This window comes from Peribacillus sp. NPDC096622 (assembly GCF_044762665.1).
GTDB classification, from domain to species: Bacteria; Bacillota; Bacilli; order Bacillales; family DSM-1321; genus Peribacillus; species Peribacillus frigoritolerans_B.
Map to the genome: position 1 here is coordinate 57,116 of NZ_JBIWES010000012.1, position 115,343 is coordinate 172,458.

The 115,343-nt window shown below is 40.1% G+C and carries 105 protein-coding genes and 1 pseudogene (2 of these 106 running past the window's edge); 89 read left to right on the forward strand and 17 right to left on the reverse strand.

What is annotated here, in order from left to right:
* The 7 genes from acnA to ACIQYG_RS19715 all read left to right on the forward strand — a co-directional run.
* Positions 1–2,141 carry the 3' portion of an aconitate hydratase AcnA gene (gene acnA / locus ACIQYG_RS19685; protein ID WP_402841329.1) on the forward strand. 571 nt of this gene lie to the left of the window's left edge, so only the last 2,141 of its 2,712 coding nucleotides appear in the window; the start codon falls outside the window, past its left edge; it ends in the stop codon at positions 2,139–2,141.
* 207 nt (positions 2,142–2,348) lie between these two features.
* Entirely contained in the window at positions 2,349–2,882 is a 534-nt protein-coding gene (locus ACIQYG_RS19690) for a TlpA disulfide reductase family protein (protein WP_402841331.1), read from the forward strand.
* A gap of 345 nt (positions 2,883–3,227) precedes the next feature.
* Positions 3,228–3,356, forward strand: coding sequence for an FbpB family small basic protein (locus ACIQYG_RS19695; RefSeq protein ID WP_072272906.1), 129 nt, complete (start codon positions 3,228–3,230; stop codon positions 3,354–3,356).
* Between the two features lie 130 nt (positions 3,357–3,486).
* Positions 3,487–3,630 carry an acid-soluble spore protein N gene (locus tag ACIQYG_RS19700; protein ID WP_048678620.1) on the forward strand — a complete coding sequence of 48 codons (144 nt, stop codon included), beginning with the start codon at positions 3,487–3,489 and terminating at the stop codon, positions 3,628–3,630.
* Between the two features lie 67 nt (positions 3,631–3,697).
* The gene (gene tlp / locus ACIQYG_RS19705) at positions 3,698–3,943 is read left to right on the forward strand and encodes a small acid-soluble spore protein Tlp (RefSeq protein WP_402841334.1); all 246 of its coding nucleotides are present in this window, start codon (positions 3,698–3,700) and stop codon (positions 3,941–3,943) included.
* Positions 3,944–4,081: 138 nt separating this feature from the next.
* Entirely contained in the window at positions 4,082–4,513 is a 432-nt protein-coding gene (locus ACIQYG_RS19710; RefSeq protein ID WP_251431735.1) for an acyl-CoA thioesterase, read from the forward strand.
* A 24-nt stretch (positions 4,514–4,537) separates the two neighbouring features.
* The gene (locus ACIQYG_RS19715) at positions 4,538–4,831 is read left to right on the forward strand and encodes a hypothetical protein (protein WP_402841336.1); all 294 of its coding nucleotides are present in this window, start codon (positions 4,538–4,540) and stop codon (positions 4,829–4,831) included.
* A 38-nt stretch (positions 4,832–4,869) separates the two neighbouring features.
* Here ACIQYG_RS19715 and ACIQYG_RS19720 read toward each other — a convergent pair whose 3' ends face one another.
* Positions 4,870–5,166, reverse strand: coding sequence for a HesB/YadR/YfhF family protein (locus tag ACIQYG_RS19720; protein WP_402841339.1), 297 nt, complete (start codon positions 5,164–5,166; stop codon positions 4,870–4,872).
* 90 nt (positions 5,167–5,256) lie between these two features.
* On the opposite strand from ACIQYG_RS19720, the gene ACIQYG_RS19725 reads away from it, so the two are divergent.
* Positions 5,257–5,742, forward strand: a complete 486-nt coding sequence (locus ACIQYG_RS19725) for an NUDIX hydrolase (RefSeq protein WP_402841341.1) — start codon at positions 5,257–5,259, stop codon at positions 5,740–5,742.
* A gap of 356 nt (positions 5,743–6,098) precedes the next feature.
* On the opposite strand, the gene ACIQYG_RS19730 is transcribed toward ACIQYG_RS19725, so the two are convergent.
* Positions 6,099–6,248: a YycC family protein gene (locus ACIQYG_RS19730; RefSeq protein WP_402841344.1), complete on the reverse strand. Its 150-nt coding sequence runs from the start codon at positions 6,246–6,248 to the stop codon at positions 6,099–6,101.
* Positions 6,249–6,561: 313 nt separating this feature from the next.
* Between ACIQYG_RS19730 and ACIQYG_RS19735 the strand changes: the two genes are divergently transcribed.
* The 3 genes from ACIQYG_RS19735 to ACIQYG_RS19745 all read left to right on the forward strand — a co-directional run bounded on the left by ACIQYG_RS19735 (position 6,562) and on the right by ACIQYG_RS19745 (position 7,678).
* A complete protein-coding gene (locus ACIQYG_RS19735) occupies positions 6,562–6,732 on the forward strand; it encodes a hypothetical protein (RefSeq protein ID WP_402841347.1) in 171 nt (56 codons plus the stop codon).
* An 88-nt stretch (positions 6,733–6,820) separates the two neighbouring features.
* Positions 6,821–6,991: a protoglobin domain-containing protein gene (locus ACIQYG_RS19740; protein ID WP_402841349.1), complete on the forward strand. Its 171-nt coding sequence runs from the start codon at positions 6,821–6,823 to the stop codon at positions 6,989–6,991.
* A gap of 282 nt (positions 6,992–7,273) precedes the next feature.
* Positions 7,274–7,678 carry a methyl-accepting chemotaxis protein gene (locus ACIQYG_RS19745; protein ID WP_483878390.1) on the forward strand — a complete coding sequence of 135 codons (405 nt, stop codon included), beginning with the start codon at positions 7,274–7,276 and terminating at the stop codon, positions 7,676–7,678.
* Positions 7,679–7,732: 54 nt separating this feature from the next.
* On the opposite strand, the gene plsY is transcribed toward ACIQYG_RS19745, so the two are convergent.
* Positions 7,733–8,320 (reverse strand): glycerol-3-phosphate 1-O-acyltransferase PlsY, encoded by a 588-nt coding sequence (gene plsY, locus ACIQYG_RS19750; RefSeq protein ID WP_402841352.1) that lies wholly within the window; start codon positions 8,318–8,320, stop codon positions 7,733–7,735.
* A 490-nt stretch (positions 8,321–8,810) separates the two neighbouring features.
* Between plsY and ACIQYG_RS19755 the strand changes: the two genes are divergently transcribed.
* From ACIQYG_RS19755 to ACIQYG_RS19855, 21 genes are all read left to right on the forward strand, one after another.
* The gene (locus ACIQYG_RS19755; protein ID WP_402841355.1) at positions 8,811–9,221 is read left to right on the forward strand and encodes a CoA-binding protein; all 411 of its coding nucleotides are present in this window, start codon (positions 8,811–8,813) and stop codon (positions 9,219–9,221) included.
* 384 nt (positions 9,222–9,605) lie between these two features.
* Positions 9,606–11,591: a DNA topoisomerase IV subunit B gene (gene parE / locus ACIQYG_RS19760; protein ID WP_402841358.1), complete on the forward strand. Its 1,986-nt coding sequence runs from the start codon at positions 9,606–9,608 to the stop codon at positions 11,589–11,591.
* Complete coding sequence (gene parC, locus ACIQYG_RS19765; protein ID WP_402841361.1) at positions 11,581–14,025, forward strand: DNA topoisomerase IV subunit A; 2,445 nt, start codon at positions 11,581–11,583, stop codon at positions 14,023–14,025. The genes parE and parC overlap by 11 nt, the downstream gene beginning before the upstream one ends.
* Positions 14,026–14,341: 316 nt before the next feature.
* On the forward strand, positions 14,342–15,943 hold the full coding sequence (locus ACIQYG_RS19770) for a long-chain-fatty-acid--CoA ligase (protein ID WP_402841364.1): 1,602 nt from the start codon (positions 14,342–14,344) through the stop codon (positions 15,941–15,943).
* Positions 15,944–15,982: 39 nt separating this feature from the next.
* A complete protein-coding gene (locus ACIQYG_RS19775) occupies positions 15,983–17,134 on the forward strand; it encodes an acyl-CoA dehydrogenase family protein (protein ID WP_402841366.1) in 1,152 nt (383 codons plus the stop codon).
* A 26-nt stretch (positions 17,135–17,160) separates the two neighbouring features.
* On the forward strand, positions 17,161–18,336 hold the full coding sequence (locus ACIQYG_RS19780; protein ID WP_402841368.1) for an acyl-CoA dehydrogenase family protein: 1,176 nt from the start codon (positions 17,161–17,163) through the stop codon (positions 18,334–18,336).
* Between the two features lie 20 nt (positions 18,337–18,356).
* Positions 18,357–19,121, forward strand: coding sequence for an SDR family oxidoreductase (locus ACIQYG_RS19785; RefSeq protein ID WP_402841371.1), 765 nt, complete (start codon positions 18,357–18,359; stop codon positions 19,119–19,121).
* 18 nt (positions 19,122–19,139) lie between these two features.
* Entirely contained in the window at positions 19,140–19,592 is a 453-nt protein-coding gene (locus ACIQYG_RS19790; RefSeq protein ID WP_402841373.1) for a MaoC family dehydratase N-terminal domain-containing protein, read from the forward strand.
* Positions 19,589–19,990, forward strand: a complete 402-nt coding sequence (locus ACIQYG_RS19795) for a MaoC/PaaZ C-terminal domain-containing protein (RefSeq protein WP_402841376.1) — start codon at positions 19,589–19,591, stop codon at positions 19,988–19,990. The genes ACIQYG_RS19790 and ACIQYG_RS19795 overlap by 4 nt, the downstream gene beginning before the upstream one ends.
* A gap of 129 nt (positions 19,991–20,119) precedes the next feature.
* Entirely contained in the window at positions 20,120–21,817 is a 1,698-nt protein-coding gene (locus tag ACIQYG_RS19800) for a sigma-54 interaction domain-containing protein (RefSeq protein WP_402841379.1), read from the forward strand.
* A gap of 830 nt (positions 21,818–22,647) precedes the next feature.
* Complete coding sequence (locus ACIQYG_RS19805; RefSeq protein ID WP_402841382.1) at positions 22,648–23,511, forward strand: branched-chain amino acid ABC transporter permease; 864 nt, start codon at positions 22,648–22,650, stop codon at positions 23,509–23,511.
* Between the two features lies 1 nt (position 23,512).
* Complete coding sequence (locus ACIQYG_RS19810; RefSeq protein ID WP_402841385.1) at positions 23,513–24,508, forward strand: branched-chain amino acid ABC transporter permease; 996 nt, start codon at positions 23,513–23,515, stop codon at positions 24,506–24,508.
* Positions 24,505–25,275 carry an ABC transporter ATP-binding protein gene (locus ACIQYG_RS19815; RefSeq protein WP_402841388.1) on the forward strand — a complete coding sequence of 257 codons (771 nt, stop codon included), beginning with the start codon at positions 24,505–24,507 and terminating at the stop codon, positions 25,273–25,275. Before ACIQYG_RS19810 ends, ACIQYG_RS19815 begins: the two co-directional genes overlap by 4 nt.
* Positions 25,268–25,975: an ABC transporter ATP-binding protein gene (locus ACIQYG_RS19820; protein ID WP_402841391.1), complete on the forward strand. Its 708-nt coding sequence runs from the start codon at positions 25,268–25,270 to the stop codon at positions 25,973–25,975. The genes ACIQYG_RS19815 and ACIQYG_RS19820 overlap by 8 nt, the downstream gene beginning before the upstream one ends.
* A 21-nt stretch (positions 25,976–25,996) precedes the next feature.
* Positions 25,997–27,178, forward strand: a complete 1,182-nt coding sequence (locus tag ACIQYG_RS19825) for an ABC transporter substrate-binding protein (protein WP_402841393.1) — start codon at positions 25,997–25,999, stop codon at positions 27,176–27,178.
* 262 nt (positions 27,179–27,440) lie between these two features.
* Positions 27,441–28,349 carry an N-acetylmuramic acid 6-phosphate etherase gene (gene murQ / locus ACIQYG_RS19830; protein ID WP_402841631.1) on the forward strand — a complete coding sequence of 303 codons (909 nt, stop codon included), beginning with the start codon at positions 27,441–27,443 and terminating at the stop codon, positions 28,347–28,349.
* A 10-nt stretch (positions 28,350–28,359) separates the two neighbouring features.
* Complete coding sequence (locus ACIQYG_RS19835; RefSeq protein ID WP_402841395.1) at positions 28,360–29,217, forward strand: MurR/RpiR family transcriptional regulator; 858 nt, start codon at positions 28,360–28,362, stop codon at positions 29,215–29,217.
* A gap of 32 nt (positions 29,218–29,249) precedes the next feature.
* Positions 29,250–30,620 carry a PTS transporter subunit EIIC gene (locus ACIQYG_RS19840; protein ID WP_402841399.1) on the forward strand — a complete coding sequence of 457 codons (1,371 nt, stop codon included), beginning with the start codon at positions 29,250–29,252 and terminating at the stop codon, positions 30,618–30,620.
* Positions 30,617–31,627 carry a MupG family TIM beta-alpha barrel fold protein gene (locus ACIQYG_RS19845; RefSeq protein ID WP_402841401.1) on the forward strand — a complete coding sequence of 337 codons (1,011 nt, stop codon included), beginning with the start codon at positions 30,617–30,619 and terminating at the stop codon, positions 31,625–31,627. The genes ACIQYG_RS19840 and ACIQYG_RS19845 overlap by 4 nt, the downstream gene beginning before the upstream one ends.
* Positions 31,628–31,835: 208 nt before the next feature.
* The gene (locus tag ACIQYG_RS19850; protein ID WP_402841404.1) at positions 31,836–33,770 is read left to right on the forward strand and encodes a glycoside hydrolase family 3 protein; all 1,935 of its coding nucleotides are present in this window, start codon (positions 31,836–31,838) and stop codon (positions 33,768–33,770) included.
* A gap of 13 nt (positions 33,771–33,783) precedes the next feature.
* Positions 33,784–35,022 carry an exo-beta-N-acetylmuramidase NamZ family protein gene (locus ACIQYG_RS19855; RefSeq protein WP_402841407.1) on the forward strand — a complete coding sequence of 413 codons (1,239 nt, stop codon included), beginning with the start codon at positions 33,784–33,786 and terminating at the stop codon, positions 35,020–35,022.
* 62 nt (positions 35,023–35,084) lie between these two features.
* Here ACIQYG_RS19855 and ACIQYG_RS19860 read toward each other — a convergent pair.
* A pseudogene (locus tag ACIQYG_RS19860) lies at positions 35,085–35,411 on the reverse strand (transposase); the annotation flags it as partial.
* Positions 35,412–35,880: 469 nt separating this feature from the next.
* On the opposite strand from ACIQYG_RS19860, the gene nagE reads away from it, so the two are divergent.
* The 4 genes from nagE to ACIQYG_RS19880 all read left to right on the forward strand — a co-directional run bounded on the left by nagE (position 35,881) and on the right by ACIQYG_RS19880 (position 39,565).
* Positions 35,881–37,356 carry an N-acetylglucosamine-specific PTS transporter subunit IIBC gene (nagE, locus tag ACIQYG_RS19865; protein WP_402841410.1) on the forward strand — a complete coding sequence of 492 codons (1,476 nt, stop codon included), beginning with the start codon at positions 35,881–35,883 and terminating at the stop codon, positions 37,354–37,356.
* A 370-nt stretch (positions 37,357–37,726) separates the two neighbouring features.
* On the forward strand, positions 37,727–38,155 hold the full coding sequence (locus ACIQYG_RS19870; RefSeq protein ID WP_402841413.1) for a DUF1801 domain-containing protein: 429 nt from the start codon (positions 37,727–37,729) through the stop codon (positions 38,153–38,155).
* A gap of 43 nt (positions 38,156–38,198) precedes the next feature.
* A complete protein-coding gene (locus ACIQYG_RS19875; RefSeq protein ID WP_402841415.1) occupies positions 38,199–39,242 on the forward strand; it encodes an oxidoreductase in 1,044 nt (347 codons plus the stop codon).
* 128 nt (positions 39,243–39,370) lie between these two features.
* Positions 39,371–39,565, forward strand: coding sequence for a hypothetical protein (locus ACIQYG_RS19880; RefSeq protein ID WP_402841418.1), 195 nt, complete (start codon positions 39,371–39,373; stop codon positions 39,563–39,565).
* A 15-nt stretch (positions 39,566–39,580) separates the two neighbouring features.
* Here the strand turns inward: ACIQYG_RS19880 and ACIQYG_RS19885 are convergent, their stop codons facing one another.
* A complete protein-coding gene (locus ACIQYG_RS19885) occupies positions 39,581–40,768 on the reverse strand; it encodes an MFS transporter (protein ID WP_402841420.1) in 1,188 nt (395 codons plus the stop codon).
* A gap of 121 nt (positions 40,769–40,889) precedes the next feature.
* On the opposite strand from ACIQYG_RS19885, the gene ACIQYG_RS19890 reads away from it, so the two are divergent.
* The 7 genes from ACIQYG_RS19890 to ACIQYG_RS19920 all read left to right on the forward strand — a co-directional run bounded on the left by ACIQYG_RS19890 (position 40,890) and on the right by ACIQYG_RS19920 (position 47,838).
* Positions 40,890–41,336 (forward strand): MarR family winged helix-turn-helix transcriptional regulator, encoded by a 447-nt coding sequence (locus ACIQYG_RS19890; RefSeq protein WP_402841423.1) that lies wholly within the window; start codon positions 40,890–40,892, stop codon positions 41,334–41,336.
* A gap of 432 nt (positions 41,337–41,768) precedes the next feature.
* On the forward strand, positions 41,769–42,872 hold the full coding sequence (locus ACIQYG_RS19895) for an amidohydrolase/deacetylase family metallohydrolase (RefSeq protein WP_402841425.1): 1,104 nt from the start codon (positions 41,769–41,771) through the stop codon (positions 42,870–42,872).
* Positions 42,850–43,953, forward strand: a complete 1,104-nt coding sequence (locus ACIQYG_RS19900; RefSeq protein ID WP_402841427.1) for a DgaE family pyridoxal phosphate-dependent ammonia lyase — start codon at positions 42,850–42,852, stop codon at positions 43,951–43,953. Before ACIQYG_RS19895 ends, ACIQYG_RS19900 begins: the two co-directional genes overlap by 23 nt.
* A gap of 2 nt (positions 43,954–43,955) precedes the next feature.
* Positions 43,956–44,711: a 2-dehydro-3-deoxy-phosphogluconate aldolase gene (dagF, locus tag ACIQYG_RS19905; protein WP_402841430.1), complete on the forward strand. Its 756-nt coding sequence runs from the start codon at positions 43,956–43,958 to the stop codon at positions 44,709–44,711.
* Positions 44,704–45,717, forward strand: a complete 1,014-nt coding sequence (locus ACIQYG_RS19910; RefSeq protein WP_402841432.1) for a sugar kinase — start codon at positions 44,704–44,706, stop codon at positions 45,715–45,717. Before dagF ends, ACIQYG_RS19910 begins: the two co-directional genes overlap by 8 nt.
* Before the next feature lie 16 nt (positions 45,718–45,733).
* The gene (locus tag ACIQYG_RS19915; protein ID WP_402841435.1) at positions 45,734–46,456 is read left to right on the forward strand and encodes a GntR family transcriptional regulator; all 723 of its coding nucleotides are present in this window, start codon (positions 45,734–45,736) and stop codon (positions 46,454–46,456) included.
* 56 nt (positions 46,457–46,512) lie between these two features.
* A complete protein-coding gene (locus ACIQYG_RS19920) occupies positions 46,513–47,838 on the forward strand; it encodes a GntT/GntP/DsdX family permease (RefSeq protein WP_402841438.1) in 1,326 nt (441 codons plus the stop codon).
* A 213-nt stretch (positions 47,839–48,051) separates the two neighbouring features.
* Here ACIQYG_RS19920 and yppF read toward each other — a convergent pair whose 3' ends face one another.
* On the reverse strand, positions 48,052–48,234 hold the full coding sequence (gene yppF, locus ACIQYG_RS19925) for a YppF family protein (RefSeq protein ID WP_055348417.1): 183 nt from the start codon (positions 48,232–48,234) through the stop codon (positions 48,052–48,054).
* Positions 48,235–48,495: 261 nt separating this feature from the next.
* Complete coding sequence (locus ACIQYG_RS19930; protein ID WP_402841441.1) at positions 48,496–49,788, reverse strand: MFS transporter; 1,293 nt, start codon at positions 49,786–49,788, stop codon at positions 48,496–48,498.
* A 679-nt stretch (positions 49,789–50,467) separates the two neighbouring features.
* On the opposite strand from ACIQYG_RS19930, the gene ACIQYG_RS19935 reads away from it, so the two are divergent.
* The 12 genes from ACIQYG_RS19935 to ACIQYG_RS19990 all read left to right on the forward strand — a co-directional run bounded on the left by ACIQYG_RS19935 (position 50,468) and on the right by ACIQYG_RS19990 (position 62,220).
* Complete coding sequence (locus ACIQYG_RS19935) at positions 50,468–50,638, forward strand: hypothetical protein (protein ID WP_402841444.1); 171 nt, start codon at positions 50,468–50,470, stop codon at positions 50,636–50,638.
* 327 nt (positions 50,639–50,965) lie between these two features.
* Positions 50,966–51,781: an IclR family transcriptional regulator gene (locus tag ACIQYG_RS19940; protein ID WP_402841447.1), complete on the forward strand. Its 816-nt coding sequence runs from the start codon at positions 50,966–50,968 to the stop codon at positions 51,779–51,781.
* Positions 51,782–52,052: 271 nt separating this feature from the next.
* Entirely contained in the window at positions 52,053–52,586 is a 534-nt protein-coding gene (locus ACIQYG_RS19945) for a cupin domain-containing protein (protein ID WP_402841450.1), read from the forward strand.
* Between the two features lie 121 nt (positions 52,587–52,707).
* The gene (locus tag ACIQYG_RS19950) at positions 52,708–53,646 is read left to right on the forward strand and encodes a VOC family protein (RefSeq protein ID WP_402841453.1); all 939 of its coding nucleotides are present in this window, start codon (positions 52,708–52,710) and stop codon (positions 53,644–53,646) included.
* Between the two features lie 101 nt (positions 53,647–53,747).
* Complete coding sequence (locus ACIQYG_RS19955) at positions 53,748–54,539, forward strand: SDR family oxidoreductase (protein WP_402841455.1); 792 nt, start codon at positions 53,748–53,750, stop codon at positions 54,537–54,539.
* A 30-nt stretch (positions 54,540–54,569) separates the two neighbouring features.
* Entirely contained in the window at positions 54,570–56,258 is a 1,689-nt protein-coding gene (locus tag ACIQYG_RS19960) for a thiamine pyrophosphate-binding protein (protein ID WP_402841458.1), read from the forward strand.
* Positions 56,259–56,270: 12 nt separating this feature from the next.
* Positions 56,271–57,716 carry an aldehyde dehydrogenase family protein gene (locus ACIQYG_RS19965; RefSeq protein ID WP_402841460.1) on the forward strand — a complete coding sequence of 482 codons (1,446 nt, stop codon included), beginning with the start codon at positions 56,271–56,273 and terminating at the stop codon, positions 57,714–57,716.
* Between the two features lie 16 nt (positions 57,717–57,732).
* Positions 57,733–58,518 (forward strand): aspartate dehydrogenase, encoded by a 786-nt coding sequence (nadX, locus tag ACIQYG_RS19970; RefSeq protein WP_402841463.1) that lies wholly within the window; start codon positions 57,733–57,735, stop codon positions 58,516–58,518.
* Between the two features lie 38 nt (positions 58,519–58,556).
* Positions 58,557–59,858, forward strand: coding sequence for an aromatic ring-hydroxylating oxygenase subunit alpha (locus ACIQYG_RS19975; RefSeq protein ID WP_402841465.1), 1,302 nt, complete (start codon positions 58,557–58,559; stop codon positions 59,856–59,858).
* Between the two features lie 21 nt (positions 59,859–59,879).
* The gene (locus tag ACIQYG_RS19980) at positions 59,880–60,389 is read left to right on the forward strand and encodes an aromatic-ring-hydroxylating dioxygenase subunit beta (RefSeq protein WP_402841468.1); all 510 of its coding nucleotides are present in this window, start codon (positions 59,880–59,882) and stop codon (positions 60,387–60,389) included.
* A 42-nt stretch (positions 60,390–60,431) separates the two neighbouring features.
* Positions 60,432–61,220, forward strand: coding sequence for an SDR family NAD(P)-dependent oxidoreductase (locus ACIQYG_RS19985; protein WP_402841470.1), 789 nt, complete (start codon positions 60,432–60,434; stop codon positions 61,218–61,220).
* A 40-nt stretch (positions 61,221–61,260) separates the two neighbouring features.
* Positions 61,261–62,220, forward strand: a complete 960-nt coding sequence (locus ACIQYG_RS19990; protein WP_402841472.1) for a VOC family protein — start codon at positions 61,261–61,263, stop codon at positions 62,218–62,220.
* Between the two features lie 364 nt (positions 62,221–62,584).
* Here ACIQYG_RS19990 and ACIQYG_RS19995 read toward each other — a convergent pair whose 3' ends face one another.
* Positions 62,585–62,980 carry a GntR family transcriptional regulator gene (locus ACIQYG_RS19995; RefSeq protein ID WP_402841475.1) on the reverse strand — a complete coding sequence of 132 codons (396 nt, stop codon included), beginning with the start codon at positions 62,978–62,980 and terminating at the stop codon, positions 62,585–62,587.
* A gap of 561 nt (positions 62,981–63,541) precedes the next feature.
* Here ACIQYG_RS19995 and cuyA point away from each other — a divergent pair.
* Positions 63,542–64,534, forward strand: a complete 993-nt coding sequence (gene cuyA / locus ACIQYG_RS20000) for a D-cysteate sulfo-lyase (protein ID WP_402841477.1) — start codon at positions 63,542–63,544, stop codon at positions 64,532–64,534.
* A 171-nt stretch (positions 64,535–64,705) separates the two neighbouring features.
* Here the strand turns inward: cuyA and ACIQYG_RS20005 are convergent, their stop codons facing one another.
* Positions 64,706–65,551: an amidohydrolase gene (locus tag ACIQYG_RS20005; RefSeq protein ID WP_402841634.1), complete on the reverse strand. Its 846-nt coding sequence runs from the start codon at positions 65,549–65,551 to the stop codon at positions 64,706–64,708.
* A gap of 53 nt (positions 65,552–65,604) precedes the next feature.
* On the opposite strand from ACIQYG_RS20005, the gene ACIQYG_RS20010 reads away from it, so the two are divergent.
* Positions 65,605–66,108 carry a DinB family protein gene (locus ACIQYG_RS20010; RefSeq protein ID WP_402841480.1) on the forward strand — a complete coding sequence of 168 codons (504 nt, stop codon included), beginning with the start codon at positions 65,605–65,607 and terminating at the stop codon, positions 66,106–66,108.
* Between the two features lie 504 nt (positions 66,109–66,612).
* Positions 66,613–67,263 (forward strand): RNA polymerase sporulation sigma factor SigH, encoded by a 651-nt coding sequence (sigH, locus tag ACIQYG_RS20015; protein WP_402841483.1) that lies wholly within the window; start codon positions 66,613–66,615, stop codon positions 67,261–67,263.
* 236 nt (positions 67,264–67,499) lie between these two features.
* On the opposite strand, the gene ACIQYG_RS20020 is transcribed toward sigH, so the two are convergent.
* Positions 67,500–67,814, reverse strand: a complete 315-nt coding sequence (locus tag ACIQYG_RS20020; RefSeq protein ID WP_402841486.1) for an iron-sulfur cluster biosynthesis family protein — start codon at positions 67,812–67,814, stop codon at positions 67,500–67,502.
* Positions 67,815–68,130: 316 nt separating this feature from the next.
* Here ACIQYG_RS20020 and ACIQYG_RS20025 point away from each other — a divergent pair, with 316 nt between their 5' ends.
* The 9 genes from ACIQYG_RS20025 (at position 68,131) to cntE (ending at position 77,566) form a co-directional block, all read left to right on the forward strand.
* Positions 68,131–68,964 (forward strand): histidine racemase CntK family protein, encoded by an 834-nt coding sequence (locus tag ACIQYG_RS20025; RefSeq protein WP_402841488.1) that lies wholly within the window; start codon positions 68,131–68,133, stop codon positions 68,962–68,964.
* Between the two features lie 23 nt (positions 68,965–68,987).
* A complete protein-coding gene (locus tag ACIQYG_RS20030; protein WP_402841491.1) occupies positions 68,988–69,788 on the forward strand; it encodes a methyltransferase domain-containing protein in 801 nt (266 codons plus the stop codon).
* A 29-nt stretch (positions 69,789–69,817) separates the two neighbouring features.
* The gene (locus ACIQYG_RS20035; protein WP_402841493.1) at positions 69,818–71,128 is read left to right on the forward strand and encodes an opine metallophore biosynthesis dehydrogenase; all 1,311 of its coding nucleotides are present in this window, start codon (positions 69,818–69,820) and stop codon (positions 71,126–71,128) included.
* A gap of 123 nt (positions 71,129–71,251) precedes the next feature.
* Positions 71,252–72,877 (forward strand): staphylopine-dependent metal ABC transporter substrate-binding lipoprotein, encoded by a 1,626-nt coding sequence (gene cntA / locus ACIQYG_RS20040; protein ID WP_402841495.1) that lies wholly within the window; start codon positions 71,252–71,254, stop codon positions 72,875–72,877.
* An 80-nt stretch (positions 72,878–72,957) separates the two neighbouring features.
* Entirely contained in the window at positions 72,958–73,890 is a 933-nt protein-coding gene (opp1B, locus tag ACIQYG_RS20045; RefSeq protein WP_402841497.1) for a nickel/cobalt ABC transporter permease, read from the forward strand.
* On the forward strand, positions 73,891–74,793 hold the full coding sequence (cntC, locus tag ACIQYG_RS20050) for a staphylopine uptake ABC transporter permease subunit CntC (RefSeq protein WP_402841500.1): 903 nt from the start codon (positions 73,891–73,893) through the stop codon (positions 74,791–74,793).
* Entirely contained in the window at positions 74,790–75,596 is an 807-nt protein-coding gene (cntD, locus tag ACIQYG_RS20055) for a staphylopine uptake ABC transporter ATP-binding protein CntD (RefSeq protein ID WP_402841503.1), read from the forward strand. Before cntC ends, cntD begins: the two co-directional genes overlap by 4 nt.
* Before the next feature lies 1 nt (position 75,597).
* Positions 75,598–76,344 carry an ABC transporter ATP-binding protein gene (locus ACIQYG_RS20060; RefSeq protein ID WP_402841506.1) on the forward strand — a complete coding sequence of 249 codons (747 nt, stop codon included), beginning with the start codon at positions 75,598–75,600 and terminating at the stop codon, positions 76,342–76,344.
* 43 nt (positions 76,345–76,387) lie between these two features.
* Positions 76,388–77,566, forward strand: a complete 1,179-nt coding sequence (gene cntE, locus ACIQYG_RS20065) for a staphylopine family metallophore export MFS transporter CntE (RefSeq protein ID WP_402841508.1) — start codon at positions 76,388–76,390, stop codon at positions 77,564–77,566.
* A gap of 328 nt (positions 77,567–77,894) precedes the next feature.
* On the opposite strand, the gene ACIQYG_RS20070 is transcribed toward cntE, so the two are convergent.
* Positions 77,895–78,803 (reverse strand): LysR family transcriptional regulator, encoded by a 909-nt coding sequence (locus ACIQYG_RS20070; RefSeq protein ID WP_402841511.1) that lies wholly within the window; start codon positions 78,801–78,803, stop codon positions 77,895–77,897.
* A 323-nt stretch (positions 78,804–79,126) separates the two neighbouring features.
* On the opposite strand from ACIQYG_RS20070, the gene ACIQYG_RS20075 reads away from it, so the two are divergent.
* The 3 genes from ACIQYG_RS20075 (at position 79,127) to ACIQYG_RS20085 (ending at position 82,981) form a co-directional block, all read left to right on the forward strand.
* Positions 79,127–80,941, forward strand: a complete 1,815-nt coding sequence (locus ACIQYG_RS20075; RefSeq protein ID WP_402841513.1) for an assimilatory sulfite reductase (NADPH) flavoprotein subunit — start codon at positions 79,127–79,129, stop codon at positions 80,939–80,941.
* A gap of 27 nt (positions 80,942–80,968) precedes the next feature.
* Positions 80,969–82,687, forward strand: a complete 1,719-nt coding sequence (gene cysI, locus ACIQYG_RS20080; protein ID WP_402841516.1) for an assimilatory sulfite reductase (NADPH) hemoprotein subunit — start codon at positions 80,969–80,971, stop codon at positions 82,685–82,687.
* A 72-nt stretch (positions 82,688–82,759) separates the two neighbouring features.
* Entirely contained in the window at positions 82,760–82,981 is a 222-nt protein-coding gene (locus ACIQYG_RS20085; protein ID WP_402841519.1) for a hypothetical protein, read from the forward strand.
* A gap of 149 nt (positions 82,982–83,130) precedes the next feature.
* Here the strand turns inward: ACIQYG_RS20085 and ACIQYG_RS20090 are convergent, their stop codons facing one another.
* The 4 genes from ACIQYG_RS20090 to ACIQYG_RS20105 form a co-directional block, all read right to left on the reverse strand.
* Positions 83,131–83,679 (reverse strand): RidA family protein, encoded by a 549-nt coding sequence (locus tag ACIQYG_RS20090; protein WP_402841520.1) that lies wholly within the window; start codon positions 83,677–83,679, stop codon positions 83,131–83,133.
* A gap of 241 nt (positions 83,680–83,920) precedes the next feature.
* Positions 83,921–85,006 (reverse strand): Ger(x)C family spore germination protein, encoded by a 1,086-nt coding sequence (locus tag ACIQYG_RS20095; protein WP_402841522.1) that lies wholly within the window; start codon positions 85,004–85,006, stop codon positions 83,921–83,923.
* On the reverse strand, positions 85,003–86,094 hold the full coding sequence (locus tag ACIQYG_RS20100) for a GerAB/ArcD/ProY family transporter (protein WP_402841526.1): 1,092 nt from the start codon (positions 86,092–86,094) through the stop codon (positions 85,003–85,005). The genes ACIQYG_RS20095 and ACIQYG_RS20100 overlap by 4 nt, the downstream gene beginning before the upstream one ends.
* 18 nt (positions 86,095–86,112) lie before the next feature.
* Positions 86,113–87,639 carry a spore germination protein gene (locus ACIQYG_RS20105; RefSeq protein ID WP_402841528.1) on the reverse strand — a complete coding sequence of 509 codons (1,527 nt, stop codon included), beginning with the start codon at positions 87,637–87,639 and terminating at the stop codon, positions 86,113–86,115.
* A 211-nt stretch (positions 87,640–87,850) separates the two neighbouring features.
* On the opposite strand from ACIQYG_RS20105, the gene ACIQYG_RS20110 reads away from it, so the two are divergent.
* The 3 genes from ACIQYG_RS20110 to ACIQYG_RS20120 are packed head-to-tail and all read left to right on the forward strand — an operon-like array spanning position 87,851 to position 91,480.
* Positions 87,851–89,305: a spore germination protein gene (locus ACIQYG_RS20110; protein ID WP_402841530.1), complete on the forward strand. Its 1,455-nt coding sequence runs from the start codon at positions 87,851–87,853 to the stop codon at positions 89,303–89,305.
* Positions 89,277–90,371 carry a GerAB/ArcD/ProY family transporter gene (locus ACIQYG_RS20115; protein ID WP_402841533.1) on the forward strand — a complete coding sequence of 365 codons (1,095 nt, stop codon included), beginning with the start codon at positions 89,277–89,279 and terminating at the stop codon, positions 90,369–90,371. The genes ACIQYG_RS20110 and ACIQYG_RS20115 overlap by 29 nt, the downstream gene beginning before the upstream one ends.
* The gene (locus ACIQYG_RS20120) at positions 90,368–91,480 is read left to right on the forward strand and encodes a Ger(x)C family spore germination protein (RefSeq protein ID WP_402841536.1); all 1,113 of its coding nucleotides are present in this window, start codon (positions 90,368–90,370) and stop codon (positions 91,478–91,480) included. Before ACIQYG_RS20115 ends, ACIQYG_RS20120 begins: the two co-directional genes overlap by 4 nt.
* A gap of 79 nt (positions 91,481–91,559) precedes the next feature.
* On the opposite strand, the gene ACIQYG_RS20125 is transcribed toward ACIQYG_RS20120, so the two are convergent.
* Entirely contained in the window at positions 91,560–93,008 is a 1,449-nt protein-coding gene (locus ACIQYG_RS20125) for a flavin monoamine oxidase family protein (RefSeq protein ID WP_402841637.1), read from the reverse strand.
* An 855-nt stretch (positions 93,009–93,863) separates the two neighbouring features.
* On the opposite strand from ACIQYG_RS20125, the gene ACIQYG_RS20130 reads away from it, so the two are divergent.
* The gene (locus ACIQYG_RS20130) at positions 93,864–95,561 is read left to right on the forward strand and encodes a sigma-54 interaction domain-containing protein (RefSeq protein WP_402841539.1); all 1,698 of its coding nucleotides are present in this window, start codon (positions 93,864–93,866) and stop codon (positions 95,559–95,561) included.
* Between the two features lie 787 nt (positions 95,562–96,348).
* Here the strand turns inward: ACIQYG_RS20130 and ACIQYG_RS20135 are convergent.
* The gene (locus ACIQYG_RS20135) at positions 96,349–97,743 is read right to left on the reverse strand and encodes an amino acid permease (RefSeq protein ID WP_402841542.1); all 1,395 of its coding nucleotides are present in this window, start codon (positions 97,741–97,743) and stop codon (positions 96,349–96,351) included.
* A gap of 805 nt (positions 97,744–98,548) precedes the next feature.
* On the opposite strand from ACIQYG_RS20135, the gene pruA reads away from it, so the two are divergent.
* The 15 genes from pruA to ACIQYG_RS20210 form a co-directional block, all read left to right on the forward strand.
* Complete coding sequence (gene pruA, locus ACIQYG_RS20140) at positions 98,549–100,117, forward strand: L-glutamate gamma-semialdehyde dehydrogenase (protein ID WP_402841544.1); 1,569 nt, start codon at positions 98,549–98,551, stop codon at positions 100,115–100,117.
* Positions 100,118–100,189: 72 nt separating this feature from the next.
* Complete coding sequence (locus ACIQYG_RS20145) at positions 100,190–101,104, forward strand: proline dehydrogenase family protein (RefSeq protein ID WP_076371258.1); 915 nt, start codon at positions 100,190–100,192, stop codon at positions 101,102–101,104.
* 541 nt (positions 101,105–101,645) lie between these two features.
* The gene (locus tag ACIQYG_RS20150; protein ID WP_053534899.1) at positions 101,646–102,152 is read left to right on the forward strand and encodes an acyl-CoA thioesterase; all 507 of its coding nucleotides are present in this window, start codon (positions 101,646–101,648) and stop codon (positions 102,150–102,152) included.
* Positions 102,153–102,735: 583 nt separating this feature from the next.
* Positions 102,736–102,990: a biotin/lipoyl-containing protein gene (locus ACIQYG_RS20155; protein ID WP_402841549.1), complete on the forward strand. Its 255-nt coding sequence runs from the start codon at positions 102,736–102,738 to the stop codon at positions 102,988–102,990.
* Between the two features lie 994 nt (positions 102,991–103,984).
* The gene (locus ACIQYG_RS20160) at positions 103,985–105,346 is read left to right on the forward strand and encodes a cytochrome ubiquinol oxidase subunit I (RefSeq protein WP_402841552.1); all 1,362 of its coding nucleotides are present in this window, start codon (positions 103,985–103,987) and stop codon (positions 105,344–105,346) included.
* 16 nt (positions 105,347–105,362) lie between these two features.
* Positions 105,363–106,409: a cytochrome d ubiquinol oxidase subunit II gene (locus tag ACIQYG_RS20165; RefSeq protein WP_402841555.1), complete on the forward strand. Its 1,047-nt coding sequence runs from the start codon at positions 105,363–105,365 to the stop codon at positions 106,407–106,409.
* A 28-nt stretch (positions 106,410–106,437) separates the two neighbouring features.
* Entirely contained in the window at positions 106,438–107,193 is a 756-nt protein-coding gene (locus ACIQYG_RS20170) for a hypothetical protein (protein WP_402841558.1), read from the forward strand.
* Between the two features lie 110 nt (positions 107,194–107,303).
* A complete protein-coding gene (locus tag ACIQYG_RS20175; RefSeq protein ID WP_402841561.1) occupies positions 107,304–108,005 on the forward strand; it encodes a TetR/AcrR family transcriptional regulator in 702 nt (233 codons plus the stop codon).
* 60 nt (positions 108,006–108,065) lie between these two features.
* Positions 108,066–109,208: an acyl-CoA dehydrogenase gene (locus tag ACIQYG_RS20180; RefSeq protein ID WP_402841564.1), complete on the forward strand. Its 1,143-nt coding sequence runs from the start codon at positions 108,066–108,068 to the stop codon at positions 109,206–109,208.
* A gap of 124 nt (positions 109,209–109,332) precedes the next feature.
* Positions 109,333–110,970 carry an AMP-binding protein gene (locus ACIQYG_RS20185; RefSeq protein WP_402841639.1) on the forward strand — a complete coding sequence of 546 codons (1,638 nt, stop codon included), beginning with the start codon at positions 109,333–109,335 and terminating at the stop codon, positions 110,968–110,970.
* A gap of 12 nt (positions 110,971–110,982) precedes the next feature.
* The gene (locus ACIQYG_RS20190; protein WP_402841567.1) at positions 110,983–112,332 is read left to right on the forward strand and encodes an acetyl-CoA carboxylase biotin carboxylase subunit; all 1,350 of its coding nucleotides are present in this window, start codon (positions 110,983–110,985) and stop codon (positions 112,330–112,332) included.
* Positions 112,333–112,363: 31 nt separating this feature from the next.
* Positions 112,364–112,576, forward strand: a complete 213-nt coding sequence (locus ACIQYG_RS20195; protein WP_402841570.1) for an acetyl-CoA carboxylase biotin carboxyl carrier protein subunit — start codon at positions 112,364–112,366, stop codon at positions 112,574–112,576.
* Positions 112,577–112,593: 17 nt separating this feature from the next.
* Positions 112,594–113,493 carry a hydroxymethylglutaryl-CoA lyase gene (locus ACIQYG_RS20200; protein ID WP_402841573.1) on the forward strand — a complete coding sequence of 300 codons (900 nt, stop codon included), beginning with the start codon at positions 112,594–112,596 and terminating at the stop codon, positions 113,491–113,493.
* Positions 113,494–113,512: 19 nt separating this feature from the next.
* Positions 113,513–114,295 carry an enoyl-CoA hydratase gene (locus ACIQYG_RS20205; RefSeq protein WP_402841576.1) on the forward strand — a complete coding sequence of 261 codons (783 nt, stop codon included), beginning with the start codon at positions 113,513–113,515 and terminating at the stop codon, positions 114,293–114,295.
* 23 nt (positions 114,296–114,318) lie between these two features.
* On the forward strand, positions 114,319–115,343 hold the 5' portion of the coding sequence (locus ACIQYG_RS20210; RefSeq protein ID WP_402841579.1) for an acyl-CoA carboxylase subunit beta. 505 nt of this gene lie beyond the right edge of the window; 1,025 of the gene's 1,530 nt are visible here — the first part of the coding sequence; it begins with the start codon at positions 114,319–114,321; its stop codon lies beyond the right edge, outside the window.

The window sequence follows — 115,343 nt, forward strand, 5'->3', positions numbered from 1 at the left end:
ACGTGGTTCATGCTGTTGAAACTCCAAACGGCGACTTCGAAGTATTCCCTGATTCTGTTTTCGGTACAGATTCACATACTACAATGATCAACGGTATTGGTGTTCTTGGTTGGGGTGTCGGCGGTATCGAAGCAGAAGCAGGCATGCTTGGACAGCCATCTTACTTCCCAGTTCCAAAAGTCGTTGGTGTTAAACTGACTGGCCAACTTCCTAAAGGTACAACAGCTACTGACCTTGCATTGAAAGTAACACAAGTTCTTCGTGCACACGGCGTAGTTGGTAAATTTGTTGAGTTCTACGGCCCAGGAGTAGGATACCTTCCACTTGCTGACCGTGCAACAATCGCTAACATGGCTCCTGAATACGGTGCTACAGTTGGTTTCTTCCCTGTTGATGCAGAAGCGATCGATTACATGCGCTTAACAGGCCGTGATGAAAAACAAATTAAAGTGGTTGAATCATACTGCAAAGAAAATGGTTTGTTCTACTCTCCTGAAAACGAAGATCCAGCATACAATGATGTTGTGGAAATCGACCTTTCAGCAATCGAACCAAACCTTTCAGGCCCTAAACGCCCGCAAGATTTGATTCCACTTTCTCAAATGAAAAAATCTTTCCATGACGCTATCAATGCACCTATGGGCAACCAAGGTTTTGGCATGGACAATTCTGAATTGGATAAAGAAGTAACTGTTAAATTTGCCGACGGTAAAGAAACGGTAATGAAAACAGGTGCGATTGCAATTGCTGCAATCACGAGCTGTACGAACACTTCTAACCCGTATGTAATGCTAGGAGCAGGTCTTATTGCTAAAAAAGCAGTTGAAAAAGGTTTAACTGTTCCAGATTATGTAAAAACATCATTGGCACCAGGTTCTAAAGTTGTTACTGGTTACCTTCGTGATGCCGGTCTTCAACCATACCTTGACCAATTAGGATTCAATGTAGTTGGATACGGCTGTACTACATGTATCGGTAACTCAGGTCCATTGGCTGACGAAATCGAAGCAGCTGTTGCAGAAGCAGATCTTTTGGTAACATCAGTACTTTCAGGTAACCGTAACTTTGAAGGACGTATTCACCCACTTGTGAAAGCAAACTATCTTGCTTCACCTACTTTGGTTGTAGCTTATGCTCTTGCTGGAACTGTGGACTTTGACCTTAACAATGATTCACTTGGTAAAGACAAAGATGGTAACGATGTATATCTTGCTGATATCTGGCCATCACAAGAAGAAGTTAACGCTGCTGTTAAAGCAACAGTTACACCTGAGTTATTCCGTAAAGAATACGAAACAGTCTTCAACGATAACAAACGTTGGAACGAAATCCAAACTAGCAACGAAGCTATTTATGCTTTCGATTCTAAATCAACATACATTCAAAATCCTCCATTCTTTGAAGGATTATCACCAGAACCGGGTTCAGTTAACCCACTTTCAGGCTTGCGTGTAGTTGGTAAATTCGGTGACTCAGTAACAACTGACCACATTTCTCCTGCAGGTGCAATCGGTAAAGATACACCAGCTGGTATCTACCTTCGTGAAAACGGTGTGAAACCGCGTGACTTTAACTCTTATGGTTCTCGTCGTGGTAACCATGAAGCAATGATGCGCGGAACATTCGCAAACATCCGTATCCGTAACCAAGTTGCTCCAGGTACAGAAGGTGGTTACACTACTTACTGGCCAACAGGCGATGTAATGGCTATCTATGATGCTTGTATGAAATACAAAGCTGATGGAACAGGTCTTGCAGTAATCGCTGGTAAAGACTATGGTATGGGAAGCTCTCGTGACTGGGCTGCGAAAGGTACTAACCTTCTTGGCATCAAAACAGTCATCGCTGAAAGCTTTGAACGTATTCACCGTTCTAACCTTGCATTAATGGGTGTTCTTCCACTTCAATTCAAAGAAGGCGAAAACGCTGAAACGCTTGGATTAACTGGTAAAGAAGCGATCGCAGTTCAAATCGACGAAACAGTTAAACCGCGTGATATCGTAAAAGTTACAGCTACTGATGAAGCTGGAAACGTAAAAGAATTTGATGTACTTGTTCGTTTCGATTCCGAAATCGAAATCGATTACTACCGTCACGGTGGTATCCTTCAAATGGTATTACGTAATAAATTAAAAGGCTAATTTCAGCTTTTAGGAAGCGGTAAACCTAATTATATAGGTTTACCGCTTTTTTTGTGTCAAGTTTATGAAACAAAGTGATATCATGATATGATTTAAAGGAATTGCACTTTTCTGCATACCCTTTTATTGATAAGATGGAATAGGGAAGTTGTTCTATTTCTGGAAATGGACTAATATTTTTATTGTAATGGGACTAGGGGGACGAGTATGCTTAAAAAAATTATTGCTTCGGTGGCCTTACTATCACTTATTACTGTAGCGATCGTGCAGGCGATGGATAATGAATCGAAGGGAAATGATGAAAAAGATGCTTTGGGTGGATTGAAAATTGGAGCTAAAGCTCCGAATTTCTCCCTGAAAACTCTGGATGGGAAACAAGTTGAATTATCGGATTATAAGGGCAAAAAGGTAATGCTGAATTTTTGGGCAACGTGGTGCCCGCCTTGCAAGAAGGAAATGCCGGATATGGAGAAATACACACAGCAAGCGGGTGATGATGTCGTCGTACTTGCCGTCAATATTGACCCTGAAAATGATGTACAAGCATTTGTAGAGGATAATGGAATTACTTTTACCATACCGCTGGACAGTCAAAGTGCAAAAAATCCAGTGAATGAGCGGTACAAAATTCTTAGCATACCAACAACTTACTTCATCGACAAAAAAGGCATTATCAGGAATAAGGTGATTTCAGCCATGCAATTAAAAGATATGGAACGAAATATAAATAGTATGCAGTAGGGTAATCTTATGAAGTATCATCAGTATTGAAGTAATTTTTCAACACTCCTGCTGAAACCCGGCTAGATGCTTGATTATAAGGTCTGACGGAACCTTTATGAGGTTCCGTTTTTATTGTAATGTTAACAAAGTTGTCAAAGTTTAATGGAAAAATCAAAAAATTTAAAAATTTATGGTTAAAGTTCATGAAAAAAGGGTTAAAGTATAGAGAGCGGAGAAATGGAATTTTTATCAGGTTAAAAATCTGATAATTATGACAATTCAACGGATGGAAACCATATAGTCATAATTTTACGTTAATTTGGCAATACTGAATTGTATATTAAAAATAAGTAGGTGAAAAGCATGAAAAAAAGAAAAAGGACATTTGAAGAATTAATTAAAGAAAATAAAAGGGAATTATTGATGGACGTTAAACAAATGGAAAGACTTGAGGAACGTCTTGAAAAAAAACATATGCAAAAGGCTGAATAGCTTTTGCTTAAAAAGAGCCAGTGCCATGAAGGTCCTTTCAAGGTGCTGGCTCTTTTTTCATGGCTTTTTCAAAAACTGGCATTCATGAATTTCCTCTTTTTTATCCATGATAAGAGAAGGAGGCGATAGAATGGGTAATCCAAAAAAAGATTCCAAACACTTTAGACCGAGTCATCAAGGAACACAACCAATAGCAGCGGGTGGGAATAACGGTAAGAAAATGCAGGACAAATCCGGCAAACATGCTCAGGTCATTCAAACTAAAGGCGAGTAATCAAGGGATAAGCTAATAAATTAATCGTAATAATATTATGTAAATAAAATAACATGAGGTGAAATAAATGGGCTCATATAAACACAATCAAGATAACCGTTTGGATAATGTTGAAAAAATTCAGGATGCAATTCAAAATACAGAAGAAAACATAATCGCTGCAAATGAAACGTTATCATTCTCTTCAGGGGAGGAAAAACAGGCAATTCAGGCTAAAAATGAACGAAGAAGAAAGAGCATTGATGGAATGAAGGAAGAAATGCAAGATGAGCAAGAAGCCCGGGAAAACGGTTATAGTAACGATAATATTTAAACAAAAAGGGGAGAAAGAGGTGAAAAATCTTTCTCCTCTTTTATTTAAGGTCCATCGGAGGGAAACAGCTTAAATGAAATTTCCACAATTGTTATGGTAAAATGTTTATTGCAACAGAAATGAAAGTGGGGAAACAAAATGTTCATAGCTGAAAACGAAATTGAAGTGCGGTATGCAGAGACAGATCAAATGGGTGTTGTTTACCATGCGAATTATTTTATATGGATGGAACTAGGCAGGACAAAATTGATAAATGATTTAGGATTTTATTATGCTGATATGGAAGCGGATGGCATCCTCTCACCTGTTATGGATATTCAGGCTTCGTATAAAACCCCTGTTAGATATGGTGATAAGGTAAAAGTTAAAACCTGGATTGAAAAATATGACGGCTTACGGGTCGTTTATGGGTATGAAATCGTTAATGGGAAAAATGAAGTGGCTGCTACAGGTCATTCTTCCCACGTTTGCGTTAAAAAGGAGAGCTTCCGCCCGATATCCATTAAACGCATGTATCCTGAATGGCATGAGGCCTATGAGAAAAATAAAAAGCAGGATGAATTGGTTTAATTACAAATATTGAGGTGATCAAAAATGGCTTTTGGGATTAAACGGGTAGATGTAGTAGCCTGGAAGCAGAAAATCGATCAAGGCCAAATAGCTTTTTTAACTCATTATTGGCTGGATGACCGATTTCCCGGTTGCAAGACGGTTACAAAAGTCGGATGCAAAGATTTAAGGCGTTTATCGGAATGGGGTAAGAAATATGGGCTTAAAAAAGAGTGGATTCATCACAGGAAGGATGGCTATTCTCATTTTGATCTTTTAGGGGATAAGCAAGCGGAAATTCTTAGGGCCGAAGATATTAAAGAGCGCCTGCTCGATTGAACAAGAAAAAAACAGCAGTTTACACCGCTGCTTAGTTGTTAAGCACTCTTTTCATAGTGAAATTCTGGTTCAGTCAGTTTTTCATTAAAGGTAATAATTAAATCGTGACCATCAAAGTACCATAAATCTTTTTCTTCTACATAAAAATTAATCTCATTCATAGTTGTTGCGGCCGCTGCAGTTTCAGGTTCTTCTTGCATGATACCTAATGAAAAGCCGCTTTGGACGGTACTATGCCCGCCATATCTTACATAAAAGCGTAAATAAGAGCCTTCTTGAAGCCCTAGCTCATCAATATACCACTTAGCTGCTTGATCGGAAATGGTCAGTTTCATACTAATTCTCCTTCCTAGAGGTTCGTTATTTAAGTATAAAGTAATTATGAAGTAGATGCGAATAATGTGCGTTTAAGAAAGGAAACAACCATGGATATTATATATAATATTTGTTTCATAACTCGAAAAAGATCCAACGAAGTCGAAGTGTTGATGCTATTTCGCCAAAAGGATCCCAATAGGCATAAATGGAATGGTATAGGCGGGAAAATAGAAAAAGGTGAAACCATCGATGAATCGATGGAACGGGAAATTCTTGAAGAAACTGGATTGAAAGTGAGGGGGATGACCTTTCGAGGGATCGTGACATGGAATGAAACGGGTGGAATGTATGTTTACAGAGCTGAAGATGCAGGGGGCGGGCTATCTGCCTGTGATGAAGGGGAACTTGCCTGGAAGCCATATCAATGGGTTATGGAGGCAAATGAAGTTGTGTCCAACATAAAGTATTATCTAAAAGATATATTAGAGGATGAACCACCACTGGAATATGCCTGTACCTATGAAAATGAACAATTAATATCAGTCAAAAAGAAGCCTTTGCCTGATATGGCAAAAGAATTGACTTTCAATTGAAAACCGCCCATGTGCGGTTTTTTTGCTTTTTTTGATTCCTAAGCTAAGCTATATCACAAAGTCGAAATTATATATTGTGAATGGAATGCCATCTGATTAATTTCCTTATAAAGCGGGAGCTGCTGATTAGCGGAAATCGGAGCAGGTAAAAGGGAGTACGGCAAAGCTGTTGCTTTCATTATTGGCTCAAAAGCATATGTATGGGTATGAGATGCAATCAGCGCAACAGTGTGATGCTGATTTACTTTATAAAGGCATGTTATATCCAGAAATGTAATGGAATACCTTTCAAGATGTAATCCGTAAGGTCGTTCGTACACATATGACACACAAAAAATAGCTGCAGATTCCTGCAGCTATTTTGTATTGTCTTTTTCTTTTGCTTCAGCCTCGGCAAGCTTTCTCAGCAAAACTGGTGTAGGCATATGCATGATTTGCTCTAAAGGCAAGTTTAGTGACTTGGATAACTTTAAAGCGGTTTCCGGTGATATTTGCAATGGCTTCATGGCACTTTCTCCTATCGATACGTAATAGCTAGTTCCAGTGTAGCCTCTGTTCTACAATAATTCAATCCTTACTTGTTAAACAAAATTCAAACTATTCTCTCAATTGAAAGTTAATAGAAATAATTTAGGTCCTTTCACCTTGACAAAGGAATTGTATTGAGGCCGGAATAAAAAAAATTATAGTCTAAATGAATCATTTATTTTGAAGTTAATCTGATTTACTTTCAATTAAATGGATAAAAATGATCATGTTTCCTTGTTGGTATATCTTGGATTAACATTGTCGTGATTTACAAATCAGGGGGGAGTGGATATGGGGATTTTCATAAAAGTGAAGGCGAAAAAAGCAAACTGGTTTCAAAAAGCAAAAGAAACAGATTGCATATTGGATATAAGCAGTGAACAGGTGAAACTTCAGGTTAATATCATCGATAAAACCGAATTCGATTTAGAGCTGATCCATGCTTTTAGAGAGGCAATCTAACCCCAAATCGAGAGAGTTGTTGATGCCTTTTATCCAACGGTTCTCCAGGTTCCTGAATTGAAAGGGATTATCACGGCGTGACAGCACAGTGGGAAAATGGAGGAAAACGTTAATTACTCATATGTTATCTTTATTCAATGGTGTGATTTACGATGATTTTGTTGAATTGCGGACAAAGGTGGCGAAGACTCATTATCGTATTGGCTTACAGTCGCGGCGGTATTCATCCGCTTTTCAAAATGTACAGAATCACTTGTAAAGAATTCCTTTGAACAAACCAAGAATGAAGATGAGCAGCGGGCATTAATATCTACGATAGGAAAAATGCTCAATATAGAACAGCAATTAGTCCCTTGAGGAAGTATGAAGTGGAAAATTTAAAAGCTAGGCAAATCAATATAAAGAAATAAAAGAGGAAGTGAAAAGGAAAATAGTGAAGAAGTCTTGTATTTAAGTGAAGAACGGATGCTTCCGTTAAGCAATTGATAGAAAACGGGCAATTTGTCAAAATACAGATCGCAACGAAGAGGGGCAGAATCGTATGCAGATCTTAACGGAAAAGGTACAAAACCTTGTTAATTTCATGAAAAATGTTGATGAAAAAATCGTTTTATTAAACAAACCTTTCTTAAACATCACCGAGTGTATTAAGCTTGTACAGGGAATGGCCGAACAGACAAATTTACCATCATTGAACTCAGCCATCGAGGCAGCACGGGCAGGTGAACATGGTAATGGATTTGCGGTTGTTTCGAATGAGGTCAGGAAACTTGCAGAACAGTCTAAAAAGTCGATAGCTGAAATAGATGCAATCGTGCAATCATCAAATGAATATATGAAAGATGTTGTTGATTCTGTCCTAAGGTTCAAGGAAGTGGTTCAAGCAGGCGAGAAGGAATCGGAGTTAACGGAAAATTCCTTCAATGAAATAATCGGAGTCATGTAGAAAGTAAAATAGGCCCATATATACGGGCCTGTTTTCACTTGGATATGGTGTGTTTTACAACCATTTTACTTTAGGTTCAGTTTTATCGATAATCCGCTTGATGTTTGCGCGATGCCGGTAAAAAATGAAAATCGTTATTATACCGATTACAATAATGAGCGCTATATCACCAGTATGAAACACTAAACTGTAGATGAGAGCAAGTAAACAAGCAATCATGGAAGAAAGCGAGACATATTTGGATATGTATAAGGATATGAAGAATATGAAAACGGCGAAAACGAAAAACAATGGTTCATATGCAAGAATGACACCAGCAGAAGTCGCCACAGCTTTACCGCCCCGAAAGTTTGCGAAAATGGGAAACATATGACCGATGACCGCAAAAACTCCGGCTAGCAATGGATTCATACCCACGCCTAGCATATCCGGCAGAAAAGTTGCTAGGGTACCCTTAAGAATATCCATTATAGTAACGGTTAGTCCTGCCTTGACACCAAGTGTCCTGAAGGTATTTGTCCCGCCTAGATTTTTACTGCCATGCTCCCGGATGTCGATTTTGTAAAATGTTTTACCGATTATTAAACCGGAAGGAATCGAACCGATCAGGTAGGCAGCCAGTATAGTGATAAATGTAAGCATTCTATTACCCTTTCTTTAAGAAAAATCTTCTTTTTTTATCACGTTTAAGGGTGATTGTTCCCTTTTTCAAAAATAAACGTGTAGAAATAGCTAAAAACAGCCCTAAAATACCTGTTAAGCTTCTCTTATTGTAACATTTTCGTGACAAAATGGTACGGCTGTCCAAAAAAAATCCACTAAAAAAATGAATTTTCCTTGATGTACTTACATCTTATGATATACGTTAAGTTGATGAACGGTAATAGGTTTAGGCTTCCTTATTTTCGTAAATATAAAATGAAGGATGCCTACTTGTATAAATTGTTACAATACGTGGTAGTCTGTATGAACATAAGAAAGTTAAGTGAGTCATGCCTTTTCGAAACTTATTCTTTCTTGTATAATGGTTTTTCTTAATAATGGTAATAAACAGCTTTTCTCTGTAAAATACCTTTGTTAGGAATACTCTTTATTCAAATATTACATTTTATTATAAAGGGGTTTGAAAAGAATGATAGAAAATCCAAGCAGAGAAGAAATGGGAAAGATGTTGAAAAAATCGAAGCGCATCGCTGTCGTTGGTTTATCCAATAACCCTGAGCGCACTTCTTATATGGTATCGAAGGCCATGCAGGATAGCGGATATGAAATCATCCCGGTAAACCCTGCCGTATCCGAAGTGCTGGGTGTAAAGGCAGTTAAAGCCCTGAAAGATATTGAAGGGCACGTCGATATCGTCAATGTTTTCCGCCGTTCAGAGTTCCTTCCGGAGATAGCCAAGGAATTTGCAGAAATCGATGCAGATATCTTTTGGGCGCAGCTAGGGGTGGAAAATGAAGAAGCATATAATTTTTTGAAAGAAAAAGGATATACTGTCATCATGAATCGATGTATAAAAGTCGAACACGCCCTTACTAAGTAAAATGAAGAGCGGAACTTCCGCTCTTTTTTTAAGGTATCGCTGTCTCTCTTTGGGAAGAACTAAAAGGCGGCCATAGCAGGCATTGAGCGGTCGGGCAAATTTAGGCCGTTAAAGCTTAATTTGATTAAAATAATAAAAGTATATTTGCCAAATGAAAATTTACCGCTACAATTAGAATGGTAGCTATGATACGTTTTGTTCCACACAAATGTGCTAACGCTAATAAAAAGGACAAAAAAACAGAACACTTGTTCTTTGTTCGTGAAAGTATTATACTTGTTATAATGATATTAACGTATTAATGGATTTGTTAAGATAGTGAGTCATTTCATTGCAGTATGATTTGGCCCGGAAATTGTGTTTAGTAAGGAAAGGGGAATTTCTGTGGCAAAGAAAGTAAAAACAATCGAGTACAATGATGATGCAATTCAGGTACTGGAAGGACTCGAAGCGGTCAGAAAACGTCCCGGTATGTATATCGGCAGTACTGATGCACGCGGACTTCATCATTTAGTGTATGAGATTGTAGATAACTCCGTAGATGAGGCTTTAGCTGGATATGGAGACCAAATTAGTGTGAAAATACATAAAGATAACAGTGTAAGTGTGTCCGATAAAGGGCGTGGAATGCCTATTGGCATGCATAAATTAGGTAAACCGACACCTGAAGTAATTTTGACGATTCTTCATGCTGGAGGTAAATTTGGACAAGGCGGATATAAAACGAGTGGAGGCCTCCATGGAGTCGGTGCTTCGGTCGTTAACGCGTTGTCTGAATGGCTTGTCGTGACAATCAAAAGGGACGGGTTCATTTACGAACAACGTTTTATCAATGGCGGAAAGCCAGAAACCACATTGGAGAAAATCGGTAAAACCAATCAAGCCGGGACCAAAATCCACTTCAAGCCCGATCCTAAAATATTTTCAGTGACGACTTTTAATTATGAGATCCTATGTGAGCGTCTTCGAGAATCAGCTTTTCTTTTAAAAGGAATGAAGATAGAATTGACGGATGAGCGTAACGACCATAATGAAATTTTTCACTATGAAAATGGCATTGAAGCGTTTGTCGATTATTTAAATGAAGAGAAAGAGACACTTCATAGTGTAGTCAGCTTAGAAGGGGAACAAAATGGGATAGAAGTCGAACTCGCCTTTCAATTCAACGATGGTTATTCAGAAAATATTTTAAGCTTTGTGAATAACGTTCGTACAAAAGACGGAGGCACCCATGAGATTGGTGCCAAAACGGCCATGACACGGGCATTTAATGATTATGCCAGAAAAATGGGGCTATTAAAGGAAAAAGATAAAAACCTCGAAGGTACCGATATACGTGAAGGCTTGTCTTCAATCATTTCAGTGCGCATCCCTGAAGAACTTCTTCAATTCGAAGGACAAACCAAGAGCAAACTTGGAACCAGCGAAGCCCGTTCTGCAGTCGATTCCATCGTATCAGAGCACCTAGCCTACTTTTTTGAAGAAGATCCAACCACGAGTACCCTATTGGTTAAAAAAGCGATTAAAGCGTTCCAGGCAAGGGAAGCGGCACGCAAAGCCCGAGAAGATGCAAGAAGCGGGAAGAAACGGAAAAAATCCGATGCCATCCTTTCTGGGAAATTAACACCAGCTCAATCGAAAAATCCCGAACGAAATGAATTGTATCTTGTAGAAGGTGACTCTGCTGGGGGATCCGCTAAACAGGGGCGGGATCGCCGTTTCCAAGCAGTTCTTCCATTGCGGGGTAAAGTTATCAATACGGAAAAGGCAAAACTGGCGGATATTTTTAAAAACGAGGAAATAAATACGATTATCCATGCAATCGGCGGAGGTGTCGGAGCGGAGTTCAATACGCCGGATACTAACTATGATAAAGTGATCATCATGACTGATGCCGATACGGATGGAGCCCATATCCAAGTATTGCTGCTGACTTTCTTTTACCGATATATGAAGCCGTTAATAGAGTCAGGAAAGGTTTACATTGCCTTGCCCCCTTTATATAAAGTGAGTAAAGGGACAGGGAAGAAAGAAGTCATTGAATATGCTTGGAGCGACGAGGAACTTCAGGAAGCGATAGACAAGGTGGGGAAAGGCTATATGATTCAGCGCTATAAAGGGCTGGGTGAGATGAATGCCGATCAATTATGGGATACCACCATGAACCCGGAAACAAGGACATTGATACGTGTGAAGATCGATGATGGAGCACGTGCAGAAAGACGTGTGACAACTTTGATGGGAGATAAGGTTGAACCGCGTCGTAAGTGGATTGAAGCCAATGTCGCTTTTGGTCTCGAAGAGGAATCGAATATTTTAGATAATGAAAATATGTCGATTGAAGAGGAGGTCATTGACGATGGTATTTGAAGAAACGTTTCGGGATTTGCCGCTTGAAGAGGTAATTGGTGACCGCTTCGGCCGTTATAGTAAATATATTATTCAAGATCGGGCACTTCCAGATGCAAGGGACGGCTTAAAACCGGTTCAGCGCAGGATATTGTATGCGATGCATGTCGAAGGAAATACTCAGGAAAAAGGCTTTAGGAAATCCGCAAAAACGGTCGGTAATGTAATCGGTAATTATCACCCTCACGGAGATTCATCCGTTTATGAGGCAATGGTTAGGATGAGCCAAGACTGGAAGCTGCGGAAGGTCATGGTCCAAATGCACGGAAACAATGGTAGCATTGATGGTGATCCGCCTGCTGCGATGCGGTATACGGAAGCAAGGCTTTCATCGATTGCCTCCGAGATGCTGCGGGATATTGAAAAAAGGACGGTCGATTTTGTACCGAACTTTGATGATACTTCAGAAGAGCCCATTGTATTGCCTGCAATGTTCCCTAACCTGCTTGTAAACGGCTCTACGGGAATTTCAGCCGGCTATGCCACTGAAATCCCGCCGCATCAACTAGGTGAAGTCATTGACGCTGCCATTATGCGAATCGATAAGCCGGAAGCGACAGTCGCTGATTTAATGACTGTCATTAAAGGGCCGGATTTTCCTACTGGCGGTATCATCCAAGGTATTGAAGGCATTCGTAAGGCCTATGAAACAGGTAAAGGGAAAATAATCATTCGCGGGTTGGCGGAAGTGGAAACGATTCGGGGCGGCAAACAGCAAATCGTCATCACTGAAATCCCATATGAAGTCAATAAAGCAAACCTTGTTAAGAAAATGGATGAATTCCGTCTAGACCGGAAAGTGGAAGGTATCGCTGAAGTAAGGGATGAGACCGACCGTACAGGACTGCGCATTGTCATCGAACTGAAAAAAGAAGCAGATGCAAATGGAGTCCTGCATTATTTATACAAAAATTCCGATCTTCAGATTGCATACAATTTCAATATGGTTGCGATTTATAAAAAACGGCCAACATTGATGAGCCTGCCTAAAATGCTCGATGCTTATATCGAACACCGTAAAGAGGTAATCGTGAACCGTTCGCGTTATGAGCTGCAAAAGGCACATGACAGGGCACATATCGTCGATGGGTTAGTGAAAGCTTTATCTATATTAGATGAAGTCATCGCTGTCATCCGGGCATCTAAAGACAAACGGAACGCTAAAGATAACCTCATAGCTAAATTCGCTTTCACAGAAGCGCAAGCTGAAGCCATTGTCTCCTTGCAGTTATATAGGCTGACAAATACGGATATTACAGCACTTGAAGCAGAGGCAGCGGAATTGAAGAACAAAATTGAGGAATTGACAAAGATTCTTGGCAGTGAAAAAGTTCTTCTTCAAGTAATTAAAAAAGAACTTCGATTCATTAAAAAGGGCTTTGATGACGGACGGCGTTCTAAAATCGAAAAAGAAATTGAAGAAATCAAAATAAATCTTGAAGTCTTGATTGCGAGTGAAGACGTGATGGTTACCGTGACGAAAGAAGGCTATGTCAAACGGACATCGTTACGATCTTATGCAGCATCAGGAGGTCTTGATTTTGGCATGAAGGATTCCGATCGCCTACTCCAGAGGCTGGAGATGAATACAACAGATGTCCTGTTGCTGTTCACATCCAAAGGGAACTACCTCTATTGTCCAGTCCATCAGCTTCCTGATATTCGCTGGAAGGAAACCGGTCAGCATATCGCGAACATCATTCCGATTGACAGGGAAGAACAAATCATAAAAGCGATTCCAATCAAAGATTTTACCATGCCGGAATTCTTAGTGTTCATCACGAAAAATGGTATGGTGAAAAAGACAGAATTGGCTTCCTATAAAGCCCAGCGTCATTCAAAACCGCTGGTTGGTGTCAATTTAAAAGGTGATGATGAACTGGTCGATGTCCATCATACCGATGGACAGGCTGACCTTTTCCTAGTCACTCATAACGGCTATGGTTTATGGTTTGATGAAGAAGAAGTAAGTGTTGTCGGTGTCCGGGCAGCAGGAGTCAAAGGGATTAATTTAAAAGAAGATGACTATGTCATTGGCGGAAAGGTTTTGGCCAAGGATAGTAAAGAATCGATCTTTATCGTTACACAGCGCGGGGCCATAAAGAAAATGAAATTAACCGAGTTTGAAAAAACGAGCCGGGCAAAACGCGGTGTCGTGGTCTTGAGGGAATTGAAATCGAATCCTCATAGGGTCATTGGTTTCGATATCATTAACAAAACCGACAGTCTATTCATTCTTTCCGAAAAGGGAACCATTGAAACGGTTCATGCCGCTTCATTAAAAAATCATGATCGATATACGAATGGATCATTTATTTTTGATGAAACGGTTAGTGGAAAAGCGAAAGAATTATGGAAAATATCATTGGAAGATGACACCGCCATAGAGCAGTGAATCATTTTTTAAAACGGGATGCTGACCTTGATCAGCATCCCGTTTTATTTTACCGAAAATGATCAGTTATATCGACATGCCAGCACTATAGTTTGAGTCCTTTTATGAAAGCAATGACTCAATTCAATAATGACTTATTGAGTCAAATTTAAATCCTATAATTATAAACCTAATATTATTAAGAGCGCAGCAAATAATTCAATTTTGAATTTTACCATTAATTGAATCAACGTTTCAAAACGATTTATTTTTGGCACACTCCTTGCATATTGTTAGTATGACTTCTTTATTTTTGAATGAAGAAAGGGGAGGACCAATGGATAGACCTTGGATAAAGCATATCCCGTCCGGAAATCCAATAGAGATTGATATTCCTGAAATTTCATTGACAGAACTATTTTTTCAATCGGTCGAACAGTATTCGGAAAATACAGCGGTAACGTTCATGGAGGAAAGGTATACATATTCAGAGTTGGGGATGTTAGTGAAAAAATGTGCCCGCTTGCTTGCTGATGAAGGGATTGGAAAGGGAGAACGTGTGGCTCTTATGCTACCTAATTGTCCCCAATATCCAATTGGTTTTTTTGGAACTCTTTTGAATGGAGCCATTGTTGTCCAAATCAATCCAATGTATAAGGAGAACGAATTAATACATGTCTTGAAAGATTCAGGTGCAAAGCACATCATTGTGCTCGACGATTTATTGTCAATAGTTGAAGCCGTCATAGCTGAAACCGATGTTGAAAAGGTGTTGAGCGTGTCGCTGGAAAAGGGCAAATGTGAAATGACAAAAAAGCTGCTATCTGTAACAGAGGCGGATTTCACTGTGGAGATTGAACCTGCTAGAGATGTCGCCGTCCTCCAATATACAGGAGGAACGACAGGGCGTTCTAAGGGCGCGATGCTTACCCATCGTAATATCGTAGCCAATACGCTGCAAAGTGCAGCCACTTCAAGAATCAATACTCAAAAGGGGAAGGAAAGGGTACTAGGTGTTTCCCCATTATTTCATGTTTATGGCATGACTTCAGGGATGAACTTGACGTTTTATAATGGCGGGGAATTAATTCTTGTATCCCGATTTCAGGTAACGGAGATCGTCGAAATTATCAATAATCTTAAACCGACTATTTTTCCAGGGGTACCGACGATGTATATTGCTTTATTACAATATTACCAGTCCCAACCATTTGATTTGCATACATTGACATCTTGCGTTTCGGGTTCGTCACCATTGCCATTGAATGTATTGTCAAGGTTTAACGAACTTAGTGGAACAAAGATTGCAGAGGGCTATGGACTGTCCGAGGCGTCACCAGTCACGCACCGGAATCCAGTCAGCGGCCTGCAAAAACCCGGAAGTATTGGGATTCCGATACAAAATACGGATGCCGCCATAATTGACAATATTACAGGAGAGCCTGCACTTTTGGTTGATACACCAGGTGAATTGGTCATAAAGGGTCCACAGGTAATGAAAGGGTATTGGGGCATGCCTGAAGAGACTAGGCAGACGATTCAAAACGGATGGCTGCATACCGGTGATATTGCCAAGATGGATGAAGATGGCTTCTTTTACATTGTGGGACGGAAGAAAGAGATGATCATCGCAGGCGGATTCAATATTTATCCAATTGAAATTGAAGATATACTATACAGCCATCCTAAGGTTCTGGAAGCTGCCGTCTTTGGCGTTCCCGATCAATATCGGGGTGAAACGGTACATGCAGCGGTAGTTCTTAAACCAAGTGAAAGGATAACTGAAACCGAATTGAAGGATTATTGCCGAAAGCAGCTAGCTGCCTTTAAAGTCCCAAAAGCAATCACATTTGAAAGTGAACTTCCGAAGACGGCGGTCGGTAAAATCTTGAAACGCAAACTTCAAGAAAAACATATCGCTCATTCGGATAAGATATGAAAGCGCTAACAACCAATTCGGAGATAAAGGGGAATGCAAATGGACTTTCGCTTAGATGAAGACATCCTGCTATTAAAAGAAAATATACGCCAGTTTATCGAAGAACAAATCGATCCATTTTCCATGCAGATAGAGGATGAAGATCATATCCCGGAATCCATCATAAATTTATCGAAGGAAATCGGGCTATTTGGACTTAGTATCCCGGAAAAGTATGGCGGACTCGGAATCGGGATGGTGGGAAAATGTGCTTTATATGAGGAAATCGGCAAAACACATAATGGATATACCACTCTGATTGGGGCTCACACCGGTATAGGGACGGTAGGGATAGTTGAAATGGGCAATGAAATGCAAAAGGAAAAGTATCTGCCAGATATGGCAAGCGGTAATAGAATTGGCGCTTTTGCTTTAACTGAGCCTGCAGCGGGTTCCCATGCTACGAATCTCAAGATGACGGCTGTCAAAAATGGCGATAAATATATTCTAAATGGGACCAAGCATTATATAACGAATGCAGATGTAGCCGATATTTTTACAGTTATGGCCGTTACGGACAAAGATAAAGGTGCGAAAGGAATCTCTTCATTCATAGTAGAAAAAGATTTTCCTGGTTTTAGAGTTGGTAGCCTGGAAAGGAAGATGGGTCTTCGAGGCTCACATTCGGCCGAATTGTTTTTTGAAGATTGCGAGGTTCCTGCTGAAAATGTACTGGGGGACATCGGCCAAGGGTATGTAAATGCATTGAAGATCCTTGCAAATGGCCGGGCAGGCCTTGCTGCCCGTAATTTGGGGTCCTGTCAATACCTGCTCGATCTATCTACCAAATATGCCACAGAACGTGAACAATTCAATGTCCCGATCATTGATCATCAAGCCGTATCCCATATGATTGCCGAGATGGCAATGGAAATAGAAGCACTTCGCTCATTCACATACCGTGTTGCATGGATGGTCGATCAGAAAGAAAAAATCATTAAAGAAGCGGCAATGCTTAAGTTGTATGGTTCAGAAGTATATAATCGTGTCGCTGATAAGTCCGTTCAGATTCATGGCGGGATGGGATACATGAAGGATTATCCAGTTGAACGTTTCTATCGGGATGCCCGAATCACTAGAATATATGAAGGCACGTCCGAAATCCAAAAGAATATCATTACCGGACAATTAAAGAGAAAATATCAAAACTAGTCTAATTGGAAAGCGGAGGGGTTAAAATGGATTTACGACTATCAGATGAACAAAAAATGGTACAAAAAACAATACGCAAGTTCGTGGAAAATGAATTGATTCCATTGGAAAATGAAGTGCTTCGCAACGAAATGGCTGGAAAACCCAGTTTGCCAGAGGGGACATTGAAAGATTTACAGGAAAAAGCAAAAAAAGCTGGGTTTTGGGGCATCAATACCCCGGAGGAATTTGGCGGGGCTGACTTAGGGCAGCTCATGATGGCAATTGTCTTGATGGAAGTATCAAAAACGTTTGTACCATTCAGTTTTGGAGGTTCGGCTGATAACATACTTTATTATGCAAATGAAGAACAGAAACAGAAATATCTGATCCCTACGATTAATGGTGAGAAAAAGTCCTGTTTTGCCATGACGGAGCCGGGAGCTGGGTCCGATACGAGAAATATTAAAATGACGGCGGTAAAAGAAGGGAACGAATGGGTGCTGAACGGTGAAAAAACTTTCATTACCGGAGGAAATGATGCCGATTTCGTCATGGTCATTGCTGTAACAGACAAAGAACGTCATCAAGCAACCGGAACGGAAGGGGTAACCTGTTTCATTGTAGACCGTGATATGGGCTGGAGATCAGAGTATATCAATACGATGGGAGAATGGGGACCGGCCGGTTTAGTTTTTGATAATGTCAGGGTACCCGAAGAAAACATCTTAGGGGAAGAGCATGGCGGTTATAAACTAGGCTTGGAATGGATTGGGTTTGCAAGATGGATCGTGGGCGCACGCGCTGTCGGTTCTGCAGAAAGATTGCTGCAAATGGCTATAGAATACGCTAAAGAACGAGTCACGTTCGGTAAACCGATAGCTGAGCGCCAGGCCATTCAATGGCAGATAGCTGATTCCGCTGTAGAGATTGAAGCTGCAAGATGGCTTGTATTGAATGCGGCTTTTACACTTGATAATGGAGAAGACAACCGCCATTTAGCTTCAATGGCTAAACTCTATGGAGCCAATATGGGGAATCGCGTCGTGGATCGAGTATTGCAGATACATGGTGGCATGGGCTATACGAAGGAGCTTCCCATCGAACGTTGGTACCGCGAGGCCAGGCTTTGGAGGATTTATGATGGTACGGATGAAATACAGCGTATGATCATTTCCCGAAATTTGATCAAGGGCCATGTTAAATTAGGACAATTCTTATAATAGATTAGGAGGAAACGATTATGACAGGGAGATTTTCAGGGAAAACGGCTTTAGTTACAGGTGGAAGCAGAGGGATTGGCCGGGCGATCGTCGAACTATTTGCCAGTGAAGGCGCAAACGTAGCGATTATCGATATCAATGAAGAGGTTTTGACAGCAACAGGAAATGAATTAAGGGATAAGGGTTATACCATTTTTACTAAAGTGGCCAACGTGGTCAATTCGGAAGAGGTGGAAGCATCGATAAAAGAAATTGCCGACACATTCGGATCGCTTGATATTCTCGTGAATAATGCTGGGGTCATCCGGGATAATCTACTTTTTAAAATGACCGATTCAGATTGGCAGACGGTAATGGATGTGCACTTAAAAGGTACTTTCAATGCGGTGCGTGCCGCCCAGAAACATATGGTTGCAAATAAATACGGAAGAATCATCAATATTTCATCCACTTCGGCCCTCGGGAACCGCGGGCAGGCTAATTATTCAGCCGCTAAAGCCGGGCTACAGGGGTTAACAAAAACACTGGCGATTGAACTTGGAAAATATGGGATAACGGCTAATTCGGTCGCACCAGGTTTTATCGAAACCGAAATGACGAAAGAAACAGCTAGGCGGGTGGGAGTGAGTTTTGAACAATTCGTCCAGGATAGGGCAAACAGTATTCCGGTTGCCAGAAGCGGTTTGCCAAGTGATATTGCTCATGCTGTTGCATTCTTTGCCGATGAGGCATCCTCATTCATTAGCGGGCAGGTTTTATATGTTGCGGGCGGTCCAAAAAATTAAGGGAAAAGGCGGGATGTTATGTTCAACGAAAGTATTGGAAAACGATCCAACCCCGTTAAAAATATAGTTGAACGGGGAGCCGTTAAAAAATTCGCATTATCGATTGGTGATCCCCACCCGATTTTCATTGATGAAGAAACAGGCAGGCAATCAAGGTACGGAACGAATATCGCTCCACCAACTTTCCCAAGGGTCTTTGATTTCGGGAAGATTGAAAGCTTAAATCTCCCGAATAAAGGCTTGATTCACGGTGAGCAGATATATCGCTATAACAGGCCACTGAAAGTAGGGGAAGAAATCACCTGTTATACGGAAGTGAAAGACTACTACGAGAAAAAAGGGAAACAAGGGGAAATGGGATTTCTAGCCTTTAAAAATTATGGTACGGATGCAAATGGGGAAATTGTCTTCACTGCTGAACAGCTTGTCATTTTAAATGAAACGATCAGAAGGATGGTGATGAGTAAGTGACGACATTAACCGAACTTCATATTGGTGACTCGTTACATTCAATCGAACTTGCACCTGTAACGCGACTGGACCTCATTAAATATGCCGGCGCATCAGGTGATTTCAATCCCATTCATACGATTGATGAGGAAGCAAAAAATGCTAGTCTTCCAGGTATCATCGCACATGGTATGTGGACGATGGGAAACCTCGCAAAGCTTTTCAGTAATCTTTATGAAATTGGGTTTATCGAAGAATACAAGATTCGTTTCAAAGGCATGGTTTTCTTAAATGATGTCATAACTCTTCAAGCGGATCTTAAAGAAAAAAATGGGAATAGATATTTTTTTAACGTAGCGGCCACTAACCAGTCAGGTAAGGAAGCGATCAGTGGAGAGGTTATTTTTAAGACTTACTGAGGGAAAGTAGTGATGAAAATTATTTCATCACTACTTTTTTTGGGAGCGAAATTCGACAATTTTAAAGGAGTTTCGAAAATTATCCAGAATTGTACTTAAAAAGAATTCTTTTTGCGGCGGTGAATAGTAATGAATCAAGTGAAACAGGATTCTCAGATTAATTTACTCAAAGAGTGGACCTTTCCTGCACTGGTCGTGGATTCTGCAAATCGGATAAAGGATTGGGGAAACTATTTTAATCAATTGTTAAGTCAGGATGGTAATAATACACTAACCGAAAAATTCGATGAGTGGCAATTTCTAGATAATAAAAGGCTTGCAGCTGCAAGGCTGCATGATAAACGGTATTTATTTTTATTAATGAAACAAATGGATGCTGACAATACTCTTTATATAGGCAGTGAAACAGAATTTTTGGACGATTTGTTGATTGATGCTCATGAAACGGATAAATTGAATCGCGCACTGGATGCAATAATCGAAAATTCCTATGATGGAATATACATCACCGATCAAGATGGAATCACACTTTATACCAATTCGGCAATTGAACGGATCACTGGCATACCAAAAGAGTATTATATAGGCAAATCGGTGGACCAATTGATTAAACGCGGCATACTGAATGCGTCGGTGACTCATAAGGTAGTGAAGCTGAGGCGAACGGTATCAGTCGTACAGGATAATTTTGCGGGAAAGGAAACATTGATTACAGGAAGTCCCGTTTTTAATGAAGAAGGCGAAATAGAGCAAGTCGTTACGAATATAAGGGATTTATCTGATTTAAATGAACTGATGCATGAGTTGACGAAAGTTAATGAACTGAATAATCAATATAAGCAGGAAATTGAGAAACTGCGGAAGATAACAAGCAAAGATGGAGTCGTATTTGTCAGTGATAAAATGAAAATGATTTATGAGATAGCAGAAAGAATATCGGACATTGATGCGACAGTACTCATTCTGGGAGAAACGGGTGTTGGAAAGGATGTCCTTGCCCGCAATATTTATAATCGGAGCATCCGATCTAAAAAAGGAGACTTCATCAAAATAAATTGTGGGGCAATTCCCGCTGATTTATTGGAATCCGAGCTCTTTGGATATGAAGGAGGGGCATTTACCGGAGCCAATCAAAAAGGAAAACCAGGGATGTTTGAGCTGGCAGAGAGTGGGATCTTATTCCTGGATGAAGTCGGTGAGCTTCCCCTTCAACTTCAAGTGAAGCTGCTTCGGGCTCTTCAGGAAAGGGAGATTCAAAGAATCGGAGGTACAAAACCAAAGAAAATCGATGTTCGCATAATAGCAGCCACGAACCGAAATCTATCGGAAATGGTCAAATCTGGTGATTTTCGTGAAGACCTCTTTTATAGGCTGAATGTCATTCCGATTACGATTCCTCCTCTAAGGGAAAGAAGAGAGGACATCTTGGCATTGATTGACTTGTTTTTAACAAAAGCAAACGAACAATATAAATTCTCAAAAGAGATAGATTCGCGGTTGAAGGAATATTTTTATCAACATGATTGGCCAGGAAATGTCCGTGAATTGATTAATATAGTGGAAAGGCTCGTCGTGCTGACGGATAATCAAATATTATCTATTAACGACCTTCCGGAAGAATATCAGCCGGAAAATCGGAATCAGCCGAACCTCAATGCTACCTTAACTTTAAAGCAAGCGGTGGAAAGAGCTGAAAAGGAAATCTTGGCGAAAGCTGCTCAAACCTACCAAACTACATATGAAATTGCAGAAGCCCTTGATTCCAGTCAGGCAACAATTGTGAGGAAACTTAAAAAATATCGATTAAAGGTCATTGGAAAAGAGTAGGTAAGTATGAACAGCACCTCCATTGGTGGACTTTATCCACCAATGGAGGTGCTATTTTTTTGACTAAAGTTCCTAATGATATTTACGAGTTTTTTTGGGGGATAGCTTTATTACCTAATTTTTAATGTGTTTTTAGTGAATTATTGGTTTTGAGGTTGTTTATTTGTGCATTTTAACCAGTAATTTCGTGAAATGATTTAGGTTGTGAAAGGTATTTTTGAATCCTTTTCATGTTATGTCTTCATTTAATTCTTTTATTGATTCAGAAATGATTTTTTCAGTCAATAGTGAATGAAGGACATCCCGTATGGAACCGATACTTTTGATTTTTTACAATTCAATAATGAATTCACAGACTGGTGAATGTCTTATTGACGGTGATTTAATGTTTGGCACGGCACTTGCATTTATTAACAGGAAATTAATCTACGTATTAGTCCTTTAGAGGTGTGGAAGGGGTGAACGATCCATACGATATCATCGGGCAACCGTTATTAATGAGAAAGTGGAATCATTAGGCATGAAGAATGAGGAGTTACAACGTTAGGTGCATGTTTTGAAATAAGGGTCATAAGAAATGAAAGCGCTAACAACCGATCAGGTGCTTTTTTTCCGCTACATTTAAGCTATATCTGTGGCGGGGAAAAAAGGGACATAAAACAAACAGTTCCTATTTAATTGATCGACTGAATTACTTTCCCTTCCGGATAGGTTGAGCATGTGGGGAAATAAGTAAAAGAGTGTTTCTTTGCATTTTCAAATATGGACAGGATTATGAGTCAGGGAATGAACAGTAAAGTGAAATTCAATAATTACCAAGGAGGGGTTAAATGGAAATTTTGATCCAGCAGCTTTTTAATGGTTTGACGATTGGCAGCGTATATAGTCTTGTTGCACTGGGATTGACGCTAGTATATGGAATTTTGCATATCCCGAACTTCGCCCACGGTGCCCTATATATGTTGGGGGGATATATCACGTTGTCAATGATGACATTATATGGGGTCAATTACTGGATTGCCATGTTCGTATCCATTATCGTCGTTGGTTCGTTGGGAGTCCTTTTGGAACGTTTCGTGTTCCGCCTGTTAAGGCAGGCACCTCCATTGCACGATAAGATTGCAGCAATCGGCATTCTCCTTTTTCTTGAAGCTTTTGCCCAATTTGTCTGGGGTGCCGACTTCCATACTATGACTTCTCCATACAGTCAAGTCGTCAATATCCTGGGACTGACCTTCACACTTCAGCGATTATTGATCATCGTGTCAGCTATCGCAGTGATGGTTTTACTTTACCTTTTCCTAAAGAAAACTTATACCGGTTCGACGATAATTGCAATGTCCCAAAGCCGTGAAGGGGCGTCATTAGTGGGAATCAACATTAATAAGGTCGCGATGCTTACCTTCATGATATCGGGTGGATTAGCAGCCATCGCTTCATCCCTTGCATCACCGATTAACCTTGTTTTTCCCGGCATGGGTCATTTAGTCATCCTAAAAGCCTTCGTCATTATCATATTGGGTGGGATGGGGAGCATCCCGGGGGCGATCGTCGGCGGATATATCCTAGGTTTCAGTGAAAGCCTGGGTGCAACTTATATTTCAAATGACTATAAAGACATCATCGCATTCATACTTTTAGTCATCATATTAACGGTGAAACCAACAGGCCTTTTTGCAAAGGGGGAGAGGTAGTGTGAAGATATTAACGAAAAGAAATGGGATTATCGCTCTTATCATCTTTGCTTTTTCATTCCCCTTTATTGCGCAAAACGACTATTATCTCCATATGCTGACACTTTCGTTCATCTGGGCGATAGCTGTTTATGGTATCAATTTATTATCAGGTTATACTGGATATCTCTCGCTTGCACATGCTGGGTTTTTTGCGATTGGAGCATATTCTCTAGGCCTGCTGACGGTAAAAGCGGGAATGAACTTTTGGCTGGCGCTTGTATGTGCATGTTTAATCACATGTGCACTGGGGTTTTTAATCGGTTTGATCGCGCTGAGGACAAAGGAACACTTTTTCGCGATTTATACCCTATGTGTGGGTTACATCATATATCTGGTCATCGATAAATGGGAGGGACTTACAGAGGGGGTTAGGGGATTGATCGGGATCCCTGCTCCTGGGAATATAGGGCCGATCACATTCGATACTGCAGCATCCCAATATTATCTAGTTCTCATTTTCATGCTTGCAGTGATTTTAATCGTTTATCGGATTATACGCTCGTTGACCGGCAGAACGTATATGGCCATCAGGAACAGCGAGGACCTTGCACAAACGATTGGTATATCCACAATGAAGAATAAGTTAACCGCATTTGTCCTATCCACATTCTTTGCAGGTTTGGCAGGTGCCTTGTACGCTTCGTTCATTCGTTTCATTGGACCTGATATCGGATCAACGGCCATAATGTTCGATCTTTTGATGTATTTATTGGTTGGTGGAATCGGGACACTTTCAGGTCCATTGGTAGGAACATTATTGTTAGTAATCCTTTCGCAGAATCTGCAATTCCTTCAAGAATATCGAATGTTGATATTCGGACCATTGCTTACGGTGATCATTATCTTTTATCCGCGCGGAATAGCAGGAGCCTTCTTTGATAGGCAAAGAAAGCGAAAAGATAATACGCTGTCCGGGGTAAGGGGCGAATTGCACATAAAAGCTGAGGAGGGATGAATTTGCTAATCGAAACTAAGAATTTGACAAAGCGGTTCGGAGGACTGGCGGCCGTGAATAATGTTGATTTTTCAATGGAAAAAGGTAGAATCAATGCAATAATCGGACCAAATGGTGCAGGAAAATCCACTTTTTTTAACTTGATCAGTGGCTTTCATCGTCCAACTTCCGGGACAGTCCTTTTTAAAGGGATTGATATCACCAAACTTCCTGCCAATGAAATAGCAGGGCTCGGAATTTCAAGAACCTTTCAAACGACAAGCCTTTTCGATCAATCGACCGTGTTGGATAATGTCATTGTCGGTCATAGACTGCGAACAAAATCCAATTTAGTTGATGCCATTCTAAGAACAAAACGTTTAAAACGGGAGGAAGCGGCTTGCAGGGATAAGGCTATGGAGGTGCTTGAAATTGTCGGATTGACGGAATCGGCTGACAGAATAGTCTCGAGCATCTCGCAGGAGGAAAAGAAACGGACAGCTATTGCCCTTGCCCTTGCGACGGAACCGGAAATCATTTTTCTTGATGAACCTGCTGCGGGAATCAACCCGGATGAAACGGAGGGCTTGACGGAACTTATTAAAAATTTGAATCGATCAGGACTGACCATTTGTTTAATTGAGCACAAAATGCATATGATCATGAACTTGGCCGATCACATCATGGTCCTTAATTACGGTGAAAAAATTGCCGAGGGCACACCTAAGGAAATCCGCCGAAATGAAGCGGTTATTAAAGCCTATTTGGGAGGTAGTGCCAGTGCTTAAGTTAACAGATGTCGCCGTGAATTATGGGAGCTTCACTGCGATAAAACAGGTGAATATCGAAGTTGCCGAGGGAGAGATCGTTGTTTTGTTAGGAGCAAATGGGGCAGGAAAAAGCACGACTTTTCGTTCCATAAGCGGAATCAGTAAGCTGTCCAAGGGGGAAATTCATTTTCTGGGCATGCCCATAGGGGGCCGTGCCCCGGATAAGAATGTTCGGGAGGGGATAGTTCAGTGTGCCGAAGGACGTAAACTGTTTCCGCAGATGACCGTACAGGAAAATCTGAGGATGGGTGCCTATGTGCATCGAAAGAAAAAAGCGGAGATCAAGGATTCTCTGGAATACGTCTATCATTTATTCCCGATTTTAAAAGAAAAGCATCATGATGAAGCGGGAAGCCTGAGCGGGGGCCAACAGCAAATGCTGGCAATTGGAAGGGCTTTGATGTCGAAACCGAAATTGTTGATGCTTGATGAGCCATCGGTGGGACTCGCTCCACTCATAGTCGAACAAATGTTTCAAGTCATTGAAGAAATAAACCGCGAAGGAATCACGATCTTGCTTGCTGAACAAAACGCGAATGCTGCCCTCAGCATTGCGGATAAAGGATATGTTTTTGAAAATGGGGAAATTGTCGTCCAAGGGACAGCAAGTGAGTTATTAGCCAATGATGAAGTAAGGAAAGCGTATATTGGGGCCTGAAAAATTGAATGGGGGATTTTTATGAAGAAACTGAAAGTATTATTTGTCTTTCTCCTGCTAACCATCACTGTTTTGACCGGGTGCAATAAAGGGGATAGCCCTGTGTCCAGCAGTGGCAGTAAAGGAAAAGGTGAAAATGTCGTTAACATCGGTTTTAGCGGTCCTTTAAGCGGGGCAGCAGCGTTATATGGGAAACGAACATTGAATGGTGTTGAAATGGCCGTCAATGAAATTAATGATGCTGGCGGGTTTGAAGTAGATGGTAAGAAATACACGCTGAATTTAGTATCGTTGGACGATAAATACTTACCTAATGAAACAGGGTCGAATGCTAAACGTTTAATTCAGGAATATGATACGCCGATCATTTTCACGCCTCATAGCGGAGGTGTGCTGGCACTTCAGGTTTTTAATGAACAAGAGGAATTCATCATTGGTGCATATACGAGTGAACCGGCAGTGACCGAGAGCGGAAATTCATTAACTGTTCGAATTCCACCGAATTACGAGGGGTACATCGAACCTTTTACAACATATGCAATGGAACATTTCGGCAAGAAGATTGCCGCTTTGCCAACATCTTCGCAATACGGTAAAGATTGGACGGAAGCCGTGCTCCCACATTGGGAAAAGCAAGGCGGAAAAGTCGTTTATAATTCCTCGATTGATTTCGCCAAAGAAACCGATTTCTTTACGATTGTCACAAATGCCTTGAAAAAAGATCCTGATGTGCTATTTATCGGTGGAGCTTCGGAACCTACGGCAAAAGTGGCGAAGCAAGCTCGGGAGCTGGGATTTAAAGGCGGTTTCATCATCATGGATCAAGCAAAGCTGGATCAAATGAAGCCGATTGCAGGTTCATATGAAACATTGGAAGGCTCGATTGGCGTTCTGCCACTGATGGACTCAGATGAAGAAGCAGTGCCTGCTTTCGTCGAGAAATATCAAAAGAATTATAAAGAAGATCCAAGCTCCGAAGTTGGTTTGAATTATATCGCCATGTATGCTTTTGTGGAAGCGATGAAATCTGCAGGCAGCGTTGATGATGCCAAGGCCATCCGTAAACATATGCAAGACGGACTTTTAAATATAGGGCCAGATCAAAAAATATATGATATTCCTACGATCGATGAAAATGGAGGATTTGCATCAACTATTGTGGTCGGTGCAGTAGAGAACGGGAAAGTAGTCCCTATCCGTTAACTGGTAAAGGGATCGGGGCAGTTGTAGTATACTAGTTTAGAATTTTGTTATATTATTTGTGCGTGTATCGTTCCTAATCATAGGTGACGGTACACGTTTTTTATTGTTGAAAAAAATCCTGGGGGCAAAATTCTCAAAAATATCTTGTATCTAAGTAATGAAAACGCTAACATTGAATATAATATGAAATATAATTTCATTATTTTCTATTAAAAAATGAAATTATATTTAAGTGATTGTTTATAGGAGGATTTAATTGTCTATGGAAGAACATTTGCGTTCATTAACGACTGAATTACGTAACGAAAAGACGCTGAATATCGACAGTGTAAATACGATGGAAATCATTTCTGCAATCAATAAAGAAGATTTTAAAGTGGCAGCAGCGGTTCAGGAGGTTTTGCCAGAGGTTGAAACGGTAGTTGAATGGGCTTGCGAATCGTTAAAAAAAGGAGGGAGACTCATATACATCGGGGCAGGCACGAGCGGAAGACTCGGTGTGCTGGATGCCGTGGAATGTCCCCCGACTTTCAGCACACCACCTGATAGGGTGCTGGGAATAATCGCAGGAGGGGAAAAGGCGTTTGTTCGGGCTGTTGAAGGAGCAGAGGATAAGGAAGAGTTTGGGGAATGTGATCTGATTGACGTCGCTCTTACAGCAAATGATACGGTTATTGGCATCGCGGCAAGCGGCCGCACACCTTATGTGAGGGGCGCTTTACGCTATGCAAAAAAAGTTGGGGCTAAAGCGGTGGCTTTATCATGCAATAAGAACGCGAGCATCACGAAAGAAGCTGATATAGGGATTGAAGTGGTGGTCGGACCGGAAGTGTTAACAGGATCGACGAGAATGAAAGCGGCAACCGCACATAAAATGGTACTCAATATGATTTCAACTGCAACCATGATTCGGTTGGGAAAAGTCTATGAAAATCTGATGGTTGATGTAAATGTCAGTAATCAAAAACTGAAGGACCGTGCAATAAGCATCATAGAAACTGTAACGAATGCTGACTATGATCAAGCTTTGAATACGCTTGAAAAGGCAGATAATCAAGTTAAACCAGCGATTGTCATGATAAAAACGGCAACAGATTATGAAAAAGCAATGGAGTTACTGGAAAATGCGGATGGGGATGTCAGAAAAGCCATCTCTATCTATGAAGATTAGGAGGGAAGCAATGGCTACAGGAGGATTATCCATCATACAGACGATGTTGAGCAAGTTGCCGCAATCTGAACAAAAACTAGCAGAATATATTCTAAAGAATCCTCATGAAGTTGTGAACAGCACTGTACAGGAATTAAGCACGTCTGCCCAATCAAGCGGGGCTGCAGTTATTAGATTGTGTAAGTCGCTTGGCATAAAAGGATTTCAAGATCTGAAAATAAGGATTGCTGGAGATTTGATGAAGACCGTTGAACAGGGTTACCGGGATATCGAGCCTTCCGAATCACTGTATCGGATTGTGGAGAAAACAACGAGTAATTCAATTCAGACCATCCGGGACACATCTGAAATAATCGATCATGATAATCTAAAACATGCCATAACGCTGATGCTGAATGCAAAAACCGTCCACTTTTGCGGTGTGGGTGCTTCGAATATCGTTGCTGCTGACGCTCAGCAAAAATTACTTCGTATCAATAAAGGAGCGACGGCTTTTACAGATATGCATTTAGTTGCAACCCTGATTGCAAATGCTGATGAGAATGACATCGTTTTTGCCATTTCATTCTCAGGGGAAACACCTGAAGTTGTCAATATATTGAAGCTGGCAAAAGAACGTGGGGTCAAGACAATCGGGCTGACTCATTATGGCCAAACAACGGTATCTTCTTTGTGTGATGCCACATTGTTTACGTCCTATTCGAATGAAGCACCATTTCGAAGTGCAGCGACATCCTCACGATTGGCGCAATTATATATGATTGACATTTTATTTTTGGGGATGGCTTCAGAGCAGTATGAAGAAACTGTCCAATATATTGATAACACCAGGTCTGCCATTAAATCGATGACAGATCGATATAAATGATTAATCCGAGATTTGACAAAGGGGGCTTATGAATGGGTAAGGGGGATAAGTACGCCAGTTTAGCCGAAGAGTTATTGGGGAAATTAGGTGGGGCTTCTAATGTTGCCGATGCTGCACATTGTATGACCAGACTAAGGGTACTGCCAATCGATCGTTCGAAAGTAAAAATGGAAGATATAAAAAATACGGAAGGGGTTTTTGGCGTCATTGAAGAGGAAACGATACAAATCGTCCTCGGGCCAGGCGTGGTGAACAAGGTTCATACAGAATTTGAAAAGCTTCTGGAGGAAGCTTCTGGAGATTTGAACTTAAAAGAAGTGGCCTCGAAGAATAAATCAGAGATCGATAGGAAAAACGCAAAACCGTTTAAACTTTTTTTACGCAGGATTGCAAGTATTTTCATCCCTTTAATTCCCGCCTTAGTGGCATCAGGTTTGATCACCGGTATTACAAAGGCAATCGTTCAAGCGGGCTGGCTTGCAGCAGAATCACAATTAGCCATCATTTTAACCGTTATCGGATCCGGCCTGTTTGCCTACTTGGGGATTTTGGTCGGGACCAATGCTGCAAAAGAATACGGTGGATCTCCAGCACTTGGTGCCCTTGCAGGTATCTTGGTCATAAACCCGGCCGTCGGCGACATTTCATTGTTCGGTGAAAATTTGCTTCCTGGCCGCGGTGGGTTAATAGGAGTACTCTTTGCAGCTATTTTCATAGCCTTGGTGGAAAAACAGGTCAGGAAATTCATTCCCCAATCACTGGATATCATTTTGACGCCAACCATCGCTTTACTCATTACCGGGATCGTCACTTACATTGTATTTATGCCGGTAGGAGGGTTTTTATCGGATGCCATTACGACAGGGTTATTGAATGTTTTGGATTTCGGCGGTGTTATAGCTGGATTCGTGCTTGGGGCGGCCTTCCTCCCTCTCGTCATTACTGGTTTACATCAAGGTTTAACGCCTGTCCATCTGGAATTGATAAATTCGATTGGTGATGATCCACTTCTTCCCATTTTGGCGATGGGTGGCGCGGGCCAAGTGGGAGCGGCATTTGCCATCTATATGAAAACGAAGAAAGCAAGTTTGAAGAGAGCTATCGGAGGGGGGCTTCCTTCAGGGATGCTAGGTATCGGTGAACCCCTTATATTTGGAGTGACCCTGCCATTGGGCCGGCCCTTCTTAACTGCATGTTTAGGTGCAGGAGTAGGCGGAGCATTCCAAGCTCAATTCGGAATCGCAACGTCGTCCATCGGTGTTTCCGGACTGCCGCTTACCTTTTTAGTTCATCCAAACCAAATCGCCCTGTTCCTTGCTGGATTGTTCATTTCCTATATAGCAGGATTTATTTTTACGTATCTGTTCGGATTTAAAGATGAAATGGCGGTTGAATTTAAGTGATCGGAATTTCTTTTTATCTACAGGACCCCCATGCAGAAACACAAATCATACATGCTGCTGACCTTGGAGTGAAGAGAGCATTTACTTCGCTCCATATTCCTGAAGAAAAGGGGGACCTCCTGAAGAGGATGATCAGGCTTTTAAAGCTTGCTGAGGCCTATGGGATGGAAATCCATGCAGATGTCTCATTAAACACGCTCGATCATTTGGGGATTAGCAAATTTAAGGATTTATGGCCATTAGGTATTAAGGGGATTCGCCTTGATGATGGGTTTGATAAAGAAACGGTCATATCCTTATCTAAGGTGTTTTCACTCTCACTGAATGCAAGTACGTTGAATGAAGATGAACTTTTAGCGGTGCTTGGGGGCGGTGTGGAACCGGAAAGTCTGATAGCTTGGCACAACTTTTATCCAAGGCCTGAAACGGGACTTGAAGAAGAGTTCTTTCATGAACAAAATCGAATGTTCAAGAAATACGGCATACCGATCTTTGCTTTCATCCCGGGTGCAGGAAGTAAACGCGGTCCTCTTCATGAGGGTCTTCCAACGCTTGAAAAACACAGGTTGATGAATCCTTACGCCGCCGGAATTGAGCTGATTCAGCATGTGGAAGGAGTTTACGTTGGAGATCAAGGAACGGAGAATGACCTGCTTGAGAATCTGACTGCATATAAAAATCTAAATATTCTAACTGTTAGAGCGGAATCCCGACTTTTGCAAAGCGGTCAGTATAAATTAAGGCCTGATGTTTCTCAAGATGTATTCCGGATGCAGAATACCCGGGTCACCGCAAATGTTGAGCCGTTTAATACAGTTGCACGAAGCCTTGGATCCATAACGATGGACAATGATGGTTATGGAAGATATCGGGGAGAGGTTCAAATTTGCAAGAGAGACCTGGGGGCAAACCACCGAGTCAACGTTATTGGAAGAGTTATAGAAGAAGATATTCCCTTGCTGGCCCTTCTAAAGCCTGGTCAAACGATAAAACTTATAATTGTGTGACCATTGAGCTCCATGAATCAATTATACAGGGTTAACCGGATACATTTCATGAAGGCTTGTTAAAAGAGGCGGCTGCTGGGATTCCCAATGCTGCCTTGATTTCTTTATAGGATCTATATAGTTCATTTCCATTCGTTTTTACCCTTCATAGGGTTATATGGAATTTGCTGCTAACAGAACTGAAAAGTATACAAGGGAGGAAGCCTAAATGATAAAAAGGATATGTGCCCCAGCCGGAATCGCATTATTCTTGGTTTTATCCATTATGGGAGGGAATGAGACAGCAAAAGGATCTGAAAAAACGGAATCGGATATTCAGGAAGTCGTAGAAAACATGACAGTCGATGAAAAAGTCGGTCAAATGCTCATGCCGGATTTTCGTAATTGGCAAAAACAAGGAGAGGTGAAGGCGACGGGGTTTATTGAAATGAACTCAGAAGTTGCAAGCATCATCAAAAAATATCATCTAGGCGGTGTGATTCTGTTTGCTGAAAATGTAGTCGATACTGAACAAACGGTTCGGCTCACAGATGGTTTGCAGATGGCAAGCCAGGACCTACCGCTGTTCATAACGATTGATCAGGAAGGGGGAATCGTAACTCGACTTCAAACTGGTACGAACCTTCCTGGTAATATGGCACTTGGTGCAGCCAGAAAAGAAAGTTACGCTTATCAATCTGGAGAAATCATTGGCAAGGAACTGTCGTCACTTGGCATAAATGTCAATTTCGGGCCTTCTGTCGATGTCAATAATAATCCTGGAAATCCTGTTATTGGCGTTCGTTCCTTCAGTTCTGATCCGGAACTTGTATCAAAGCTTGGCATTCAGACGATAAAAGGATTGCAAAATCAGAACATGATAGCAACTACCAAGCATTTCCCTGGTCACGGAGATACAGCAGTCGATAGTCATTATGGTCTCCCCCTTGTTTCTCATGATAAAGAACGCTTGCGCTCCATCGAGTTGGTTCCTTTCCAAAGGGCCGTCGATGCTGGAGTTGATATGATGATGACTGCACATGTTCAATTTCCTGCATTCGATGACACTACGTATATCAGTAAAAAAGATGGTCAAGAAATCATGGTTCCTGCAACGTTATCACATAAGGTCATCACGGGTCTACTACGTGAAGAAATGGGTTTTGGCGGTGTTGTGGTTACAGATGCTTTAAATATGAAAGCCATCGCGGACAACTTCGGACAGGAAGAAGCTGTTATCCTTGCCCTGAAGTCTGGAGTTGATATTGCATTGATGCCGGCACAGGTTAATTCGCTTCAAATGGAAAAGAATCTAACTTCTGTATTCAATGCAGTGAAGGCAGCAGTGGCAAGCGGGGAAATTCCCCTAGGGCAAGTCAATCAATCTGTAACGAGGATACTGGAACTGAAAGTGAAAAGAGGGATATTAAACCCTGATAATACCCCGATAGATAAAAAAGTCGAAACCGCACTTCAAGTGGTAGGGAATGAAGATCATTTGAAAAAAGAAAGGAAAATGGCGGAAGATGCCATCACTCTATTGAAAAATGAAAACAAAACATTGCCTTTCAAACCTAAGAAAAATGATAAAGTTTTAATTCTTGCTCCTTTTGATGACCAAGTTGAATCCATGTCCAGGAGCATCAGCGAATTAGCTGATAAAAAGAAAATAAAGAAAGTCCAGATAACGGGTATGAGTTTTTCAGGAAAGTCATTTACAGATCAAGTGGCCAGACTCATTGATGAATCGGACTTTGTCATAACTGGTTCCTATATCGTCAAAAACGATCCGGCTGTCAATGATGGAGTGATAGATGATAGCATTCAGGATTCGTCGAAGTGGGCAACCGCCTTCCCTAGGGCGGTCATGAATCATGCTAAGAAGAAAGATAAAGAATTTGTTTTAATGAGTTTAAGAAACCCTTATGATGTTGCAAACTTTGAAGAAGCGAAAGCGGTTCTTGCTGTTTACGGGTTCAAGGGTTATTCGAATGGGCGTTATAGACAACCGAATATCCCGGCCGGCATCTCGACCATTTTTGGAAAATCAAAACCTAAAGGCACGTTGCCGGTAGATATACCATCAGTAACTAAGCCCAATGAAAGCCTTTATGAATTTGGATATGGATTAGATATTAAATCTGGAAGACCCATTAAAAAATAGGGAGAGAAGCAATTTGAAAAGAATGATAATCCTATTTACCATGTGCCTGTTGACTATCGGCATCGTTTCCTCAAAAAGTGTAACAGCTGTTAAAGAGAAGAAAAAACAAAAGGTCAGTCCCGGTATTGAAGTTCTTTTAGAAGAAGAAAAGAACGTTTTAAGCGGAAAGAAAGTCGGCTTGATTACGAATCCAACTGGCATCGATTCTAAACTAACCAGCATCGTCGATCTCCTTAATGATGATCCGGATATTAATTTGACAGCGTTATTTGGTCCTGAACATGGAGTGCGTGGGGATGCACAAGCTGGTGCAAGCGTTGAATATTATATTGATGAAAAAACAGGGTTGCCCGTATATAGCTTATATGGCAAAACGAAAAAACCGACGCCTGAAATGTTAAAGGATGTCGAGGTCCTTGTTTTTGATATCCAGGATGTCGGAACACGCTATTACACTTATATTTACACGATGGCATATGCAATGGAAGCAGCCAAAGAAAATGATATCCCCTTTATCGTGCTGGACCGGCCGAACCCACAGGGCGGGGAGTCGGTAGATGGGCCGGTACTTGAACCTGAATTCTCATCGTTTGTCGGTTTGTACCCAATACCGCTAAAGCATGGGATGACAGTTGGGGAACTCGCGACTTTGTTCAATAAAGAATTTAATATTGGTGCAGATCTAAAGGTCATCAAGATGAAAGGCTGGAAGCGAGATATGGACTATGATGATACTGGTCTCCCTTTTGTCTTGCCGTCACCGAATATGCCCGCAGTTTCCACTACTTTCGTATATCCGGCTACAGGCTTGATCGAGGGAACGAATGTCTCGGAAGGCAGAGGAACGACTAAACCATTCGAGTTGATTGGTGCTCCTTATATAAACAGTGATGAGCTTGCTGGGAAATTAAATGCATTAAGGTTACCTGGCGTAAAATTCAGGGCAGCCTCCTTTACACCTACATTTTCAAAGCATGCAGGTAAACTCAGCCACGGTGTGGAAATTTATATAACGGATAGGGAGGAATTCAAGGCTGTACCTACTGGACTTCACATCATCAAGACCATTCAGGATCTATATCCTGGTGATTTCGAATTCCTTGCAGCCAACAATTTCAATTTATTGATTGGCAATGGCTGGGTAATGTCAAGAATTGAAGATGGTTCATCAGTAAATGAAATCATGAAAGAATATCAAGTAAAGCAAGATGCTTTTAAAAAGGTTCGCAAAAATTACTTGCTCTATAAATAAGTGAAAAAAGAAAAGTCCGGTTGGACTTTTCTTTTCAGTTTGTAGACAAAAGGGGTTCGGAATTTAAAAAATTCCGAGAAATGAGGTACTTTATCATGGAAACCATAGCCTAAGAACCAACGGTAAGCCATATTTGTTTCAACTTCTTCAATCATTTTACGCATGGAACGAATACCGAAGGTATATTGAATGAATGTCAGTTTAACTAAGATAACTGGATCAATACTTGGGCGTCCTACCTCTGAATACATATCTATCACCAAGTCATAAATGAAAGTGAAGTCAATGGAAGCCTCCATTTTACGAACCAAATGATTCGCCGGCACCAGTTGATCTAAAGTAATTATTTCAAGTTGATCTCGCTGATTAGAATTATGTTTCGAAAGCATCTTCATCACCACAAGTTTTAATAGTTCTATTTTAAAACAAAAAAGACTGTAGGCAAAAAGGAGTTCTATCTGAAATTTTAAACATAGTTGATTGGAACGGAAGGTGCGAGACTCCTGCGGGAATAGCGAGTCCAAGGGAGACCCCACAGGCGCAAGTGCGCCGAGGAGGCTCCCGGACCGCCCGCGGAAAGCGAGTGCCTGAAGTGGAAATCAACGTCAAAATTTGTACAAGCCCAAAAAAACTGTAGACAAACTCGATTTTCATCGAGTTTGTCTACAGTCTGAAAAGAAAAGTCCGGTTGGACTTTTCTTTTTTTTATGATTTTTCGAAGGAGGAGTAAATCGCTAAGACTTTATTCCTGAAAATAGCCAAATTTATAAATGAAATGAAGTTCTAAAATGGAAGGAACCGTTGTCTAATAGAATATGGGGTTTGCCCTAAATCAGTAATTGTCAGGAGGAAAGCGGAATGAAAAAATATCTTCAAAAAATAGGGCGTTCCTTGATGCTGCCAGTAGCCGTCTTGCCGGCAGCCGCCATTTTAATGGGGATCGGTTACTGGATAGACCCAGCAGGATGGGGAGCGGGAAGTCCGTTAGCGGCTTTCTTAATAAAAGCAGGTTCTTCGATCATTGACAATATGGCCATCTTGTTTGCCGTTGGAGTGGCGTTGGGGATGTCGAAAGGAAAAGATGGAGCCGCCGCTTTGAGCGGGCTGGTAGCCTATCTAGTCGTAACGACTTTACTTTCCACGGACTCGGTGGCGATGCTGCAAGGAATTGATGCAAAAGATGTAAATCCAGCATTTGTGAAAATAGAAAATGCATATGTCGGAATCCTCTCGGGTCTTATAGCGGCAGCAATGTATAATCGGTTCAGTAAGGTAGAACTGCCGGATGCATTCGCTTTCTTTAGCGGTAAACGCCTAGTCCCGATCCTTACTGCGGTGGCCATGTTACTGGTTTCTCTTATATTATTCTTCGTATGGCCACTCATCTACTCCTGGTTAGTTATATTTGGGGAAGGAATAAGTGAATTAGGTGCTGCTGGAGCAGGACTCTATGGATTCTTCAATCGGCTTTTGATACCGACAGGTTTACATCATGCGTTAAACTCCGTATTCTGGTTCGATGTAATAGGACTTAACGATATCGGTAAATTCTGGGCTGGAACAGGAATAAAAGGAACGACAGGCATGTATCAAGCCGGATTCTTTCCCGTCATGATGTTCGGTTTACCGGCAGCGGCTCTTGCCATGTACCATTCGGCAAAATCACGGAAGAAAAAACAAGTGGCCTCATTAATGCTCGCAGCCGGATTCGCTTCATTTTTCACAGGCGTCACTGAACCGTTGGAATTTGCTTTCATGTTTGTTGCACCAGCCCTATTTGTTGTGCATGCCTTACTAACAGGAATATCGTTGGCTATTGCTGCGACTTTCCAATGGACAGCTGGGTTCGGTTTTAGTGCAGGATTCATTGACTTTGTATTAAGTTCAAGATTGCCAATGGCAAATGAACCTTATATGCTGCTTCTTCAAGGGCTGGTTTTTGCTGTCATCTACTATTTCTTATTCCGATTCTTGATAACAAGGTTCAATTTAATGACTCCCGGCAGAGAAGATGATACAGAAGATGAGCTTGATGGAGGAGGAGCGATTGCGGAAGCAGACAACCGTCAAGGCGGGAATAATGAGAGTAAATTCTTTGTAATGGCCTCCGCCATTTATGAGGGATTAGGCGGAGACGCTAACGTAACATCTGTAGATAACTGCGTTACCCGATTAAGGGTAGAGGTGGAGAATATGGGAGCTGTCGATCAGAATAAAATCAAATCAACAGGGGTTGCCGGAATCAATATTGTGGGTCCCCAAAGCATTCAAGTCATCGTAGGGACACAGGTACAATTCATAGCTGATGAAATCGAAAAGATCAGGCGGCAATAGAAATGGTTAAACTGCATTTTGCCTTTTAATTAAAAAATCTACGATCTGAATTATATTTTCTGATCGTAGATTTTTATGATAAAGTACCGTTATAAAACGCGAAAAAGTCTTATCTTTATAAACTATGCTCTTAAAATAGAATAAAACGAATCAATGTTCTATAATATATAAAGGTATTGAATGAAGGATTTGCCATGGAGTATAGAGAATTAGTGTAAAGAAGCTTGTCTGATAATCGTTGGTGGTCAGGGTTTCATCGGTGATGAAGGCTGTATACATATACGTCAATCTAATAACACTATTCATATAATGTACTAAGTTTTGAGCAAGGATTTTCTTTTGCATTTTTAATACAGGGGAGGTTCCGGTCATGTATAAGCAAAAAACCAAAGAAACTGACAGTAGTGTCATTGAGTTCATTGAAAATGTCGATAATCCAAAAAAGCGTGAAGATGCATATGAATTGTTGGATATTTTTACCGAAACGACAGGTTATGAGGCTAAGATGTGGGGACCGAGCATAATTGGGTTCGGTACTTATCATTATAAATATGAATCAGGTCACGAAGGCGATGCTCCTCTGGTAGGTTTCTCGCCTCGAAAAGCAAAAATCAGTTTATATTTTGCTCCAGGGGACAAAAAAAGGGAAGAATTATTACAGGCATTTGGAAAACACACTTCCGGAAAAGCGTGTGTGTACATCAATAAAGTGGCAGATATCGATATTAATGTATTGAAAGAGTTGATTAATCAGTCTGTCAAGTTTTTGAGAGATACATACCCGGATAATGAAATATAATAAAATGTATGTTTAAGAGGAACAAGAAAGCGAGTGGGAACAAATGGGGAAAATTAAAGTGGGCATAGTTGGGTACGGATTGTCAGGAGCTACTTTTCATGCGCCATTACTTAGTGTTTTAGGGCAGTTTCAAATAGCGAAAGTTGTCAGCTCCAATAAGGAAAAAGTCCAAAAAGATTTGAAAGATGTAGAAGTGGTAAGCAGCTTGGAGGAAGTCCTTGAAGACCCGTCCATTGATTTGGCTGTTATTACGACACCGAGTGGCTTGCATTATGAAATGGCCAAGCAAAGCTTGTTGGCCGGGAAGCATGTCATCCTCGAAAAGCCGATGGTAGTGGAAGTTTGGGAGGCGGAGGAGCTCATCAAGATTGCAGAAGAAAAGAATCTCTTATTAAGCGTCTATCATAACCGGAGATGGGATAATGACTTTTTGACCGTCAAAAAACTTATGGATGATGGAGTGCTTGGGGAAATCAATACATACCAAGTCCATTATGATCGATACCGGCCTGTGGTCAGGGATAGATGGAGGGAAAAACCGGGCCCGGGATCAGGAATGCTTTATGATTTAGGATCACATCTCATCGATCAAGCACTGCATTTGTTTGGATTGCCGCAATTCGTTTGGGCAGATGTATTTTCCCAAAAAGAAAATGCAGAAACGGATGATTATTTCCATGTGATATTAGGATATGAAAAGCTGAGGGTTATCTTGCATTCAGGCTCTATCGTTCCGTATAATGGACCGCGCTATCAGGTGCATGGAAGTAAAGGGTCATTTATCAAGTACGGTCTTGACTGCCAAGAGGAGGCACTGGCTAAGGGGAAAAAACCGGTGGATGACACTTGGGGTGCAGATGATCCCGAATTCTATGGTAAGCTGGTTACGGTTGAAGGAGAAAATGAGATACATGAAACCATTGAAACACTGAATGGTTCTTATTTAACATATTACCAGGCAATTGCCGATAGTATATTGAGCGGAAAAAAAGCTCCAGTCACTGCCCAAGAGGGGTTATCAGTCATTAAAATCATTGATGCGGCTTTTGAAAGCAGTAAAGGAAAGAAAGCCATTTATATTAAATGAAATTCCCTTTATAACAATATGAAATGAGAAAACTGAATGATAAGCGGCCTTATTTTCAAAAATAAGGCCGCTTTTTATTTGTCAAAAATAAAAAGCTTCAGCTTAATGAAAAAATGGAGCAAATACTCGTGAACTCGAATGTTATGCAAAATTATGAGCAGTTTCCACATGAAATGGGAGTGAATATCCGAGAGTTGGAAGCGTTACTCGTTATTAAACTGTTTTGGAGGGTTTCGATTACAAGAAGTATGGATATAAAAATCATAACGAAACCCCCGAGTAGCGGCCGCTATTCGGGGGTTTCGTTAATGTATCCAATTTGAAATGCCTTTTAAGCTCTAAGATAATGCCTTTGCATGAAGAGATCGCTTTTGCCAAGCCATAGTAATCATTAAAGTAATGAATAAGAGGATCAGGCCCAACATGAACGGATAGGTAATGTGGACATCATACATCATTCCGGCAAGTGTAGGTCCGAGCACATTTCCGATGCTCATATACGCATTATTCATACCCATTGCAAAGCCTTGCTCATTCCCTGCCATCTTGGAAATCAGTGTGTTAAGAACTGGACGTAAGATGGAAGTGGAAAGGAAGATGATAAGTGATATTAAAAAGAAAATCAGGTAACTTGAAGCAAAAAGTGATAGGAGGAAACCGATGGCTGCAACACTGATAAAGATATTCAGCACATTCACTTCCCCGAAACGCTGTACGATCCGGTCGACGACAAATAATTGAACAATTACACTGACGATACCGGTCGCTGTAACCATGACGGCGATGTCCTTTGGACTTGAATTGAATTGATTATCAAGATAAAGACCAATTACAGATTCATACGCCATTAAGCCAAAGCTCATTACAAGAGTAATGATGAGTGGAATGAAATAGGGCTTTTTCACGGATAAAGCAATCTTCCGAACCATCGTTTCAGTTTTTGCATCCATGGATTGAGTAACCTGTGCCGTTTCGCTTTCTTTTAAAACAAAAATCGAAAATACCACTGCTGATAGGGATACCAGCGCAGAAATCAAAAAGGGAAACTTCAAGCCAAAGTCAGCTAAAAAACCTCCAATTCCTGGACCGACTACAATTCCCAGGGACATGGCGGCAGATACTAAACTATTGCCTTTAGCGCGTTGATCGAATGTGGTGATATCGGCTACATAAGCAAAAATTGCGGGTATAAGCAAAGCTGCCCCGATTCCGCCAATGATCCGTGAAGCATATAATAACCAAATGGAATTGACTGCATAAAAAATAAACATGGATAATGTCAAACCGACCAATCCATAAATAATCATTTTTCTGCGCCCAAATTGGTCAGTCCATTTTCCGGCAATTGGCGAAAAGATAAGTTGTGCACCTGCGAAAATGGCAATCATTAGACCAGCGGCGGTTCCGCCTTGATTAATGGATGCCAGGTATGCTGGTAAAATGGGAATGATGATACCGAAACTTCCTATTGCTATAAACATATTGATCATGAGGATAATGATCTTTTTGCGTTGTTCTGCTGACATGGATAGCCTCTCTCTCTCTTTAAAAATCAATAACCAATTTAATTCGCATGGTTAATTTTTTGATACGTTAATTATGTTATAGTTTTAGATAGATAGTGTCAATAAGAAAGGATTGTCAAACATGCATTCAAGTGAATTGTATAATTTACATCTAGAGATCAGGGAACTTAGCAGCCTATCACAGGAATTGGCGGAACCGATATTGGTTGTATATGATTTAACTTCTGTACAGTATCGCGCATTGCAATTAATAGTCTTGAATGAATCCATAGCTGTTAAAGATGTTTCCAATTATTTGAAAATTAAACCAGCAGCAGGAACTGCACTAATTGATCGGCTGGAACGGAAGAAGTTGATTGAGAGGGTACACAGTGAGGATGATCGGCGGGTCGTTTTTATCCAAACCACCGAAAGTGGAAGGAATACCTATCATTCCATCAATAAGTGTTTTACCAAAATCTTTCGTGATTTTTATAGCGTCCTAAATGAAGAGGAAACGGAACAGCTCAAACAAATTGTTGGGAAACTTAACGAACATCTGTCGTCATGCATAGAGAATAAAAGATAGTCTTCCTGACGTGTACAGTTTCCATGAGTTTGTCTACAGTCTGAATTAGAGTTAGTTTTTCTTTAAAATATTTCCGGATAATTAGAGTAGGTTCTTACAGTATTGGTTATTTGTAACAAATCGTAAAAAAATAAAAGGCGGGAGGAAAACAATCTGTTTTCCTCCCGCTTTTTTATGAATAGCACGAAAAAATGAAAAAAACTAATGAGATCATATTATATGAAGAAACTAAGAAACACATAGAAAAATAAGCGTTGATCTTATAAAAATTCTGTAAATTTAATTTAAACATTATAACGTTATATTGATTAGTTCGACAAAATATGATAATCTATTTTTGTAAAGAGAAATGTAATGAATTCTTACACAATTCAGTGTAATCGTATACAAAGTACTTGCAATCGATAGGATGTACTGAAAAGGATGAGGGAAATGACAGATACGTTAGTTCTGAAGAATGTAAAGATGTTAGAGGGAAAAGCAGCGGATATCATACTGGAAAATGGGATGATTAAAGAAATCGCACTAGCAGGAACTGCAACTGGAGATAAGGTAATAGATTATGATCAAAAAGTTTTTGTTTCGAGCGGATGGATTGATATGCATGTACATGCTTTCCCGGAATTCGATCCTTATGGTGATGAGGTTGATGAGATTGGATATAAAACTGGCGTGACTACGGTCATTGATGCGGGAAGCACGGGTGCAGATAGGATAACTGATCTGGTTAAAAGTTGTGAAAATTCCAAAACGAATGTTTTCGCCTTTCTGAATATTTCGCGGATTGGATTGAAAAGGATTGATGAGTTATCGGATATTTCATGGCTGGACGAAGGAGAATTAATGAAGGCATTTTCCAAGTACGGGGATTTTGTCGTTGGACTTAAAGCTAGAATAAGTAAAAGTGTGGTTGGTCCAAATGGTGTCGAGCCATTAAAAATAGCTAGGAAGTTCTCGGCTGAAACTGGTTTACCATTAATGGTTCATATCGGTTCAGGGCCGCCTGATATTAAGGAAGTCCTTGAATTACTTAAGGAAAAGGACATTATTACTCATTTTTTAAATGGTAAAGCGAATAATTTATTTGATGAAAGAGAAGAGCCGCTGCCTGAGTTGAGTAAGGCGATTGAACGTGGTGTTCATTTGGATGTAGGCCATGGAACGGCAAGCTTTTCTTTTAAAACTGCAGAAATGGCGAAAAAGCGGGGAATCGGCTTCAATACGATCAGTACGGATATATATCGGAAAAACAGAGAGAATGGGCCAGTTTTTAATATGGCAAATGTGCTTACAAAATTTTTGTACCTCGGTTATCCATTAAAAGAAGTAATAGATGCCGTAACGGTCAATGCAGCAGCTTGGTTGAATAAACCAGAGCTTGGCAGGATTTCAGCTGGGGATATTGCGAACTTGACCTTATTCTCGATCGAGAATGAGCCAACCCTTTTATTGGATTCCGAAGGAGAAAAAAGGATGGCAGAAAAAAGAGTTGTTGTAAAAGGAGTGGTTATAAATGGAGAATTCATTGAATGCTAAGTACGGTTTGAAAAGAGTCATCAACGCAAGCGGAAGAATGAGCATATTGGGGGTCTCTGCCCCAACTGACACAGTGATGGACGCAATGAAAAAGGGTGGGCAAAATTATGTGGAAATTTCTGATTTAGTCGATAAGTCAGGCCAGCATATAGCGAATATGCTTCATTCTGAAGCTGCGGTGGTCGTAAATTCAGCATCAAGCGGAATTGCGCTTTCAGTAGCGGCGATCGTTACTGAAGGAAACAGAAGGAAAAGCGAAAGGCTTCATCAAGATCTTATTCAAAAGAATGAAATCATCATGCTGAAAGGCCATAACGTTCAGTATGGTGCACCGGTTGAAACCATGATTTTCCTTGGCGGCGGAAAATTGGTTGAAGTTGGGTATGCAAATGAAGGGAAAGCAGAACATATTGCGGATGCCATAAATGAAAATACTTCAGCTATTTTATATGTGAAATCGCATCATGCTGTACAGAAAAATATGATATCGGTCGAAGAAGCATGGGAAGTGGCCAAAACGAATAATATCCCTCTGATTGTCGATGCAGCAGCAGAGGAGGATTTGGAAAAATACGTACAATTCTCCGACCTGGCGATTTATAGTGGATCGAAAGCCATTGAAGGACCCACATCCGGTATCGTTGCTGGCAGAAAAAAATATATCGAATGGGTAAAGGTTCAATTGCACTGTATCGGAAGGAGCATGAAGGTTGGAAAGGAAACGACCTTTGGGCTGCTTCAGGCATTGGATGAGTATTTTGTCAAGAACGATAATAGCGAAAAAGAAAGAGCCAGTTTACAAGTTCTCACATCACTTGACTCCATTGATGGCGTAAAAGTAACGATAGTTCAGGATGAAGCCGGCCGTGCCATATATAGAGCCCGTATTTCCATTGATCCCTTGATAACGGAAACGACGGCGAAAGAAGTGAACGAGCAGCTCAGAAATGGGGATATCGCCATTTATACACGAGATTATGGGATACGGCAAGGCTTTTTCGATATAGATCCGCGTCCATTGCAAGGTGATGATATAAATGTCATTGAAGCACAATTAAGAACCATATTAGGAGGAAAATAAAGATGACAAACATAAACAAACGGTTATTGAATGATCGTGTAGCCTTAAATGTACTTGCAAATAGTGTAGAAAATGCTGTGGAAGTCTTTGAAGCGGCTGAAGGACATGTATTGGTTGGTGTACTCTCAAAGGATTATCCAACTGCGGAAGCTGGTGTTACAGCAATGAAAGAATACGGGGAAGCCATTGATGAGGCCGTTTCAATAGGATTGGGCGCGGGCGATAATAGACAGGCAGCAGTTGTCGCAGAAATAGCAAAATACTATCCAGGCAGTCATATTAATCAAGTTTTTCCGGCTGTTGGTGCTACAAGGGCCAATTTAGGTGATAAGGATAGCTGGATAAATTCACTTGTTTCTCCAACTGGAAAAGTCGGTTATGTGAATATCTCCACTGGTCCAGTAAGTGCAGGTGCAAGTGAAACTGCCATTGTGCCTATCAAAGCTGCCATTGCGCTCGTTCGCGATATGGGAGGAAATGCTTTGAAATACTTTCCGATGAAAGGACTTAAGCATGAAGATGAATATCGTGCTGTGGCAAAAGCTTGTGGTGAAGAGGGATTTGCTTTGGAACCAACAGGTGGAATCGATTTAAATAATTTCGAAACCATATTAGAAATCGCATTAGAAGCAAAAGTGCCTAAAGTCATTCCCCATGTATATTCTTCCATCATCGATGAAGAAACTGGTAAAACGAATGGAGAGGATGTACGGAACCTATTGGCCATAACAAAAAAATTGGTTGAAAAATATGCCTAAAAGGATTGTGGGATTCGGGGAAGTAATGATGCGTTTACAGGTACCAGGGCATGAACTGCTATCACAGGCTAACACTCTGCAATACTCCTTTTCAGGCACGGGAGTAAATGTGGCTTCTGCGATGACAAAACTAGGACATGATGGGTATCTTGTGACAATGTTACCGGATAACCCCCTTGGGGATTCAGCGATTTCAGCTTTGCAGCGCTTAGGAATTGGCAGGAACTATATCTCTAGAGGCGGCAAATACATGGGGATGTACTTTTTGGAAAATGGATTTGGCCAGAGGGCGAGCCGTGTCACATATTCCAATCGACTGGAAAGCAGTTTTAATACAGCCTCCTTATCCGATTATGATATGGATAAGATTTCGGAAAGTACGGATATCATCCATTTTTGCGGAATCACGCTTGCAATGGCGGAAAATGTACGGGAAAGCATGAAAGTGCTGGCTAGAAAGGTCAAAGAAAAGGGCGGTACAGTCTGTTTCGACTGCAATTACCGACCTTCCTTATGGGAGGGAGGTTACGCTGACGCAAAGCCTCATTATGAAGAAATGCTTTCTTTGGCTGATATCGTCATGATGAATGAAAAAGACGCCCTGTATATTTTAGGAATGAAGTCAGAAGGCTCCACAAGGGAAGAACAGCTTGTTGAGTTGATCCCTGAAGTGGCCAAGAGATTCAAAATTCAATCGATAGCGGGGACACATCGTTCGATCAACAGTGATAATAGCCATACGTTGAGGGGGTATATATACAAAGAAGAAACATTTTACTTTTCCGATATCCTATCATTTTCCGTATATGATAGAATAGGTTCAGGCGATGCTTACACCAGCGGAATCTTACATGGCGAATTGCTAGGATATTCCCCTGAAAAGACAGTTCGGTTTGCAGCTGTATCAGGAATGCTGGCATGTACTGTCGTTGGAGATACCCCTTTGGCAACCGAAAAGGAGATACTCTCCGCAATGGAAGGTAAAATGGAAGATATTAAGAGATAAAGGCAGGAGATTAGGAATGAATGTGAACAGAAAAAATGGACCGATGTATTTACAGATAAAAGAAATATTAAAGGATCGTATTTTACATGGGGTTTATGCCATCGACACAAACATTCCCTCTGAGCCACTTTTGGAAGAAGAATTTAACGTAAGTAAGGTCACTGTCCGTAATGCAATCAAAGAACTCGTGCAAGAGGGGTATGTTGAAAAGAAAAGCGGCAAAGGCACCAGAGTCATAGCTAATGGTTCGATTGTCAAACTTTCCAAAGGAAAACGTTTTACAGAGCTGTTGGTGGAGGAAGGGCACTCCATTATAAAAAAGGTGTTAAACATAAGTCATGTTGACCTTTCTTCAGACACCAAGCTGCATTCTTTATTTGGTGACCATTGCATAAGTATCGAACGGATATATTTATTGGACAATGAACCTTATATTTACTTTACACATTATATTTCACTTGATTTAAACCAAGAAGAGATAAAAGAGGTCCAAATCAATTCTTTGTACCGCTTTTTGGAAGATCAAAACGTCAAACTTGAAACATTCAGAGATGAGTTTGCCGTTGCTATCGCTCCGGATCACATTTGCGAAACACTGAAAATCGAGAACAATAGTCCAGTACTAAAGAGGATTCGGATTTCCAGTGATGGGGACGGAAATGTTACGGAATACAGTGAAGGATATTACAACACGGCTAAACAGAACTACATTGTGACATATAACGAGCCGGTACAATAATCCCATTTATTGTATTAGTTTAAATGTAAGCGATTTCTTGGGAATGGGGAGAACATATGGATCTATATTTATTAGGAATCACGCTGATAGCAATTGTAATAGTTATTTTGGGTGTATCATGGTGGAAATGGCATGCGTTCATCAGCTTGACTGTAGCCAGTTTATTTTTAGCGATTTTTTCCGGACTGCCTATGGACAAGATTGTTGGAGCTTATGAAACGGGTGTCGGAGCGGTCCTTGGTCACCTTATTGGAATATTGGCCTTAGGGACCATCTTGGGAAAGATGATGTCCGACTCTGGAGCCGGTATGCAGGTTGCTGACTTTTTCATTAATAAATTCGGCGTGAAAAACCTGCCATGGGCCATGCTTTTATCTGGTTTCATCATCGGCATTCCGGTATTTTTCGAGGTTGGATTAGTAATATTGCTTCCTTTGGTCATATCCATTCGGAAATCAACCAAAGTGAACATCTTGTTAATTGGTATTCCAGTACTTGCTGGTTTATCGATCGTACATGGGCTGGTGCCTCCACATCCAGGAGCCATGACAGCTATTGGAATCTATAATGCTAACATGGGGCAGGTACTTCTGTACTCATTGATCATCGCATTCCCGACTGCTGTAATTGCGGGACCTCTGTTCGCAAAATGGATTCACAAACGGGTTATTCCTATCGGAGAACCGGAATTGATCCGGGTGGAAACAAAGTCAAGTGGATTACCGGGCACTGGAGTTTCGTTCTTCATCATCCTTTTGCCAGTATTGTTGATGGTTTTAACTGTAGTGGCGCCTTATTTGCCGATACCGGGTTCAATTGAAAAATTCTTATTGTTTATTGGAAGTCCAGTGATCGCCCTATTAATCTCCTGTTTTGCAGCCTACTATTTCTTGGGCTACAGACAGGGAATGGACAAACCACTAATTAAAAAGTTGACGGAAGAATGCTTATTGCCATTAGCTTCCATAATTCTTATTATCGGTGCTGGCGGAGGGTTCAAGCAAATTTTAATTGATAGTGGAGTAGGGACTGCAATCGCTTCCATGTCTGAGGAAATTTCTTTGTCCCCGATCGTTCTTGCATTCCTTGTGGCCGGATTGATTCGGATTGCCACAGGTTCTGCAACCGTCGCTTTGACAACGGCAGCAGGGATCGTTTCACCGGTCGTTGCCAATATGACGGGTGTTAATCTAGAATTGCTAGTTATTGCCACGGGAGCAGGCTCACTTATGTTCTCCCATGTTAATGACGCCGGTTTCTGGTTAGTAAAAGAATACATGGGATTAACCGTTAAAGAAACTTTCAAAACATGGACAGTGATGGAAACATTACTTTCCTTCGTGGCATTCGGTTTGGTTTTAATTTTCGATATATTCATTTAATTAAAGAAAATTTCCGCAATGCCTGATTAAGTAACATTTACCTCCGTGAACTGTCTTGGGGTGACAGATCACGGAGGCTTTTATTTATTTATGAACATACTGGGGAGGGAGAAAATGGCCGGCTTTACTTTTAAAAATAGGTCGTTGCTGAAAAAACAGAAACAAAATTCATCCATAATCGGAAGTGGTTAGTCTAGTGATAAGGGTGTAGTTTCATCCAGGAGACGTTTGTTTGGCTCCTCGAAGATATAAGTCCTGACAGAGACTTCTATATTGCAAGATTGACAGCTTCCCGTTTACATATTCATTCTGAATATAATCCAACAAATCATTGGCATGGTTAGGCTTTTGACGTTTTTCCTGAATATAATGGAGAATTAAAACTTCTATATTCACACACTCACCTTACTTGACAAGTATTTTTTTCCATTAACAATATAACATGGGCATTTAAAAAAATATCATTTTTTGAATATTTTAACTATCGACATATTTATACAAATAAAGGAGTGATTCGGAGTAAGCAGTGGAAAATTTTATCGGGAATTGCAAAAAAAGCGATATTGTACCAACTTACTTTTAAATCGGCACAAAAACCCTTGATAATTCAAGGGTTGGATGGTTAATTGAGGTGATGAAACTGATCTTACAAGGAATTCATGCTTGTATCTTTTGTACAGGTATAGGTGATAAGCGCAGTTCTGCGGATTCTCTCTTAATGGAGAATAAATAAGCTGCCAAACCTAAGATGGCTGTAAAGATCAGCATGGCGATCGATGAACTGAAGTCCCCGCCAGACAAGTCACGAAGCCATCCCATGATATAGCTCGAAAAGCCGCCCATGATATTCGTGAATCCAATTAGACCAGCGGCTCGTCCTGCCGTTTCAGGTGTTGAGTATTTTACCATGAGCATATTGCTTAGATGGAACACACCGCCTTGACATCCCATTGCCAGTCCCATACATAGTCCGGCCAAAATAGGATTGGGGATGAAGACAGCTACAGTCAAAAAGACAGCCGTCAATGAAAATAAAATCGTGGCCATCAAACTTGGACGTCTGGTTTTGTCAGCCAGAAAACCGCATGCCAAGACAAATCCTAGAGCGAATAGCCAGGAAAGAGAAGTAATGCTCGACATTCCTTCCTTTTCGAATCCTTTTGCTTCAATGAGATATGTAGGAAGCCAAATGCTGATTCCGAAAAATAAGAAGGAGCATACGAGCATGCCGAACCAAACGATCCAGAAACGATAATCTTGGGCGAAACTCTTCTTGTTCTGGGAGGGGGCGGTTTCTTTCATTTCATCATCCGTTTGGCGAATGAAAGCCAATTCCTCCTTACTTATACGGGGGTGCTCTTCTGGTGTATTCCTCGTCATAAAGATGAACATCGGGATATTTATAAATAAGTTGAAAGCTGCAAGCATAAAGAAAGCTGCTTGCCAGTGGAGTAATGATATCACGAGCACCAAAACTACGGCTCCCATTGCCGGTCCTAAATAGTTTCCGGTAAGCCAAGATGCCTGGGCCCTACCCAATTCGCGTTTATTAAACCAGTTAGAAATGAGCTTTCCGGAAACCGGAATCATCATCCCTTCACCAAAACCAAGAATTATCCTGCTAATTAAAAATATTTCATATGAATTTGCCAGGCCTGAAGTGATCATCGTGAGTGTCCAAACGAATAAACCGGCGATGGCTGTTTTTCGGGCACCTAATTTATCAATGATGAAGCCCCAAAAAAGATTTGAAATTCCATAAGCAATGGTGAATACAAAAGATAGAAGACCGATCTTCGCATTTTTGTCATCGCCTGTCATACCGAGTGCATGCAAGAATTCCGGATCTGTTTGAATGATGGAAATGCCAACTTTATCAATTTGTCCGAAAAACCAAAAGAAAAAAATTGGAACGGCAATATACAACCATCTTTTTTGCCCATTTAACATAATACCATCTCCTTATCGCTTTTTAGCATTCCTTAAAACACTTACATTTGAGAATAAGTGTTTTACGGTTATCCCTGTAGAAAGGTACCAGTTTTGATTTTTCCCGCCTTTCTTTATAATTTTGATAGATAAAAAAGGAACATTAGTGTTTTGTAAGGGAAACAAAGTTTTACTTTCTTAACGATAAATTAAAATAATTTGATTGTCAATTTAATATTTTGACAATTTTATATTTTTAGAATATAAGCGCTTTCAGTCCGAAACCGAACTTTGTTTCATCCTATTGAGTAGATGGAACTCTATCAAGAAAGGACTTAAAATGGAAGTAAATCTAATTCTTTGTGTCCAAAAAACAAATTATTAACAAAATATTAAAAATTCTGACTTGTTGATATTGAATTTAAAATCAGGAAAATCTATAATTCATTTATATTGTTTTGTATATGAAATGCTTAATACGAAAAATTTCGTGATTTGGCAGAGAATCGATGTATTAAAATTATTTATTTGTTTTCACTTGAATGATTGGTTATATTTGGGTTATATAACAACGAGCTTTTCTAACGAAACGTCAATTAAGCTAGGCCTTCCAAATAGTTTTATATATGTAAATATGCTTTAATTGACACATGAACACTATTTATTTTATACATGAAGAGTAAAGGATTGTAAGGTAGAAATGGTAGCCAATTTGCAGTACTTACCGATTCTTTATCAGAATAGGGATGACGCCAGCTCGGCTTTTACTAGCCGTTTTCCGGAATTGGTGAAAGCGTTGATTTTATCTAATGTGACTCGTTGGGCAGCTGTTTTTAACATGAAAGAAAGTAAACGGAAACTTCTGAATTGATTACAATCCATCGAAATGTGATCGGGTGAACTTGCAAAGCGGAGCGCAGTGCGCTACTCGCGCAAAATGTTCCTGTCCAGTTAAGGAAGCGCAAGTGCCTACGTCAGGATATCGGCCATTTAAGTTATCAGCAGGATACAGGTGTGATAAGGAAGCTTAAGAAAACAGGCAACCATTGAAGTATGCATCAAAAACATTCACCAAATGAACTAACAGAAAAAATGTACATATACTGCAAGTTCTTCTTTCTATTGATGAAGAAAGCTTTACTGAATGGGTTATAGTCACGAGAAAATGAGATTTATTCACAACGGGGGGAATACTCGAATGGCAAGCGAAGAAAAAGAGAAAGAGAAATATAGTGCTAATTCATTGGTTAGAGGGTTGGAAATCATTAAGCTCTTTAATGAAGTACAGCCGAGTTTGTCTCTTTCAGAAATAGCAAAACAACTCGGAGTAAGCAGAACAGTACCATATCGTTTATTATTCACATTACAAAATATTGGTTATTTGTCTCAGGATGAACATACCAAACGTTATAGTTTAACTCCTAAAGTTCTTGAACTGGGATTCAGCTATTTGAATAGCTTGAAATTCCAGGAAATTGTACAACCTTATATGGAGAACTTGCGTGATGAAATCGGAGCCTCCTGCCATCTGTCCATTTTGGATGGACAGGAAGTTGTTTATGTTGGAAGTGCCCCTGTCAGAGGTGTATCAGCTGTCAATGTGAACATAGGTTTGCGGCTGCCGGCACATGCTTTGGCCAATGGAAAATTACTTTTGGCATATCAACCGAAAGAAATGCTAATGCAAATGTTCAAAATCTCAAACCTAACTCCTTATACAGACAAAACACTCACTGCGCCTGGTGAATTTCAAAAACAGCTGGAATCGATTCGGCAAAATGGTTATTCGATGACAAGCGGGGAATTCCACCCTGGCATCCGTTCCGTTGCCGCCCCGATTTTTGACAGGACTGGGAAAGTATTGGCTGCCTTGAATGTCGTGGCAACAGAGTCTGCTTACCAGGAGGATTTCATCGATAAAATTGCCTTGCCGAAACTGTTGGAAGTTTCTCGGCAGTTATCCGTTTATATGGGATTTAGCGGGGTTAAGCCTTATCAACACGAAGATGTCTGAATGATGTAAAATCTATTAATAAATGAATAGCCTCTTTCGAAAGTGTGGGTTTCCATTAGGGAATCCACACTTTTTTTTGTTAAGAAAAGCGATTCGTTACAAGTTTATCCCAGAGTCGCTAGCTTTCGGACTATAAAAATAGTTTTAAATATTCTAAAAACTAATTGACAATGAAGCGGTTTCATTTTAGACTTAATTCATAGACAAAACAATGTTTTGCTTATGAAACATAACGTGTTTTAGAAACAACAAATAAGGGAGGAATTTTAAAATGACAAAAGAAGCTTTCTCAGTGAAGGATTTTGAAAAAAAATATGTTGCCCGATTGAAAGACCGTTCGCTTGATTGGGATGTCTTGAAGTTCCAAGAAGAAATCGATCCCGCCTACAGACGTGCACAGATGAGATATATCGGACGTGGTGCGACTGCCAATAACGATACGAATGTAATTGCAGGTGTACATTTCACTTTAAGTACGATGGTGCTTCCTCCGGGATGTATCGGTCCTTTGCACCTTCATGACGATGTTGAAGAAGTGTTTTTCATTCTTGAGGGTGAAGTCACGGCATTAATTCAAGAGGATAGCTACAGTGAAGTGCATGAAATTAAATTAAGTGCGAGAGATTGCATCAGCAGCCCACCAGGAGTTTATCGGGGAATTAGGAATGACGGGGATGTGGAGGCGCGCATGCTCGTGATGCTAGGGGCAGTGAAACCTAACTTACCGACTTATCCTGAAGGCAGTGACCTCGAAGAACTTCGTAAACAACGCGCTAAAGAAAGAGAAGCCATTATTAAAGAGTGATCATTTAGCCGAAAAGGGCACCTGCATTATGAGAATTAATGAGGCGCCCTTTTCGATTAATTGTTAAATATGGCCAATGCAAATTATCTAAGGGCAATCTAAATTATGGGAGGTATAAAAGATGCTTGGGATTACTCATTTACGACATATAAGCATGATAACTCCGAATTTCGACGATCAAGCAGAGTTTTATGAAAAGGTTTGGGGACTGGATAGTGTGGATGTTCCTGAAGAGGAGAATACGGTTTATTTCCGCGGGGCTGGACCGGAACATCATATTTTAAGCCTCCACAAGGGAGAAAAACGTGGTTTGCATCATATAGCTTTTGGCATGGTCGACAAAAACGCGGTGGATCGTGCAGCAGGGATATTACAATCGAAGGGCGTTCGAATTATTGAACCACCTGGATATTTGGATGAAGCAGGTGCCGGTTATGGCCTGCGGTTTATTGATCCGGAAAACCGCGTGATTGAGCTTTCGGCTTGGGTGGAAGTGCAAACGTCTATTTGGAGCAAGAAAAATGTCGATCCGGTGAAATTGAATCATGTTGTAATGAACACGAAGAACTTAGATATGATCGTTGAGTTTTATACGGATGTACTTGGTTTTAAAGTTACTGATTGGAGTGAGCACCAAATGTCATTCCTCCGGTGCAACAGAAAGCATCACTCCATTGCCTTCAATCAAGATGAGCATGCGTCAGTCAATCATATCGCATACGAAGTCGATTCCGTGGATGAATTGATGCGAGGAATAAGCAATGTGCGAAAAGCGGGCTTGTCAGAACTTTGGGGACCTGGACGTCATGGGCCAGGAGACAATATTTTCTGTTATTTTCAAGACCCAGGCGGTTTTGTAATGGAGTATACATGCTATCTGGAAACGATCGAAGATGAATCTGAGTGGAGAGCACGTGTATGGAAACGGGTTCCGCATTTAATGGATCAGTGGGGGATTGCAGGGCCGCCGAAACCTGAAGCCCGCAAAGCAATGGGAGGAGATCCTGATCCAGGCTGGGTTGATTCTCATATAGACGGTTCTGTCATGGCGGAAAAATGAGGAGGATTTCGATTTCCTCCCATGATTCCAGCGCGTAGTTAGCTTCTTGTAGATTAAAGGACAGCGTTTGAGGAAAATGGCTTTGAAAAGGAGTGAAGAAAGTGGATTTAGGACTGCAAGGAAAAGTGGCTGTCATTATGGGCGGCACGTCGGGCGTGGGATTAAAAACAGCAGAAATGTTTTTAGCTGAAGGAGCGAAAGTGGCTATTTGCGGCAGAAGCGCTAAGCGTATGGAAAGTGCACAAAGTCAATTGCTCTCATTTGGTGAAAAGGCAGATATTTTTGCATCAACATGTGATGTCACTTCAAAATCGGATGTGGATTCTTTCATTAATGGTACCGCTGAGAGGTTTGGGGGAATCGATATATTGGTGAATGCAGCCGGTCAAAGCGTGATGGGTCACTTTTTTGACATAACGGATGAGCAGTGGGAAGAACAGATTCAGTTAAAGTTCTTTGCCATCATATATGCCGTTCGTGCTTCACATCCTCATTTAGTGAAAAGGGGAGGAGGGCGGATTATTAATATTAATGCAACGCTTGCTAAAGAACCTGAACGTCATATGGTAGCGACTGCAGCAGCAAGGGCTGGCCTCCTTAATTTAAGCAAAACTTTGTCCCAGGAATTGGCCTTTGACAATATATTGGTGAATTCAGTGAGTCTTGGATTGATCCGGACCGATCAATGGGAGCGAAGAAGATTGAAAAATGCGCCTGATATGGACCCTGAAGAGTATTACGGAGACCTAGCGAAAAAACGGAATATTCCTCTTGGCCGCGTAGGGGAAGCGGAAGAAGTGGCCAGTGTCATTGTTTTCCTTGCTTCAGACAAAGCAAGTTATGTGGCAGGTTCGACGATTGAGACGGCAGGAGCGATTGGAAAGGCCCTATAAATATATTACTAAAAAAGGTAGGATAACGCGATGAAAATACAAGAAGAAATAGAGTTTACGACCGCCGATTCCATCGTAAAGGAGCTTGTTCGAGCAGGAGTGGAAGCTGCTTTCGGGATTGTCAGCATTCACAATATGCCAATCTATGATGCAATTCTTAGAGAAGGGAGCATCAAACTCATTTGTTCACGTGGTGAGAGCGGTGCCGTAAATATGGCTGATGGATATGCACGCGCCACCGGGAAATTGGGTGTAGTGATTACCAGTACTGGCACAGGGGCAGGAAATGCTGCTGGTTCACTAGTGGAAGCTTGGGCAGCTGGTGTCCCCCTTCTTCATCTTACCGGTGAAGTGGCTTCTTCTTATCTTGGTACAGGCAAAGGATACATACATGAGTGTAAAGACCAGCTTTCAATGATGAGCGGAGCTTGTAAAAATGCAGTAAGGCTTAGAAACCCTGACCAAACCGCAGCAGTGGTAAGGAAGGCAATCCAAGAAGCTTTAACTGCACCAACGGGTCCGGTTACATTGGAAATTCCCATTGACTATCAATCGGCGATCATAGAAGATCTTTCACTCGAAGGGCTGCGAACTTCAACCTCTGAAACAAATTCAATGCCATTTATTCCTGAACAAGCCGTACAAAAAATGGTAGGCGCACGCCGTCCTGTAATATGGGCCGGTGGTGGAGTCATCAGTGCCAATGCTTCGCAAGAGCTGCAAAAATTAGCGGAAATCCTTGGTGCAGCGGTTATAACCAGTCAGTCAGGAAAAGGTTCGATTCCAGAAAACCACGAACAATGCATAGGGCATTTTGCGGCATATGAAACAACAAAAGAGTTTTTAAGAAATGCAGATTTATTGATTAGCGTAGGTGTAAGGTTTAGGGGGAATGAAACATCAAACTGGAAAGTGCCGGTGCCGCAAGAACATATAGCGATCGATGCGGATTGGCAGGCCATTAACCGGAATTATAAAGCCACGTTAGGTTTGGTGGGTGATGCAAAGGATATGCTGGGTGCCATCATTCAAAAGATTGAAGAACATTCAGTTCAAGCGGAGCCTTCTTATTTACAAGAAGTTCTTTCGCTTAGAAATGAAGTGCGCGCTCAACTCAGGGAAACGCTTGGACCGTATGAGCAATTTGTAGATGGCATGAGGGAGATATTACCAGACGATACCATTCTAGTCCGTGATGTAACCGTACAGGCAAACGTTTGGGGCAGCCGTTTATTTGAAATCTATGAACCGAGAACATCGATTCATGCATCAGGTGGTGGAATTGGTCAAGGTCTTCCAACAGCAATCGGTGCCCAAATGGGGTGTCAAGATAAAACCGTCGTTCTTATGGCTGGAGATGGTGGTTTTATGGTGAACGTCGGGGAAATGGTTACGGCAGCCGAAGAAAACTTACCAGTTATCATCGTATTGTTCGATGACTCAGGCTATGGGGTTCTTCGCAATATTCAAACAGCCGCATATGGTCGGCAGGTAGCTGTGGATTTATTAAGTCCTGATTTTGTGAAACTGGCTGAGTCCATGCATTTCGATGCAGTGCGTATTGGTTCTGGAGATGAATTCATATCCGAACTGAAAAAGGCTAAGGAAAGACGTAAACCTTCCATGATCGTTGTTGATATGGAAGCTGTGGGGCCAATGGCCAAACCATTTGGCGGACCGCCAGGAGCTGCGGAAGCATTCAAGCCAAAAAAACTATAAGGAGGATTGAGAATGATTTCGACATACCCATTTGTTTCAGGAAAATATCTAGTTAATGGAGAATGGATAGAATTACCGGAAAAAGTCGATGTGGTAAATCCGGCAAATACATTGGAAGTAGTTGGCCAGGTGGCAAAATGCTCTGAAGAAATCGTGAATGACGCGATTGAAGCTGCAGAAAATGCTTTTGAAACGTGGTCTCGCTCTGATATCGGGGAACGGGCTAACCGGATGAAAACTGCGGCTGAAGAACTTTCAAAAGTTATCGAGGAAAATGTTACAGTGTTTGTACGTGAAAATGGCAAAACACTTGTTGAAGCTAAAAAGGATTTACTGCGCTGTGTTGAAGTCATGAAGGGCTGTGCAGCAGAGTTACTTGATTGGTGGAAGCCTGAAGTCCTCCCAGGAAAACAAAAAGTCCAAATCCGAAGAAGGGCAAGAGGTGTCACGGCAATAATCACACCGTGGAATTCTCCGATGATATTAACCTTTAAAAGGGTCATACCTGCTGTTTTGGCAGGCAACGCCGTTGTCTTAAAACCTGCAACGAATTGCCCTTTAACGATCATGACCTGTTTAAAAGTAGTTGCTGAACATTTTCCTCCAGGAGTCATCAATATAGTCTCAGGATCTGGAAAAGCAATCGGCGACACACTATGTTCCGATTCACGCGTACGGACATTGGCGTTTGTCGGAAGTACGGAAACCGGGAAAGCTATCATGCAGAAATCAGCTGGAAATCTGCAAAAAGTATATATGGAACTTGGCGGCAATGATCCTGCCATCATTTTGGAAGATGCCAATATGGATGAAGCGGCTATCAAACGTTTGAGGATGGGGATTTTACGAGCAGCGGGTCAGGTCTGTTCCGCTGTAAAAAGAGTGTACGTCCAAGAATCACGATATGATGAAGTTGTGGAGAAGCTGATCAAAGAGTTTAGCCGGATGGTAATCGGTGATGGCATTCAGCCTGATGTAACCATGGGTCCCTTGAATAATAAAGCACAATATGACTTTGTGAATGGCTTGATCGAACGTACCGCTAAGTCAGGAGGAAAAATAATCACAACCGGCATCCAGCTGAATCCGGAAACTTGGGATAAAGGTTATTATATGCTTCCTTCCATTATTACTGGCGTCGATCAGCAAAGTGAATTGGTTCAGGTGGAACAATTCGGGCCCATCATTCCAATTTTACCTTTCCATGATATTGATGAAGCTGTAAAATTAGCGAATGATAGTGAGTTTGCGCTGCGTGCATCTGTTTGGACCGAGAATGAAGATATCGCTGTCGAAATGGCAGATCGCCTTGAAGCTGGTGCGGTTTTCCATAATAATCATACCGTTTTCAGCGACTTGGCCCTGGATTTCCCTGGCTTAAAAGAAAGCGGTGTTTCGCGGGAAACAAGACATTGCGGGTTGGAATTCTTTGCGGACTCATACGGGTTTGCTGATTGAGGAAGGATGAAACTACATGAAGTTAGGTTTAATCGGGTGCGGTAATATCGGAAAATTTCTGCTTCAGGCCATTAATAACGACGGGCTTCTTCCAGGTGGGAGAATCGTTGCCATTTATGCCCGCCGTGAAGAAATTGCGTCACAACTAGCAGAAGAATTCAGGACACAGACATATGGTGATGTCGACGAACTTCTTAAATCCGATGTAGATTTAGTCATAGAGGCTGCAACGATTGAAGCAGCTGAAGAGTATGCATTGAAAGTGCTTAAAAGCGGGAAGGATCTCTTGCTAAGTAGCATAGGCGTGATGGCGAATTCTGCCTTTGAAGAACAATCGAACCAAATTTGCAAAATGAATAACGTGAATATTCTCCTTCCGTCTGGTGCGATTGGAGGTCTCGATGTACTTAAATCGGCAAAAGCGGTGAATGGCCTTGAATCTGTTTCCATCACCACAAGAAAACCGCCCAACGCATTGCCAGCAGGTACTTCCACGACAGAAGAAACGGTATTATTTGAGGGATCAGCTGCAGAAGCGATCAAACAGTTTCCGAGAAACATTAATGTTGCGATTGTGCTGTCTATGGCTGGTCTTGGGTCTGAAAGGACGAAAGTGAAAATCATTGCCGATCCAAATGTGTTAAAAAACATTCACCTGATCGAAGCGTCAGGTTCGTTCGGGAAACTGAAACTGGAAGTGGAAAATGATCCGATGCCAAATAATCCGAAAACGAGTTATCTAGCGGCATTAAGTGTTTTGGCGACTCTGCAAAATAAGGAAAAGAGCGTTCAAATCGGGTAATGCATTATGATGTAAAGCTTGGAAGGGAGAGAAAAAGTATGCTTAAAACTGAAAAATCCTTAGAAGAAATGTCGAAACAGCAAGTTGTTAACTATTTGAACGAAACGGTTAAACCAGAGGAAGGCGTCATACCTGCATACCTCCTTGGAGATCCAAAGGTTTATGATATAGAACATGAAAAAGTGTTTCTGAAAACATGGGTTTTTATCGGTCATGATTCTGAAGTACCGAACAAAGGAGACTTCATGACCCGTGAACTTGCTGGCTACTCGCTTATCATTACTCGTGATGCTGAAGGGGAAATAAGGGCTTTTTATAATATGTGCACCCATCGCGGAATGAAACTATGCCGTGCAGATAAAGGGAACAAGTCATTATTTACGTGTCCCTACCATGGGTTTAATTTTAAAAACACTGGTGAGCTCGTAGGGGTGCCGTTACAAAAGGACATATACGGGGGCAACCTTGACCGCTCGGAAATGGGCCTTCACAAAGTGAAGCTTGAATCCTATAAAGGTCTATTATTTGGAACTTGGAATGAAGATGCAGAGCCGCTTGAAGAGTTTCTTGGAGACATTAAATGGTATTTGGATATACTTGTAGGTCGTGCAGAAATGGAAGTAATCGGGGTTCCGCAAAGATTCGTTGTTAATTCCAACTGGAAAGTTGGTTCCGATAACTTTGTTGGTGATTCCTATCACACGATGGTCACACACGGATCCATTGCAAAACTGGGCATGGTGCCAAATGCTACCTATTCAAAGCGCGGTTTTCAAATCCATACGGATAACGGGCACGGCCTAAACTTAGGGACACCTAATCCTGACTTCGCTTTCCCGGAAGAATTGAAAGATGAATTTAAAACTAACCTGTCTGAAGAACAATATGGAGTGTTATCAAACTTAAAGAATATGATTGGGAATGTATTCCCCAACTTATCATTTTTAATATCCCATACAAAAATCAAAGACCAATTCATCTCCAACACTTCAATAAGGATGTGGCGGCCAATCGGTCACAATAAAATGGAAGTGATCGCTTGGATGCTCGTGGAAAAGAACGCTTCCCAAGATTGGAAAGATAGATCAAGAGATTCATTTATCTTGACCTTTAGCCCATCCGGCATTTTCGAACAGGATGATACGGAAGTGTTTACGGATATTACTGAAGCAGCCCAAGGCCCAATGCCTTTCCTAAAGAATTTAACCTACAATTATACAATGGGGCTCCATCGTGAACCAGTTGATTTTATAGGACCTGGTGTTGCTTATGATGATAAATTCACTGAAGCGAGCCAACGGAATTTTTACAAGTACTGGCTTGAATTAATGACGAAATGATAAGCGGGAGGGGGAACCGAAATGAATGTGGAGAAAATGTTGCTCAAATGTGAATTTGAACAGTGGCTGTATGATGAAGCTCAATTACTGGATGATATTGAATTTGATGATTGGTTCGATTTAATGCACTCTAGCTTGCGGTATCAAATGCCTGTACGTGTTAATAAAGAAGGGGTGGAACGACCGGATTATTCAACGGACATGTTTACTTTTAATGATGATATTGAGCTGCTGAAACTGCGCGTGGATCGTTTGAAAACGGATTATGCTTGGGCCGAAATACCGCCATCAAGAACACGGCGTTTTGTCTCTAATGTACGCGTTAAAGACTATGTTGAAGGTGAAAAGGCAGTCGTCAAGAGCTATCTGCTCATCTATCGGAGCCGCAGCACGGATATTCAGCATGATTTGATTTCGGGGGAAAGAAATGATGAATTCATTTTCGAAGAAGGTAAATGGAAACTTTCCAAACGGATATTCATTGTTGATCAATCAACGATAAATACCAGAAATCTTGCTATCTTCGTATAATATTGACTTTAATTAAAATAGATAAAAAGGAGGCTGGTTACAATGACAATGGCATTAAAGGATAAAGTAGTGTTGATTACCGGTGGCAATTCAGGTATCGGGGAGGCTGTCACTAGACGTTTCATACAAGAAGGGGCAAAAGTCAGCATCATCGGCCGCTCGATAGAAACGCTAAAGAAAATGAAAGTGGAATTTGGTGAAGAGATTCTCATTAACCAAGGCGATGTAAGCAAATATGAAGACAATGAGAGGGCAGTACAGGCCACTGTCGAGCAATTTGGAAAGCTGGATGTTTTCGTTGCCAATGCAGGGGTCTTTGATGGATTTGCTAAATTTGCCGACGTAACTCCCGATGCACTTTCCGATGCATATGATTTTCTGATCGATATTAACGTTAAAGGATCTTTCTTCGGTGCTAAAGCCGCTCTTGAAGAACTGCAAAAATCGAATGGCAATATTATTTTCACCGTATCCGGTGCTAGTTTTTATCCGGATGGCGGCGGGGTGTGGTACACAGCAAGCAAGCATGCCCAAATAGGGCTGATGCGCCAGCTTGCCTTTGAACTCGCCCCTAACATCAGGGTGAATGCTGTAGCGCCTGGTGGCACTCTGACAGCATTATCGGTCATTCCTCCCCTACGTCCATTCGTTAAAATCGTGGATAATGAAACGAAGGCAAATAGCATTAAGAAAAGAAACCCTCTGCAGCTTGCACAGCTGCCAGAAGATCATGTAGCTGCATATGTCCTGTTAGCATCGGACGCAGCGCGTGCAATTACCGGCGAAGTCATCTCCAGTGATGGAGGATTGGCAGTTCGCGGACTGGGTTGAGTCCATAACAAAATAAACTAAGGGAAGTAGGTTTATATGTATGGCTGAATCACTATTGGGCAATAGGAATATTAATCAACTCGCATTTGTTGTAAAAGATATTGAATCTGCTAATCTTGCTTTCACAACGCTGCTGGGCATTAAGAAAGCAGAACCATTTTTAACTGGTGACAGTTCTGTTTCGAAAGTCACTTTTAGAGGCGTACCAACGGAATCACAATCCAAACTGGCTTTCCTGAATACTCCGACCGTCCAATTTGAACTAATAGAACCCGATAAAAATCCTGGAACGATGCGTGAGTTCCTGGATGAAGTAGGTGAAGGGATCCACCATATAGCTTTTGATGTAGACTCTATCCAAAAGAGGCTGCCAATCATGGAGAAAAGTGGATACCCAGCCTTGCAAACGGGTGAATTCACTTCAAGTGACGGCCGATATGTATATGTGGATACACTAGATGATCACAAAACGTTTGTTGAACTGCTTGAAAGTGCGGAGCCAAGAGCAACGGCATGGGAAAGGCCGGAAGATGCCAGCGTTCAGCCGCTATTAGGGACTAACATAGTGGAACAACTTGCGTTTGTTGTAAAAGACCTCGACGCGGCTTCAGATGCATATTGTAAGTTATTGGGTGTTGAAAAACCTCCCATCATCCATTCTGGTTCAACCGATATTACAAACGTGATTTATAAAGGGAAACCCACTGAAGGCAAATCAAAATATATATTCATCGATACTCCGTTAATTCAAATTGAATTGATCGAGCCGGGCGAATCGCCCAGTACGTGGAAAGATCATCTTGAAACATATGGTGAGGGTGTTCACCATATCTCTTTTGTCGTTAAAGACATGGAGGCTAAAATGAAGCTGCTGGAAGAAATGGGCTATCCGGTCATACAGACAGGTAATTTTTTTAACGGAAAAGGCCGGTATGCCTATATGGATACAACAGCGACCTTTAAAGTGATCATTGAACTGCTAGAACGTTTTGATGAGTAAACAAGTAACAATTGATCATCAAAAGGTTTTCGGATGCAATTGACTGATCACTTGGGAGTTACATAATTAGGAATGATGAACTCCAGCGGTCATTATTTCGAAAACCTAGCCATTTTCCCACCTGATCAGCTGATTAACTTACGAGAAGTGAAACCATAAAAGGCATACAAGGCAATGGTCGGGAAGGGGACTTCAACCATGGCCTTGTACGGTTCGAATAAAAGTGGAAAATTTAAAATCAATATGGATTGTATTGACCTTTATTCCTTTTTCTACACCTTTGTCACGAATGGCATAGATTACCTGAAAGTGCTTGTTGTTTCGTTCCTCATACCAAAATTTATCAACCATTGTAACATCTTCATTACGGGCCGATAAAAAGGAAATTCGAAAAGAAAGCCATGATGAATCTGTAGTCTTTGGAGAAAGGTATTTCTCGAGTAGGAATATAATAAGCGGTGAAATTCAAGATTTGCACGCTTGCCGCTATTCGGCTATTTTTATTAATTGCCTGTTGTAGTTTATCCGTTGCCCATTCCAGTTTTTTTAATTCTTCTTCCGTAATTCCTTCACATGCTTTTTGTATAGAATGGTTTTCGAGCATTTTCCTGATTTCCAATTCTTGCTGCAAAAGATCAATATCCACATTGGATATGACCATCCCTATGCCAGGCTTCACCTGAAGCAAATTTTCCTGTTCCAATTTCCTCAAAGCTTCACGAACCGGTGCGGCTACAATTGAATTGTTGGGCGATATCATCTTCCGTTAACCGGTCTCCGGGCAAAAATATCCCTTCAATGATTTTGTGTTTTCAGGGTGCTCCTTTTCTAAAATCCAATTATATACAAGTGTATTTATTTTATCTTAAAAAATGATTGAAGTTATTTCAATGCTTCGGACTTTTGATTATTTATAAAATTCAATGGGGTGAGACCGTTCTCTGTTACGGTACAACAAATGATGTATATGAAACAATTATAACCAAAGACGCTCACAAAGCTATCGGACCTTATGGAAATTCTAGGTAGCCCTCATATATATGCTGTAACTGGAAAACTGCCTAGCACTTTTGGGAATCATAGAGTAAGAGGATGCAAACTTAGAGCAGGTTATATAATCATCGGTTTGGAAAGGGGGGCACTTTCCCCTGATGAATGATGTATATGGAAATTCTTTTTACAGATAACCATGCAAGAAGTGAGATTCATGTTGCTCGATTACATAAAGATGCTATGATTGAAATCGAAGCTTATTAAACAAAAGAGAACATCAGATTGATTTTCTTTTTTTATATACATAGAGGATCAGGAGGAGTAATAAATGAATTTAGCACAATTTCCTAGAAAGCGATATACACCGACATATACACCAGTTGAGAGATTAGATCATTTTTCTGAAGTTCTTGGTGGCCCATCCATTTACGTTAAACGAGACGATATGCTTGGTCTGACGGCCGGGGGAAATAAAACAAGAAAACTGGAATTCCTTGTTGCTGATGCATTGGAAAAAGGCGCGGATACATTGATTACATGTGGAGGCGTTCAATCCAATCATTGCCGCTTGACACTAGCTGCTGCGGTTAAAGAAAAAATGAAATGCATCCTTGTGTTGGAAGAGGGTCTTTCAAATTCTGAACCGGATTTTAACGGTAACTATTTTCTCTATCATTTATTGGGCGCTGAACAAATCAAAGTAGTGCCTAATGGTTCTGACTTAATACAAGAAATGCAGAAAGTCGCTAAAGAGGTGACAGAGAAAGGACATCAACCTTACATCATCCCGGTTGGGGGATCCAATGTCATTGGTGCGACGGGATACGTTGCATGCGCTCAGGAGATCTTGGCACAGTCCTTTGAGCAAGGGATTGATTTGAAAGCAGTTATTTGTGTAAGCGGCAGTGGAGGAATGCATGCGGGTTTAGTGGCAGGATTTCATGGAAATCACAGTGGAGTATCGGTAATTGGAATAAACGTTAGTAGGGGGAAAGCTGAACAAGAAGAGAAAGTTTTTCAGCTTGTTAAGGAAACTTTAACACATATCGGCATTCCAAATTCAATTCCTCGTGAGGCAGTTACGTGTTTTGATGAGTATGTCGGACCGGGTTATGCTTTGCCTACACCTGAAATGGTGGAAGCAGTCAAGATAATGGCAAGAACAGAAGGAATTTTGCTGGATCCGGTATATACGGGTAAAGCGGCAGCGGGACTCATCGATTTAATAAAAAAAGGCACATTCAAGCCGGAGGATAACATTCTATTTGTTCACTCTGGCGGTGCTTCATCGTTATACGCCAATACTTCTCTATTTAATTGAAATACTTATCATGCATGTGGCCTAATCCCACTTTTTAAGTATAGCAGGGGTGGTTATTAAGCAAAAACATATGTATCGAATAATTAATCCAATAGCTTTCATGCTGAATTTTGTCAATGTCACTAATTCCTGCTCTCTAAATGTACCGTAGGCCGGGCCGCTGGTATAAGCTTACAATGCTTCGGCAAGTGTTATGCACTCATATGGATGCCATACCGTTTTTCCGCTGCTGTCGATTCTCGTTACTGCACGATAGATTTGTTGAAGCGGATTAAGTATATCAATTGGAAAGTCCGTTCCAAATGCCAATTTTGCTCCGGCTTCTTGCAATGTATTAATCGAGAAAACATGCTTTTCTCGTTCAGTACCAATCCGTTCGGTGTAAACACCTCTTTCGGACATCGCAAAGTGATCTGGCTGCATTGAAGCAGTAACGCCCAACTCTATGAAACAATGAACATCATCCGGGTGGATCACTTCAATGTGTTCGACGGAATGACGCGAATCTCGTTTACCGTTTGTCTTTTGGGCTTCACCATATGCATCTAGAGCAAGGCGAACCGCTCCGTCGCCAATGGCATGAAAACGAATGCTAAAGCCTTCTTTATCTGCATCAACGACCCATTTGTTGATCGTTTCAGCAGGGAAAGACGTCTCACCGCGTGTATTAGGTTGATCCGCATAAGGTTCAAGTAAATAAGCGGTACGGGCTGTAATGACACCATCGATAAATTGTTTAAGTCCCGACACACGAAGTTTATCCGATTGATACGTATCTCGTAATTGTTTGACATGTTCAAGATTGCCATTTAAAGCTGGCCATAAATGAATACGGGCTGTTAATTCTCCATTGTCTTCGAATTCTTTGAAAACATCTAGAGATTCTATTGTTTTTAAACCATGTAAGTCATTGACAGCAGTTACCCCTAAGCTTTCTGCGTGTGCCAAGAAATCAGAGAAGATTGGATTTTTTTTTGTATTTGAAAAATTAATAAGGAATTTGTAATGAGGGAACATATGTTTTATAATGTACTTTAAGTAATTATCTATCGAAATAGGGGAGGCATTATATGTATATTTCAATTTCAGATTTTATTAAAGAATGGAATAAAGAAGCCATATTGACTCAAAATGTCTTGGATAGTTTGACTGATGAATCCTTAGAACAACAAGTTTATCCAGGAGGTCGTACCTTAGGAAGAATTGTGTGGCATTTCACCACGAATATTCCAGATTATCTAGCTCATTTCGGGTTAAAGATAGACCGGATAGAAAGTTCGGAAAACGTCCCATCTTCTGCCCGGGAAATTGCCATCACTTTTAAAAATGTAAGTTCTCACGCAGCCAAAATTATTGAACAACAATGGACAGACGAATCCCTGGAACAAATACAAGAAGCGTTTGGAAGACAGGAAACAAATGCTTCCATCCTTATGGGACTAATCAAGCATATTGTTCATCATCGCGGACAAGTTACGGTTTTGATGCGTCAAGCAGGAATAAAACCTTTTGGGGTTTATGGACCGCCAAAAGAAGATTGGATTCATTTAGGTGTGGAAACTCCACCGCTTTAATAACTTATGAATGCTTAAGTTATGATCTTCAACATACGGGGCCATTGGCGAATAATTAAATTCCAGTTCTCCATTTTATAACTGAGTTAATAATATGTTTTAGCATCCATTGAAGGGTGCTTTTTTATTTTGCCAAAAAGGGTTTAAATGTCACCATCCTTCATATTCCAATTAAAGCGAATGAAGTAAAACTTCAGATAGATCAACAATCCCGGCATAAAATTACCATTTGTCCCGTCTGTTCCTATTGATTGGCTATGTTAAACCATTAGTGCAGAATAGTTCTTTACTATTATTATTTATAAGTAAATGACGAGATCTCTACCAAATCAATTAAAACTGACTGAAAGTGTCTAGTTATAACTATCAGTATTTTGTTGAAAAATGTCGTTATTTGCGAATATCATTATCGTCATTTCTGAGATATTATTATATTGAATTAACACATTGAAGTGATAATGCAACCTTATGTCGGTGCTCAATTAAGTGAGTGGGGGAAAATAAATGAGTGTAATCATCGAGAAGAAACGAATGGAAAACTATACTCATATGGAAGATGTAATGTTGGTTGGGAAAATCCATAATGGTGATGAGGAGGCACTGGACTTTTTAATCAAAAAATACAGATGTGTCGTTCAATCAAATGCTTTGAAGTATTTTTTAACGGGTGGAGATAAGGAAGACGTCTTTCAGGAAGGGATGATTGGACTATATAAGGCCATTCGGGACTACAAAAATTGCAAAAAGTCGTCTTTCAGAACATTTGCGGAACTTTGCATTACAAGACAAATCATAACGGCTGTTAAGGCGGCCATTCGCCAAAAGCATTCTCCCTTAAATAATTATGTTTCATTGTATATGCCAATCCATCAAGGTGAGTCAGAACAGGGGCTAATTGATCTAATTCCTGAACAGAGGCAAACTGACCCAGTCACGATTTTAATAAAATCAGAAGAAATTTGCGATATTGAGCTAATTTTAACCGAAGTCCTTAGTGAGTTGGAAAGCAAAGTTGTGGACTTGTACCTGGAAGGAAAAACTTATTTTGAAATATCAACGGAACTGAATGTTCAAAAAAAGACGATCGATAATGCACTTCAGCGGGTAAAAAGGAAACTGGAGCGGCACTTCGAGTCCAGGAAAGTGGAAGAATAATAATAATAATTCTTTAAACTTGCGGTCATTATTATTTGAAAAATAACATCGAAACGATTAATAGAAGAGATGAAAGTACTTGTTAAAGCATTTTCCTGGAATGGAGCTATTAGTGCAGAGCTCTATCCTAAAGGAAAATAAAATCCTTCTAGATAAATGCGCCTATGATAAATTCTCTGAGCATAAACACAAAAAGCCCAACTGGAATACATGGGCTTTTTACTATGTTCATTTTTTTAATTCACTCTATTCAATTGGAGATTATATCTTAATGTTTCATCTTCTGAATATAATTTGTACCCAAGTCCATCACTGTAATTAAGAAAGACTTTTTCCGGAAGATGCTTTTTAGACTCACTTGAAATTAATACGGGGACCCCCTCGATTATGAATCTCTCATCATCTTCGTTCTTATTATCAATTTTCAATTCATGTTCCACATAAATCGAACAGCTCCCAACATAAATGGCTTCGATACGAACACCTTCATTCTCTTTATAATTCACTTTTAATAGTTGTTCAAGCGCTGCTTCTTTAATTTCAATATTCATAAAACCCGCTCCCATATTATTTTTTATCTATACAATTTTCTATTTATTCGTATACCCCATTGTTTATAAGTTAATGTGTTAGACCTTTCCAAGGAAAAAATAAAGTTTCCAATGGTGATTAATATCCAAGGGGATATACATGGAAGAGATAAAATGTAAAATTATTACATTTATCAAACAAATTAACAATGTTGACACTTTCCAGCATTATGCTATAATTCATTCTGTAATTGCAAATCGTAATCATTACTATTTGTGTCCAATAATGACTTTTGAAGAAAGGAAACAAAAAATATAAGAGTAGAGGGTAGTTGAGATGATCCAGGAAATTGATTTTATAAAATTTAATCCAACACAAAATATGACAGTCCTTGTTAAAACTAAATATCCAGTTGAAAGGTATAAGCATGTTGCTTCCAAAATAATGTCATATGACAATGTACACGCTGAACAAGTAGGATTCATAGAAAAACCGAAAAATAATAAAGCTGTTGCACATTTACATATGGCCGGAGGTGAGTTTTGTGGAAATGCTTGTATGGCATTGGCAGCTTTTATTGCGTCTGAAAAAGGACTAAAGCAAAATGAGATGACAGAAATTTTATTAGAAGTTTCAGGTACAGATCAATTAATAATGGGTCAAGTGAAAAGAAATATAGATGAATATTACTGCCAAGTAACTATGCCTACCCCAAAAAAGATAGAACAGAGAAAAATTGAATTTGATGGCAGTGATTTGAATTTAATCATAGTGAGATATCAGGAGTTCATTCATATTGTGATTGAAGTGGAGGAATTTGATAAGTCAATAAGGGAAAAAGCAGAATCATTAGCAAAGTTGCTGGGAGTAACTTTAGGTGCTAACTTGATCGGCATTTTATTATATAAAGCGAAGTCCGATGAATTGGCTCCCCTCATTTATGTACCACATTTAGATACTTTGATTTGGGAAAGGGGGTGTGGATCAGGTACAGCTTCCTTAGGAGCGTATCTTGCATGGAAGAATAAAGGAGAGGTCGTTGCTAAAATCAGGCAGCCAGGTGGGACTATTAATGTAAAAGCTAGCTGTAATGACGAAGAGTTGGAGTGTCTTAAAATTGAAGGGTCTGTTGGAATAGTGGCACAAGGTAAAGCTTTTATAGATGTTTAACTATTATATATTATTGGAGTGGAATGAATGTGTTAAAAACCAATACTTTGCAAGAAGATTTGAATCAATTTTCAGTAAGATTTAACGATTTTGCAGTAAAATATGACCATACCATGAATCACTGTCCGGAGTTTGAGGTTCTGATAGATGATTATTCAAAATTCATAATAAGTGAGAGGAATAAAGAAGCTTGGGAACAACTAGTACAACATGAATCCAGGGACTTCTATCAACTAGTCGAGGATTTAAGAACGAAATCAGCACTTTGTGTGGCCATTATGGAGAAATATCGTGCTTTGAAGCTGCTAAATGGAACTACTGAGAGTACCAATTATTTTAAGAATATAGAATCATGTATTGAAAATGAATTTGGCCAATTTCAAATTACTTCAGAATCAAAGGTATTATTGGTGGGGTCAGGCTCATTTCCGATGACACCTTTATTAATTGCTAAGCGAACGGGAGCAGAGGTTATTGGCATAGATATTGATGATGAGGCTATTGAACTTGGACGAAAAGTTGTGGATGAATTGGGTGGGGACTTAAATATAAAATTAGAGAAAAAAGAAGTGGAAAATATTGAGTATGCAAAAGAATTAACTCATATCATTTTTAGTTCAACTGTAGAAGCTAAATATGACATACTTGGTCAAATACATCCATTGACAAATGAAAATGTTGTAGTGGCTATGAGATACGGTAATCAGCTGAAATCTTTATTTAATTATCCTATGAGAGAGGTGGATGCAGAAAAGTGGAGGATGGTTGACAATATATTACGTCCAGATCATGTGTTTGATATCGCATTGTATAAAAAAGCATAGCTTACTTGTTAAAGAGGAAGGGAGATTTCATGAGTGATTTTAAGCGAGTTTTAATTTTAGGTACCGGTCCTACATCCATCCAACTTGCAGTCTTTTTAAAAAAGCATTTAAATTGCTACGTGGGGATTGCCGGCAGAGACTCTGTTCGTTCAGAAACATTATTTAAGACCCTTAGGCAAAGTGACCATCTAATACGTGTAAGTGTTCAAAATGAAAAGCATCGAACCATGGAAGGTGAATGTTTCGTCAACGAAGTTTTTAGTGGTTATGAAACCATAAAGGGTGAATGGGATACGATCATATTCTCTGTAACAGCGGATGCCTATATTGAGGTACTGAAACAGTTGAGTGAGCAGATTTTAAAACAAGTAAAATGTATTGTTTTAATTTCTCCAACTTTTGGATCAAACAGCTTGATAAGTTATTATTTGAACAAGTTTAATCTTGAGGCGGAAATTATTAGTTTTTCTACATATTTAGGTGATACACGATGGATGCTGGATGGACCGTCCAATCATGTTTTAACAACAGCAGTCAAGAAAAAAATTTTTATAGGATCTACGCACTTTCCATCTGAAAATGTAGACAAACTATGTAAGGTATATGAGCAGCTAGGAATTGAATTGAAAATTATGGGGACACCGTTTGAGGCAGAAACCAGGAATATTTCTTTATATGTACATCCACCGTTGTTCATGAATGACTTTTCATTAGGTGCAATGTTTGGAGATATAGAAACGAAGAAATATGTTTATAAAATGTATCCTGAAGGACCCATTACACAATATTTAGTGCGGGATATGTTGTCTCAGTGGAAAGAAATTATGACTATTTTGGAAAAAGTAAATGTAAAGAAGATAAATTTACTTCAATTTATGACAGATGATAATTATCCTGTAAGGTTAGAAAGTTTATCGCGTCAAGATATAGAAAGCTTCTATCATTTAGATCCAATCCATCAAGAATATTTACTGTATATACGTTATACCTCATTGCTGATCGACCCTTATTCAGAACCAGATGAGGAAGGAAGATATTTTGATTTTTCTGCGGTTCCAATCAGAAGAGTGTTTGTCAACAGAGAAGGTTATTTGGATATTCCAAGAATGCCAAAGGAAGATTATTATCGCACCAAAATTATACAGGGAATTGCAAAGTATTTAGATTTGAAATGTCCAACAATAGATAAGTTTATTGAAAAGTATGAGAGTAAACTCGAGGAAGTAGCTCAATCCCGGAAAGGCGAAATGTTGTCTCATGCATTTACCGTTCAAAGTTTTGATGAAGATGTGAATATGATATGCGATGAGATAGGGAAAATAATAGCAACAAAGATGTAGGGATAGTAAATGTCGAAACCCAATAAATAAGTATACCATTCAAATAGGAATCATTACGATTTGCGAGGGTGGTATTAAACAAACTGTAAACATATTTAGAAGGACTTAAAGGAGAGAACTACTATGTTTAACAAAATATTCCAACTTGCAGCATTAGTTTTTTTTGTTTTATCCATACTGGCTGCTTGCTCTGAAAAATCAGGAAACACAGATAGTAATAAAAAGGAAGTGGCTGACAACAAGCGAAAAGCAGAAATAGTTTATGCATCAGCCAAAGACATTAATGATATGAATCCTCATCTTTACAAAGGTTCCATGCCAGCTCAAGGTATGGTATATGAATCATTAGTTGAAAACACGGCAGATGGAATAAAGCCTTTACTTGCTGAGTCTTGGGAAGTTTCAGAAGATGGAAAAATATACACGTTTCATCTAAGAGAAAATGTGAAGTTCCATGATGGGGAACCTTTTAACGCTGAAGCAGTAAAGAAAAACATAGAGGCTGTACAAAACAATTCAGAAAAGCATTCTTGGATTAAACTTTCCTCAAAAATAGAAAGTGTAAATGCTGTAGATGAGTATACAGTCAATTTGGTACTGTCAGAATCCTATTATCCAACACTGGTGGAATTATCTATGACAAGGCCTTATGTATTCATTTCGCCTAAAGATTTTAAGGATGGCGAAACAAAAGATGGTGTAAGAGGTTTTAACGGTACAGGACCATATACTCTGACTGAACATAAAACAGATGAGTTCGCAATATTTGAAGCAAATGAAAATTACTGGGGCGGCTCACCAAAAATAAAAAAAATTACGTCTAAAGTTCTCCCAACAGGAGAAACGACCTTTTTATCCTTAAAAAAAGGAGAAGTAAACTTTGTTTTTACCGATGATCGCGGTGCAGATAGTCTTGATGTTGAAGCAATGAATGAATTAGTTGATTCAGGTGATTACCAACTTGTAAGAAGTGAACCGATGAATACGAAAATGATCGTTGCGAATAGCAGTAAAACTGGTGAACCTGTTAGTGAAAAAGCTGTTCGTGAAGCCATTTGGCACTCCATTGATAGGGAAACGATCACTAAGGATATTTTAAATGGCACTGAAACAACAGCTCATACCCTATTTTCCCCTAACGTCAATTATGCCAATGTCGATTTGATTAAAAGGGGATACGATTTAGAGAAAGCGAAAGAGATTTTAGATGAAGCAGGGTGGGCATTAGAGGAAGGTGCTCAAGTTAGAACGAAAGCCGGTAACAAATTAGTCATGAAACTTTATTATGACAGCAATTCTTCCAGTCAAAAAACCCAGGCTGAATTTATCCAGGCGTCATCAAAAGAAATCGGTATTGAGTTAGAGATTATCGGTGAAGAGTCAACTTCAATTGCTAATAGAAGGTCAACGGGTGACTATGATTTATTATTCAATCAAACTTGGGGACTAGCTTATGATCCACAAAGTACAATTGCTGCTTTTACTTCCGAGGCTTCTTATCTACATACGACAAGTGGAATCCCCAAAGCAAATGAACTATATAAAAAAATTGACCAGGTTATGGTGTCTACTGACGAGGACACACGAAAATCGTTATATACGGATATTTTAAAAATTATACATGAAGAAGCAGTCTTTATTCCCATTTCCAATGGCAGTGTCACTGTTGTTGCTCCAAAAAATTTAAATGGCATATCCTTTAAACAAACACAATTTGAGTTGCCATTTGAGCAAATGTATTTTCAATAGAAGCATAAATAAAAAGGGGGCTTCCCCTTTTTATTTATGCTAAAGTGCAAGTTTCATGTATTAATTGAAAGGAGACTTTTATGGGAAGATACATCCTTAATAGAGTTTTCATAGCCACCCCATTACTTTTGATCATTTCATTTTTGACGTTTGTCTTAATCAATCTTTCTCCTTTAGATCCAGCCGAAGTGGTGTTACAAGCACAAGGTGTTCCAAAAATAACAGATGAACTAATTGTTCAAACGAAAGAAGAGTTAGGAATGGATCAACCATTTATCATACGGTACTTTGATTGGCTTATTGCTTCCTTACAGCTGGATTTTGGAGATTCATACGTGACAGGAAAACCTGTTTGGTCTTTGATAGCTCCAGCTTTTCTCAATTCGTTCAAGTTAACTTTCGTTTCATCTGTTGTCATTATTATTATGTCCATACTAATAGGTGTTATTTGCGCCTTGAAGGAAGGAAAGCTAGCGGATAAATCGGTTAGGGGAATCTCGTTTTTCCTAACGGCAATGCCATCCTACTGGTTGGCATCCATTCTGATTTGGTATGTTTCTGTTAAGTTGAATTTATTACCAACCAGTGGAATGGATTCGTACAAGAGTTATATTTTGCCGGTTATTATCATCACGGTAAGTTATGCTGGAATTTATTTTCGGAATGTTAGATCTTCGATGATAAGCAATTTAAATGAAGACTATGTTCTATATTGTAGGGCTTGCGGTATACCAGAAAAGAAAATTACCGTGCACATTCTAAGGAATTCATTGCAAGTTTCCATTTCGATATTTGGCATGTCCATCCCGATCATATTAGGAAGTACAGTGGTCATTGAAAACGTTTTTGCATGGCCGGGTTTAGGAAGTCTGAGTGTTAAAGCAATCCTAAGCAGGGATTTCCCTATTATCCAAGCTTACGTTCTTATATTAGCAGCCGCCTTTGTATTGTTTAATACAGTTTCCGATATTATAAATGCAGCAATGAATCCTAGGATAAGGAATGATCTCTAGATGAGAATGTTAAATAATCTAATTAAAGATAAGTTAGCTACTGTATCTTTAATTGTCATTATTGCAATCATAATAGGTGGACTTTTTGCTCCACTAGTTGCGCCACATGACCCGAATGAAATAAAAATGAGCCTTCGATATGCATCGCCATCGTGGGAGCATTTATTAGGCAATGATCATCTAGGGAGATGTATTTTATCCAGGATCATATATGGAATTCGTCCCAGCGTTTTATGGGTTTTATTTGCATTGTTCATCTCTGTTTTGATTGGAGCGGTATTAGGGTTTCTAGCTGGATATTTTAAAGGAAAAGTAGATGCCTTTATTATGAGGATTTGTGACATTATGCTTTCTTTCCCAGGATACGTTATGACATTGGCGATTGTAAGTGTGTTAGGTGTAGGTCTGGAAAATATTTTGATTGCATGTATTTTGGTGAAATGGGCATGGTTTGCTCGAGTAATCCGGACGTCTGTCATGAAGTATTCTGAATTAGAATATGTCAAGTTTTCCAAAGCATCCGGTATTAGTGACATGAAAATCATATATAAACACCTGGTTCCTGTTACATTTTCTGATATTGCGGTTATTTCAAGTAGCTCTATTGGTTCAATGATTTTGCAAATTTCAGGTTTTTCATTTCTCGGATTAGGGATCCAAGCCCCTAATGCTGAGTGGGGGATGATGCTAAATGAAGCAAGGGAAGTCATGTTTACAAGGCCAGAGTTAATGTTAGCACCCGGTTTAGCCATTGTTATTGTCGTATCGGCATTTAATTTTTTCTCTGATGCCCTCCAAGTAGCTTTGGATCCAAAGTTAATGACTTTTAATAATAATATCGTGAAAAAACCAAGGACCTCTAAAATCAAATTTCAAAAAAAAGAGGTGGCAAATAAATTATGAATATATTAGAAGTTAAAAATTTGAACATACGTGATGTTAAAACTGATAATGATATCGTCCACAATGGTACATTCACCTTAAAGGAAGGAAGCTGTCTTGCAATTGTAGGGGAAAGTGGAAGTGGTAAGTCCATAACTTGCAGATCCATTATGAGATTGAATAAAACGTGGCTTCAACAATCAGGAGACATTCTATTTAAAGGAGAGAATTTAAATCTTCTTTCTGAAAAAGAAATGAGGAAAATGAGGGGTAAAAAACTTTGTATGATTCTACAAAATGGGATGAGCGCATTTGATCCTTCCTGTGTGATTGGTGTTCATTTAAAGGAAACGCTTGTTGAACATTTCGGTTGGAGTAATAAAGAAATCGAAGAAAAAATGAAAAATGCTATGGAAAGTGTCATGCTGAAAAATCCGATAGAGATTATGAACAAGCATCCACACCAGCTATCAGGTGGAATGTTGCAGCGGATTATGATTGCATTGGCATTGGTATTGGAACCCGACATTATTATCGCTGATGAACCAACAACAGCGCTAGATACAATCTCTCAATTTGAAGTTGTTGAACAATTGATTAAGTTAAGAGAAAAAATGGGCTCCTCGATGATCTTTGTATCTCACGATTTAGGTGTTGTAAAGAAAATTGCAGATAATATTTTGGTCATGAAGGATGGAAAAATCATTGAAAGAGGAAATATACAAGCCATTTTTTCAGATGCACAACATGAATATACCAAATATTTAGTTTCCGCTAAAGAAGAGCTGAGTAATCAGTTTAAAAAAAATATGGGGAGGAGTTAACTTGCTGAAAGTTGATTCTATCGACAAATTCTATAAAAAAGGTGGAATGTTTTCTAAAGAAAGACAACAAGTATTGAAGAATGTTAGTTTTGAATGCAGGAATGGGGAATGTCTCGGAATCATCGGAGAAAGTGGAAGTGGAAAATCCACATTAGGCCGCTTGATACTAGGAATTGAAAAACCTGATCAGGGAACTGTTTTATTTGAGGGTAAGAATGTGATGGATCGTAGAGTCAGGTTAGGTGCCATCAGTGCCGTTTTTCAGGACTATAAATCTTCCATTAATCCTTTTTTTACGGTTGAAGAAGCCATTTCGGAGCCGTTAAAAGGTAAAAAAAAGACCCAAAAAGAAATTCACTATAAAATTGATATTTTGTTAAATCAAGTGGGTTTAAATCCTTCCTATAGAAAAAAGCACCCTCATGAGTTATCAGGAGGAGAGGTTCAGAGGGTGTGCATTGCAAGGGCAATATCCACAGAGCCTAAATGTATTCTATTAGATGAAGCAATCAGTTCTCTAGATATTCCTGTCCAAATACAAGTGCTGAATTTATTAAAAGAATTAAAAGAAGTCTACAATATAAGCTACGTTTTTATAACTCATGACCTCCAGGCTGCGGCCTATATTTGCGACAGAGTTATTATTTTTAGGAATGGCAGAATTGAAGAAATGGTCAATATTGAAAAATTAAAAGACGTTCAATCGGAATATGCAAGAAAATTATTACAGAAGTTAATAACAGTTTAATACTATGTAAGATTAATTGCATTGTTAGAAAGGAGAAAATACGGTGAGTGGAGCGATGGCATGGCCTTTTTTACGTTTGTATCTGTTGGTTCTATTTTATTTTAGTGCGAATGCTATACTGAACGTTATTATTCCTTTACAAGGGGAAGCATTGGGAGCTAACAATACCACGATTGGCTTGATTATGGGGGCATATTTATTTACGACTATGTTCTTTCGACCATGGGCAGGTCATATTATTCAGAAGCATGGACCCATTAAAGTGTTACGATTTATTCTTATTCTCAATGGTTTTGCTTTAATACTATATACAATTACCGGATTAGGAGGATATCTAGTTGCCCGTATGTTGCAGGGCGTATCGACAGCCTTTTTTTCAATGGCATTACAGATAGGCATCATTGATGCATTACCAGAGGAGGATCGCTCTCAGGGCATTTCACTATATTCTTTATTTTCTTATGTACCAGGTATTATTGGCCCATTGCTAGCATTAGGCATTTGGCAAAGGGATATGGACTATTTTACAGTGGCAATGATAGCAATTGCCATCTTTACAGGATTATTTGGCTATAGTGCAAAGATTGACAAAGCAGAGAGTCAGCCTGTTACAAATAATGCTGAACAGGGAGTAAGCATTTTTAAATCCTTCAGTGAGTTAGTAAAAAATCCGTTCTTATTTAAATGCAGCGTTTTAATGTTGGCTGCATCCATTATATTTGGGGCAAGTACAACTTTTATACCACTGTACGCTGTGCAATTAAAGGATGGAAATGCTGGAATTTATCTCATGATTCAGGCAGGTACCGTTGTTTTGGCCCGTTTTGCTTGGAGGAAAAAGATTCCCTCAGACGGAAAATGGCATTCTTTTTTTATTATGGGAACCATGCTTCTTTTAGCAATAGCCTCTCAATGTGTAAGTTTTTCTATGAACGGCGGAGCTATCTATTTTTATGTTGGCGCTATTTTAATGGGAATTGCGCAAGCACTCATTTATCCAACATTAACAACATATTTAAGTTTTGTCTTACCTAAGATGAATCGTAATGTGTTACTTGGTTTATTTATTGCGATGGCAGATTTAGGAGTCTCTTTAGGTAGCGTGATTATGGGCCCACTAGCTGATTTTTACTCATATTCAGCGATGTATAGGGTTTGTGCCATTTTAGGTGTGGCGATGCTCTTTTTTGCCTATGATCGTCGAAAAGTATTTGTTGGATAAAGGTAATAGAAGGGGCGAGAGAACGGGAAATCTACAAAAAGATTGAGGATAAACAGGTAAAATCAATTAGATAAGAAAGAATCTAGGATTTTTCCTCAGACTTCTTTTTAAGTATAATAAAGCCGATGTTTCCTTAACGCAGGAAATGCCGGCTTTATTCTCGAAATTTGTTTAGCTGCGCTAGTTTTCCGCGTTTTGTGTACAGAAGCAACCTGTTAAACAGCTTACTTCCGGATCATCCGCTTATGATTATTTAATAATATCACCAATAAGTTCCTAACATCATGTGCCTGTAACTTCATTCTTGGAATTGCATTCTTTGCAATGATCAGCCCATCGGCTTTGCTTTCATGGGCCATTTTTTGTTTAATTCAGTTATAAAAGTCTTGACATTCTTTTTACCTTCCATAATTGGGGAATAGACGTATGAAAGTGTCCTGTTAAAGGATTCATCTTTTACCTGAATAATAGAAAGGATTTTATTTTGTACATCCCTTTCAATTACACTTCGGGAAAGCAGGGCGAGCCCTGCGCCGTTTTTTATAAGTGTTTCTTTAATTCCTTGATTACTGCTTATCGTGAGTATCGATTTAGTTTTCAATCCATTTGAACGTATGACATGGTTAAGGTATTCACGTGTACCAGATCCGACTTCCCTCGTTACCCATGCTTGGTCATGTAAATCAGTAATCTCCACTTCGTCTTTATTAGCGAGTTCATGAGTGTTAGAAGACACAATGAATAGCTCATCTTGCATGAATGGGTGAACAGAAAGCTCTTTTTCGTTAGTTTGACCTTCGATTAAACCAATATCCACCTTGTATAGCCGAACGGCTTGAACGATTTCTTCCGTGTTCCCAATTACGACTTGAAGTTCAAGTTCAGGATAGTCCTCTTGAAGGTCGATGAGTAAAGAAGGAAGGATATACTCTCCTATTGTAAAACTTGCACCTATCTTTAATTCGCCCTTGATGGACCTATCGTGTTCCTGTATGTCTTGTCTGGTCTGTTCATAGATTGTGATCATTTGCTTGGCCCGGTCGTAAAGAATTTCTCCCGTTAAAGTGACTTTTAAAAATTTGGGAGAACGGAGAAATAATTTGGTTTGGAACTCTTCTTCTAATTTTTTAATATGTAAACTAACACTTGGTTGCGACATAAGAAGAATTTCTGCTGTTTTTGTAAAATTCTTGACTTCCACAAGGGTCACAAATGTTTTTAAAGCATCATAGTACATAGAAATTTCCCCTTATTATTAATATTCTTAATAGTTATAATAAATTATATATATTTTACTAATGATATACCTTCCAGTAAAGTTTTAATGAGAAACTTATTTTAGGAAGAGTATAGGCTGGGGAAAGCTATTGTCCTTTTTATTTGTTGTGTGCTATGAACCTATATAACTGTATTTTTTAATTTTTTTTGCAGTTAAAACCGACTTGGTCTATAGGAGTAAACGAGTTAATTAATTTATGGTTCGAAAAAAATATTTAAACCCACTCGTTATACATAATAATCAACTAAGATAAGTTAATATCCCTTTGTGAGGTGGAAATCGTGCAACTTCAGGTAAGTAACAGTCCCTTTAATCAAGAGCAAGCAGAGCTCCTTAACAGCCTACTGCCAAGCTTGACAGAAACACAAAAAATTTGGTTGAGCGGTTATCTGACTGCATCTTTGTCAGTATCCAACACAAGTTCAGCCGACGTCCCGGTATTGGAAGCTCAAAGCGGCGGGAAGACAATATCAAAAGAGGTGACCATACTGTATGGTTCACAGACGGGAAATGCTCAAGGGCTGGCAGAAAAAGCGGCGAGTAAGCTTGAGGGTAATGGCTTTCAGGTTACCATTTCATCCATGAGTGACTTTAAAGTCAACAATTTGAAAAAAATCGAAAATCTTCTGATTGCCGTTAGCACGCATGGAGAAGGTGATCCGCCGGATAATACATTGTCTTTCCATGAGTACCTTCATGGCAGGAGGGCACCAAGCCTTGAGGGTCTCCGCTTTTCGGTATTGGCGCTAGGGGACAGCTCATATGAGTTTTTCTGTGAAACGGGAAAACAATTTGATAAACGCTTGGAGGAACTTGGGGGGACACGTTTATTTCCGCGAATGGACTGTGACCTTGATTATGATGAGCCTGCTTCCGAATGGCTGGAAGGAGTCATTTCCAGTTTAAGTGAAGGGCAAGTCAATTCTGCTGCTGCAGTTCCCGCAGCAAAAACTTCTGTAGGTGACCAAACTTATTCGAGAACAAATCCGTTTAAAGCGGAAGTGTTGGAGAATATAAATTTGAACGGCCGTGGCTCCAATAAAGAGACACATCATCTTGAGTTATCTCTTGAAGGCTCAGGTCTTACATTCGAACCAGGTGACAGCCTTGGTATTTATCCAAAAAACGATTCGGATTTAGTGGATATGCTTCTTATGGAACTAGATTGGGACCCTGAAGAAACCGTAAAGGTCAATAAGCAGGGAGAACTTCGTCAGCTTAGGGAATCGCTCATCTCCGACTTTGAAATAACGGTATTGACAAAATCGCTCATTGAACAAGCGGCACTGCTTTCAGGTAACGAGGATTTAAAGGAGCTTGTAAAGCCTGGTAATGAAGAAAGATTAAAAGAATATCGAGAAGGCCGTGATTTGCTTGATTTTGTCCGCGATTTTGGTTCATGGGGTGAATCGGCGCAAGAGTTCGTATCAATTCTCCGGAAAATGCCAGCCCGTCTATATTCGATTGCGAGTAGCTTATCCGCATATCCGGATGAAGTGCATTTGACAATCGGAGCTGTCCGGTATGAAAGTCACGGTCGAGAAAGAAAAGGTGTCTGCTCGATTTTATGTGCGGACAGATTACAGCCAGGGGACTTGCTGCCCATTTACATTCAGCATAACCAGAACTTTAAGCAGCCAAAGAACCCAGACACGCCAATTATCATGGTTGGACCAGGAACGGGCATTGCTCCGTTTAGATCCTTTATCCAGGATCGCGAAGAATCGGAAGCGAAAGGGAAAACGTGGCTCTTTTTCGGCGATCAGCATTTCGTTACGGATTTCCTATATCAAACTGAATGGCAAAAGTGGTTGGAAACAGGTGTACTTACGAAAATGGATGTTGCCTTTTCACGCGATACTGATGAAAAAGTGTATGTTCAAAACCGGATGCGCGAGCAAAGCAAGGAATTATACGAATGGATTCAAGAAGGGGCAGCTATATACATTTGCGGTGACGAGAAAAACATGGCACATGATGTCCATAATACGCTTATTGAGATCATAGAGAAAGAAGGCAATATGAGCCATGCTAATGCGCAAGCTTATCTTGAAGAAATGCAACAGAATAAACGCTATCAACGTGATGTGTACTGAAATTTGAAGAAAAGGAGAGTTAACAACATGGTGAACCCACTATTGAAAGCACTAGCAGGCCCGCCTAGTGATGTTGAGCAAATTAAAGAAAGAAGCGATTATTTGCGAGGTACACTCGGAAAAGTGATGCAGGATCGGATTAGCGCCGGTATTCCGGATGATGACAATCGACTGATGAAACACCACGGCAGCTATTTGCAGGATGATCGGGATCTACGTAATGAGCGTCAAAAACAAAAACTGGAGCCTGCCTATCAGTTTATGTTGCGTGTCCGCATGGCCGGCGGGGTTGCACAGCCTTCTCAATGGCTTGTTATGGATGACCTTGCTCAGAAATACGGTAACGGAACCTTGAAATTGACAACAAGGCAGACGTTTCAAATGCATGGTATTTTAAAATGGAATATGAAAAAAACCATTCAGGAAATCCATGCTTCCATGTTGGACACAATCGCTGCATGCGGAGATGTAAACCGGAACGTAATGTGCAATTCGATTCCATTTCAATCTGAAATCCATTCCGAAGTATATGAATGGTCGAAAAAATTGAGTGATTATCTATTGCCGCGCACAAGGGCGTACCATGAAATCTGGCTGGATGAAGAAAAAGTTGTCGGTACTCCGGAATTGGAGGAAGTCGAACCAATGTACGGAAAGCTTTATTTGCCAAGGAAGTTTAAAATAGGCATTGCCGTCCCTCCCTCCAATGACATTGATGTCTACTCCCAGGATCTTGGCTTCATTGCAATTGTTGAAAATGGAAAACTTGTTGGTTTTAATGTGGCGATCGGCGGCGGTATGGGAATGACCCACGGTGACAAGGCGACATATCCTCAACTAGCCAAGGTAATCGGCTTTTGCCAGCCAGACAAAATACTGGATGTGGCTGAGAAAATCATTATGATCCAGCGCGATTACGGAAACCGATCCGTACGGAAAAATGCCCGGTTCAAGTATACGGTTGACAGGCTTGGGCTCGAACCGGTAAAAGCTGAACTGGAAAATCGTCTAGGGTGGAAGCTGGAGGAAGCGAGAACTTATCATTTTGATAATAATGGCGACCGCTATGGATGGGTAAAAGGCATGCGGGATAAATGGCATTTTACACTATTTGTTGAGGGTGGCCGAATTGCCGATATCAATGATTACAAGCTGATGACCGGTTTGCGCGAAATCGCAAAGATCCATACTGGTGATTTCCGTTTAACTGCCAATCAAAACCTGATCATTGCAGATGTGACAAGCCAGAAAAAGAAAAAGATCATCGAATTGCTTGAAACATACGGTTTGACGGATGGTGCACATCATTCGGCGCTCAGACGCAGCTCGATTGCATGCGTGGCGCTTCCAACATGCGGGTTGGCAATGGCCGAAGCTGAGCGTTATTTACCGGTTTTGATTGATAAAATCGAGGCCATCGTTGATGAAAACGGCCTGAGGAACGAAGAAATCACGATACGCATGACTGGTTGCCCGAATGGCTGTGCCCGGCATGCACTTGGTGAAATTGGTTTTATCGGTAAGGGACCTGGTAAATATAATATGTATCTTGGTGCTGCTTTCGACGGAAGCCGATTAAGTAAAATGTACCGTGAAAACATCGGTGAAGAAGAGATATTAAACGAGTTGCGTGTACTTCTTTCACGTTATGCAAAAGAACGTCAGCAAGGAGAGCATTTCGGGGACTTTGTCATCAATGCTGGCATTGTTAAAGAAGTGACGGATGGTATGAATTTTCATGATTGATTAAATCGAAGAGAGACAGGAATACTTTTCTGTCTCTTTTTGACGACAATAAAAGTTCGGAATGATTTAACCTTGAATCTAAAGGAAAACTTGATTTTCCTGCATGTTTTTTTACTTAATTATATGTCTGAAACCCTTTCTAGATTGAAGGAATTTGCGTCACTCCTGCCGAAAAACTGGCTAGCCGAGACCCTACAGCCGCTTGCGGAGAGGAGGCTTGGCAGACAGTCGGCAGAAAGGGAGCGGATTTCTGAAATCAGCTGGAACTTTTTTAACAGAAAAATTCGAAGGTAAAATGGTTCTTCACTATTTTGTCCACAGTCTGAGATCGGGAATAACTTCCTGCATCTTTTCTATTAAAATGGTTTTCAGAGTGCAAAGATAACTATACCTGGAACACCGATATTTTGATGATATAGATTCACTACTTTCGTCTAACTTTTTTATTTTAACTTACCCTTATTTTTATAAGCTACTTCTGCTTCAATCTCAATGAGATAATCCGGGGAAACCAGACTTTGCACCCCTACTGTAGAACGAGCTGTTTTCACTGGATTTTCTTTTGTATTAAAGAACAAAGCATAGGCATCAAACCAACCTTGATAGTCTGGTTTATCCCTTTTGTTTGGATCAGGCGCGACATATACACGCAGATAGGTTACATCAGCGAGTGAAAGTCCTTTTGTTTTCAAATCTGCTTTTAATTTCGCTAAGATACCGATTGCCTGTTTTTCTGTATTGCCATATCTTTCATAAGTTGATTTTCCATCCTTGTTTAAAAGAGGGGCTACTGTTCCGCTAAACAATAACCGGTCATAACTTTGAGGCACAGCAACTGAAGTGGAAATCGCAGAAGTTGGGGAGCCAAAGAAAGTCACTTTATCCGATTCCATTTCATCTTTTTCGCTGCCAGCAGAAGTAAAAGTGAAACCTGCGATTAAACTTATACCTAATATTGAAGTAGTAATGATTGATTTCATAAATTTTTTCATAAAGTCAGCTCCTGTTATCTATGTATCAACGATAGGTAGATGAATCGGATTCATTTATCCTGCTTTGCAAGGGACTTTACTTTCTATTAATAATTCTGCATGACGGCTAACCACAATTCTTTCTGTTTCGAAAGCACCCGCCAGCCATCCAGTTAAATAACTGAGCTGTTCATCAGCAATTTAATGGGAAAGTAGTTTTTGCGATCAGGCAAAGAATAATAAATGGCCTATCGACAATTTATTATTCTGAAACCCCGGTTTGAATGATGTTAACTTGGGTTTCTACATTAATGTCCATTTCCGGATAAATCTTTTTCCAATGTTCATAGGTCATTTTTTTATTTTTGGCGTGATATTTTTCCTTCAGGCCAATCGGATCAAGGGATTTTTTTTGAAAATCTTTCATAAGTCGGTTTACTTTCTTGGTTAAATCAGCTTCCATTTCCTTTTCAATTTTTTTTATCATCTTTCTATTGGTTAGGTTTTCACTGCGCATGGATTCCTTGATTTGTCCTTTAATTTTGATCTTAATCGTGATCGAGGGATTTCTCTCTGAGCCGGATACCTCATAACTTGAACCGCTTCGGATACTTTCCACTACGATATCGCTTTCGTTCTTGTCTTTAAATTTGAATTTGTATATTCCCCTCCTATGATGTTGAACTAATGTTTTGAAAATGAACATATCATCCGTGGGGACTTTACTGACCATCTTATTTTCATGAAAAAGGGCGACTCCAGAAACCGCAACTTCATTATTAATTAATTTAAATAAAGGAAGATACGAATCGCCGCCAGCTTCTAGAGAGTTTCCTAAAAAAAGATGGAGATTAGTTTCCGGTCCGTTCCCTGTTTCTATTTGTTGATTGATCAAATCTGATAAAAAGATTCCAATATTCACATTCTTATTTGGTGGTTTCGAATTTATGACATTCTTGACCTTTCCTTCAACGATGGCCAATATGACCCTGTTTCCAAGTTGTGGTTCACGATAGAGATAATCAGTCAGTTCTGTCATTCCGATTTCACGAACCATTTTCTCGCTGAATAAAATGATGCGTGTCTGTCCAAGCAATACCGGCTTATCCGCTTTTTTGGAAACGACAGCCTGGACATCACTCGTTGTCGTCGATGTTCCGCTTAAGATTTGATATTTACCCATCTTGTCCTGCTGGAAGATAGGGATGACGAACATTCCTTCGACATTATCATTCTTCAGTATATCGTAGCCAATGGCTTGGGACATATTGACTTCGTCAACCACTCTTGGCTGGGCGCAGCTGCAAAGCAGCGGAAAAATCAAGATAACAAGAAATAATTTTCTCATAAACGTTTCCTCATTTTCTTTATATAGATGATGACCAAAAGAAGAGGCAAGTATAAAACAAGGAAGAACACTCCGTATGGATTGATTATTTTATCCAATATATATAGGGAATCGATATCAAAAACGAATATATTGGTTATCAGGATAATAATCGACATCCCCCATAATGGATACTTTTGCTGAACATTGAACAAGCGCTTGAAACCTCGGCTTGCTGACCACAAGGCGATGGTCATGTTGGGTATGATAACGATGGCCCACCAAGAAACATCTATATATTCAAATCGCTGGATAAAGGGCAATTCGACAATGCTGGTCAGTGATAGTGTCGGCCATATAGTCAGTTCCAACTGTTTATGTGAATAAAAAACAAGTGAAACCAAATAAACGAATACGGTCATTAATGTTGTCGTTAAGGCCCCACCATGGGCATATTTTTGTGAAGTTTTAGCATCTTTGATGAACGGATAATACATTACGATCATTTCAGAACCAAGCAGCGTTAATGAAGTACTTTTTGTTCCTTTCAATATATCTAATAGAGTGTGGTGGAAAACAGGAAGCAAATTGGTGAAATCAGAGTATTTCATGGCATAGAATAGGACAAATAAAAGCCAGTATGTCAAAAGGACGCTTAAAAAGGCAATACCCGTAATAGTACGGAATCCTCCCGTATGAATATAATAAATCAAAACCAGGAAGACCACTGAAAAAGCCCAAGTTGGTACCTCTTCAAACATCCATACATGTATGACATTTATATAGCTGATCATGACTGTCATCCCGAGGAAAAAAAAGTAAAGAATGAATAATAGACTGAAGAAATTCCCTATCCATTTACCGAATGCTTGATTATTTGCAGAAATGATATCCCCAGGAACGATACTGAAAATTTTATATATGATCCAAATCATTATATGGACGATCAGGCCGGCCAGCAGTATCGAGATCCAGCCATCTGTTCCCGTTGTCTTCGCTAAAACTCTTTGAAAACTTAAAACGCCTACTCCCGTTTGCATGGAATGCACTAAAAAAAACACATAGAACGGTGACACTTTATACTTTTCATTAACTCCAGCTTGGTTCATATGGGACCCTCATTGGTATCATTCATTAAAATCATTTTTTTTGATTCTTGCTTTTTTGGGCTGTGGCTGTCTGGATATATCATCTGGACGTAAATTTATAGGCCGTGACTTGAAAAGATTAAAAGGAAGCCGAAAAAAGCTGTCTTTCCAATCTTGCATGCGAAATGGGTATATCGGTTCAAGGTACGGGTGTCCCATTGACGTTAATTTGATAAGGTGGGTCATCAAAAATACGGCTGCTATGGTAATGCCAAGCAGCCCCCAAATTTGGGCCCCGATTAAAAAGGGGAACCGCAAAAGCCGAATGGCATTCCCCATTTTATAAATGGGAGTAACAAATGATGCCAATGCCGAGAGGGCAACGATGATCAATAAGATATTACTGGTCAAACCAGCTACAACGGCGGCTTGACCAATAACGATACCGCCGACGATACCTAATGTCTGACCTACCTTTGTTGGCAGCCTGGCAGCCGCTTCCCGTAATAGTTCAATGGAAATCTCCAAGAATAATGCTTCGATCAATGGCTGAAAAGGGATTAAGTTCCTTGAAGTGACGATCGTTTCCAAAAGATCTTTAGGAATCAGTTCATAGTGATAAGTCAGAACGGCTACATAAATGGGAGTGGCAAATATCGAAAAAGCGACCGCGAATATCCTTAATAAACGGAAAGCAGATGCCGGAATCCATGGCATATTATAATCTTCCATGGTGATAAAGTACTCCAACAAAATGGTTGGAGTAATGAGTACAGAAGACGACCTATCGATTAACAAGGCTACTTTACCTTCAGCCAGTGCACTTGCGATGCGATCAGGCCTTTCCGTATTTAAAAAAAGGGGAAATAAGGTATTTGAATTATCATATAGCATTTGCGCGAGATAGGACCCGTCCAATATTTCATCAAACTCTACGTCATTGATCCTTTGGATAACATTATTAACATTTTCCTGATCAACGACCCCTTCTATCGATAAAACTGCCACTTTCGTTTTAGACAAGGATCCCACAGTCATTTCATTTACTTGCAATTCAGGGATAGGCAGCCTTTTTCTGACTAAATTAAGATTGATATCAAGATCCTCGACAAATGCTTCTTGAGCACTTATGATTCCAAATTCAAGTTCAGGTTTCTCAACTTGTCTTCCTTGTTGGGCCGCAACATTGATTAATAGGCATTCATCAAGATTTCCATCTAAACGAAGTGCAATTTCGCCTCTCAATATCCTTTCTTCGATTACAGCCTTGGTACTGGTGATCAGTGTATTTTCAATAGGTACTTTTTCTTTAATTTGCTCCAAATTTATCGTTTCCAGAGTCGGTATGACAGAAAGAACACTTTCATGAAGTACTTTTGCATCGATCAAAGAGCGATAAAAAGAGACCCAATAGCCTACGCCATTATATGTTCCTTGATGGTTTATGAAATCATTGGATGAAGAAAGAGTATTGAATAGGTCCCTGACTTCTGAAACTTTATTTAATTCATCATTTTTTTCGTTTGGTTGATTGGGCTTTTTTTTGAACGTTCTGCGGTTAAACAATGTTGTCACCTCTGCACTAAAGCTTATTATCCTAGCATTTGCAATTTAATTACAAATTAACCATTTTGGATGTTAATGTTGCTCGTTTCATAGATGAATTTCATAAAAAATCCTTGGTTTAAAAGTCTGTCCCATATCCTGTTCGTATAAAAAAATTGAAACAAGAGGAAACTGAAAAAATAAAAACCCATTTAATCAAAAGGAGTTCACCATGAAAAGTAAACCCTTGCATATTAAATTGGATCAAAAGCAGGAAAAATTGAAATCTGAATTGGATATGCAGGATGATGTAGTATTTAAACAGATATTCATTCCCGGTTATGAAGTTTCGGGATTATTCGTATTTGTCAATGGAACGATGGATTATCCTGCATTCAATGAGATTGTTCTGGATTTATCGGCTGCCCAGGTCGAAACCAAGCATCCGGTTTCTATCGAACAGCTAGTCATTTCCAAAATCTGTTCAGTCAGGGAACAGGATGTTGAAACATATGAAACAGCCAAAGAGCATATTTTTGACGGTAAAACGCTTTTATTTATAGATGGAATGGTAAAAGGTTATGTCTTGAATCTGGAAAAGGAAAAAAACCGAACGTTTGGTGAACCTTCTACAGAGAGGGTTGTCCGGGGACCGAAAATGGGCTTTATCGAAAGTCTTCAGGAAAATATCGGCTTGATTAGGCAATATTCAAACCATCCGAAACTTATCGTTAAACAACAGAAGTTCGGGACGATGGAAAAACGGGAAGTTGCGTTGATTTATTATGAAGGAAAAGCAAGAGATTCATTGTTAAAAGAAGTGAATAAGCGGATAAATGAAGTGAAAGCTACTGATCTCCAAGACTCGGGGATGCTTGAGGAATTAATTGAAGATACAGCGTTAACCCCTTTTCCGCAAATCCAAAATACGGAGCGGCCGGATAAAGTATTGGCTGCATTGCAGGAGGGGAGGGTGGTCATCATGGTTGACGGTTCTCCATTTGCATTGATGGCACCTACGACGATTACGATGCTGCTGCAGTCACCGGATGATTATTATGAAAGATGGGTTGCAGGAACTTTTTTGCGTATACTTCGCTACTTTTCTTTATTTGTTACCGTTTTTCTTTCAGGGATTTATATATCCTTGGTCTCCTTCAATCCTGGATTGCTTCCGACAGAACTGGCTATGTCAATAGCAGGTACAAGGGAAAACGTCCCCTTTCCTCCTTTTGTAGAGGCAATCATCATGGAATTGACAATTGAACTGCTTCGCGAAGCAGGCATTCGGCTCCCGGCACCTATTGGGCAAACGGTTGGATTGGTTGGCGGAGTCATTATTGGACAAGCAGCCGTTCAAGCGAATTTAGTGAGTTCCCTGATGGTCATCATCGTTTCGATCACGACGATTACTTCGTTTACGGTACCACAATATAGCTTTGGACTGGCGTTCAGGGCATTAAGGTTCGGGGCGATGATTTTTGCAGCCGTTTTAGGTTTATACGGAACCACACTATTCTTTATCATCGTTATCAGCCATTTATCAAAATTGACCAGCTTTCAAGAACCTTATTTTCAACCTATGGATTTTTTCGGTAAAAAAACTTGGAAGGATGCGTTCCTGCGGTTACCGAAGCGGAAAAAAGGGGGGGATTCTCTTGGGCCAATCCGACGGCAAAATTCTTAGTGGGGAATTGGCAGCGATTATTTCATGCAGCATGTTAGGAATTGGGATGCTGACGCTTCCAAGGACGATAACGGAAAAAATCAATTCGTCCGATGGATGGATTGTCTTGATTTTTACTGGGATCGCAATTGCCCTTTTGATATGCCTATTGGTTGTACTGTTAAAAAAACATAAGGTCGCTGACTATTACACATACATGGAGGAGGCCTATGGAAAGTGGCTCTCCAAACTTATTGGGTTGGTCGTGGTGGTGTACTTTATAGGCGTGGCCAGCTTTGAAGTTCTTGCGATGAGTGAAATGGTCCGCTTTTATTTGTTGGAGGAAACCCCGGATGAGATCGTGATACTTTCCTTGATCTTAGCGAGCGTGCATCTTTTGACAGGTAAAATTAAAGCCATAGCAAAGGCATGTGTCTTTTTTCTTCCTTTGACAATCGTCATCGTCTTGCTCATTTATTTGTTCAGTCTTAGGGTGGTCGAGTTAAAAAATCTCCAGCCTGTTCTTGCTAAAGGATTTCTCCCTGTCATGAAAGGAATGGGCTCCGGAACTTTGTCTTTTTTTGGAATTGAACTTTTCATCTTTTTGTTTGGCGTCGTTAAAAATCAAAACAAAGTAAAAAGTGGCGCTTTAATCGGTTTTTTCATACCGCTGATATTATATATAATTACATATGTTCTGGTAGTGGCTACACTGACTGTTCCGGAAGTCATTGCAGTTACTTGGCCAACCATTTCATTTATTCAGTCCTATGAAGTAACAGGCATATTTTTAGAGCGTATGGAACTATTTCTCTTAATAACTTGGATTCTTCAGTTTTTTTTAACACATGCGATTTACTATTACTTCGCAGCAGAAGGGATGACGAAAATATTTAGTAATTCATATACAACGAATCTTATTGTTTTGGTTCCAATCGTTTTTTTTCTGGCCAAAATCCCTAAAGACATACTTGAAATTTTTAAAATGAGCGATTTGCTTGGATATCTATTTCCGGTTATATTGATTGGCTTGCCAATTATTACATTCCTAATCGTTCAAGTGAAAAGGAGCAGAAGAAGCGGATGAAAAGATTATGGTTGGTCTTGCTTATTGCTTTACTTACAGGTTGTTGGGACAGTGAAAATATTGAAGAGTTATCCCTTGTCGTGGGAGTGGGGATCGATAAAAGCAAAAAGAAAGACGAAATCATGTTAACACAGCAAATTTTGGTCCCTCCAGGAAATGGTGTTCAAGAGAATCAGGCCCAACTCAAATATAAAAATGTTACCGTCAGTGCTAAAACGCTGCATGAAGCAATTAGGGATTCTTTGCTCATAACCAATACGGTATTAACCAATCATCAGCGCATCATGCTCATTAATGAAGATTTATTAAGGAAAATCCCGATGGAAGCGATCATTAATCAGTCAATACGCGATAATAATACAAGGAGAAGCTGTCATGTTTATTTAACGAAAAGACCTACGAAAGAAATTTTGGGACTATCCGTCGATGGGGAGATTCCTTCGAATGTAATCTATGAATTGAAAGATAATGAGAACAGAACGAATAAAATACTTCCGCCTTTAACACTGGGCAAAGCATCATCAAATTTGCAGTCAGATGGAAGCTTTGCCATTCAGACCGTTGATATTAGGGGGGGGAATTTAATTTTGAAGGGGGCAGGGGTGATCAACAATTCAAAGTTGGTCGCGGTCATGAATGATGAGGATATTGCTGCATTAAATTGGTTGAACGGAGAGGTAAAGGGCGGAGTAATCGAAGCGGTCCAACACGGTGAGCCTTTAAGTGTTGAAATAATTAATAGGATAAGAAGGAAAATCACGACGGAATTGAACGGTGATCATTTGACGATCAATATTGAGGTCGGGTACACAGGAAGACTATCGGAAGATTGGTATGGTAAGGAGAATTCTTTTGAAAAAGCCTATTTAAAGGAGATTGAGCATATTGCCGAGGCTAAAGTGAAAAAGGATGTCAAGAAAATCGTATACAAATTACAGCATGAATATAAAACAGGGGTAGCGGGATTGTATCGTTATGTGGAAAATCAGCATCCAAAGTTTTGGGAGAAAAATAAGCAGAAATGGGACGAAATTTTAAGTAATGCTGATATTAATTATGATGTGAATATTAGGGTCATAGACATCGGTTCAAAAGGGGGGATAAAGTGATTGGTCATAAGAAAACCTTCCAAATCGGAAGGCTTTTTTGTCAATGCTGTTAAGTTAAATAGCCAAAGAAATGGTCCATTCATGGATCACCGTATGTTCTAGGCAGATTCGTCACTTCATGTGCAACCCTGATGCCGGATTGAATGGCTCCTTCAATCCATGCTGGGACGGTTGATGTATGCTCACCAGCGAAGTGGACCCTTCCTTCAGGTGTTGGGATGTATGGAAACAAGTCCGTTTCCTGACCAGGTTTAAACATGGAGAAAGCACCGTATGAATACTGATTCAGTGTCCAGCTATAAGAAGCCCCTGATAAAAAATGATCATACACTTGTTTTCCATGAATCACTGCCAAATTTTTCAATGCGTGTTGTATACGGTCTTTTTCCGGAAGTATATCCCATAATGTGGCATCATCTTCCCATGTATAACTTGCTAAGATGAGACCGGATTCACTCTGGTTGCTCGTTTGGCTGGGGTAATAAGAAAATCTAATGGGTAAATCGGTCGTCAATTTACCGCCGAAGATTCCTTCCTTTTCCCAAAACCTATGAGTGAATTGAAGCCCGATTTTAGTGGACGCAGCATAATGGAGTTCCCTTATTGCCCTCCACTTATTATAGGAAAAGGAGTTCCTGGGTTCTATATCTATGAATTGCAACAATTGAAGAGGGATCGTCACGATGGCAATGTCACCGGTAACCGTTAAGGGGTTTTGGCTTTGAGTATGTTTGGAGTGGATGGTGACCTGATTATCATGTTGAACGATCTTTGTCACTTCATATCTGAAGTATAAATTATCCTTCAATTCCGGTAGAAAAGCATAAGGAAGCCGGTCGTTTCCACCTTCGATTGCAAAAAAATTCACGTCTGGATTAAAGAGCGGCATAAGTTCCCGAAGTATGGCCGGAAAAGAAAGTTCCGGGAATCCTTCTAAACCCATCAGGACCTTTATGCTTTCAATCGCCCCTGTAGATAGACTGACCCCGACTGGATTGTACTGTAAAAAGAAGCTCATGGAGTATTTATCAAACTCTTTAATGACTATTTCCCAATTTCTACGTGGGTTTTGAATGATGAAGTCAGTCACAGGCTTAATTGCCATGTTGAGTAATTCTTCTGCTGTTTTACCTCTTTCATGGGGAGCTACAGGGTATCTCAATATATCCGGGTTCCGTTGATATATGGCAGCGGTCGTCTTGATTCCATTGGCATAAATGGGATCATTAGGAGTAGCATTTACAAAAGTGTTGACACGTAAACCATACTTCTTGATGTATTCAGCAACTAAGTAATGATAATTCGGAATGCGCATGGCACCGGCTTCAAGGTAGGAACCTTCAGAAAATGGCTCCCGTATAGTCAAAACACGCCCTCCGACCCGCCCGGTTGCTTCAAATATCGTTACATCGTGCCCCGCTTGTTTTAACAGGGATGCTGCAACCAACCCAGACATGCCGGCACCAATGATAATGATTTTTTTGGGGACCTGGGAAGGCCCCAGGCCATTTCTGATAACAGCAAGCATTTGATCGGGTGAAAGCGGATCTTTGAAAAAGGACAAAGGGTTTTTCTCCTCTCTTGTTACACTTTCTATATGGGATTTAAGCTATCTTATTCCGATTGGGTCACCATTTATGAAGGATCTTCAATAATTTGTCATGATTGATTATTGCTATCGTATTCCTCTAGGTTTATCCTTTATGTGGAATGCTCAAATATTAGATAATTTAATAGTGCAGAAGATGAATATGCTGATTTATTGTTAAAAGATGATGCCATTTTTTTCGGAAGCTAACTATCTAAGACTACGATTTATGATGGAGCCGAATTTAGAAAGTTAGAGAAGCAGTGTCCAGCTTTTTTTGAACAATGGGATGAGATAACGAAGAATGCTATTCGCAAACTTATTTCGGAAAAAACGCACCAATCTATATAAATCAAGAAAAGTTGATCAAGCAATAAAAAAGTGGCATTAAATAACTGAGGCAATTATCGTACTTTGTCCTTTGAAACCAAACGCTTTATTAGCATAACAATTGGAGTTAGTATAGTTTCAAATATTTTAGCGAGTGCGCATAAAACAGTGTTAATGAAGTTAAAAGAGGTTTTAGGCTCTTGATCTATGAATTAATGGGATATCCCAATTCTCATCATTGTAAAAGTGCTAATTCCTGAATAAATAATAAAAAAACGCTAATCCATGATACAGTTTTTTTATTATAGTATTCCTTATTTCTATTACATAAAATCAATCGTTAGAAACATAGAGTGGAGTTTATTAGTTTTTATTTAAACATATTTGTTTTATGATTGTTTTAGAAGATGATACTGTATAAATCCTTATACTTTCTCATAAAATATATAATAAAAGGAGTTTATTATGATTAAAATGGAAGAAATTACCTCAGACAACTCCTTCACTATAGTGAAACCCTATACATCTTTAATGGATATGAAGAATAACTTTTTAAAGTATGATTTTGTAATCATTTCAGCGAAGGAATACTACATTGTTTCGAAGAATGAATGCAATTTCTTGGCATTAATGGATGATTCACTGTCTGTAATCGAGTGGATTGAAAAGGTAAAGTGGACTCCCTCTACCATTTCTACAATAGATGAACTTTCTATGTTACAAACTGATTGGAGCAGACCGGTCCTAATTAAAGATCCAGAAAAAGAAGGAATTAGTGGAATCATAACTGCAAACCAATGGGTTCAACTGCTGGAATTGAAAAATGAGGAGCTATCCGCATACTTTTCTACATTGGCGGAAACCATTAATGACGCAGTCACAGCTGTGGATCAAGAGGGGAAAGTTATCTGCTGGAATACCGTTGCTGAGGGAACATACAGCATTAAACGTGAAAATATCCTTGGTCAAAAGATTGGCGAGCATTTTCAATCAGAGTCTATTATATTACATCGTATATTAAATGAGGGACGTCCCGTTCGTGGGGCTTACCATCGCCCTAATAATGATAATCACGTATTAGTAAATGCCTCCCCAGTTATAAAGGATAATACAGTTATTGGAGGCATTGCAACGGAACATGATATTACTCAAATTGTTCGTTTGAACGAGGAACTTGATTCTTCGTTACCGTTACTTATCCATCAGGACAACCCTTTTTCCTCTATTATTGGAGTAAATGTAGAAATTCAAAAGGCCGTGAAGGTAGCGCAAAAAGTTGCCTACGCGGACATTCCGGTTCTGTTAACCGGAGAACCAGGTTCAGGAAAAGAGATGTTAGCACAAGCTATTCATTACGGCGGTTCTAAGCGTACTGGCCCTTTTGTATCTATTAATTGTTCAGCCATTCCTTCCACTCTTTTAGAGATTGAATTATTTGGATATCAAAAAGGAGTTTTTACAGCAGATAAGAAGACTGGGAAAAATGGAAAGATTGAACAATCACATAATGGAACTTTATTTATTGAAGAAATTGATAAAATGCCATTGGACATTCAAGAAAAATTTCTACACTACTTAGAACATGGATCATTTTACCGTGTAGGTACAACGGAATTATTGACGACGCATACACGTGTAATTGCCTCTACATCTCAGGCATTAGAAGCAATGGTAAAGGAAGGGAAATTCAACGAAAATCTTTATTATCGCTTAACTGTAATTAACATTGATATTCCTCCTTTGCGTGAAAGACCAGAAGATATTGTGAAATTAGTTGAACAGTTTGTGCAAGAGTTCAGTTCTAAGTATAAGAAACCAGTTCCGAAAATTGGATCGGAAGTTATAACTATTTTAGTTAACTATGAATGGCCAGGAAATGTCCGCGAGCTTCGGAATGTTGTGGAACGTGTTATCCTTCTGAATGATGAAAATATTATTAAAAGCAATCATCTTCAAAAAAACATAACCAGTAGCTATTATGTTCATAATGGCCATATCTCAGGCTCACAAGAAACATCATTTCAGGAAGAGGAAAAAGAAGAGTTATCCATGATTCAAGAAGCCTTAAGCAAGACATATGGAAACAAAAGTGCGGCTGCCAAATTACTCGGTATGTCCAGAGGAACACTCTATAATAAGATTAAAGAATACGGATTAAACTGATTTATTTTGCATTTTATTATGTCCCAGTTACGCTCTCTATCGAAACTCATGTTATCACCGATAATAAATTAAGACGAGGGCTAGTTTCTGAAAAGACTGCTTTGATAATATCCCCTTAAGGTAGACCGTGTAAAAAGACCACAAAAAATCGTGGATATTACACTACTACCTGGAGGGGATTTCATTGTGGATAAAAAAGGAAAAAGTTCGAGGAATATTCAAAGGAAAAGAAAATGAAAGCTGTACAGATGTATTTGTATGGGGAAGGCAGCAATGAAACGAAGGGTTCCCAAATCAATTGAAAGGTATCGGAGTGTGATAATTATAAAGTACAGGCTGAAAAAAGCGTATAAGAGACGTTAGATGGTTTTATCCCAAAAAAGGGATGTATACAGAACCATTTTCCATTCGGATCAAGGCTTCTAATAAACATCCCATGAATACAATCTACGACTTCAATATCTTGGCATTAAGTGAAACCAACATGATAATGTTTTAGTGGAATCGTTATTTCCCCATTATAAATCAGAGATGTTGGATCAAAATTTTTAAAAAACTGATCAAGGCGTGGAAGAATATCTATTAATACAGCTACAAACGATTCCAAAAACGACTCAGCCACCAAGCTCCGATTGAATATCGAATCTTGATGACTGTAGTCTTCTTATGACTGTCTACTTGACAGGTAAATCAAATGACTAATCTGAGTTGGGATCTTTTAATGCGCCAGCCCTTGCCTAAGTTCTAATAGAGTCCATTATTTATATCGTATTTCCTATTTTTGTAATTAAGAGGCATTTTTTTCTTTGCTCGTTGATATTAAATCCGATGCTTTCTTTTTCTTTAAGACAAAGAAAGAACCGACAATCAGTATAGTGAGAAGTAGTGTTAAAAAGAATTGTAAACGTAAGGAATCAATAAATGTCATCGAGATAAATATACTAGTGATCGTAATAATCGTGGCATATGTTAAATAAGGAAATAACCACATTCTGATCTTAAGTGCTCCAGGATTTTCTTTTTCGTATTTTCTTCGCATACGTAACTGAGAGAAGGCAATCACTAGATAAACAAGAAGTGCTACACCTCCGGAAGCATTAACTAAAAACAGAAATACTTTATCTGGAGAGAAGTAATTGAAGCCAATACTAATATAAGCAATAACGGTACATCCTAAAATCGCATTCATTGGTATCCCCTTCTTATTTACCTTTAAAAACATCTCGGGGGCATCTCCATTTTTTGCCATCGAAAATAACATGCGTGAGCTCGTATAAATACCAGAATTCAAACAAGAAAGTACTGCCGTCAAAAGCAGGAAGTTCATGATTTGAGCTGCAGCTGGTATATTTAAAAGTTCAAGGACAGAAACAAAAGGACTTTTCATCAAACTGGAAGAGTCCCATGGAAGAATTGTTACGATTATTAAAATTGAACCTAGGTAAAAAGTTAAGATACGATAGATAACGGTATTTGTCGCAACCCTCATGGCTTTTTCAGGATGTGAGGTTTCCCCTGCTGCAGTCGCCACAATTTCACTCCCCATAAAAGAGAACATAACAAGGGCAACTCCTATAAAGACAGAACTTATTCCAGATGGCAGGAATCCACCTCTATGTAGAAGGTTAGAAGTACCAGGTGATTCTATACCTGGTATGAAACCGAATATAATGGCCCCTCCAAGAATTAAAAAGAGTACAATACTGACAACTTTGATCATAGACAGCCAATACTCAAACTCACCAAATGATTTAACAGAATAGATGTTAGTTAGGGTTAATAAAAAAGTAAGCATAAGGCTGACTGACCAAGAAGGCAAAGAAGGAAACCAATATTGAATAATTGTCGCACCTGCTATTGCTTCAACTGCAATGGCAATTACCCAGAAAAACCAGTATAACCAGCCAATCGTGTACCCGGCCCATGGGCCGATCGCCTCTCGGGCGTAAGTGGAAAAAGAGCCACTTGATGGATTTGCTGTTGACATTTCCCCAAGCATCCGCATCACTAAAATTACCAGTAATCCCGCTAGCGCATATGAGAAAATAGAACCTGGCCCAGCCGTATTAATTAACGGGCCACTTCCAACAAATAACCCAGCACCGATGATTCCTCCGAGAGAAATCATGGTAATATGCCGAATTTTCAACTCTTTTTTTAATTCAGGTTGTTGATGATTCATATCCTACATCCTCTCTATAACGTAAAAACCAAAAAAATAAGGGGATTCAAATCTTTCAAAAAAATAACAGAAAGTGATAACCCCTAAAAAAAGAAACAAATCTTTAACAAATCTTCCTCTTTTATTTCTTCTACTTATTAGAATTAAAAATTCAATTTGCATAAAGACTCCAAATAAAAGATGAAAAAATATTAAGAATTATATAATAATACATTTTGTGCATATTTGTCTATTTATTTCCCAACATGGAACATGAACTAAACAGTTGTGTATACTTTAAAGTTATTTATAAAACATAATCATTGGTTAATCAAAAAGCGAGCTCGTTCTGTTGTCATGATTGAAGGCATTCCTTCTACCATTTACATACTATGTGGTTTAGAAGCTATGCAATTGATTAAAAAAAACGGGTTAATAGGGGGTGAGCCCTTCCCAAGATAATATGAATTCATCCATATACTGTTTAGAAGCTAGTTAATAATCTATAAAAAAATGAATATTCAATTGAACAAAAGTGTTCAATTTAAAGTTATTTAGACAATTTTGTTAAAAGTTGTATACAAAAGTGTGTAAATGGAATTATAATATGTTCATACCAAGTTTTTGAATATTGTTTGTATTATAAATTTTCCGTTAATAAAGGAGGCAATATTGGATTAGCAAACTTTTTTTCACAAACATCCATTAAAAGTAAAAGAAAAAATTAGAGGCAGCTACTATCATTTGAAAATTATTCATTACTTTTAATAAGATGATGCGCTATTACACCGATTATACAAATCTATTTTTTAAGGGAGAGAATAACATGATTACAACAAACAATACGGACATTAAAACATATAAACACGAACCATTTACAGATTTTACACTTGAAGAAAATAAAAGTGAATTTAAAAAAGCTTTAGAGGTTGTACAATCAGAGCTAGGAAAAAATTATCCACTTGTCATCGGAGAAAAATTCATTACAACAAATGAACAAATTGAATCGATAAATCCTGCAAATAAGGAAGAAGTAATCGGTCGAGTTTCTAAAGCGAATAAAGAATTAGCTGAGAAAGCAATGCAAGCAGCATTGTCTACATTCAACACATGGAAAAAAGAAAAACCAGAAGAACGTGCTAACATTTTATTTCGTGCCGCGGATATCATTCGTCGTCGCAAACATGAATTTTCAAGCTATCTTGTGAAAGAAGCTGGGAAGCCATGGAAAGAGGCTGATGCAGATACGGCTGAAGCCATTGATTTCCTTGAATTCTATGCCCGTCAAATGATGCAATTAAAAGACGGGGCACCTGTAAAAAGTCGAGAGGGAGAAGCAAACAAGTTCAACTATATTCCACTTGGTGTAGGTGTCATCATTTCTCCATTCAACTTTCCATTAGCTATTATGGCCGGAACGGCAGCTGCAGCGATCGTTGCTGGAAACACGATTCTCCTGAAACCATCAAATAACACACCAGTGATTGCAGCGAAATTCGTTGAAGTTATGAAAGAAGCAGGTCTTCCTCATGGTGTACTTAACTATGTTCCAGGAGGCGGCGCGGAAATAGGCGATTATCTTGTTGATCATCCGAAAACTCGCTTTGTTTCCTTCACGGGTTCCCGTGAAGTAGGCTGCCGCATTTATGAACGCGCGGCAAAAGTGCATCCGGGTCAAATTTGGTTAAAGCGTGTGATTGCCGAAATGGGCGGAAAAGATACTGTAGTCGTAGATAAAGACACGGATTTGGATGTAGCGGCCTCTTCGATTGTTTACTCTGCTTTTGGATTCTCCGGACAAAAGTGTTCGGCTGGCTCACGTGCAGTGGTACATCAGGATGTTTATGACGAAGTCCTTGAAAAAGCAGTGGCATTAACTCAGACTTTAACGATTGGCTGCCCTGAAGATGTAAATACCTATATGGGACCCGTTATCAGCCAGGCTTCCTACGATAAAATCATGAAATATATTGAAATAGGAAAGGAAGAAGGCAAGTTGATGACTGGTGGAGAAGGGGACGACTCCAAAGGGTACTTTATTGAACCGACCATCTTTGCGGATATCGATGAAAAAGCACGTTTGATGCAGGAAGAAATTTTTGGACCTGTTGTAGCTTTTTGTAAAGCGCGTGATTTCGATCATATGATGGAAATAGCGAACAACACAGACTACGGCTTAACGGGTGCGTTACTTTCTAACACTCCTGATCATATTGAACGGGCAAAAGAAGAATTCCACGTTGGTAATCTATACTTTAATCGCGGTTGTACAGGAGCAATCGTTGGGTATCATCCGTTTGGTGGGTTCAACATGTCTGGAACGGATTCGAAGGCGGGTGGCCCTGATTATTTGATTCTACACATGCAAGCGAAAACAACTAGCGAAACACTTTAATAAGAGCTGGGGCAATTTAAAAAGGTTGCCCCATTTAATATTACGAGGACATGTATTTAGGGGGATATATTCATGCTGGCAGATGTTTCAAAAAATATTTTTCTTCACGCTTCCAACAACAAAGCGTTAAATAAAGCGGCGAAAAAATGGGGCCTTCGATTTGGGGCATCCCAAGTTGTTGCAGGAGATACTATCAAAAGTGCGATTAAGAAAGTTCAAGAATTAAATGAAAAAGGCTTGGTTTGTACACTGGATCATTTAGGGGAGTTTGTTTCAAGTAGAATAGAGGCAATAGAGGCAACGGAATATAACGTAAGAACGTTGGAAGCTATGGGTAGTGCAGGAGTAAATAGTAATTTATCTGTAAAAATGACCCAACTTGGTTTGGACATTGATCGGAATTTTTGTGTTCAAAATATGTGTCTAATTCTTGAGACAGCCAAGAAATACAACAATTTTGTCAGAATCGATATGGAAGATCATGCACATTGCCAAATCACGTTAGATATCCTGCGAGAATTACGCGAAACATATGATAATGTAGGAACAGTGATTCAATCCTATTTATATCGAGCGGAACAGGATGTAAAAGAATTAAAAGGAATTCCCCTTCGTTTAGTTAAAGGAGCTTATCAAGAATCTCCTTCTGTTGCTTATCAAGAGAAAGAAGAAGTAGATAAAAATTATATGAGAATCATTGAAGAGCATTTGCTGAGTGGCAGCTATACGGCGATTGCTTCCCATGATCATCGTATCATTGCCAGTGTTAAAGAGTTTGTTCAAAAACACAATATTCCACGTAACCAATTTGAGTTTCAGATGTTATATGGATTTAGAACAGACATGCAGCTAAGTTTAGCTAAAGAAGGATATACAATGCGTGTGTATATTCCTTTTGGTAACGACTGGTTTGGTTATTTTATGCGTCGCTTGGCAGAAAGACCACAAAATATTGCTTTTGCCCTTAAAGGATTCTTTTCTAAATAATTGATGAGTTTATTAAAACTGGGTGAAGATATCATAGAAAGTTATTTTATTTTAGAGTTCGTAACTGGGAAACTAAACAGATAGGCACAACGACTCTTTCTAATATAGAAAAATATAATCATGAATTCTCTCTCTTTCTCCGATTTAACATGCAAAGGGAAGATTTACGTTGTTGATAAATAAGTTGAATTCATTGATAATGGTGCAGTTTCAACTGGAACAGGAAATCAAAGTAAGCGCACAGTGAAGAAACAATACGACCCAGTCCTCCCTTGACCGGTGAATTCACCAGTATGAAAAGTCTGGTTTCTTCAAAGGGAATGACAACAGTTCATTTGAACAGGAGGAGCTTTTAATGCTATGTAAAGAGCAGATGGTGAATGATATTTTAAAGCAAGCTTCGTATTCTCGGAACACTAGGCTACATACGCCGAGAGTGTTTTAAGGTTAAAAAGCGCAAAATTGTATCATAATATAACCATATACTAAAAGTTTACATAGGTGATGGATATCAGGTCCCATGTTTTAGGAGGACGGGTTTATAGAAGCGAAATATTGCAGAGAATCAAGGGTCATAAGAACGAGTCGTATATTTCCAAATGATGTGAACAATCATAATACATTATTTGGCGGAAGATTAATGAGTGATGTCGATCAAGTAGCATCGATTTCCGCAGCACGTCATAGTCGAAGTGAATGTGTAACTGCTTCAACAGATTCAGTTGACTTTTTACATCCCATTCGTACAACAGATTCAGTGTGTTTTATATCTTATGTGGCATGGACCGGCACATCTTCAATGGAGGTTTTTGTGAAAATTATTGCTGAAGATTTAAAAAGCAGTGTTCGTAGAATTGCAGCGACTGCTCTATTAACATTTGTTGCATTAGATGAGCATAAACGTCCAACACGTGTTCCAAAAGTTATTCCGGAGACAGAAGAAGAAAAAAAATTACATGAAACGGCCTTAGATCGAGCAAGTATGCGGCAACAAAGAAAACAAAAAAGCAAAGATGTGGCTACGTTTTTAAATGTAGATTATCCTTAACTTTCATAACTTACGAGGTAAAAGGCAATCCTTATCAAAATCGTTCAAGTTTGAAAAACCGGACAATAAGCAAAGTGAAGTATTAGATTTACTAAGTTCAACCCAGTCTTTTCTCCGGCTATCGTTCTCTACATAATGATTAGTTGGGCCTACAAAGGGACGAGTTCGTTTTCATCCAGAAGTAACTGCTTTATCCAAGAAAAGGCGGTTTGCGATCCCCCGTATCATGCCCTCTTCTGAATTAGGCTAAGTCGAGGGTATGTGGGAGCGATCAGGCAAATTGACATTCCGCACCAGGGTCTTTACACCCGCAATTTATTGTTGGTGGATGAATACAGTGCTAGTGGAATTCCAACAATTGAACAATTGAAGCAACAACCATATTAGGAAAACGGAACGTATTGCTGGTACTAGACTTACTTGCTATTTCTGGTGGATTAACAGCTTCATATTGAATGGATGCAAGGTATCTTCAATAGCACAAAATTATCAAATAGATATGCGTCTAGCTGCTTACATGGCTGGGTGTAAATATGATATATGGAATCTCTAATTTATTTCTTTAGAAAGAGAGGTTTTTAAGGTGAAAAAAGTTATAGAAACTGTCTATAGTCCTTGTTGTGGAAAAGTTGAAAACATATTTGTTAGTCAAGGCTCTTATGTATATGAATGGGAAAAACTAATGGTAGTTCAAACAACGGACAATAAAAAAGTGGAAATTGAGACTAGTGTAAGTGGTCATGTTGTTTCAATTGAAGTAACAAAAAATCAAAATGTAAGTAATGAAACAGTGTTAATTCAGTTACAGGATGATTTATTAATCACAGGAAGTGATTGAAGTTCCATAGGGTTTTAGGATAACTAGTATCCTGAATATGAATTTTTCTAAATCAGAGTCTTGTGAAGGCATCCGTTGAATATTCGGAATGTTTAGTGTATTGAATAGGGTAAAGCTTGACTAAATGAATTAAAGCAAGAATTTCTAATTGGTTAAAACGGATAGAAAGCTTATTTAATATATTTGCTGGGATTATTCATCTTATCCCATCCTTAAAAGTGCTAGTTAATGAACATATAATTAAAAAGCTCTACGATATGGTAGAGTTTTTTAATTATAGAAATCCTTCGTTCTGGTGCAATAACCTATCGCAAGAAATATGGAGCGAAATTTGCAAAAAAGATACTTTTGTATTTATGCATTGTTCTTTTTTATGTCGAAGGAGTTCTATGGATTAAAAATAAATATATAGGCTAGTACCCGTGCTTTAAGGAAAATTGGGCAAAAGTCAATACCGCCCGCAAATACACACATAGACTACTATATTGTAGGGTATGTGTGTATTTTTATTGAATGAAATATAAAAATGAATAATCAGTTCTTTAGAGAATTGTGAAGGATTCGCGGCAATCCTCTGTTCAATTCCCAGTGTTGTCAATGGTGATTGTTTGTGACCCGTTTATGGCACATAACCATAAAGAGGCAGGGTTATTGTAAAAAGTAATCATAATTCAAAGATGGATATTTCTGACTTAGAAGAAAGATTGATAAATTGTTCGGAAATTTATAAATACTTTATTATTATTTGCACAGCTATACTAAAATTGCCGTTCGTACATGCAATCTAAGCAAGGTTAAGAGCGATCAACCGAGTAAATATATCCCAATAATAACCTCGATAGAATATTTAGATGAAACAATTAACCAAAAACATCATCAAGTAAAATACTGTCTTTCTGCAAAACCATGAAAACTTAGTTTGTGGAATATTATTAAATATTTTCCTTTACAGAGGAGATACTACCAAGAGACAAAGGTTAGAAAGGAAGACAGTATGGATCATATACAAATGGCCCGTGCGATGTTCGGGACGAATATGGCTGTACATATCATATTTGCAACGATCGGCGTCGGGTTGCCGATGATGATGTTGGCAGCGGAATTGATGTATCAAAGGACAAAGGATTTACAGTATGTCGTCATGGCTAAACGCTGGACCAAAACATTAGGGGTTTTGCTTGGGGTCGGGATTCCGACTGGTACGATCGCGGGTGTGCAGCTGTCACTATTATGGCCTGGGTTCATGGAAGTGATTGGACGTGTCATGGCGCTTCCATTCCAAATCGAGATTTATGCATTCATGGTTGAAGCGCTGTTCATGTCAATCTACGTGTATGCTGCTGAAAAAATCAAGCCATGGGCCCGTATCGTGAGTTTATTTTTTGTTGCATTCGGTGCAATGGCTTCGGCGGTTTTGATTTCGAATGTCCATGCTTTTGAAGGGACACCGGCTGGGTTCCGGTTTGAAAATGGGGAAATCGTCGATGTCGATCCTTGGGCGGCATTTTTCAACCCAAGTTTCCTGGTGACGGCAGGTCATACGGCCCTGACTGCTTATACTACCGGTGCTTTTGTCGTAGCGGCCGTTGCAGCCTATAAGATGCTGAAAAATAAATATGGCACTGCTGAATTTAATTTTCACCAAAAAGCACTGAGGCTCAGTATTGTCTTGGGCTTGGTTTTTTCGTTTTTGACGGCATTGAACGGTCATGCGACTACACAGCATTTATATAGGGAACAGCCGGAAAAACTGGCGGCTGCAGAAGGGTTGTTTGAAACACAGGACCATGCCGGGCTTACCTTGTTCGGTTATACCGATAGGGAAGCCCAGGAAGTGAAGTATGGGATTGAATTCCCATGGTTATTAAGCTTTCTATCTGGTAATAGCTTCGATACGGTCGTGACCGGTTTGAACGATTTTCCGGAAGAGTATTGGCCGCCCCTTTATGTCCATATCTTATTCAACGCCATGGTCATCATTGGTTCAGGCTTAATCGCGTTGGCACTGTTTGCATTGGTATGGAATAAATGGCTGAAAAAGGATACATATCCGAAATGGGTTCTTTGGCTGTTTGTTGCGTCAGGCCCGCTTTCGGTGATTTCGATAGAATGCGGTTGGATTTTTGCCTGTACAGGCAGACAGCCATGGACGATATATAGGATGCTGACCACGGAGGATTCAGTTACTTCGTACGAAAACCTTGGGTTTTTATTTACGATGTTCATTATTGTATATATCATTTTATGCGTTTCTGTCGTGTTTACACTTTTGTATTATTTCAAACGTCATTCCGTAATGGATGATATATATAAGGCCGAACAGAAAGATGTAAGGCTTTTCGATTCGAATTCATAAAAGGGGGGGAAGGCGAATGAGTGATGCTCTTCTTGCAATAACACTGGTCTGGGGCTTTATTTTTCTTTATGCCATCATGGCCTCTATGGATTTCGGTGCTGGCTTCTGGGCAATGACTTACATTAAAAAGGAAGAGACGAATGCTACCAAGATAGCAAATAGCTATTTATCACCAACTTGGGAAGTGACTAATACTTTTGTGGTTGGTCTTGTCATCGCGATTTACAGTTTATTTCCAGGTGCGGTTTTCCCGATTGGGGTAGCCTTGATCGTTCCCGCGAGCCTGATATTGGTCCTGCTATGTATTAGGAGTGCTTTCTTGGTTTTCTCTCATAGCGTGGACAAATATGAAAAAGCGTTAACGTATATCTCAGGGTTGACGGGATTGATCATACCGGGGCTATTAATCAGCGTATTGCCAATCACCCATCTTGGATTTGTCGAAGGCATGAGAGGGAATGAAGAATTGAATTTATCTAAACTTTTCACGAGTCCGAATGAGTATGCATTTGTGGGGTTCGGAATTATGAGCACACTTTTTTTATCATCTTTGCTCCTGTCCGATTACTCAAAACAAGCCGATGAAATGAAAGCATACAAAATATATCGCAGGGATGCGATGATAACGGGACCGCTTATGTTGGTCATGGCTCTGTTGGTTATGCTCACGTTAAGAAACGAAGCGAATTGGATTTACCAAGGAATGATGAAAAACTCTGCATTGTTATTCGTCTCGCTCATTTTTTTCATCATTAGCGGGATAGCACTGTACTTACCCTATTTTTCTAAGCAGGATGTTAAAGGGATGCCCCGCCTCGCTGTAATAGCGATTATCATACAGTATTTAATAGGAAGTTATGTTTATGGTATCGCACATTTACCTTATATCATATATCCAAATGTCACGATCCTTTCAGGATTTACCGATCCAACCTCTTTCCGGGCAGTGTTTGCCACATATATCGTGGGCTTTGCGATACTAGTGCCGGGGTTCTATTATTTCTGGTCCATCTTCATGAAAGATCAGCGTCGAAAGTTCAAACGGCGACAAATGTCAAATTAATTCATCTTTGAAAAGAGAGGTTATCACAATGAAAAAGTTAGATCTGCTAAAATATGCGGTTTTAGTCATCTCACTATTTTTGAGCTATCAAGCGGTTGAAGCGCATGATAAAAATTTTCAGGTAGCTGGCACATATATATCAACAAAAAGAGATGTAACAGGTGACCAGAAAATAGACATCATCCAGGTTCAGGGCCTGCCTTATGAGGAAGGTAGCAAGTTTCTGAAGAAAATCGAGTTAAGTGTGGAAAGCAATCGCCGTACAATCAACGTCCCGCTTGAAGCTGGGTATAATCCAGATCTAAAGGTTGCCGACTTGAATAATGATGGGGTCCAGGACGTATTGGTCACGGTTTTGATGGAAGGTAGGGAACGGTTGATATCCAGTTACGCCTATACATTCAAGGATGGAAAAGTGAAGGAACTGGAAGTACCGCCATCCGTTCCCGTAATGGCACAATTTCTTGACGGATACAAAGCGGAAATCATTATTGAAGGTCAAAAACCTGTGGTGATGGATGTCAGTTCCAGAAAACAAGCTTATGATGAATTGGGCATTTATAGAAATGGAAAACTAAATGAACCGACAGAGCTTTTGGTTGATCCATACTCTTCACTGGATTTCAAGACCGTTTTTGGAAAAGGAAAAGCGCTTATTGGAATCCAAAATGTAAAAGGGTCCGATGAGCGTGATCCGATACTGGCGATTAAATCAGTATGGAAGTATGACAAAGGATGGCAGCTTGTAAAAGCCCAAGTTAAACCGGTCAAGGGTAGTAAATGACATGGTATGGACTGCTTCTTAAATAAACCTAGGTTGACAGCTCTTGGTTTTGAGGGCTGTTTTTTTGATAATTAAAAATTGACAATTTTTAAAAATTTGGTAAAATCTAAATGAATCCAGTTAACCACAACACTCTTTATGTTGTTAAATGTAAGCGGATACAAAAAAGGAGGTGCAGTCTTACGGAGTTAAAAGAAAAAATAATTGAAACATCGTTGACTCTCTTCGATCAGCATGGTTTTCATGGTGTCTCAGTCAACGAAATCGTTAAGGCTTGCGGAACTAGCAAGGGTGGTTTTTATCACCATTTCTCTTCCAAAGATGAACTTTTATTTGTCATCCATGATTACTTTATTTCATATGTTTTAACAAAAGCACAGGAAGCCATCTCAGAAAGTACCCATCCAACAGAAAAAATGCAAAAGATCATTCAATCATTTGTTAAAGTTTTTGACCTCTATAAACCACACATCTCAGTTTTCTATCAAGAAAGCATTTACTTAAAACCACCTTATGTTGAAGCAATCAAAAATAAGCGTCAAATGTATAAAGAAATCATATTTTCCGTTATCAAAGAAGGTATTGACAAGGGAGTATTCCGCAGCGAATTGCCAGTGGAAATTACCGGAATGTCCATTCTGGGCATGGTGAACTGGTCCTACAAATGGTACAAAAGGGACGGTGGAAAAACGATTGATGAAATCGGTGATATCTACGTGGATTTAATCCTGAATGCCCTATTGATAGATAAACAAAAAGAAGCGGAAATCACCCAGCCATTTTTACTGAAGAACCAAGTTGTTGTGGATTAAACAATAATCTTGATTTGTACAGACCAACTAGTCGGTCTCAATTGAAAGGGGAATGAACATATGGATTTTTCACTTACAAAAGAACAGCAGATGATTAAGGAAATGGTTAGGGAATTTGCAGAAAAGGAAATTAAGCCCATTGCGATAGAGTTGGATGCAAAGTCCATGTTTGCCGAGGATGTATTCAAAAAAATGGGGAAACTCGGTTTGCTTGGAATTCCGTTTCCAGAAGAATATGGCGGTTCGGGCGGAGATACGATTTCGTATGCCATTGCCGTTGAAGAGGTTGGCAAGGCGTGCGGGGGAACCGGATTAAGTTATGCAGCAGCCGTTTCGCTCGGGGCAAGTCCAATTTACTATTTTGGAACCGAAGAACAGAAGCAAAAATATCTGGTTCCAATCACGACCGGTGAAACCCTGGCAGCTTTCGGGTTGACAGAGCCTAATGCGGGTTCCGATGCTGGCGGTACGAGAACGACTGCCGTGTTGGAAGGTGATGAATATGTGATTAATGGCGAGAAAACATGGATAACAAATGCCAGCTATTCAAGAACGGTTACCGTCACTGCTGTATCGGGCAAAGATCCCAAGGGCAAGAATATCATCTCGGCATTCATCGTGCCAACCAATACCCAAGGGCTAACGATCAATAGCAATTATGAAAAAATGGGAGTTCGGGCTTCCAATACTTGTGAAATCATTCTGGATAATGTCCGTGTACCAAAGGAAAATTTATTGGGAGATCCAGACAAAGGGTTCAAACAATTCTTATTCACGCTTGATGGAGGAAGGATTTCCATTGCGGCTTTGGCAGTCGGTATCGCTCAGGCTGCCTTTGATAGAGCTTTAGCTTTTTCAAAAGAGCGCATTCAATTCGGTAAAACCATATCTAATTTCCAGGCCATTCAATTCAAGCTTGCAGACATGGCGATGGAAATCGAATTGGCGAGGAATATGGTATATAAGGCTGCATGGTTAAAAGACAATAAAAAACCTTTTGCAAAGGAAGCGGCATACGCCAAGCTTTTTGCAAGTGAGACCGCGTTCCGTGCCAGCAATCAAGCGATCCAAATACATGGCGGCTCTGGTTACATGCGCGAATATGAAGTGGAACGCTATTTACGAGATGCTAAGTTATTGGAGATTGGTGAAGGCACATCCGAAATTCAAAGACTCGTTATCGCCAGGCAATTAGGCTGTTAATCTTTACGGAACGTAAAATGAACTATGATGCTTGGGTTCATTTTGGTGAAAAGCAGATGTTATCTATACAGCAAAAAGCGTTCATTCTTACTTTTATTTGATTAGGAGGAGTTTGATGTCTGATTTGCTAGATGTTACTATCGGGAAACTGCTTGAAAGGACAGCTGAACAATATGGTGATAATGAAGCGGTTGTGTACCATGAACTAGGCCTGCGCCATTCTTATCGCGAATTTGAAAAGATTTGCCGAAAGGCTGCCAGGGGGTTCATGTCACTGGATATTAAAAAAGGGGATCATATCGCCATTTGGGCATCCAATAAACCGGAATGGCTTATATCCCAATTTTCCACCGCGAAAATGGGCGGGGTGCTGGTAACGGTCAATACTAATTACCGCACAAGTGAATTGGAATACCTGCTAAAGCAATCCGATTCGACAACGATCATCCTGATGGAACAATATAAGGATCATTCATATATAGATACGCTGTACGAAATCGTACCTGAATTGAAAAATGCAGAACCAGGAAAATTACAATCTGAGAAACTGCCAAAATTGAAAAATATCATCGTTTTAGGTGAAAAACGTTATCCCGGAACGTTTTCGTGGGATGAAGTCATTAGCGGGAGCGACTCCGTTTCGGAGGAGTCGCTGGACATGAGGATGGAGGAATTGACTCCAGGCGATGTGATTAATATGCAATATACATCAGGGACGACGGGATTTCCAAAAGGAGTGATGCTGACGCATTCCAACTTGGTCAATAACGGATTGAATGTCGCGGAATGCATGAAGCTTACCGAAGCTGACCGGCTATGCATCCCGGTTCCGTTTTTTCATTGTTTCGGCTGTTCACTTGGTACGATGGCATCTGTTTCAGTAGGGGCAACAATGGTGCCGATCGTGGAATTTAATCCACGCCTTGTCCTTCAGACAGTTGAAGCCGAAAAATGTACGGGGCTCCATGGTGTACCGACGATGTTCATTGCTGAACTTAATCTCGATGACTTTGACCAGTATGATTTAAGTTCGTTACGGACTGGTATCATGGCAGGCTCCACATGTCCGATCGAAGTGATGAAAAGCGTGGTGAATAAGATGGGCATCTCGGAAATCACGATTACTTATGGTCAAACGGAATCTTCTCCAGGAATTACGATGACAAGAACGGACGATCCGATCGAGCTTCGTGTTTCTTCAGTGGGAAGGGCTTTGCCGAAAGTGGAAGTGAAAATTGTCGATCCGGCTACAGGGGAAGAAGTCCCGCGTGGTATACAGGGTGAACTCTGTTCCAGGGGATACCATGTAATGAAGGGATATTATAATAACCCGGAAGCCACTGAGCAGGCGATTGACCGGGAAGGCTGGCTTCATACGGGAGATTTGGCGGTGATGGATGAAAGGGGTTATTGCAAGATTACAGGCCGGCTGAAAGATATGATCATTCGCGGAGGGGAAAATATTTATCCCCGTGAGATTGAAGAATTCCTCTATCAACATCCTGCAATTGTCGATGTCCAGGTACTCGGCGTTCCAGATCAGAAGTATGGGGAAGAGGTAGCAGCATGGATCATTTTGAAAGCAGGAGAAACCCTTACGGAGAAAGAATTGATAGAGTATTGCAAAGGGAAAATATCTTTTCATAAAATTCCGCGTTACATTCAATTTACCGATGCTTATCCAATGACTGCATCCGGAAAAATCCAAAAGTATAAGCTTCGGCAACAAACTCTTGACCTACTATCGGAACGCACTAAATAAGGAGGATATCGAATGATTCGAAAAATTCTTATCGCAAACAGGGGAGAAATAGCATCACGCATTATTCGTACATGTAGGAAGCTGGGAATACTTACTGTCGCTGTCCATTCGGAAGCAGATTCGGATTCGCCATTTGTGGGATTGGCGGATGAGGCATATTTATTGGGTGGGTCGAGAGTACAGGAAAGCTATTTAAACGTCAATAAGATATTGGAAATAGCTAAGGAAACCGGAGCGGAGGCCATTCATCCAGGATATGGCTTTCTTAGTGAAAATGCAGATTTCGCACGTTCGTGTGAAGAAGCCGGCTTGATATTCATTGGTCCCAAACCAGAGATCATCCAGCAAATGGGCAATAAAGTCGAGGCGAGGAAAAAGATGGAGCAAGCCGGACTTCCATTGGTGCCTGGATTTTCACGCCCGTTAATTGATAGTGCAGAAGCGGCAGCCGTTGCCGAAAAGATTGGCTATCCAGTCATGTTAAAAGCAGCAGCAGGCGGCGGGGGAATCGGAATGCAGGCCGTTGCTAATGAAGATGAACTGATCAAAGCCTTCGAAGGGAATCAAAAACGTGCCCAATTGTTTTTTGGCAATGGAGATATGTTCATAGAAAAATTGATCGAGAAGCCTCGTCATATCGAAATTCAGGTATTGGCGGATTCCTTTGGGAATGCTGTTTACTTATGGGAAAGGGAATGCTCCGTTCAAAGACGCCACCAGAAGGTCGTGGAAGAGGCTCCCTCTTCTTTCCTTGACGAAGAAACGAGAAACAAGATGGGGATGGCTGCAGTGAAAGCGGTAAAATCCATCGGTTATAGCAATGCGGGCACCCTAGAATTTTTAGTTGATGCGGATAAAAACTTTTATTTCCTGGAAATGAATACACGCCTTCAGGTAGAGCATCCTGTCACCGAAGAAATTACGGGACTGGACTTAGTCGAACAGCAAATTAAAATAGCATCGGGCAACAAATTGGATTTCACCCAAAGTGAGATTAAACAGGATGGACATTCCATTGAGGTGCGCATTTATGCTGAAGATCCGAAAACCTTTTATCCAGCACCGGGGAGGATCACCGCCATGGAACTTCCGGAAGGTGAAGGGATCCGTCATGAATTGGCGGTTCATGGAACTTCGGTCGTATCCCACTTTTATGATCCGATGATCGCCAAATTGGTTGTGAGCGGCGAATCGAGGGATAAAGCGATTGAGAGATTAAGAGAAGCGCTGGCAAGCTATAAAATAGAAGGAATTAAAACAAACCTTCCTTTGCTGATGGAAATAATTTCTCATGAAGCTTTTTCCCAAGGAGATACGACTACGGATTTCATTGCGAAATATATTAAAAAATTGACTGTATAACTTAAAACATAATGATCAGGAGGAAAATGAAATGGCAGAATTAAAGGCTAGCATGGCAGGAAACGTTTGGAAAATCGTAGCGAACGAGGGGCAAAGTGTAACCGACGGACAGGACATCATTATATTGGAATCGATGAAAATGGAAATCCCCATTGCAGCCGAGGAAGCTGGCACCATTAAAGAACTAAAGGTGAATGAGGGGGATTTCGTGAATGAGGGCGACGTTTTGGCCGTCATTGAATAAAGGGACGGAGGGGTAAGATGAATTGGCCTGAAAAAGTGACAATTAAGGAAGTTGGACCCCGTGACGGGCTGCAAAATGAAAAGGTCATGATACCTGCACAAAGCAAAATGGAGTGGATCGATCAGCTCTCTGATACAGGATTAACTTATATAGAAGTGACTTCTTTCGTCCATCCAAAGTGGATTCCCCAATTGAGTGATGCCGCCCTGGTGGCTAAGGGAATAAAGCGCAATCCCGGTATCACTTATGCGGCCCTTGTACCGAATCAAAGGGGACTGGAGTCGGCTCTTGAAGCCAATATCGATGAAATTTCCGTGTTCATGTCATCCAGTGAAACGCATAATCTTAAAAATATCAATAAGTCGATTTCCGACACTTTTCCGATAATGAAGGATGTCATCGGGACAGCAGCAAACAGCGGGAAAACGGTTAGGGGCTATGTTTCAACCGTTTTCGGCTGTCCGTATGAAGGGGAGGTATCGACCGAACAGGTTTTCCGTGTTTGTGATCAACTTTTTGAATATGGAATCGATGAAGTCTCATTGGGTGATACCATCGGGGTCGCGTCTCCAAGACAGGTTGCACTGTTCCTTGAACAGGCTGTAAAAAGATATGATATGAGCCAAATTGCCCTCCATTTTCATGATACAAGGGGAATGGCACTCGCAAATGTTCTTGAATCACTGAATTATGGTGTGGACACTTTCGACTCCTCGCTCGGAGGTTTAGGGGGATGCCCGTATGCACCAGGCGCGAGCGGAAATGTCGCTACGGATGACCTGATTCATATGCTACATAAAATGGGAATTCACACGGGAATCAATCCCGAAAAACTGATGAAGGCTGCGGCCAAGGTGCAAAGCTTTTTGGAAAAACCATTGCCTAGCCATCAGATGGCTGTGTATAACGCACAATAAGAGGAATCGAGGTGAATGTATGACTTCATTAGTTGAAATAAGTCATGAAGAAAAGGGAATTGCCATCGTAACTTTGAATCGGCCGGATGCTGCTAATGCTTTATCTACAGAATTGCTTCATTGCTTAGTCGAAGGGCTGGATGAATTGAAGAGAGATTCCAATTTACGAACAGTCATTATTACGGGAGCAGGTGAAAAGGCGTTTTGTGCAGGTGCGGATCTTAAGGAACGAGCAGGTATGAATGATGATAAAGTCAAGGAGACAGTCAAGTTGATCGGAGACACGATTACGGCTGTAGAAAACCTTCCAGTACCAGTCATCGCTGCAATTAACGGTTCGGCTTTTGGCGGTGGGCTGGAGTTGGCACTCGCTTGTGACATACGCATCGCATCGGAAACGGCAAAGGTGGGACTGACAGAAACGTCATTGGGCATCATCCCTGGTGCCGGCGGTACACAGCGACTGCCGCGGATAGTCGGAATGCCGACAGCGAAAGAACTGATTTATACGGCAAGGAGATTGGATGCAAAAACGGCATATACCTTGAAAATCATCAGTCATGTATATTCACCCCAACATTTACTTGAGGGAGCGAAAAAATTGGCTAAGGAAATTGCGGTCAATGCCCCATTAGCACTCAGGGCTGCAAAAGCAGCGATCAATCAAGGGGCTGAGACTGATTTGAAAACAGGATTGCAAATTGAAAAAGACTGCTATCAGACAACTTTAAAAACCCTTGACCGACTGGAGGGTCTGTCAGCATTCAAGGAAAAACGCAAACCGGTATATAGAGGCCAATGATTTCAATTGAAGGAGGAACAGGGATGGTAACGACGGATAAACTAACCGAAACGGTTGAAACGATTAAAAAAGGCGGTTTAGAAAAGTATCATCAAAAAAACGCTGAAAAAGGAAAGCTTTTCGTGCGTGAACGTCTAGAGCTGCTTTTCGATGAAGGGGTTGAAATAGAGGACGCTTTCTTTGCTAATTGTGCCAGCGATGGTCTGCCTGCTGATGGTGTGGTTACAGGCATCGGGAAAATCAATGGTCAGAGGGTCTGTGTCATGGCCAATGATTCGACTGTAAAAGCTGGTTCCTGGGGAGCAAGGACCGTCGAGAAAATCATTCGCATTCAGGAAACAGCTGAAAAATTACAGCTGCCCCTTCTTTATTTAGTCGATTCTGCCGGGGCACGAATTACGGATCAAGTAGAAATGTTCCCAGGACGCCGCGGAGCGGGACGCATCTTTTACAACCAAGTGAAGTTATCAGGAAAAGTCCCGCAGATTTGTCTATTATTCGGTCCGTCTGCCGCCGGCGGAGCATATATCCCAGCTTTTTGTGATATTGTCGTAATGGTTGATGGCAATGCATCCATGTATTTAGGTTCACCGAGAATGGCAGAAATGGTCATTGGCGAAAAGGTGAGCGAAGAGGAAATGGGCGGGGCGAAAATGCACTGTTCCGTTTCAGGATGCGGTGATGTGCTTGTCAAGTCGGAAGAAGAATCGATCGCGTTTGCACGCAGGTACTTAAGCTATTTTCCAGGAAATTATCAAGAAAGGCCTAAAAGCGTAAAACCTGAGCTGCCTGCGGATTTCGAAAAATCTTTGGAAGAACTGATTCCTAAAAATCAGAATGCAGCCTTCAATATGTATGACCTGATCGATAGGGTTATAGACAGGCAATCATTTTGTGAAATCAAGAAGTTATTTGCCCCAGAATTAATCACTGGGCTTGCAAGGCTAAATGGACAAACGATAGGGATCATAGCCAATCAGCCGCGTGTCAAGGGCGGCGTCCTGTTCCATGATTCAGCTGATAAGGCTGCCAAGTTCATCAACTTATG

Coding starts and splice junctions, on each gene's coding strand:
- ACIQYG_RS19690 (WP_402841331.1), top strand. CDS start 2,349: ATGCTTAAAAAAATTATTGCTTCGGTGGCCTTACTATCACTTATTACT.
- ACIQYG_RS19695 (WP_072272906.1), top strand. CDS start 3,228: ATGAAAAAAAGAAAAAGGACATTTGAAGAATTAATTAAAGAAAATAAA.
- ACIQYG_RS19700 (WP_048678620.1), top strand. CDS start 3,487: ATGGGTAATCCAAAAAAAGATTCCAAACACTTTAGACCGAGTCATCAA.
- tlp (WP_402841334.1), top strand. CDS start 3,698: ATGGGCTCATATAAACACAATCAAGATAACCGTTTGGATAATGTTGAA.
- ACIQYG_RS19710 (WP_251431735.1), top strand. CDS start 4,082: ATGTTCATAGCTGAAAACGAAATTGAAGTGCGGTATGCAGAGACAGAT.
- ACIQYG_RS19715 (WP_402841336.1), top strand. CDS start 4,538: ATGGCTTTTGGGATTAAACGGGTAGATGTAGTAGCCTGGAAGCAGAAA.
- ACIQYG_RS19720 (WP_402841339.1), bottom strand. CDS start 5,166: ATGAAACTGACCATTTCCGATCAAGCAGCTAAGTGGTATATTGATGAG.
- ACIQYG_RS19725 (WP_402841341.1), top strand. CDS start 5,257: ATGGATATTATATATAATATTTGTTTCATAACTCGAAAAAGATCCAAC.
- ACIQYG_RS19730 (WP_402841344.1), bottom strand. CDS start 6,248: ATGAAGCCATTGCAAATATCACCGGAAACCGCTTTAAAGTTATCCAAG.
- ACIQYG_RS19735 (WP_402841347.1), top strand. CDS start 6,562: ATGGGGATTTTCATAAAAGTGAAGGCGAAAAAAGCAAACTGGTTTCAA.
- ACIQYG_RS19745 (WP_483878390.1), top strand. CDS start 7,274: ATGCAGATCTTAACGGAAAAGGTACAAAACCTTGTTAATTTCATGAAA.
- plsY (WP_402841352.1), bottom strand. CDS start 8,320: ATGCTTACATTTATCACTATACTGGCTGCCTACCTGATCGGTTCGATT.
- ACIQYG_RS19755 (WP_402841355.1), top strand. CDS start 8,811: ATGATAGAAAATCCAAGCAGAGAAGAAATGGGAAAGATGTTGAAAAAA.
- parC (WP_402841361.1), top strand. CDS start 11,581: ATGGTATTTGAAGAAACGTTTCGGGATTTGCCGCTTGAAGAGGTAATT.
- ACIQYG_RS19770 (WP_402841364.1), top strand. CDS start 14,342: ATGGATAGACCTTGGATAAAGCATATCCCGTCCGGAAATCCAATAGAG.
- ACIQYG_RS19775 (WP_402841366.1), top strand. CDS start 15,983: ATGGACTTTCGCTTAGATGAAGACATCCTGCTATTAAAAGAAAATATA.
- ACIQYG_RS19780 (WP_402841368.1), top strand. CDS start 17,161: ATGGATTTACGACTATCAGATGAACAAAAAATGGTACAAAAAACAATA.
- ACIQYG_RS19785 (WP_402841371.1), top strand. CDS start 18,357: ATGACAGGGAGATTTTCAGGGAAAACGGCTTTAGTTACAGGTGGAAGC.
- ACIQYG_RS19790 (WP_402841373.1), top strand. CDS start 19,140: ATGTTCAACGAAAGTATTGGAAAACGATCCAACCCCGTTAAAAATATA.
- ACIQYG_RS19800 (WP_402841379.1), top strand. CDS start 20,120: ATGAATCAAGTGAAACAGGATTCTCAGATTAATTTACTCAAAGAGTGG.
- ACIQYG_RS19805 (WP_402841382.1), top strand. CDS start 22,648: ATGGAAATTTTGATCCAGCAGCTTTTTAATGGTTTGACGATTGGCAGC.
- ACIQYG_RS19815 (WP_402841388.1), top strand. CDS start 24,505: ATGAATTTGCTAATCGAAACTAAGAATTTGACAAAGCGGTTCGGAGGA.
- ACIQYG_RS19825 (WP_402841393.1), top strand. CDS start 25,997: ATGAAGAAACTGAAAGTATTATTTGTCTTTCTCCTGCTAACCATCACT.
- murQ (WP_402841631.1), top strand. CDS start 27,441: ATGGAAGAACATTTGCGTTCATTAACGACTGAATTACGTAACGAAAAG.
- ACIQYG_RS19835 (WP_402841395.1), top strand. CDS start 28,360: ATGGCTACAGGAGGATTATCCATCATACAGACGATGTTGAGCAAGTTG.
- ACIQYG_RS19840 (WP_402841399.1), top strand. CDS start 29,250: ATGGGTAAGGGGGATAAGTACGCCAGTTTAGCCGAAGAGTTATTGGGG.
- ACIQYG_RS19850 (WP_402841404.1), top strand. CDS start 31,836: ATGATAAAAAGGATATGTGCCCCAGCCGGAATCGCATTATTCTTGGTT.
- nagE (WP_402841410.1), top strand. CDS start 35,881: ATGAAAAAATATCTTCAAAAAATAGGGCGTTCCTTGATGCTGCCAGTA.
- ACIQYG_RS19870 (WP_402841413.1), top strand. CDS start 37,727: ATGTATAAGCAAAAAACCAAAGAAACTGACAGTAGTGTCATTGAGTTC.
- ACIQYG_RS19875 (WP_402841415.1), top strand. CDS start 38,199: ATGGGGAAAATTAAAGTGGGCATAGTTGGGTACGGATTGTCAGGAGCT.
- ACIQYG_RS19885 (WP_402841420.1), bottom strand. CDS start 40,768: ATGTCAGCAGAACAACGCAAAAAGATCATTATCCTCATGATCAATATG.
- ACIQYG_RS19890 (WP_402841423.1), top strand. CDS start 40,890: ATGCATTCAAGTGAATTGTATAATTTACATCTAGAGATCAGGGAACTT.
- ACIQYG_RS19895 (WP_402841425.1), top strand. CDS start 41,769: ATGACAGATACGTTAGTTCTGAAGAATGTAAAGATGTTAGAGGGAAAA.
- ACIQYG_RS19900 (WP_402841427.1), top strand. CDS start 42,850: ATGGAGAATTCATTGAATGCTAAGTACGGTTTGAAAAGAGTCATCAAC.
- dagF (WP_402841430.1), top strand. CDS start 43,956: ATGACAAACATAAACAAACGGTTATTGAATGATCGTGTAGCCTTAAAT.
- ACIQYG_RS19910 (WP_402841432.1), top strand. CDS start 44,704: ATGCCTAAAAGGATTGTGGGATTCGGGGAAGTAATGATGCGTTTACAG.
- ACIQYG_RS19915 (WP_402841435.1), top strand. CDS start 45,734: ATGAATGTGAACAGAAAAAATGGACCGATGTATTTACAGATAAAAGAA.
- ACIQYG_RS19920 (WP_402841438.1), top strand. CDS start 46,513: ATGGATCTATATTTATTAGGAATCACGCTGATAGCAATTGTAATAGTT.
- ACIQYG_RS19930 (WP_402841441.1), bottom strand. CDS start 49,788: ATGTTAAATGGGCAAAAAAGATGGTTGTATATTGCCGTTCCAATTTTT.
- ACIQYG_RS19935 (WP_402841444.1), top strand. CDS start 50,468: ATGGTAGCCAATTTGCAGTACTTACCGATTCTTTATCAGAATAGGGAT.
- ACIQYG_RS19940 (WP_402841447.1), top strand. CDS start 50,966: ATGGCAAGCGAAGAAAAAGAGAAAGAGAAATATAGTGCTAATTCATTG.
- ACIQYG_RS19945 (WP_402841450.1), top strand. CDS start 52,053: ATGACAAAAGAAGCTTTCTCAGTGAAGGATTTTGAAAAAAAATATGTT.
- ACIQYG_RS19950 (WP_402841453.1), top strand. CDS start 52,708: ATGCTTGGGATTACTCATTTACGACATATAAGCATGATAACTCCGAAT.
- ACIQYG_RS19960 (WP_402841458.1), top strand. CDS start 54,570: ATGAAAATACAAGAAGAAATAGAGTTTACGACCGCCGATTCCATCGTA.
- ACIQYG_RS19965 (WP_402841460.1), top strand. CDS start 56,271: ATGATTTCGACATACCCATTTGTTTCAGGAAAATATCTAGTTAATGGA.
- nadX (WP_402841463.1), top strand. CDS start 57,733: ATGAAGTTAGGTTTAATCGGGTGCGGTAATATCGGAAAATTTCTGCTT.
- ACIQYG_RS19975 (WP_402841465.1), top strand. CDS start 58,557: ATGCTTAAAACTGAAAAATCCTTAGAAGAAATGTCGAAACAGCAAGTT.
- ACIQYG_RS19980 (WP_402841468.1), top strand. CDS start 59,880: ATGAATGTGGAGAAAATGTTGCTCAAATGTGAATTTGAACAGTGGCTG.
- ACIQYG_RS19985 (WP_402841470.1), top strand. CDS start 60,432: ATGACAATGGCATTAAAGGATAAAGTAGTGTTGATTACCGGTGGCAAT.
- ACIQYG_RS19990 (WP_402841472.1), top strand. CDS start 61,261: ATGGCTGAATCACTATTGGGCAATAGGAATATTAATCAACTCGCATTT.
- ACIQYG_RS19995 (WP_402841475.1), bottom strand. CDS start 62,980: ATGATATCGCCCAACAATTCAATTGTAGCCGCACCGGTTCGTGAAGCT.
- cuyA (WP_402841477.1), top strand. CDS start 63,542: ATGAATTTAGCACAATTTCCTAGAAAGCGATATACACCGACATATACA.
- ACIQYG_RS20005 (WP_402841634.1), bottom strand. CDS start 65,551: ATGTTCCCTCATTACAAATTCCTTATTAATTTTTCAAATACAAAAAAA.
- ACIQYG_RS20010 (WP_402841480.1), top strand. CDS start 65,605: ATGTATATTTCAATTTCAGATTTTATTAAAGAATGGAATAAAGAAGCC.
- sigH (WP_402841483.1), top strand. CDS start 66,613: ATGAGTGTAATCATCGAGAAGAAACGAATGGAAAACTATACTCATATG.
- ACIQYG_RS20020 (WP_402841486.1), bottom strand. CDS start 67,814: ATGAATATTGAAATTAAAGAAGCAGCGCTTGAACAACTATTAAAAGTG.
- ACIQYG_RS20025 (WP_402841488.1), top strand. CDS start 68,131: ATGATCCAGGAAATTGATTTTATAAAATTTAATCCAACACAAAATATG.
- ACIQYG_RS20030 (WP_402841491.1), top strand. CDS start 68,988: ATGAATGTGTTAAAAACCAATACTTTGCAAGAAGATTTGAATCAATTT.
- ACIQYG_RS20035 (WP_402841493.1), top strand. CDS start 69,818: ATGAGTGATTTTAAGCGAGTTTTAATTTTAGGTACCGGTCCTACATCC.
- cntA (WP_402841495.1), top strand. CDS start 71,252: ATGTTTAACAAAATATTCCAACTTGCAGCATTAGTTTTTTTTGTTTTA.
- opp1B (WP_402841497.1), top strand. CDS start 72,958: ATGGGAAGATACATCCTTAATAGAGTTTTCATAGCCACCCCATTACTT.
- cntC (WP_402841500.1), top strand. CDS start 73,891: ATGAGAATGTTAAATAATCTAATTAAAGATAAGTTAGCTACTGTATCT.
- cntD (WP_402841503.1), top strand. CDS start 74,790: ATGAATATATTAGAAGTTAAAAATTTGAACATACGTGATGTTAAAACT.
- ACIQYG_RS20070 (WP_402841511.1), bottom strand. CDS start 78,803: ATGTACTATGATGCTTTAAAAACATTTGTGACCCTTGTGGAAGTCAAG.
- cysI (WP_402841516.1), top strand. CDS start 80,969: ATGGTGAACCCACTATTGAAAGCACTAGCAGGCCCGCCTAGTGATGTT.
- ACIQYG_RS20090 (WP_402841520.1), bottom strand. CDS start 83,679: ATGAAAAAATTTATGAAATCAATCATTACTACTTCAATATTAGGTATA.
- ACIQYG_RS20095 (WP_402841522.1), bottom strand. CDS start 85,006: ATGAGAAAATTATTTCTTGTTATCTTGATTTTTCCGCTGCTTTGCAGC.
- ACIQYG_RS20100 (WP_402841526.1), bottom strand. CDS start 86,094: ATGAACCAAGCTGGAGTTAATGAAAAGTATAAAGTGTCACCGTTCTAT.
- ACIQYG_RS20110 (WP_402841530.1), top strand. CDS start 87,851: ATGAAAAGTAAACCCTTGCATATTAAATTGGATCAAAAGCAGGAAAAA.
- ACIQYG_RS20120 (WP_402841536.1), top strand. CDS start 90,368: ATGAAAAGATTATGGTTGGTCTTGCTTATTGCTTTACTTACAGGTTGT.
- ACIQYG_RS20125 (WP_402841637.1), bottom strand. CDS start 93,008: ATGCTTGCTGTTATCAGAAATGGCCTGGGGCCTTCCCAGGTCCCCAAA.
- ACIQYG_RS20130 (WP_402841539.1), top strand. CDS start 93,864: ATGATTAAAATGGAAGAAATTACCTCAGACAACTCCTTCACTATAGTG.
- ACIQYG_RS20135 (WP_402841542.1), bottom strand. CDS start 97,743: ATGAATCATCAACAACCTGAATTAAAAAAAGAGTTGAAAATTCGGCAT.
- pruA (WP_402841544.1), top strand. CDS start 98,549: ATGATTACAACAAACAATACGGACATTAAAACATATAAACACGAACCA.
- ACIQYG_RS20145 (WP_076371258.1), top strand. CDS start 100,190: ATGCTGGCAGATGTTTCAAAAAATATTTTTCTTCACGCTTCCAACAAC.
- ACIQYG_RS20160 (WP_402841552.1), top strand. CDS start 103,985: ATGGATCATATACAAATGGCCCGTGCGATGTTCGGGACGAATATGGCT.
- ACIQYG_RS20165 (WP_402841555.1), top strand. CDS start 105,363: ATGAGTGATGCTCTTCTTGCAATAACACTGGTCTGGGGCTTTATTTTT.
- ACIQYG_RS20170 (WP_402841558.1), top strand. CDS start 106,438: ATGAAAAAGTTAGATCTGCTAAAATATGCGGTTTTAGTCATCTCACTA.
- ACIQYG_RS20175 (WP_402841561.1), top strand. CDS start 107,304: ATGAATCCAGTTAACCACAACACTCTTTATGTTGTTAAATGTAAGCGG.
- ACIQYG_RS20180 (WP_402841564.1), top strand. CDS start 108,066: ATGGATTTTTCACTTACAAAAGAACAGCAGATGATTAAGGAAATGGTT.
- ACIQYG_RS20190 (WP_402841567.1), top strand. CDS start 110,983: ATGATTCGAAAAATTCTTATCGCAAACAGGGGAGAAATAGCATCACGC.
- ACIQYG_RS20195 (WP_402841570.1), top strand. CDS start 112,364: ATGGCAGAATTAAAGGCTAGCATGGCAGGAAACGTTTGGAAAATCGTA.
- ACIQYG_RS20200 (WP_402841573.1), top strand. CDS start 112,594: ATGAATTGGCCTGAAAAAGTGACAATTAAGGAAGTTGGACCCCGTGAC.
- ACIQYG_RS20205 (WP_402841576.1), top strand. CDS start 113,513: ATGACTTCATTAGTTGAAATAAGTCATGAAGAAAAGGGAATTGCCATC.